The organism is Pseudomonas nitroreducens, from assembly GCF_014204515.1.
In the GTDB taxonomy this organism is placed as follows: domain Bacteria; phylum Pseudomonadota; class Gammaproteobacteria; order Pseudomonadales; family Pseudomonadaceae; genus Pseudomonas; species Pseudomonas nitritireducens_A.
Genome location: NZ_JACHLI010000011.1, coordinates 113,176 through 202,792, shown reverse-complemented (window position 1 = coordinate 202,792; position 89,617 = coordinate 113,176). Strand labels below are relative to the sequence as shown.

Here is an 89,617-nt window from a genome sequence, read left to right as displayed (position 1 = left end):
CGCCTTGAACTACCGATCCCCAAGGGAATTTCGGCGGCGCAAACAGGCAGCAAAATTAGCGTGAGTCCCTGTACTCAGATGCGGGGAGCAGACCACTCTCCCAGGGCGACCATTTCTCTCATTACTGGCCAGATCAGTACTTTAGAGAAAAATTTCTCAATCCCCTTATAGCCGTGGGCTGTGGGGCTTTTTGCCGTGTGAAAATGGCGATGAAATCACCGTCAGGTTTTCTGAATTTTTTTCATTTTTTATCCCGATGTGAAGCACCCGTTCTACGATGAGACTCCAGCTACTGCGGTGCCTGTGGGTATGTTTTCACTTCTGCCTGCATTGCACTTTTTTTCTATACAGAGCGCGTCGGCGGGAGGGGGAAAAGTGCGTGTCCTTCCGGCAGTTTTTTCCCGGCAGGATTTTGCGCAATGCCGGATAAGCTCGTCGGACCTGCTCTGATTTTGAGCGGCAGGAAATTTATTTTCCCCAGGTGGGCCGCGGTCTAGAGGGGATGCGGCAAGAATTTGCACAGTTCGAAGCGGATTATCATCGTGGGTCGATAAGTCGCTACCAAGGATTGGCATGATTCCTACCGCCCGTTTAGGTGATCTGCACGTTTGCCCTATTCCCGGCCACGGCACCTCACCCATTGTTTCCGCCTCACCTGATACGCAGATCAATTACCTTGGCGCTGCACGTGTGGGCGACGTTTGTGGCTGCGGCGCAGCTATCACCGTTGGCTTCCCTTCAATCCTCATCGACAACCTGCCGCTTGCGCACCTTGGCAGTCCCACGAGTCACGGCGGGACGATTACGACGGGAAGTCCAGATACTTTTGGCGGATTCCAGTTCGCAGGGGCCTCGACGCGAGCCGTCGTAGATTTTGCAAAGCTCGGTGCTGTGTGGAAGGACGGTTCCGTAAATGAATCGCTGATGGCCCAGCTTCTTGCGGATCCGAACCTGGAGCAGCGAGCTTTCCAGGCTGGGGCACTGTTACAGCCCAGCGCGTCTCCTGAGAAGACGCTTTCGCCGGAGTTGATAGCTGTTGCTGGAAGCCAGCACGACAACTCATCTGGCAACAAAATGATGTTCATTGGCCAGGCGGTTCGCGAGCTGGCTGTATTCAGGCAACGTGAACCCTCGCTTGTCCGTACGCTGGTGATCTTCACACCGGCATACACCGCTGTAATGCTTGGCTTCGCTCGCGACTCTGCTAAGGCGTATGACGCAGGGGTTGTAGAGGTCGCGACTGCGCAGGAGCTGATCGATTACCTGAATCAGGGCAAGGATCGAGCGACTTCCCCAATTCAACACCTCGCGCTTTTTAGCCACGGCGTGCCACATAAGGTGGCGTTTGGGTACGAACTACCTGGTGGCCACCGGCTTTCGCTAGATGTACTCAACTACGAGAAGATTTCGCCCCAGGCTTTCAGCACCTCGGCGAAACTCGAAAGCTTCGCCTGCAGAACGGGAATGGGCAATCGGTCGGAATATCGAATTGAGGACGGCATTCAGTTTTTTCCACAGACTAACGAAAGCCTGGCTCAGTTGATGGCGAACCACTTAGGCATTTCGGTTCGCGCATACGTCCGGCGCTCTGAGTACAAGAACACTTGGGGGAGGGTCGATGAGCGGCAGTTTGGAAAGCTGTGTCGAGCCAGCAAAGGCAGGATGCCCGACGAAAACTGGTGCAAAAAATGGGAGGCGCTGGCCGGTGAGCGAAAGGATATTCACGATGAGTTCAATTTCACGTATCAGATCATGGGAGCAGTAAACCCCGTTGAGTCAGGTGACACGCCAATCGGGGCGCCAGGAGGGCACTTTGAGTTTCTACCGAAATAAGGTCGTTTGGGCCTTCTTTATCGTTCTTTCTCCTTTTTTGTACATTGCCGCCAGGTATGGGGTCCAGAGTATGACGAGTGTGTATCAAACCGACTTTGGTAATGGAGTCGTCATCTACGCCGATGAATACGTGAACTCGGAAAAATGGGTATTCGACTGCCGCTTTTCGCGTCTGATCAGTCGCAAACCACTGGCCGCTCCGGTAGACGCCTTACAGCGGGCCGAAAGTATGACGATTGAAGACATGCCCGGATCGGCCGATGAAGAGAGGCGCGTAGCCAAGGAAGTGATCAGATCCGTGACGGCTATACCGGAGTGGTATCTCCGCATGAAATACGTGTATTCCAGCCTGAGTGATGACAGTGAGATTGACGGGCATCTTTTTGATCTGATCGCCCTGCATCAAGGGCAAAAGTGGGCCGTAAGAGTGCGTCAAAGGATTGGGTACAGCGGAGACTCCAGTTTCAAGATCCGGGCGCAGCCCTACGATCCTGAGACCTATGTGGACTACGCAAAGGCTCTCGAGGCCGCATATGGAAGCTGCGAAAAGCCGCAGTCTCCCTGACGACGAAGCCCACCACCCGGTGGGCTTTTTTATGGAGTTTGGCGGGTTAGCGTTCGATTAGGGATCTTGCTTGGGCGCCTTCCCGCTTACTGATTAAGATTCTTACGTGTAGGACTTTTCGTCGCACCCCTGACCTGCATCAACCGGCATTCGCCGTTGGTCGCCGAATATCCCTCCATGATCCGCTCAGATCAGAGCGCATGGACAAGGGGAGTTTCGGATGACAGCAAACGCAAAAAGCTGGCGCAACCGCGGCCTCGCGGTGCTGGTCGTGGCCGTGCTCGCCGCGCTGGCCTGGCAGACCTTCAAGCCCAGCGGCCTGCCCGAGGGCTTCGCCAGCGGTAACGGGCGCATCGAGGCCACCGAGGTCGACGTGGCCACCAAGCTGCCCGGCCGCGTGGCCGAGATCCTGGTGGACGAAGGCGACTTCGTGAAGGCCGGCGACGTGGTGGCGAAGATGGACACCCAGGTGCTCCAGGCCCAGCTCGCCCAGGCCCAGGCCGAAGTGCGGCGGGCGCAGAACGCCCAGCTCACCGCCGAGTCCCTGGTGGCCCAGCGCACCAGCGAGAAGTCCACCGCCGAAGCCGTGGTCGCCCAGCGCCAGGCCGAACTGACCGCCGCACAGAAGCGTTTCACCCGCACCGAACAACTGGTCAAGCGCAACGCCCTGCCGCAACAGCAACTGGATGACGACCGCGCGACCATGCAGAGCGCCCAGGCGGCATTGGCCGCGGCGCGCTCCCAGGTGGTTTCGGCGCAGGCCGGCATCTCCGCCGCGCGCTCCCAGGTGATCGAGGCGCAGTCGGCCATCGAGGCCGCCACCGCGAGCGTCGTGCGCCTGCAGGCGGACATCGACGACAGCCTGCTCAAGGCCCCGCGCAACGGCCGCGTGCAGTACCGCGTGGCGCAGCCGGGCGAGGTGCTGGCGGCCGGCGGCAAGCTGCTCAACATGGTCGACCTGGCCGACGTCTACATGACCTTCTTCCTGCCCTCGGGCCAGGCCGGCAAGGTCGGGCTGGGCCAGGAAGTGCACTTGGTGATCGACGCCGTGCCCGAGTACGTGATCCCGGCCAAGGTGTCCTACGTCGCCAGCGTCGCGCAGTTCACGCCCAAGACCGTGGAGACCGCCAACGAGCGCGAGAAGCTGATGTTCCGCGTCAAGGCGCGCCTCGATCCGGGCCTGCTGGAGAAGTACATCACCTACGTGAAGACCGGTGTGCCGGGCATGGCCTACCTGCGCCTCGACCCGCAGGTGGAATGGCCGGCTGAGCTGCAGATCAAGGTCCCGCAATGAACGCCGCCGACTGCGTGGCCCGTCTGGCTGGCGTCTCGCTGCGCTATGGCGAGACCCGCGCAGTGGACGACGTCACCCTCGACATCCCGGCCAACCGCATGGTCGGCCTGATCGGCCCGGACGGCGTCGGCAAGTCCAGCCTGCTGGCGCTGATCGCCGGCGCGCGGAAGATGCAGGACGGCGAAATCCAGGTGCTTGGTGGCGACATGCGCGACGCCCGCCACCGCCGCGCCGTGTGCCCGCGCATCGCCTACATGCCGCAGGGCCTGGGCAAGAACCTCTACCCGACGCTCTCGGTGTTCGAGAACGTCGATTTCTTCGGCCGCCTGTTCGGCCACGACAAGGCCGAACGCGAGCGGCGCATCGCCGACCTGCTGCACAGCACCGGTCTTGCGCCCTTCGCCGAGCGTCCGGCGGGCAAACTCTCCGGCGGCATGAAGCAGAAGCTCGGGCTGTGCTGCGCGTTGATCCACGACCCCGACCTGCTGATCCTCGACGAGCCCACCACCGGCGTCGACCCGCTGTCGCGCAACCAGTTCTGGGAGCTGATCGGCCGCATCCGCGCCGGCCGCGAAGGCATGAGCGTGCTGGTCGCTACCGCCTACATGGAAGAGGCCGAACGCTTCGACCACCTGGTGGCGATGGACGAGGGCAAGGTGCTCGCCACCGGCACGCCGGCTGAGTTGCGCGAGCACACCGCCACGCAGAATCTCGAAGAGGCGTTCATCGCGCTGCTGCCCGAGAGCAAGCGCGCCGGCCACCACAAGCTGGTGATTCCGCCGCGCCCGCAGCCTGACGGCGCGCCGCAGATCGCCATCGAGGCCGAGGGGCTGACCTGCCGCTTCGGCGATTTCGTCGCGGTGGACCGCGTCAGCTTTCGCATCGAGCGCGGGGAAATCTTCGGCTTCCTCGGCTCCAACGGCTGCGGCAAGTCCACCACCATGAAGATGCTCACCGGCCTGTTGCCGGCCAGCGAAGGCACCTGCGCGCTGTTCGGCCAGCCGGTGAACGCCAATGACATGGCAACGCGCCGGCGTGTCGGCTACATGTCCCAGGCCTTCTCGCTGTATGCCGAGCTGACGGTGCTGCAGAACCTGGAACTGCACGCCAAGCTGTTCCACCTGCCCCACGAGCAGATCGCGCCGCGGGTGCAGGAGATGCTCGAACGCTTCGACCTGGGCAAGGTCCGCGACGAGCTTCCCGACAGCCTGCCGCTGGGCATCCGCCAGCGCCTGTCGCTGGCCGTGGCGGTGATCCACAAGCCGGAAATCCTCATCCTCGACGAGCCCACCTCGGGCGTTGACCCGGTGGCCCGCGACGGCTTCTGGGAGCTGATGGTGGAGCTGTCGCGCAACGATGGCGTGACCATCTTCATCTCCACCCACTTCATGAACGAGGCCGAACGCTGCGACCGCATCTCGCTGATGCACGCCGGCAAGGTACTCGACAGCGACACGCCGCAGGGGCTGATCGACAAGCGCGGGCTGCCGACCCTGGAAGCCACCTTCATCGCCTACCTGGAAGAGGCCGCCGGCAGCGCGCCGGTGCCCGATGCCGCGCCGGCGGTGGAGACTCCCGCCGAGCCCGGAAAGTACCAGGGCAGCGACCGCTTCAGCTGGCTGCGCCTGTTCAGCTACGCACGCCGCGAGGCCATGGAGCTGCGCCGCGACCCGATCCGCCTGACCCTGGCGCTGGTGGGCACCGCGCTGCTGATGTTCATCATCGGCTACGGCATCAACATGGACGTCGAGGACCTCACCTACGCGGTGCTCGACCGCGACCAGACCACCACCAGCCAGGCCTATGCGCTGAACATTGCCGGCTCGCGCTACTTCATCGAGAAGGCGCCGATCCAGAACCCCGAGGAACTGGAGCGGCGCCTGCGCAGCGGCGACATCAGCCTGGCGGTGGAAATCCCGCCGAACTTCGGCCGCGACCTCAAGCGCGGCGCCGACCCGGCCATCGGCGTGTGGATCGACGGCGCCATGCCGACCCGCGCCAACACCGTGCTCGGCTACGTGCAGGGGCTGCACGCCAGCTACCTGGCCGACCTTGCGCGGCAGAACGGCAATGCCGCCGCCAGTGCCGCGGCGAGCACCGAAGTGCGCTTCCGCTACAACCCGGACGTGGAGAGCCTCAAGGCCATGGTGCCGGCGGTCATCCCGCTGCTGCTGATCATGATCCCGGCGATGCTCACCGCCCTGGGCGTGGTACGCGAGAAGGAGCTGGGTTCGATCACCAACCTCTACGTCACCCCGGTCACGCGCCTGGAATTCCTGCTCGGCAAACAGCTGCCCTACATCGGCATGGGCATGATCAACTTCGTGCTGATGCTGGCCATGGCCGTGCTGCTGTTCCAGGTGCCGCTCAAGGGCAGTTTCCTGGCGCTGCTGGTCGGCGCGTTCCTCTACGTGGTGACCAGTACCGGGCTCGGCCTGCTGCTCTCGACCTTCATGAAGAGCCAGATTGCCGCGGTGTTCGGCACCGCCATCGCCACCATGATCCCGGCGATCCAGTTCTCCGGGCTGATCCACCCGGTGTCCTCGCTGGAAGGCGCGGCGGCGGTGATCGGCAAGCTCTACCCGACCTCGCATTTCCTCATCGTCAGCCGCGGCGCCTTCTCCAAGGCGCTGGGGTTTGCCGACCTGTGGGTCTACTACCTGCCGCTGCTGGCCATGGTGGTGGTGCTGACGCTGCTCAGCGTGGCCTGCCTGAAGAAGCAGGAGGTCTGAGATGAACAAGCTGGCGAACATCTTCAACCTCGGCATCAAGGAATTCCGCAGCCTGGGCCGCGACTACGCGATGCTGATCCTGATCGCCTGGGCCTTCACCCTGGGGGTCTACAGCTCGGCCACCGGCGTGCCGGAAACCCTGCACCACGCACCCATCGCCATCGTCGACGAGGACCAGTCGCAGCTCTCCACGCGCATCATCAATGCCTTCCAGCCGCCGTATTTCCGTACGCCGGAAATGATCGGCCACGCGCAGATGGACCGCGGCATGGACGTCGGCCTGTACACCTTTACCCTGGACATCCCGCCGGACTTCCAGCGCGACGTGCTGGCCGGGCGGCAGCCGGCGATCCAGGTCAACGTCGACGCGACGCAGACTGGCCAGGCCTTCTCCGGCGCCGGCTACATCCAGAACATCGTCGGCACCGAGGTCAGCGAATTCGTCAGCCGCTACCGCGCCGAGGCGGCGATGCCGGCGGAGCTGGCGGTGCGCATGGAGTTCAACCCGAACCTGACCCAGGCCTGGTTCGGCGCGGTGATGGAGGTGATCAACCAGATCACCATGCTGTCGATCATCCTCACCGGCGCCGCGCTGATCCGCGAGCGCGAGCACGGCACGGTGGAGCACCTGCTGGTGATGCCGCTGACCGCCTTCGAGATCATGATGGCCAAGGTCTGGTCCATGGGCACAGTGGTGCTGGTGGCAGCGGCGATCTCGCTGCAGCTGGTGGTGCGCGGCTGGCTCGACGTGCCGATCAGCGGCTCGGTGGGGCTGTTCCTGCTGGGCGCGGCGCTGCACCTGTTCGCCACCACGTCCATGGGTATCTTCCTCGGCACCGTGGCGCGCTCCATGCCGCAGCTGGGGCTGCTGGTGATCCTCACGCTGATGCCGCTGCAGATCCTCTCCGGCGGCACCACGCCGCGCGAGAGCATGCCGGAGCTGGTGCAGACCATCATGCTGGCGGCGCCGACCACCCACTTCGTCAGCCTGGCCCAGGCGATCCTCTATCGCGGCGCCGACCTGTCCATCGTCTGGCCGCAACTGCTGGGCATCGTCGGGATCGGCGCGGCGTTCTTCTTCGGCGCGCTGTGGCGCTTCCGCCGGACTATCGGGCAGATGGCGTGATCTGAAGGAATGTCGCGACGCCTGTCCCGTTGGCTCCGCTCCCTCTCCCCCACCCTCTCCCTGAAGGGAGAGGGAGCCGTTCGGCGCAGGTGGTTATGGCAGAGTCAGCCGGCGAGCTGAGAGCCATGAGCTCGTGCCGACCAGTCCCCTCTCCCTTCAGGGAGAGGGTTAGGGAGAGGGCAGACCCCGCACAGGGTTTCAGGAAGGCAGTTGCTCCAGCAGATCCACCGGCCACACACAGGTCTGGTTGCGCCCCCTGTGCTTGGCCGCGTACAGCGCCTGGTCGGCCTGGGAGATCAACTGGTCCGGCTCGGCATCCTGCCCCGGCGTGGCGATGGCCACGCCGATGCTCACCGTCAGCCTGCCCAGTTCGGCTCCAGGGTGACCGATGCCCAGCTCGGCCACGCGCTGGTGCACGCGCGCGGCGACATGGCTGGCGCCGTCCAGGCCGGTGTCGGTGAGGATGATGACGAACTCCTCACCACCGTAACGGCACGCCACGTCCCCCTCGCGTTGCAGGCATTCCTGCAGGCAGCTGGCGACCCGGCGCAGCGCATCGTCGCCGGCCAGGTGGCCGAGGCAGTCGTTGAAGCGCTTGAAGTGGTCGACATCCAGCATCAGCACCGCCAGCGGCGCATCGGCCCGGCGCAGGCGCCGCCACTCGCTCTGCAGCTGGCGGTCGAAGTAGCGGCGGTTGAACAGCCCGGTGAGGCCGTCCTGCTGCGACAGCTTCTGCAACTGGGCCTCCAGCTGCAGGCGCTCGCTGTTGTCGCGGGCCACGGCGATCAGGTAGTCACGCTCGCCCTGGTGGATCAGCTGGGTGTTGATCTCCGCCGGCTGCAGGCTGCCGTCGCGGCGTTGCATCTCGCGCTGGAAGATCATCGACAGGTTCAGCCGGTGCGCCTGCTGTACCAGCTGGATCCAGGCGAAGAAGCCGGGGATCAGCCGCTCCGGGTCCAGGTGCAGCAGCCGGCGGAACTCCTCGGCGCTGTAGCCCAGGCCGTTGTAGGTGGCACGGTTCATGTGCAGCAGCTCGCGCTGTTGCAGGTCGAAGATGAACAGCGCGTCGCGGCTGGAGTCGGTCAGGTCCAGGGCCAGCTGCAGGCGTCCACGGCTGTCGCGCAGGTCCGCCTCGACTTCCTGGCGCTGCTGCGCTTCAAGATTCAGCAACTGGTTGCTGGCGCTCAGCGCGGTGGCGCGGCGGGCGTTCTCCCGCGCCAGGAACAACGCCGCCACCAGCAGCAGGCTGATCGCCACGCCGCCGCCGAACACCACCAGCGGCAGCGGCGAGGACAGCGAGCGCACCAGCTTCGCGGTGGGGCGCAGCTCCAGCTCGAAGCTGCGGTTGTTGAGCAGGCGCAGCGGCAGGCGCAGGACCTGCCCGGCGTCGCTGTCGGGCTGGTCGCGGACGTAGAGCGGCTGGCCGTGTTCCAGCAGGCGCACGCCGAACAGGCGGTTGTCGGCCTGTTCGAGCAGGTTGTCCATCAGCGGGCCGACGCGGAACACGCCCTGCATGAAACCGTCGAACTGCAGCTGGTTGCCGGCATCGCGGATGAAGACCGGAGCGTAGAGCACGAAGCCGCGACCGCCCTGGACCAGTTCGACGCTGTCGCTCAGGCGCGGCATGCCGCTGTCGCGCGCGGCCATGGCGGTGGCGTAGTTGGGGTGCTGCTCGGTGAGGCGGAAGTTCAGCGCCGCCTCGTTGCCCTGCAGCGGCTCCAGCCAGCGGATACGCAGGTCCGGACCGGACCACTGGATCGACTGGTAGCCGGCGAAGCTGTGCACGTAGAAGCGTGCGTCCAGCTCCCATTCGGCGCGTGGCATGCGGCTGTGGTGAGTCCACAGCTGGGCCATCAGGTTCAACCCCTGCACCTGCTCGTGCAGGTTGGCTTCCAGCTGGTGCGCCAGGCTGCGACCCTGGTAGGTCAGGCGCTCGCCGACGCGCTCGCGCTCGCTGTCCGCCAGCTCCCGGCCGAGCCAGGCGCTGGCGAACAACAGCACGCCGAGCAGGCCGCCCAGCCCGAGGTAGGTCACGAGTGAGGACTGAAGGCGGCGCATGCGGCTGATTCCGGGGGGTTCAGCAATCTAATAGCACATTGCCTTTATTTGCGCGCCAGGCCGACGACGATCGCCCATTGTTCGGCGGTGACCGGCATCACCGACAGACGGCTGCCCTTCTGTACCAGCGGCATTTCCTCCAGTCCCGCCTGCGCCTTGAGGGTGCCCAGCGCCAGCACCGTGCCGAAGGCTTCGACGAAGCTGACGTCGCGTGCGGTCCAGGGGTTCTTCTGCTCGCTGGCCTTGGGGTCGTGGTAGTGGCTCTGCGGGTCGAGCGCGGTCGGGTCGGGGTAGGGCTCGCCCTCGATCCGGGCGATCCCGGCGATGCCCGGCTCCGGACAGCTGGAGTGGTAGAAGAAGAACAGATCGCCCGCCTGCATGCTGCGCATGAAGTTGCGCGCCTGGTAGTTGCGCACGCCATCCCAGCGCGCGGTCTTGAGGCGTTCGAGGTCATGGATCGACAGTTCGTCGGGCTCGGATTTCATCAGCCAGTAAGCGCGGGCCATCGGCGAAAATCTCCTGGTCGGTGGCGGATTCGGATCATGGGTGTGGATACCCTATGGCTTCAAGGGTAGGCGTTTCCCCTGCGACAAGCTGCCGGCTCGCCGGAAACTTGCTGTAGGAAGAATATGTAGGAATTCGGCATGAACATTGCCTGAATGTGCGCGAAGTTTTGCAGGGCGAGCATCGTCCGACGATCGGTTGGCGTCAGAATTGCGGGATGCCTTTCATTGTCGGAGAATGCCGCCGTTTTCAGCTCGGCCCGCCGGACGGACCAAAAATCACCGCCGGCCATCGGGGACAATTGCCTGGAAGGGGGAGGCAATCGATGAAGCGCAAGCCTGATCTTCTGTGGGTGTTGGTAATACTTTTCGGTCTGGGTGTCGTCACTACCGGTTACACCCAGAGCCTGTGGGAACAACGCCAGGGCAACGCCCCGGTGCAGGTCACCCAGCAGCCCTGATCCGTTCGTCTTCGATCAGCGACTGCCGTCGCGACGGACATCGCAGGGACGCGATGCCGTAGCGAGACGGCCATACCAGCCGCCGTCCGTCACAATGCCCAGCAGCGGCACATCCCAGCTCGCCAGCTCCAGCCTGTCGACCTTCTGGCATTCATGCGCCAGACCCAGCAGCGTCGGTTTCTGCCAATTTTTGCGCCTGCCCAGGTACGCCAGGGTGCGGTCGTAGAACCCCTTGCCCATGCCCAGCCGGCCACCTTGCGGGTCGAAGCCCACCAGCGGCAGCAACAGCAGGTCCAGCGCCCAGGCGGGGCGTTGACGACCGCGGTCGGCGACGGGTTCGGCAATGTTGAAACGATTGGGTTTCCAGCGTTCGCCCACGCCCACCTGCTGGAAGGTCATGTGCGTGCGCGGCCAGTCCGAGAGCACCGGCAGGTAGGTGGCCTTGCCACGCTGCTGGGCGGCCTTCATCAACGGACGCGGGTCGATTTCGCCGTCAGCCGGCAGGTACAGGGCAATATGCTTCGCCCGGCGGAACAGCGGATGCTGTGCGAGCTGGCGATACAGGGCCTGGGCGGCGCGGCGTTGCTGCAGGGGAGTGAGCGCGCGTCTGGCCTGGCGCAACTGGCGGCGCAGGGCAGGGCGGGAGAGACCGTCGGAAGGGATCATGGAAGGGTAAAGCTCCCCGGACATGCCGCTGTCGGGTTAGCCCTTGAACCCGAGAGTTCAAGGTGGTGGTTGCAGTAGGCTTTAAGGCTTTCCGTCGTGCGGACATGCACACCAGCCCAACTGGCAACCCCCGTTGTTGCAATTATCGGCTCAGGGACATCACCGACTGGCAAACACACCAGGGAGCGAGGAGGAGTATACCCCAAGGAAATTTCCGGGGTCAGACTTCACCCTGGTCTTTATCGGTGGTATGCACCTCGCCTGACGGCGCATCGCTGGTCAGCGCGCGATCCACACGCTCGAGCAGTTCGCGTACGCGCTCGCGGGTCGAGCCGCTGTCCTGCTCCACGCGCTCCTGCTTGTGCAGCAGGTCGTGGGTGATGTTCAGCGCGGCCATCACGGCGACGCGGTCAGCGCCGATCACCTTGCCGCTGGAACGGATCTCGCGCATCTTGCTGTCCAGGTAGCGCGCGGCGCTCTCCAGGTTGACGCGCTCGTCCGCAGGGCACGCGATGCAGTACTCCTTGTCGAGGATTTGGACGTTCAGGGTGTTCGACTGGCTCATGAGTCCTGCTCCAGGGCTTTAAGACGCAAAATCATCGCTTCGACCTTCTGCCGAGCCAAATCGTTCTTCTCGATCAGATGGGCGCGTTCTTCCCGCCAGCTTTTCTCGTTCGCCCGCAGCAGCCGGTTCTCGGCCTTGAGCTGTTCCAGGCGCTGGAGCAGCAGGTCGAACTTGGCGATCAGCGCGTGCAGGTCGGCGTCTTCCATGGGCTCTCGCTTGGGAGTTGCTTAAGTAATCGAGAACTATATAGGACTGCCGTGGGGGTGGGTCAACGCACGGCTGCCCGGCGCGTCGTCACATGGTCTTGCGGTGTGCGCCGGTGCTAGGATAACGGACCATATTCTATGCGCGGCGCCTGATGGCGCCTAGCCGTCACCCGGGTTCGATCATGTCCACTTCCAGCTCCGCCTACACCGCATTCGCCGCCCTGCTCGCCGAGGCCGCCCTGCCCATTTCCCCCGCCGAACTGCACGGCCACCTGCTCGGCCGTGTCTGCGCCGGCGCAGGCTTCGACCAGGGCGAATGGCTGCAGGCCGCCGGTGATCTGCTCGGCGGCGAACCGGGCGAGCGCCTGGGCGCGGCCCTGGGCGGCCTGCTGGGCATGGTCCAGCAGGACTTCAGCCAGGGCGAGATGGCCGTGGTGCTGATGCTGCCCAACGACGACGCGCCGCTGGCCGAGCGCGCCACCGCCCTGGGCCAGTGGTGCCAGGGCTTCCTCGCCGGCTTCGGCCTGGCGCTGCGTGCCCCCAGCCTGTCCGACGAAGCCGACGAAGTGCTGCAGGACATCGCTGCCATCGCCCAGGTCGGCGGCCAGCTGGAAGAATCCGAAGACGGCGAGGCCGACTACATGGAAGTGCAGGAATACCTGCGCGTCGCCCCGCTGCTGCTGTTCTCCGAATTCGGCAAGGTGCCGGCACCGGCCGAGAAACCCTCCCTGCATTGAGGTCGCGCATGATCCGTATCGCCAAGTCGGAATACGCCCGTCGTCGCAAGGCGCTGATGGCGCAGATGGAACCCAACAGCATCGCCATTCTCCCGGCGGCGCCGATGTACATCCGCAACCGCGACGTCGAGCACGTCTACCGCCAGGACAGCGACTTCCAGTACCTCACCGGCTTCCCCGAGCCGGAAGCGGTGATGGCGCTGATCCCCGGCCGCGAGCACGGCGAGTACGTGCTGTTCTGCCGCGAGCGCGATCCGGAGCGTGAACTCTGGGACGGCCTGCGCGCCGGCCAGGATGGCGCCATCGGTACCTTCGGCGCCGACGATGCCTTCCCCATCGGTGATATCGACGACATCCTTCCCGGCCTGATCGAAGGCCGCGACCGCGTGTACTACGCGCTGGGCGCCAACCAGGAATTCGATCGCCGGCTGATGGACTGGATCAATGTGATCCGCTCCAAGGCGCGCCAGGGTGCGCAGCCGCCGAACGAGTTCGTCGCCCTCGACCACCTGCTGCACGACCAGCGCCTTTACAAGAGCGCCGGCGAGGTGAAGGTGATGCGCTACGCGGCGGAAGTCTCCGCCGGTGCGCACATCCGCGCCATGCAGGCCTGCCGTCCGGGCCTCTACGAATTCCACCTGGAAGCCGAGCTGGAGTACGCCTTCCGCCTGGGCGGCGCGAAGATGCCGGCCTACGGCTCCATCGTCGCCACCGGCCGCAACGCCTGCATCCTGCACTACCGGGAGAACGACGCGCAGATCAAGGACGGCGACCTGATCCTGATCGACGCCGGCTGCGAGATCGACTGCTACGCCAGCGACATCACCCGCACCTTCCCCGCCAGCGGCACCTTCAGCCCCGAGCAGAAGGCCATCTATCAACTGGTGCTGGACGCCAATATGGCGGCCTTCGACTACATCGCTCCGGGCCGTCACTGGAACGAAGCCCACGAGGCCACCGTGCGGGTCATCACCGCCGGTCTGGTGGAGCTGGGACTGCTCAAGGGCGACGTCGACGAGCTGATCGAGCGCGAAGCCTACAAGGCCTTCTACATGCACCGTGCCGGGCACTGGCTGGGCATGGACGTACACGACGTCGGCGAATACCGCGTCGGCGGCGAATGGCGCGTGCTCGAACCGGGCATGGCGATGACCGTCGAGCCGGGCATCTATATCTCCCCGGACAACACCGAAGTGCCGAAGAAGTGGCGCGGCATCGGCGTGCGCATCGAGGACGACGTGGTGGTGACCAAAACCGGCTGCGAAGTGCTGACCAATGGCGTGCCGAAGACGGTTGCCGAGATCGAAGCGCTGATGGCCGAGGCCAAGGCCCAGGCCGCCTGACATGCAACGGACGCAACTGGCCATCATCGGTGGCGGACTGGTTGGCGCGAGCCTTGCGCTGATTCTCCAGGCCGGCGCCCGCGCGCGCGGCTGGCAGATCGTGCTGATCGAGCCCTTCGCCCCTGGCGATGCCTACCAGCCCAGCTACGACGCGCGTTCCTCGGCGCTGTCGTTCGGCAGCCGGCAGATCTACGAACGCCTGGGTCTCTGGCAGCAGATCGCCCAGCGTGCCGAGCCGATCACCCAGATCCATGTCTCCGACCGCGGCCGCTTCGGCGCCGCGCGTCTGACGGCGGTGGAAGAGGGCGTTCCCGCACTCGGTTACGTGGTGGAGAACGCCTGGCTCGGCCAGTGCCTGTGGCGCGCGCTGGACCCGGACGTGGTGAGCTGGCGCTGCCCCGCCGAAGTGCGGCGGATGGATGCGCTGGGCGACGGCTACCGCCTGACCCTGGACGACGACTCGCCGCTGGACTGCGACCTCGCCGTGCTGGCCGACGGCGGCCGCTCCGGCCTGCGCGAACAGCTGGGTATCAACGTGCGCTCCGCGTCCTACGGACAGACCGCGCTGATCGCCAACATCAGCCCGTCCGAAGCCCATCGTGGACAAGCCTTCGAACGCTTCACCGAGAACGGCCCGCTGGCCCTGCTGCCGCTGCCGGAGAACCGCTGCGCACTGGTCTGGACCCGCAACGGCCGCGATGCCGAACGTCTGCGCGAGTTGCCCGACGCAGCCTTCCTCGCTGAGTTGCAGGAAGCCTTCGGCTATCGCCTGGGCACGCTGCGCCAGGTCGGTGCGCGTTACGGCTACCCGCTGAGCCTGACCGAGGCCGACGAACAGATTCGCCCGCACCTGGTCGTGCTGGGCAACGCCGCCCACAGCCTGCACCCGATCGCCGGGCAGGGCTTCAACCTGTCGCTGCGCGATGCCAAGGCCCTGGGCGACCGCCTGCTGCAGGAAGACGCCGCGCCGGGCGATTTCGCCGTGCTGCAGCGCTACCTCGATGGCCAGCGCCTGGACCAGCAGATGACCGTCGGCTTCTCCGACCGCGTCACCCGGCTGTTCTCCAACACCCAGCCGCTGCTGGCCACCGGCCGCAACATCGGCCTGCTCGGCCTCGACCTGCTGCCACCGGCCAAGCGCTGGTTCGCCCGCCAGGCCATGGGCCTGGGCGCCCGACCGGTGTGACTGAATGGAACCACGCAAGAGCTCCCGCCGCGCCCGCCTACTGCGTTTTGGCCTGAACCTCTACCCGCCCTACCTCGGCGCCGGGGTGCGGGTGCGCCACATCAGCGCGGATTTCCGCGAGGTGCGGGTGAAGATGGGCCTGAACCTGTTCAACCGCAATTACGTCGGCACCCAGTTCGGCGGCAGCCTGTACAGCATGACCGACCCGTTCTTCATGCTGATGCTGATGGAGAACCTGGGGCGCGACTACATCGTCTGGGACAAGGCCGCCAACATCGAATTCGTCAGCCCCGGCAAGGGTCCGGTGTATGCCGAATTCCGCATCGACCAGGCGCTGCTCGACGAGATCCGCCAGCACACGGCGGACGGGGCGAAATACCTGCCGCGCCTGCATGCCGAAGTGCGTGACGGCGAAGGCACCCTGGTGGCGCGGGTGCAGAAGACGTTGTACGTAAGGCTCAAGCCGCGCGTGCGGCAGGCCGCTTGAATTTCGATGCCCGCGCCGAAGCTGCGCGGGCCGCTGAAGAAGGAACGCACATGCACGCGGATCTGGTTATCGTCGGGGCGGGAATGGTCGGCAGTGCGCTGGCCCTGGCCCTGGAAGGCAGCGGGCTGGATATCCTGCTGCTGGACGGCTCGCCGCTGAGCGTGAAACCGTTCGACCGCGAAGCGCCTTTCGAGCCGCGCGTCAGTGCGCTGTCCGAGGCCAGCCGGCGCATCCTCCAGCGCCTGCACGCCTGGGACGGCATCGCCGCGCGCCGCGCCGAGCCCTACCGCGAGATGCAGGTGTGGGATGGCTCCGGCACCGGGCAGATTCATTTCAGCGCTGCGAGCGTGCATGCGGAGATGCTCGGCCATATCGTCGAGAACCGTGTGGTACAGGATGCCCTGCTGGAGCGCCTGCACGACTCCGCCCTGGGCCTGCTGCCCAACGCACGCCTGGAGCAGCTGCGCCACTCCGGCGACGACTGGCTGCTGAGCCTCTCCGACGGCCGCGAAATCCGCACGTCGCTGGTGGTCGCCGCCGACGGCGCCAACTCCGCCGTGCGCCGCCTGGCCGGCTGCGCCACCCGCGAATGGGATTACCTGCACCACGCCATCGTTACCAGCGTGCGCTGCGAAAAGCCGCACCAGGCCACCGCCTGGCAGCGCTTCACCGACGACGGCCCGCTGGCCTTCCTGCCGCTGGCAAAAGAAGGCGACGCGCACTGGTGCTCGATCGTCTGGTCGACCACGCCGGAGCAGGCCGAGAAACTCATGGCGCTGGACGATGAAGGTTTCTGCAAGGCCCTGGGCCTGGCCTTCGAGCATCGCCTGGGCGCCATCGAACACGCCGACCGCCGCCTGTGCATCCCGCTGCGCCAGCGCCATGCCAAGCGCTACGTGGAGCCGGGGCTGGTGCTGATCGGCGACGCCGCGCACACCATTCACCCGCTGGCCGGCCAGGGCGTGAACCTGGGCTTCCTCGATGCCGCAGTGCTCGCCGAAGTCATCGAACATGCCCACGCCCGCGGCGAGAACATCGCCGAGGAACGCGTGCTGAGCCGCTACGAGCGGCGGCGGATGCCGCACAACCTGGCGATGATGGCGGCGATGGAGGGTTTCCAGCGCCTGTTCCAGGCCGATCCGCTGGCCGTGCGCTGGCTGCGCAACGCCGGGTTGCGGCTGGTGGACAGGCACCACGAGGCCAAGGGTGTTTTCGTGCGCCAGGCGTTGGGGCTGTCGGGCGACCTGCCGGAGTTGGCGCGGGTTTGATGGGAGAGTCCGAGCGGCGCTTGCCCTCTCCCTAACCCTCTCCCTGAAGGGAGAGGGGACTGATCGGTGCATGCTGTTGGTTCAGGGCTCGCCGGCGGACTCCGTGATATCCCCACCTGCCGAACGGCTCCCTCTCCCTCTGGGAGAGGGCTGGGGTGAGGGGCTCTTGCTTTTCCCGAATACCCCCGCGACCCCAAACCACACCCTCCCGAAACACCCCGACACAAACACGCGGCTCGATAGCAAATGAGGTTCCTTATCATTTGCGGGATTTCTTCCCCGCAAAGGACAAGCCCATGCTCGCGCGCCAAGGTCTACTCGCCACCCTCCTGCTGGCCGCCCTCGGGAGCACCGCCCAGGCCGCCGACGAAGTGGTGGTCTACTCCTCGCGCATCGACGAGCTGATCAAGCCGGTGTTCGATGCCTACACCGAGAAAACCGGGGTGAAGATCAAGTTCATCACCGACAAGGAAGCGCCGCTGATGGCGCGGATCAAGGCCGAAGGCGCCAACACCCCGGCCGACCTGCTGCTCACCGTGGACGCCGGCAACCTCTGGCAGGCCGAGAAGATGGGCATCCTGCAGCCCTTCGATTCGCCGACCCTGGATGCCAACATCCCGCCGCAGTACCGCTCCGGCACCGACAGCTGGACCGGCCTGTCGCTGCGCGCGCGGACCATCGCCTATTCGACCCAGCGGGTGAAGCCCGAGGAGTTGTCGACCTACGAGGAGCTGGCCGATGCGAAGTGGGAGGGCCGCCTGTGCCTGCGCACGGCGAAGAAGGTCTACAACCAGTCGCTGACCGCCACCCTGATCGAGACCCACGGCGCACAGGAGACCGAAGAGATTCTCCAGGGCTGGGTGAACAACCTGGCCACCGACGTGTTCTCCGACGACAACGCCCTGCTGCAGGCCATTGCCGCCGGCCAGTGCGACGTCGGCATCGTCAACACCTACTACTACGGGCGCATGCACAAGGACAATCCGCAGCTGCCGGTCAAGCTGTTCTGGCCGAACCAGGGCGACCGTGGCGTGCACGTCAACCTGTCGGGCATCGGCCTGACCAAGCATGCGCCGCATCCGGAAGCGGCGAAGCAGCTGGTGGAGTGGATGACCGGGCCGGACGCCCAGTCGCTGTTCGCCGGCATCAACCAGGAATTCCCGGCCAACCCGAAGGTGGCGCCGTCGCAGGAAGTCGCGGCCTGGGGTGAGTTCAAGGCCGACAGCATTCCGGTGGAAGTCGCCGGCAAGCGCCAGGCCGAGGCGATCAAGCTGATGGATCGTGCCGGCTGGAACTGATCCGCCGCCTCAGTGGGCGCTGTCGTCGTCCTGGTGATTCACCGCCAGCGCCTTGCCGTCCGCGGAGAGCAGGCAGATGAACTGCCCGTCGGACTGGTCGCCACGGCGCAGCTGGGCGGTCAACCGCTTGCTCGCGGGCTTGCCGTCCACCTCGCCGGTGTAGGCTTCCTCGCGGATCGACGAGGGCTCCACCCAGGTCTGCTGCCAGCGTTCCTGCAGTGGCGGATTCTCGGCCAGCAGCTTCATGGCCATGTCCAGGCAGGACTCCATGGGAGTCGGTTCGTCGGCCAGCACGGGACCACACAGAGACAGAAGCAGCAGCCCGCAGAGCGCGCGAGGGGAAAACATGGCTTTTTCCTTGGCAGGGATGAATGGCAAAGTGGACGGTTCGACCGCTTTAGCTTGCGGTTTATCCCTGTGCCATGAAGATCCGGGCTGATTCGATTTCAATGAGGGAAGTTTCCATAGATAGGCCGGCGGCTTTTCCCACAATTACCCTTTGATGTCCGAGAAACACCCACGCATGCTCGCCAACCGCTGGTACTCCGTCACCTTTGCCGTCGCCGCCCTGGTCCTGCTGCCTATCAGCGTCCTGCTGTTGAGCTGGGCGGAGATCGACCGGGAAATCTGGTCGCACCTGTGGGAAACCCAGATGGCGCGTCTGCTGGGCAATACCCTGGTGCTGGTGGCGGGCGTCGGCGTCGGGGTGACCGTGCTGGGTGTCAGCCTCGCCTGGCTCACCAGCCTCTGCGAATTCCCCGGCCGGCGCTGGCTGGACTGGGCATTGATGTTGCCCTTCGCGGTACCGGCCTACGTGCTGGCGTTCGTCTTCGTCGGCCTGCTGGATTTCTCCGGGCCGGTGCAGACGCTGTTACGCGAATGGTTCGGCAGCGGTCTGCGGCTGCCCCGCGTGCGCTCCACCGGCGGCGTGATCACGGTGCTTGTGCTGGTCTTCTACCCCTACGCCTATCTGCTCGCGCGCACCGCGTTCCTCGCCCAGGGGCGTGGACTGACCGAGGCGGCGCGGGTACTCGGGCTGTCGCCGCTGGCCGCTTTCTGGCGCGTCGCCCTGCCCATGGCGCGGCCGGCCATCGGGGCCGGGCTGGCCTTGGCGATCATGGAGACCCTGGCGGATTTCGGCACAGTCTCGGTGTTCAACTTCGATACCTTCACCACCGCCGTCTACAAGACCTGGTACGGCTTCTACAGCCTCTCCAGCGCCACCCAGCTGGCCAGCCTGCTGCTGCTGTTCGTCATGCTGGTGCTGCTGGGCGAGCGCTACAGCCGTGGCCGCAGCGGCGTGCCCAACGAGCGCCCGCGCGGCGCCGCGCTGTACCGGCTGCACGGCTGGAAGGCCTTCGCCGCCAGCGCCTGGTGCCTGCTGGTGTTCGCCTGCGCCTTCGTCATCCCGGTGCTGCAACTGCTGGTGTGGGTCTGGCAGAAGGGCCGCTTCGATCTGGATGAGCGCTACTGGGGGCTGATCCTGCACAGCCTCTACCTGGGCGGCTTCGCCGCGTTGCTGACGGTCGCCGTGGCGCTGCTGCTGGCCTTTGCCCGGCGTCTGTCGCCGACGCCGGCGGTGCGTTCGGCGGTGGGCATATCCAACCTGGGCTACGCGCTGCCCGGCTCGGTCCTGGCGGTGGCGATCATGCTGGCCTTCAGCTGGCTGGACAACCATGCGGTGATCCCGCTGTCCAGCGCCCTGGGCGGCGCCGGCAAGCCGCTGCTGCTGGGCAGCCTCGGGGCGTTGCTGGTGGCCTACCTGATCCGTTTCATGGCGGTGGCCTACCACCCGCTGGAAGGTGCGCTGGCGCGGATTCGCCCGTCGCTGCCGGAAGCTTCCCGCAGCCTGGGTGTCGGCGGCGCCGGCCTGTTCTTCCGCGTCTACCTGCCGCTGCTGGTGCCGGGGGCGCTGAGTGCCGCGCTGCTGGTGTTCGTCGACGTGCTCAAGGAGATGCCGGCGACCCTGCTGATGCGCCCGTTCGGCTGGGACACCCTGGCCGTGCGCGTGTTCGAGATGACCAGCGAAGGGGAGTGGGCGCGCGCCGCGCTGCCGGCCCTGACACTGGTGCTGGTAGGCCTGTTCCCGGTGATCGGCCTGATCCGTCGCTCCGCGCGCCAGAGCGGTTCTTCGCGGCCCTGAGAATCGGCCGTCGGACAAGCTGTCCAGAGGCCGGCCATGCGACTACAATGCGCGCGTTTCGTGCGGGCCGTACTCGCGCTCCGCACCCGCCTCGCCCGGAAGGAGAACACCCATGGGACAGCGCACGCCGCTCTATGATTTGCACGTCGCCCTCGGCGCCAAGATCGTCGATTTCGGCGGTTGGGACATGCCGTTGCACTACGGTTCGCAAGTCGAAGAGCACCACCAGGTACGTCGCGATTGCGGCGTGTTCGACGTCTCCCACATGACCGTGGTCGACGTCACCGGTCCGCAGGCCAAGGAATACCTGCAGCGACTCCTGGCCAACGATGTCGAACGACTGCAGGTTCCGGGCAAGGCGCTGTACAGCGGCATGCTCAACGAGCGCGGCGGGGTGGTCGACGACCTGATCGTCTATCTCGGCGTGTACGGTTATCGCGTGGTGGTCAACGCCTCCACCCGCGACAAGGACATGGCCTGGATGCAGGCCCACACCGAAGGCTTCGACGTCACCCTGACCGAGCGCCCCGACCTGGCGATGCTCGCCGTGCAGGGCCCGAACGCCCGCGAGAAGACCGCCGAACTGGTCACTCCCTCGCGCGCCGCGCTGATCCGCGAGCTCAAGCCCTTCCAGGGCAAGGCCGACGGTGACTGGTTCATCGCCCGCACCGGCTACACCGGCGAAGACGGCCTGGAAATCATGCTGCCGGCCGTCGAGGCGCCGGGCTTCCTCAACGACCTGGTCGGCGCCGGCATTTCCCCGGCAGGCCTGGGCGCGCGCGATACCCTGCGCCTGGAAGCCGGGATGAACCTCTACGGCCAGGACATGGACGAGGACGTCACCCCGCTGGCCGCCAACATGGGCTGGACCATCGCCTGGGAACCCGAAGGCCGCGACTTCATCGGCCGCCAGGCGCTGGAGGCGCAGAAAGCCGCCGGTGATGCGCCCAAGCTGGTCGGCCTGGTGCTGGAAGAGCGCGGCGTGCTGCGCGCGCACCAGGTGGTCCGCGTTGCCGGCGTCGGCGAAGGCGAGATCACCAGCGGCAGCTTCTCCCCGACGCTGGGCAAGTCCATCGCCCTGGCCCGTGTGCCGGCCGCCACCGGCGACCGCGCCGAAGTGGAGATCCGTGGCAAGTGGTACCCGGTTCGCGTCGTTCAGCCGAATTTCGTGCGTCATGGCAAAGCCCTGATCTAAATTGCATGATCTAACTTGTATGGGGCGGTACCGCCGCCCGTCGCCCAGTCCCCGAGGAAAAACAAGATGAGCAATATCCCCGCCGACCTGCGTTACGCCGCCAGCCACGAGTGGGCGCGCCTGGAAGCCGACGGCACTGTGACCGTGGGCATCTCCGACCATGCCCAGGAAGCCCTGGGCGACGTGGTCTTCGTCGAACTGCCGGAAGTGGGCAAGACCCTCGCCGCCGGCCAGGAAGCCGGTGTCGTCGAGTCGGTGAAGGCCGCCTCGGACATCTACGCGCCGGTGGGCGGTGAAGTCATCGCCGTCAACGAGGTGCTGGCCGACACCCCCGAGGAAGTCAACAACGACCCGTACGGCTCCTGGTTCTTCAAGCTCAAGCCGAGCAACCCGGCGGAGCTGGACAAACTGCTCGACGCCGCCGGCTACCGCGCGGCCAGCGACGCTGACGCGTAAGACACTGCTGTAAACACAGGCCTCGACTCGTCGGGGCCTGTTCTTTTTTACGGACCGATTACGGACCGACTTTTCGAGACCGTGGCCATGTCGAACACCCCTTCGCTTTCCCAGCTGCACCAGCCCGATGCCTTCCTCGCCCGCCACCTGGGCCCCGACGCCGCCGAGCAGCAAGCCATGCTCGACACCCTGGGGCTCGGCAAGCGTGACGACCTGATCGAGCAGACGGTGCCCCCGGCGATCCGCCTGAACCGGCCGCTGGACCTGCCCACCGCCCTCGACGAGCAGGGCGCGCTGGCCAAGCTGAAGGGGTACGCCCAGCAGAACGAGCTGTGGACCAGCCTGATCGGCACCGGCTACTACGGCACGCTGACGCCGACCGTCATCCTGCGCAACGTGCTGGAGAATCCGGGCTGGTACACCGCGTACACCCCGTACCAGCCGGAGATCGCCCAGGGTCGCCTGGAGTCGCTGCTGAACTTCCAGCAGATGACCATCGACCTCACCGGCCTCGACCTGGCCAGCGCCTCGCTGCTCGACGAAGCCACCGCCGCCGCCGAAGCCATGGCCCTGGCCAAGCGCGTGGCCAAGGCCAAGAGCAACCTGTTCTTCGTCGACGCGCAGTGCCACCCGCAGACCATCTCCGTGGTGCAGACCCGCGCCGAAGCCTTCGGCTTCGACGTGGTGGTCGATGAGGTGGACAACCTCGGCCAGCACGCGGTGTTCGGCGCGCTGCTGCAGTACCCGGACACCCGCGGCGAAATCCGCGACCTGCGCCCGGTCATCGAAGCACTGCACGCCCAGCAGGCCATTGCCTGCGTCGCCAGCGACCTGCTCGCGCTGCTGCTGCTCACCCCGCCGGGCGAGCTGGGCGCCGACGTGGTGCTGGGCAGCGCCCAGCGCTTCGGCGTGCCCATGGGCTACGGTGGCCCGCACGCTGCCTTCTTCGCCTGCCGCGACGACTACAAGCGCGCCATGCCGGGCCGCATCATCGGCGTCTCCAAGGATGCCCGTGGCAACACCGCGCTGCGCATGGCGCTGCAGACCCGCGAGCAGCACATCCGCCGCGAGAAGGCCAACTCCAACGTCTGCACCTCGCAGGTGCTGCTGGCCAACATCGCCAGCCTGTACGCCGTCTACCATGGTCCGCAGGGTCTGAAACGCATCGCCCAGCGCGTGCACCGCCTGACTTCCGTGCTGGCCGCCGGCCTCGCCGCCAAGGGCGTGAAGCTCGTCAACCAGCACTTCTTCGACACCCTGACCCTGGACGTCGGCGCCCAGCAGCCGGCCATCGTCGAGCGTGCGCGCGCCGCCCGCGTCAACCTGCGCATCGTCGGTGAGGACCGCCTGGGCGTGAGCCTGGACGAGACCAGCAGCGCCGACACCCTGGCCAGCCTGTTCGACATCCTCCTCGGCGCCGGCCACGGCCTGGACGTCGCTGCTCTGGATGCCGGCAAGGTCGCCGACGGCATCCCCGCCGCCCTGCAGCGCAGCAGCGATTACCTGAGCCACCCGGTATTCAACCGCCACCACAGCGAAACCGAGATGCTGCGCTACCTGCGCCAGCTCGAAGGCAAGGACCTGGCGCTGAACCAGGCGATGATCCCGCTGGGCTCCTGCACCATGAAGCTCAACGCCACCAGCGAGATGATCCCGATCACCTGGCCGGAATTCGCCAGCCTGCACCCCTTCGTGCCGCGCGAGCAGGCCGAGGGCTACCGGCTGATGATCGAGGAGCTGGAAAGCTGGCTCTGCGCGATCACCGGCTTCGACGCCATCTGCATGCAGCCCAACTCCGGCGCCCAGGGCGAGTACGCCGGCCTGCTGGCGATCCGCAAGTACCACGAGAGCCGCGGCGATGCGCACCGCAACATCTGCCTGATCCCGTCCTCGGCCCACGGCACCAACCCGGCCTCGGCGATCATGGCGAGCATGCGCGTGGTCATCGTCGAGTGCGACAAGGGCGGCAACGTCGACCTGGAGGACTTGAAGTGCAAGGCCGCCGAGGCCGGCGAGCAGCTGTCCTGCCTGATGATCACCTACCCGTCGACCCACGGTGTCTACGAGGAAGGCATCCGCGAAATCTGCGAGGTCATCCACGGCCACGGCGGCCAGGTCTACATGGACGGCGCCAACCTCAACGCCCAGGTCGGCCTGGCGCGCCCGGCGGACATCGGCGCCGACGTGTCGCACATGAACCTGCACAAGACCTTCTGCATTCCCCACGGCGGTGGCGGCCCGGGCATGGGCCCGATCGGCGTGAAGAAGCACCTCGCGCCCTTCGTCGCCAACCACCCGGTGATCCGCATCGAAGGCCCGAACCCGCTGAACGGCGCGGTGAGCGCCGCGCCCTGGGGCAGCGCGAGCATCCTGCCGATCAGCTGGATGTACATCGCCATGATGGGCCCGCAGCTGGCCGACGCCACCGAGGTGGCGATCCTCAACGCCAACTACCTGGCCCAGCAGCTCGACGGCGCCTTCCCGGTGCTCTACCGCGGCCGCAACGAGCGCGTCGCCCACGAGTGCATCCTCGACCTGCGCCCGCTCAAGGCACAGACCGGGATCAGCGAGGAAGACGTGGCGAAGCGCCTGATGGACTACGGCTTCCACGCGCCGACCATGTCCTTCCCGGTGCCCGGCACGCTGATGGTGGAGCCCACCGAGAGCGAGTCCAAGCACGAGCTGGACCGCTTCATCGAGGCGATGCTGTCGATCCGCGCGGAGATCGCCAAGGTCGAGACCGGCGAATGGCCGGCCGAGGACAACCCGCTCAAGCGCGCGCCGCACACCCTGGCGGACGTCACCGGACTGTGGGATCGCCCGTATCAGATCGCCGACGCGGTGACCCCGACCGAGCACACCCGCGCCTTCAAGTACTGGCCGGCGGTGAACCGCGTGGACAACGTCTACGGCGACCGCAACCTGTTCTGCGCCTGCGTGCCGGTGGACGATTACCGCGAGTGAGCAGTGTGCTGGAGTGACAGGCGCTGATGTGAAAGTGCGCTGAACGAAAAAGCCGCCTTCGGGCGGCTTTTTCATGGGTTTTTCATAGGAGAGAGTCGTAGGAGAGAGTCGCAGGAGCGAGCTTGCTCGCGAACGGATATCCAGGCCGCTCCGGCGTTGGGCGGGTTCGCGAGCAAGCTCGCTCCTACAGGCTGACATGGGTTTTCCCGGTGTCGTAGGAGCGGACTCCGTCCGCGATCGACCCCGATCCGCTGAAGAGCGTCAGGGCGTAGGGCAGATAACTCGGAACGGGTTATCCGCCGTTGGCCTTTTCGGCGGATAACGCTGACGCGTTATTCGCCCTACCAGGCTGAAGTGGTGACATGCGCTGATGTGAAAGTGCTCTGTACGAACAAACCGCCCTCGGGCGGCTTGTTAATGGGCTTTTCGTAGGAGCGAGCTTGCTCGCGAACGGATATCCAGGCCGCTCCGGCGTTGGGCGGGTTCGCGAGCAAGCTCGCTCCTACAGGCTGACGTGGGTTTTCCCGGTGTCGCAGGAGCGGACTCCGTCCGCGATCGGTTCCGCCCCGCTGAGGTGCGTCAGGGCTTGAGTTGCAACCGCCCGATCAGCCGGATCAGGAACACGAACAGCAGGATCATCAGCACGTTGCTGAGCATGCCCAGCAGGTTGTAGATGGCCGACGGCAGGAGCGAGTAGATGTCCAGGCCGATGACGCCGAGCAGGCGGTTGAGCAGCCAGAAGCCTTCACTGACGATCAGCAGGATCAGGGTGATCTTCAGCGGCTGGATGGGATCGTTCATGGGACACTCCGTGTCGGACAGGGAGTGTCAGTAGAGCACAGCCGCGACCGGCCGGCGCGGTCCGTGACGAGCGCCACGGACCGCGGCGCTGGGTGTCACTGGGCGGATGCGTCATCGCGGCGCACGAGGATGGCGTTGGCCAGTTCCATGTCGCTGCGGTCCTGCAGCGCGGCGTCGTCGCTGCGCAGGCGGGTGAGTGCGGCTTCCAGATACGGACCGCGGATCGCGCCATCGCTGGCGACGAAGGCGCTGGCGTCGTCCTGGGCGGCGACGATCAGCTTGTCGTGCTTGAAGGTCAGGTAGGTCGACGCGGTGGTGGCGCCGGACGAGATGATGTCGCGCCAGAAGCCGTCGGCCATGGCCGAAGCGACGGGCAGGGCGATCAGGGCAAAGGCAGTGGCCAGTTTCGCGGTACGCATCGGGTACACCTCCGCAGGGTCCGTGTACAGGTGAGAGGCGCAGCGGCTGGCGGGAGTTCCAACTTTCCAGCGGCGGGGTGCGCGAACGGTCGTCGCGCACGCCGCGGTGGGTCAGCGCTGCTCGGCGAGGATGGCCGAGGCCAGCTGGGCGTCGCTGGCCTGCGCCAGGGCCGGGTCGGCGCTGCGCATCTGCCGCAGTGCGGCTTCCAGGTAGGGGCCGCGGATGGCGCCGTCGCTGGCGATGAAGCTGGCGGCATCGTCCTGGGCCGGGCCGACCAGCTTGTGGTCGTCGCGGCTGGTCATGTAGCTCGACGCGGTGGTGGCGCCGGAGGTCAGGACGCCGCGCCAGAAGCTGCGGTCTTCGGCCATGGCCGAGGCGAGGGGGAGCAGGGTGAGGGCGATGACGGCGGGGGCGAAACGACGACGCATGATGGTTCCTTGAGTGATTGCGCGCCCTTCAGAACCTCCTGGCAGGCGGCGGTTCCCGCCTGCTGTCGGAAATTTCACTCACGCTTGAGCGCCGGGTCGTCCGGGTTCTGCTGCTCCAGCTCCGCGGTGAGCTGCTGGACCTTCTGGAACTGCCCGGTTTCCCGCAGGTAGTCGAGCAGCGCCAGGCGCGCCGCGCGATTGGCCGGGTGGCGCTGCAACAGCTGTTCGAGCTCGTGGCAGGCGCCGTCGCTGTCGCCGCTGTCGTGCAGGGCGATGGCCAGGACGTAGCGGAACTGGTCGTCGTCCGGGCTCAGGCGCACGGCCTCGCGTAGCTCCCTGAGCGCTTGCGGTCGCTGGCCCGCGCGGACCAGGGCGAGGCCGTTGACGTGGTGCAGCAGGCCGGAGCCGGCATGCAGGCGCAGGCTCTCGTCCAGCAGTTGGCGCGCTTCGCCGGTCCGGTCGTTGGCCTCCAGCCACTGGATCAGCGTGACCTTGGCCGGCAGGAAGTCGGGGTTGCGCTGGATCGCATCGCGCAGAGCGGGCTCCACCTGCTCGTCGCGGCCTGTCAGCTGGTAGAGCTGGGCGAGGTTGAGGTTGGCTTCGGCGCGCTCGGCAAGGTCGTGCTGGACCTGCTCGTACTCCGCCAGCCCCCTCTGCAAGGGACCGGCAATGCCAGCGCGCACAGGCGGCGGCAACTGCGCCAGCTGCCAGGCAGCGGCGATGCGTACGGCGCGGATCGGGTCGTCCAGCAACGGCAGCAGCAACGCCAGTTGCTGCGCGGGAGCGGCCAGCGGCGCCAGCGCCTCGACGGCGGTATTGCGCACCAGTGGGTCGCTGTCCCTCAGGCCCAGGGCGACCAGTTCCAGCGAGCGCGGGCTGGGGTAGCTGGGCAGTTCGGCGAGCAGCGTGGCCCGGCGGATCGCCGGCAGGTCCGGGGTCGCCAGCAGCAGGTGCAGCGCGCGGGAGGCGCCGGGCTGGCCGTTGCGCGCCTTCGACAGGGTGTCGTCATAGCGTGGCGCCGGGTTGCTGGAGGCGTTGGCCCTGGCCGGCAGCTCGTTGGCGAACCAGTCGCGGAACGTCGAGCCCAGTTGCTTGGCCGGCATGTCGCGGTGGCAGGCCTGGCAGGCATCGGGCGCGCCGATGCGGCGGGCGTGCTGCGGGTTGGGCAGGGTGAAGCCGTGGTCGTGGCGGTAGTCGTTGACCATGTAGTAGCGCCCCGGCATGTGGCACGAGGTGCACTGCGCGCCGGGTGTGCCGGGTTGGTGATGGGTGTGCTCGGGCGAGTCGTAGTTCTTCGCCTGCAGGCCCTTGCCGTCGATCTGCGGGCGCACCGCCTTGCCGGCGGTGTTGTGGCACTGCAGGCAGACGCCGTTGCCCGGCGCCTTCAGTTCGCCGCTGTGGGGGTTGTGGCAGTCGGTGCACTGCACGCCCTTGGCGAACATCCTGCTCTGGGTGAAGGAGCCCCATTCGAAGACTTCGTCCTTGATCTTGCCGTCGATCTCGTAGAGCTCGCGGGTCAGGGTGCTGGGCAGGTAGTCGTCCATGAAACGGTGGTCGTTCTGGAAGCCGTCGGCCAGCGGTGCGCGGCGCGCATGGCAGCGCGCGCAGGTTTCGACGATGGTGGCCTGGCTGGCGTTCTGCAGGGGCACTTCGAAGCCCTTGTCCTGGCTGCGGTCAGGCTTCTGCGCCCATTCCAGGTGTCTGGACGCCGGCCCGTGGCAGGCCTGGCAGCCGACGCCCAGGCTGTTCCAGTGGCTGGCGAAGCTGTCCGTCTGCGCATCGTAATTGCGCTTGAAACCGGTGGTGTGGCACTCGATGCACATGAAGTTGGCGTTCTGCGCGGGGCGGGTCCAGTGCAGCTCGTCCTTGAAGTCGATGCGCTGGCCGGGCATCAGCTGGAACCACCGGTGCTTGCGGCTATCCCAGGCGACGCCGAGGGCCTGCAGGCGGCCGCCTGGGCCACCTGTCTTGTCTGGATAGTCGATGAGATATTGCTGCAATGGCTCGAAACCGAAGGTGTAGGCGACCTTGAAGTCGGCCGGCTTGCCGTCGGCGCCGGGGGTGTTGACCCAGTACTCGCCGTCCTTGCGGAAGAAGCGGGTGGTCTCGGTGTCGCCCTTGAAGGTGACGTTGTCGAAGTCGCCCAGCACATGGCCTTCGCTGGCCGGCTTCATCGCCTGCTGGTGGTGCGAGCCCTGCCAATCCTTGGTCTGCGCCTGATGGCAGCCCTGGCACTGTTGTTCGTCGACCAGCACGGGAGCGCTGGCGGTGGGCGTCTGCGCGGCTGCAGCAGCTTTTCCCTCGGCAATCGGAGGATGCCCCGCCGGCAGCTTCGCGCCGCTGTCCTGCTCCACCCAGATCCACGCGCCCAGGGTCGCCAGCAACAGCGCTCCGACCAGCACGGCCAGCCAGGTCCGCCGCGGCCGAACGCGCTCGGGAGCCGCAGTGGCGGCCGGAGTGGGGCGTGCTTTCCGATTCTTGTTGGGCATGGACTTCCGCTGTTCCGCGCGACGACGCAGGGAGCTTCCGCGAGGGGCGTGTGGCTGTCAACGCAGTGGGCCGCCGAATGCGCGGCGGCCCGCGCTTCACGGCTGGCGAATCTCGGCGACGCGGGCGCTGTCGACCTTCACCTCGGGGTTGCCGAACTGTGCGGTGAGGTAGTTCACCAGGGTGGCGATCTGCTCGTCGTTCAGGGTGCCGGCGAAGCCGGGCATGAACACGTCTTCGCTGCCCACCTTGCGGTGCACGCCGCCAAGGACCACCTGTACCAGGTTGTCCGGCTGCAGGGCGCCCACGGCGCTGTTCTTCAGCAGCATCGGGTAGTAGCCGTCCTTCACCCCTTCGCCGCTCCACGAATGGCAGCTGGCGCAGTTGCCCAGGTACAGGCGGGCGCCGTCGTCATGCTTCTGTGCGGCGAAGTCTTCGCCGCGCAGGGTGACGACGTCGTCCGCCGGTTCGCCCCAGGCGAAGCGCGCCTTGCGTTCGCCGTCGCTGACCGCCGGCACGCTGCGCAGGTAGCTGGCAATCGCCTGCAGGTCGGCATCGCTCATGTACTGGAAGCTGTGCTCCACCGCCTCGGCCATGGGCCCGGCGGCCTGGGCCTTGCCCGGTACGCGGCCGCTCCTGAGGTACTGGACGATCTCCGCGTCGCTCCAGCCGCCGATGCCGCTGTGGGTGTCGGGGGTGATGTTGAAGGCGTACCAGCCGCCCAGCGCGGCGCCGGAGAGAAAGCCGGTGCTGCGCTCGTCCGTGGCTTTCTCCTGGAAGGCCATGCCGCGCGGGGTGTGGCAGGTGCCGCAGTGGGCCAGGCCCTGGACCAGGTAGGCGCCACGGTTCCAGGCCGCGCTCTGTTTGGGGTTCTGCTGGTAGACCGTGTCGTCGTGGAACAGCAGGTTCCAGATCGCCAGGGGCCAGCGCATGTCCAGCGGCCAGGTGATGTCCGAATCGCGGTTGGGCTGCGCCACGGCCTGCACGCCGCCTTCGAGGAACCAGGCGTAGAGGGCCTGCATGTCCTCGTCGTTGACCTTCGCATAGGCGGTGTAGGGCATCGCCGGGTAGAGCCGGGTGCCGCCCTTGGCTACGCCCTCGCGCACGGCGCGGGCGAAGTCGTCGTAGCTGTAGCTGCCGATGCCGGTCTTCGGGTCGGGGGTGATGTTGGTGGAGTACACCGCGCCCAGCGGCGTGGCCAGCGGCAGGCCGCCGGCGAAAGGTTTGCCGCCCGGCACCGTATGGCAGGCCGCGCAGTCGCCGGCGCGGGCCAGGTATTCGCCGCGTTGCAGGACTTCCGCTGGCGCGGGGTCCAGGGCATTGGCCGCGTGGGCGAGAAGTGGTGCGGCCAGCAGGGCGAGCAGGAGAAGACGTTTCATGCCTTGGCCTCCCGCTTCAGGTGCTCGGCCAGGCGCAGGGCCAGGGCGGCGATGGTCAGGGTGCAGTTCACCGAGCCGACGGTGGGCATCACGCCGCTGCTGGCGATGAACAGGTTGGGGTGGTCGTGGGTCCGGCACTGGGCGTCCACCACGGAATCCTTCGGGTCGGCGCCCATCAGCACGGTGCCGGTGATGTGGTTGTTGTTGGCGAAACTGTCGTCGAACGTCACCTCTTCACCGCCTAGCAACTTGGCCGCGTTGGCGTAGACCTCGCGGGTGTGCACCGCGCTCTTGCGCACGTAGTCGTCCATTGCATAGGTGAACTCGGGCTTGGGGATGCCGGCCGCGTCGCGCTCGGTGGCGCTGGGCACGATGCGGTTCTCCGGGTGCGGGAGGATTTCGTGGAAGCTGTCGAAGCGCACGAAGCGCGCGGCGCGGTCGCGGATCTTCGCCTCCAGGTCGTGGCCCAGCAGCAGCGGCCCGTGGCGGATCAGCTCGGCGGCCACCTGGTCGGTGCGCGAGAGGTTGGACAGGTGGATCTTCTTCGACGCGTACTCGCTACGGAAGGCGCCATCGCGGAAGCCCACCATGGAGGTCATCTCCTGCGGCCCGCGGCCTGGCCAGAGTTTCTCGTTGGCATAGAACTGCACGGCGGTGCCCGGGTGGTCCATGAGGTTGCGGCCGACCATGTCCGAGCTGTTGCCGACCTCGGACATCAGCATCAGCTTGGGCGTCTCGATGCCGTTGGCGGCGAGGATGAAGGTGTCGCCCTCGACGCGCATCTCGTTGCCCTGCGGGTCCTTGTAGAGGGCCGCGACGATCTTGCCGGCCTCGCCCTTCTCCAGCTTGAACACCACGGCGTTATCGATCAGCCGGGCGCCGGCGGCTTCGGCCTTCTCGACATGGACGATGCCGTTGTACATGGCGCCGATGGGGCAGATGGGCATGCAGTTGTTGTTGCCGCAGCAGGTCGGGCGGCCGTCGTAGGGGCGGCTGTTGCGCGCCACCGGTTCGGTGACCACGCGGTAGCCGTTGGCGTTGAGCAGGGTCTTGATGCGCTGCTCGTTCCACGACAGCGGCAGCGGTGGCATGGGGTAGGGCTGGCTGCGTGGCGAATCGAGTTCCTCGTCGCCCGGGCCCCAGACGCCCAGTTCCTCCTCGGCGCGCTGGTACCAGGGCTCCAGCTCGGCGTACTCGATGGGCCAGTCGCGGCCTACGCCATACAGGCTGCGCAGCTTGAAATCGTTGGGCAGGAAGCGCCAGGCGGAGGCCGCCCAGTGCCAGGTGGTGCCGCCCACGGCGCGGATGTACTGCACGTCGTAGGGGTGTTCACCCTTCTGGATCAGGTAGTGGTTGTCCGGCTTGAACTGCGGATGCGGTGCGAATGGGGTGGACGGATAGGGCGCCTGGTTGTCGGATTTGTCCGCCTGGTTGCGGAAGCGCTCGACGATCTCCCAGCGGCCCATGCGCGGGCCGGCCTCGAGGATCAGCACGTCCTTGCCGGCCAGTGCCAGTTGATGGGCGACCAGCGCGCCGGCCACGCCGGAGCCGACCACCACGAAATCCGCGCGTTGCGTATCGTTCATGCTCAAGCCCCCCGCTCGACGGGCTGCGCGGCCCAGAAGCCGGGCTTGTTCGGGCAGTAGCTGCGGATCACCAGCACGTCGTCCACCGCGCGGAACATCAGCGCCTGCTCGTAGGTGACCACGGTGGCGCTGCTGTCATCGCCGATCTGCCCCAGGTACCAGCCGCCGAGAATCTGCCGCGCCAGCCACTGCTGGCGCTCGTTCCAGCTCGCCGGATCATCGCCCAGGCGATCGAGCAGCTCGGTGAGGCTCTGCTTGAGCGCGGTATCGCGCTGCGCCAGGGCCTGGAACAGGCGCTGGCCGATGCGCGGATCGAGGTTGCTGCGCCCGGTGAGGCGCTGGGAGAGGGTCATGAAGCCTTCCAGCTCCACTTCGGCCTGCGGCGTCAGCGCCGCCCAGCAGCGCCCGGCGGGACTGAGCAGCACCCCGCCCATCGCGGCGCTGGCGCAGGCCACCGCCAGCAGGCGGCGGCGCGAAAGGGGAAAGGCGGGCAGCGATGCCTCGGACATGACGACCTCTCTATCAACAGGCGAACGGTTGGGACGTGCGGTCTGACGCCGCTTGCATCGGGGTATTGGTCGGCCAGGGTGGCGATCCCCTGCCCAGGCCCTTAGTATTGCCGCTTGTTCAGATTCTGCCGGGCGATTCGCTCTGCCGGCGGCTCACCCAGGAGCCGCGCCGCAGAGCCTCAGCGCCGGGCTTTTGGGTGAAACCGCAGCGATGAAACAGTACCTCGACCTCATGCGCCACGTGCGCGAACACGGCACCTTCAAGAGCGATCGCACCGGCACCGGCACCTACAGCGTGTTCGGCCACCAGATGCGTTTCGACCTCGCCGAAGGCTTCCCGCTGGTGACCACCAAGAAGTGCCACCTCAAATCGATCATCCATGAGCTGCTGTGGTTCCTCAAAGGTTCGACCAACATCGCCTACCTGAAGGAAAACGGCGTCTCGATCTGGGACGAGTGGGCCGACGAGAACGGCGACCTGGGTCCGGTCTACGGCTACCAGTGGCGTTCCTGGCCGGCGCCGGACGGCCGCCACATCGACCAGATCGCCAACCTGATGCAGATGCTGAAGACAAACCCGGACTCGCGCCGCCTGATCGTCTCCGCGTGGAACCCCGCGTTGATCGACGAAATGGCCCTGCCGCCGTGCCACGCGCTGTTCCAGTTCTACGTCGCCGACGGCAAGCTCAGCTGCCAGCTGTACCAGCGTTCGGCCGACATCTTCCTCGGCGTACCCTTCAACATCGCCAGCTACGCGCTGCTGACCCTGATGGTCGCGCAGGTCGCCGGCCTGCAGCCGGGCGAGTTCATCTGGACCGGCGGCGACTGCCACCTGTACGCCAACCACCTGGAGCAGACCGACCTGCAGCTGACCCGCCAGCCGCTGCCGCTGCCGACCATGAAGATCAACCCCGAGGTGAAGGACCTGTTCGACTTCCGCTTCGAGGACTTCGAGCTGGTCGGCTATGAAGCCCACCCGCACATCAAGGCGCCGGTCGCCGTTTGACGATTGTGCCGCGGGCTGGCGCCCGGCCAGCCTGCGACAGGCGTCCGCTCACTGCGCCGGGAACCCCGGCAGCGCGATCTCCCGCGGAGCCCGCAGCAGGCCCACCAGCAGCGCGGCCACTCCGATGCTGAACAGATAGAGCGCCGTAGGGCCCAGACGCTCCATCAACGCGCCGGCCAGCAACGGGCCGATGCTCGCGCCGACGCCGAAGGTCGCCAGCAGTACCCCCGCTACCCCGACGCGCAAGTCCGGCTCCAGGTTGGCATTGGCGTGGGCAATGCCCAGCGGGTACAGGCAGAACTGCAGGAAGCCGATGGCTGCGCCCGCCAGCAGTATCCACGCGTGCTGCGACGTATCGAGGAAAACCAGCGGCAGGTAGGTGACGGCCAGCAGCATGGCGATGACCCGGATCAGGACAACGCGCGGGTAGCGATCCGACAGCCAGCCCAGCGGCAGTTGGGCAGCCAGTCCCGCGGCGATGCTCAGGGCCATGAACTGGCCGACCTGGGCTGGCGTGAAACCGCGTTGCGCGGCAAAGATCGGCGCCAGCCCGTAGAAGCAGCCGTTGAGCAGCCCCGAGCCGAGGATACAGCCCAGCGCCTGGGGCAGGCGCCGGACATGGACCATTGGATTCACCCGCGTCTGCGCCATTACCGAGGGCTGCAGCCCCCGGTGCATGGCCATCGGCACCAGGCCGACGGCGAAGGCGATGGCCACGCCGACCAGCACGCGGACATCCAGGCCATTGCCCAGGCTGAGCAGCAATTGCCCGAGCATCATGCCGACGTAGCTGGCCACCATGTACAGCGACATGGCGCCGCCACGTCGATCCCCCGGCGCGCAGTCATTGAGCCAGCTTTCGATGACCATCAGCTGGCACATCATCGCGGCACCTACCACGAAGCGCAGCACCAGCCAGAGGGGCAGCCAGTCGCTGAACAGGTGGCAGAGCACCGCGGTAATGATGATGCCGGCGCCGGTGACGAAGGCGCGGGGATGGGTGGCACGGCCGATCAGCCAGTAGCCGATGCGTCCGCCCAGCACCATGCCCAGCGCATTGGCCGCCATCAGCGCGCCGCTCCAGCGCTCGGCGATGCCGTGGGCGTCCAGGCGCAGGGCCAGGTAGGTCATCAGCAGGCTCGAACCCAGCTGCATCAGCAGGGTCGCCACGTACAGCGTCCCGAAGGACTTGGTCAGTGAGAGCAATTGGGGCCCCTGATCAGCGGCTAGTCGAGGCCGTGGCGGCGCTTCCAGTCCCCTGGATGCACGACATAGCCGAACAGCGCATGGCCGCCGTAGACCAGTTCGGTACCCTCGGGAATCCACAGCATCTGGCCCGGCAGTACGCGGTACAGCTCGCCGTTCGCGCGCAGTTCGAAGCAGCCCTCGATGACGAAGACCACTTCGTCATAGAGCAGCGTCCAGGCCACTTCGGCGCCCTCCCAGCGGGCGAAACCGATGCCCAGGTTCGGCGAGATCTCCTGGCTGATGGCTCGGGCCACGCCTGCGTGGCCCGGCGGCCCGCCGCGAGGGGTGAAGTCCAGGTCGCGGTGATCGACCAGCAGTACCGGGCCGGTTGCCTTGGGCATCACAACTCGCTCCTGCTGTTCCAGGCCGCCCAGCGGATGCGCGTGCGCACACCCAGGCCGAGGAAGGGCTCCGGCGGGTTGAGCGACGGCATGCCGGTGACCGCCTGAATGTCATCGAGCAGGCTGGAGGCGGCACCCACTGCCCGGTCGGCCAGCAATGTCCCGGAAATGGTGCCCCAGGCCGCGCCGACGCCGTTGTCGCACGCCGTGGCGAACACCCCGTCGTCCAGTTGGCCGAAGAAATTGGTGAAGTTGCGCGAGATGGCATAGACCCCGCCCCAGGTGTGGGTGAAGGGCACGGCGGCGAGTTGCGGGTAGCGGGCGAGGAAAGCCTGGCGGTGATCGTCGCGAATCTTCGCGCGGGTGCCGTCGCCAATGCTGCGCCCGTAGCGCGGCACATGCTTGTAGGTGTTGCGTATGATCAGTCGGCGATCCTGGGTCATGCGCAGCGTGGTGCCGGCGTGGTCGGCCGGCGTCAGGCCCCAGTCGGCCTGGGCGCCGATGCTGTCCATCTCGGCGTCGCTGAGTGGGCGGGTCCAGCTGGCGAAGGTCATCACCGGCAGCAGGCGGTTGCGCAGGAAACCGAATTCCTGGGTGAAGACACTGGTCCCCAGCAGCACCTGGGGGGTGCGGATCAGTCCCTGGGCGCCGTGCAGAATCCAGCGCCCGCCGGCATCGCGCTGCAGGCGCTGGATCGCCGATTCCTCCAGGACCTCGACGTTCGGCGGTAGTGAATCGCCCAGTCCGCGCACCAGCGCGGCCGGCTGCATCAGGTAGCAGCCGGGGGTGAAGATGGCCCGGCTGTAGTGCCGGGTGCCGAGCAGGCCAGCCAGTTCGTCGCGCTCCACCAGGCGGTAGGGTTCGCCGAGGTCGGCCATCAGTTTCTCGAAGTGATCGAGGTAGGCCAGGCCGCGCTCGCCCACCGCACCCTGGTACTTGCCGGCGTGGGACCACTGGCAGTCGATGCCGTGGCGTGCGATGAGGCCCTGCAACTGGTCGATGGCCGCGCGATTGAGGCCCAGCAGGCGCTGCTTGTGCCCAGGGTCGGGATGCTCCAGGGCGAACTTGTGCGGCAGGTCGATGACGAAGCCGGAGTTGCGCCCGGAGGCGCCATAGCCGATGCGCTGGGCATCCACCAGCAGGATGCGCGCCTGCGGCTGATGTTCGGCCAGCCGGCGCGCGGCGGCAAGGCCGGCGAAGCCGGCGCCGATCACCACGTAGTCGGCGTTCTGTTCGCCAAGCAGGCGGGGACGGGGTAGTGGTTCGGGCAGCGCGGCATACCAGCCGCAGCTGCGATCATCGTAAGGCAGGTTGACGATACTGTTTATGGGGCGCACTCAAGCCACGTTCTGTGGGGTGCTCTGGCAGTTCTGCAGCCAGGCACTTCGTTGTTGTTGGGCCTGCCGACCGAGCAGGACGAAACCGCGCAGGGCGCCAGACGGGTCATGGAAGGCGGCGCTCAGGCCGTCGGCCGTCGCTTCGCAGCGCCACTGGCCCGCGCAATCCAGCGGCGGTGGCAGCAGGCAGAGCGGCGCAGCGGGGGTTTTCACGATCACCGGCATCAGCGGGTAGCGGACGGCGCTCGGTTGCCCCAGCAGCGTCCTGGCCAGTGCGCGGATGCCCTCATTGATCGGCGCCAGGTACGGCAGCAACTGGCCGTCGACCTCGATGCAGTCGCCCAGGGCGTAGATGCCGGGCGCCGAGGTCTGCAGGTGGGCGTCGACCTGGATGCCGCGCCCGCATGCCAGCCCGGCGTCGGCGGCCAGTTGCAGGTTCGGGCGCAGGCCGACGGCGGAGAGCACCAGGTCTGCCTGCACCTGCTGGCCGTCCGCCAGGCTCAGGCGATAGCCGCTGCTTTGCCGCTCGATGCGTTGCAGCGTGGTGCCCAGGTGCCACTGCACGCCGAGTTCGGAAAGTGCGTGTTGCAGGTGCACTCCGGCCTGGGCGGGCAGCAGGCGCTCCATGGGCCAGGCGCCCAGGCCGATGACGCGCACCGCGTAGCCACTGCTCGCCAGGTCATTGGCGAACTCGCAGCCGATCAGGCCGTCGCCCAGGATCGCCACGCTGTGCGCACCTTCCAGGCGGTCGCGGAAGGCCTGGTAGTCGTGCAGGTTGTTGACGCTGACCAGCGCATCCGCGCAACCCTCGATGGGCAGGCGCAAGGGCGAGGCGCCGCTGGCCAGTACCAGCTGGCCGTAGTCCATGTCGCCGAGGCTGGTGTGCAGGCGCTTCGCGTCAGCGTCGATGCGTTCGACCCGGCAGTGCGGGTAGATGCGGATGCCCAGGCGGCGCTCCACCGCCAGCGGGCTTTCCGTCGCCAGCGCCGCGGGGTGGCGGCCCTGGGCCAGGGCAATGGAGAGTGCCGGCTTGGAGTAGTGATGCCCACAGTCCTGGGTCAGGACGCGGATCTCCAGTTGCGGGTTGGCCTTGCGCAGTTCCTGGGCCAGGCCGTAACCGGCATGGCCGCTGCCGATGATGACGATCGGCTGGGCAGGAATGGCCGTCGCCATCGGCAGTTTCGGTGCAGCCGCGGGTGTGGCGACGGCGGTGGGCGGTTCGCTGATCTCGATCATCTCGAAATCGGCCTTGCCGACCTTGCACTCGGGGCACAGCCAGTCTTCGGGAACGTCTTCCCAGCGAGTGCCGGCGACGATGCCGTCGTCCGGCCAGCCGAGGGCTTCGTCATAGATCAGGCCACAGATGATGCACAGCCACTTCTTCATCGCCCTGCCCTCATTCGCCGCTGATGCGTACGGCCAGGTTCTTGGTCCTGACGTAGCTGTACAGGGCCTCCTGGCCTTTTTCCCGGCCAAAACCGGATAGCCCGACCCCACCGAAGGGCGTCTCGATGCCGCCGGCGTACCATTCGTTGACGAATACCTGGCCGGCGCGCAGGCGCCGGGCGCATCGCAGTGCGCGGTTGAGGTCCTGGGTGAAGACGCCGGCGACCAGGCCGAAGTCGGTACCGTTGGCGATGGCGATGGCCTCATCCTCGCTGTCGAATGGAATCACCGCGAGGACCGGGCCGAACACCTCGCTCTGGGCAATCTCCATTTCCGGGGTGATGTCGCGCAGTACCGTGGCCGCCATGAAGTGTCCGCAGCCCTCGCCGATGGCTTCGCCTCCGGTAGCGACCACCGCGCCTTGCTGCTGGGCGCGCCGGCACAGGGCTTCGATGCCGGCGAGCTGGCCGGCGGATATCACCGGGGTCAGGCCGGGGTTGTCCTGGCCGATGCCGACGCTCAGGTTCCTGGCCAGGGCGACGACGTCGGCGACCACCTCTTCGTACAGCGAGCGCTGCACCAGCAGGCGCGACATGGCCGAGCAGACCTGGCCGGCGTTGAAGAAGATGCCGTTGCGCACGCTGGCCAGCAGTTGCTCGCGGTCATGGTCGGGGAAGACCAGCGCCGCAGACTTGCCGCCCAACTCCATCACACAGGGCGTTGCATGCTCGGCGGCGCTGCGCAGGATGCTCTGGCCGGTGCCGACCGAACCGGTGAAGACGATCTGGTCGACCGCACGATGCCCGGCGAGATAGGCGCCCACTTCGCGCCCACGGCCGCAGATCAGGTTCACCGCGCCGCGGGGCAAGCCGGCGCGCTCGATGGCCTTGAGCAGCACGCAGAGCCCCAGCGGCGAAAGCTCCGGCGACTTGATCACCACCGCGTTGCCGGCGGCCAGCGCTGGCGCCAGCGAGCGGGCGCAGATCGACACCGGGAAGTTCCACGGCACGATCTGCAGCGATACGCCCATCGGGTCGTATACGGTGAAGTCCATGTAGCCGTTGCCCAGGGGGATGGATGTCCCCTCGATCTTGTCGGCCATCCCGGCGTAGTACTCGAAGTAGCGCGCGGCCTCGACGAATTCGTCGCGGGCATCGCGCAGGCACTTGCCGTTCTCCTGGCACAGCACCCAGGCGCCTTCGTCGGTCACCGCACGGATCTGCGCCGCCACCTCCAGCAGCCAGGCCACCCGCTGGGCCGGGCGTGCGCGAGTCAGCTCACCACTGTCGGCGCAGCGGCGCGCCGCCTGCACGGCGCGCTCCGCGTCGGCGACCGTGGCCTGGGCGATGGTGGCCACGGGCTCGGTCGTGCCGGGATTGTGGACGGTGAGCCGCTGGCCACTGTCGTGCCACTGTCCATCGATGTAGTTCAGCCAGTGCGGGGCGATCGTCTGCATGGCGATCACCTCAGGCTTTCTGCGCGTAGTCGAGCAGCTCGCGAGCGGCCCATTGATGGAAATAGTGAGTGGGCACGTCCATTTCCGGGGAGAAGGCCCCGCCGTTGTAACCGGGGGAGCTGCGACCCAGTTGCATGCCCTCGACCGAGGCGATGTCCTCGGCGAACACCACGCGCCAGGACTCCATGACGGCCTTGCGCGCAGCCTCGTAACGCTCGTCCAGGGCTTCGTCGCCGATATAGAAGAGGCGCAGGTGCTCGATGGTCCGGCCGGGGGCGACGGGTTCGAGCATCATGGCGAAGGCGTGGTCGGCCTGGATGCCCAGCAGCACGTTGGGGAAGAACGCCACGTATTCGGCGGTACGCAGGCGGTCCTGCGGCCAGGATGGGAAGATCGGCAGGTGCGTGCCGGCGACATCCGACAGGTTGTAGGCATGGCTGCCCTGGCCGGCGAACCGGTCGAACAGGATGTTGTAGTGGTCTTCCAGGCGCGAGTAGCTGTTCAGCGACGGGTGCACCCAGGGCAGATGGTAGGACTCGCAGTAGTTCTCCACCGCCAGCTTCCAGTTGCAGTCGACCTTGATGCTCAAGGCGCCGCTGGTGGCTTCCCGGCGCAACAGGCTCATACCGTTGGTGCCGAGGAACTGGCTCCAGCGCTCGGTCAGCGGCGCCAGCTGCTCTTGCAGCTCCGGCGCATCGCCGCTGAGGTTGACGAACACCATGTCCATCCAGATGGCGCTGCGCAGGGCCTTGAGGCCGTGTTTCTCGCAGGCGAAGCGTTCGTCCTTGTGCTGGTTGATGCCGCCGACGTGCGGCGTGCCCTTCAGCGCGCCGTTCAGGTCGTAGGTCCAGGAATGGTAGGGGCAGCGGATCACGCCCTGGATTTCTCCGGCTTCGCGTACCAGCTTGACGCCACGATGGCTGCAGACGTTATGGAAAACCTGCAGCACGCCTTCGCGGTTGCGCATCAGCAGCAGCGGCAACCCCATGAAGTCCACCGGCTTGACGAAGTTGTTCTTCGGCAGGTCGCTGGCGAAGCCGACGCAGGCCCAGTTGCGTCCCATCACGTGATCGCGCTCCAGCTCGAAATAGCGCTGCTCGGTATAGAACTCGTTGGTGAGGCCGTGGGCCTGGTGGATCGGCGCGAGGATGGTTTCCAGGGCGTGGGTCGGAATCAGGCGGGGTGCAGTCGAAGTCATTGTTGTTCTCTCTTGGCTGGCACGGAGGGAGGATGCGCGGCCCCTGAGGCCGGCGGCATGGCGGCGAGTGTCGGCAAGAGAGGGAAGGACGGACAAACGATTTTTTCGAGCTGATTAATTACTTTTTATCATTAATTAATAAATCGATTGTTCAGCTTAGTTCAAGTCATATAGGCGTACTGGCGGGTTGTGAGACTTTTTCGATTAATGCATTTTGGTAATTAATTGATGAGGAGAAATGAGTTGTTCGGCTCTGCCGTCTCCACCATGTTGTGGCCACGCCCTGGAGCCGTGCGCACCAGGGTCACTGCAGAGTGAGGCGAATTTTCCTGATCGCCCTCAGAGGCCGGCCAACGGCCTCGTTCACTCGACCAAAAAGCCCTGAACAAGAATAAATGGGGACTGGATATGCGTGCTGAATCGGGCCTGCTCAAAGGCCTCAATCCGAAAGTAACCCTGACTTCGATCGTGACCGTGATTGCCTTCGTGCTGTTCTGCGCGTTCAGCGGTGAACAGGCGGCGAAAACCTTCGAAACGACCTCCGGTTTCATCCTCGACAACTTCAAGTGGTATTACCTGGCGCTGGTCAGCGTGGTGCTCTGCCTGTTGCTGTACCTGACGGCCAGTCGCTATGGCGACCTGAAGCTGGGCGCTGAGGGTGACGAGCCGGAATTCAGCTTCGCCTCCTGGATCGCCATGCTGTTCAGTGCCGGGATGGGCATCGGCCTGATCTTCTGGTCGGTCGCCGAACCCATGCTGCACTACGCCAGCAACCCTTTCGCCGCCGGACTGACTGACGAGGCGGCCACGGCGGCGATGCGCATCACCCTGTTCCACTGGGGCCTGCATCCCTGGGCCATCTTCACCCTGATCGGCTTGAGCCTGGCGTACTTCGCCTACCGGCGGGGGCTGCCGCTGGCGCTGCGCTCCATTCTCTATCCGCTGATCGGCGAGCGGATCTACGGCTGGATCGGCCACACCGTCGATATCCTCGGGGTGGCAATCACCGCGTTCGGCGTGTCGCAGTCGCTGGGCCTGGGTGTCGCGCAGATCAACACCGGGCTGCACCAGGTCTTCGGCCTGCCGGTCAGCATCGCCCTGCAGCTGTCGATCATCCTGGTGGTTACCCTCATCGCCTCGGTGTCCCTGCTGGCCGGACTCTCGCGGGGCATGAAGCGGATATCCACGCTGAACATGTACCTGTCTTTCCTGTTGATGCTGGTGGTCCTGGCCATCGGCCCGACGCGCTACATCCTCAACCTGATGTTCGAGTCCACCGGGGATTACCTGCAGAACCTGCCCGGCCTGAGCCTGTGGATGGACACCCAGAAGGACAGCCAGTGGCAGAACTGGTGGACGGCGTTCTACTGGCCTTGGTGGATGACCTGGGGGCCGTTCGTGGGGCTGTTCATCGCGCGCATCTCCAGGGGCCGCCGCATTCGCGAGCTGATCATTGGTGCGCTCTTCGTACCGACACTGGTGACCATTCTGTGGATGTCCGTGTTCGGCGGTGCCGCGCTGAAGAGCGAGCAGGTCGACCGCCAGCACTATCAGCAGGAGGCGGCGAACACTGTTGTCGGTCAGGATCAGGCCAGGTTCGAAGGCGGCACCGTCCTGCTCGCGACCCAGAAGGAAACCACGGCCGCCATGTTCACCCTGCTGGGAGAACTGGATGGTCCTGCGGTCGGCGCTGCGCTTTCGGTGCTGGTCTGCCTGCTGCTGGCGGTGCACTTCGTGACCACGGCGGATGCCGGCACCCAGGTACTCTGCACCCTGAATGCCCTGGGCAGTACCAACCCGCCCAACTGGATCAGGCTGCTCTGGTGCGTTCTCGAAGGTGCCATCGCTGCTGGGCTGCTGCTGGCTGGAGGGCTCAAGGCGATCCAGATGGCGAGCATCGCCGTCGGCCTGCCGATCGCCATTCTGATGACGGTCATGGCTTACACCCTGATCCGCACCCTGCGGCAGGAAAGGCCCGACGGCCTGCCCGAGCATCCGCCGGGTGGTGGTGCACGGCTTCAGGAAGTTTCCCCGGAGGGTGTCCCGTTTCGTCGTGGAACGGTGCTGGGCGCGGCTGTTCAGAGCGCATTGAGCGCCCGAAAAGCCGGCTGACCCTGGCCTCCCAGCCACCTCACAGAACCAACGCCGCTGGTCGAAAGCCAGCGGCGTTGGCCGTTTCAGCCCAGCGCCCGGGCGGGGTGGCTCACTGGCCGCGCACCGACGGCTGCCCCATCAGCCATTCGCGGAATAGCCGCACGCTTTGCCGTTGGCCATGACCGTTGAGGGATTCCAGCAGGCAGAAGGTCGCATCGGTCTGCAACACGGCGGCATTGGGCCTGACCAGTGCGCCCGTGCTCAAGGCATCGTCGACGAGGCGGTTCCACGCCAGCGCGACGCCTTGGCCGCTGATGGCGGTCTGAATCAGCATGCCGTAGCTATTGATGTTCACCCGGTGCCTGGGTGTGAGGGACGCATGCCCGGTACGGCGCAACCATTCCGGCCAGCCGATCCAGTCGCGCTGCGAGTCTTCCAGCCAGAGCCAGGTGCAACTGGACAGGCCTTCCACGGTTGAGAGTTCCGGATGCTTGGCCAGGTAGTTCGGGCTGCAGACCAGGTAGATCTCCTCCGAGAACAGCGGCGTGACTTCCATCGCCCTGGGCGGCGAACTGCAGTAGTACAGCGCCAGGTCACAGTTGAGCCGCGCGTAGTCCTTCACGTGGTCGAGGGCCACGATTCTCAGGTCGATCGCCTCATGCTGGTTCTGGAACTCGGCGACCTTGGGCAGCAACCAGAGAGAGGCCATTGCCGTGCTGGTGGCCACGGTCACCTGCTGGCCGCCCTGCCATTGGCGTATTTCCCCGGTCGCGCGGGCGAGGTGCAGCAGGCTGTCACGGACGGTTTCGTGGTACTGGGCGCCACTGGGCGTCAGGTTGATGGTCCGCGTGGTTCTCTCGAACAGCTGCCGGCCCAGGTAATCCTCGAGCAGGCGGATCTGGCGACTGATGGCGCCCTGGGTAACGTTCAGCTCCTGGGCGGCCTGGGTAAAGCTGAGATGGCGGGCCGCGCACTCGAAGGCCAGTAGGCTGTTCAGCGGCGGAAGCGGTTGGATTTTCAAGGCGGGTGTATCCACTCGTTGTTGTTATTGTCAGCCGCTCCATTCTAGGGTTTGCGGCGATTGTCCGGAGCCTGGAATGCGGCCTTGACGAGCCGGATCTGGCCGCTGGTTAACCTGGCACGTTTTACCGCTATCGCTATCTGCGATGTGGCGGAGATTGTCTGTAGCGGTAACGGCATGCGTGCATTCATCTGGTGAATAACGGTTTCGCCTGGCGGTACAAGGTTTCATGGGTGTCCCTCGCGTTGCTATGCTCCCCCGGCTGGCCGCCGAGCGGTGGCCAACGGATTTTCCGCCGTACAACGACAAGAACCGGGGACCGTCATGCAGCCTTTCAGCTTCGCCACCACTGCGCAGATCCTCTGCGAGAGTGGCTCCGCCGCCCGACTGGGTGAACTCTGTCGCGAGCGCGGCGCCCAGCGCGTGCTCATCGTCACCGACCCCGGCATTACCCGCCTGAACATGCTCGACGGCGTGTTGCCGGGCTTCGCGGCGGTCGGCGTGGCGGTGGAAGTCTTCGACCAGGTACTGGCCGATCCGCCGGAAAGCATCGTACTGGAAGCCTCGGAGCAGGCGCGGCGGATGGCCGCGCAACTGGTGATCGGCTATGGCGGCGGCAGCTCGATGGACGTCGCCAAGCTGGTGGCGCTGCTGGCTCATCCGCTGGCGACCCAGAATCTCAAGGATGTCTTCGGCGTCGGCAACGCGCGCGGCCCGCGCCTGCCGCTGATCCAGGTGCCGACCACCGCCGGCACTGGCTCGGAGGTCACGCCGATCGCCATCGTCACCACCGGCGAGACCACCAAGATGGGCGTGGTCAGCCCGCACCTGCTGCCGGACCTGGCCGTGCTCGACGCCGACCTCACCCTCGGTCTGCCGCCGGCGGTCACCGCCGCCACCGGCATCGACGCCATGGTCCACGCCATCGAGGCCTACACCAGCAAGCTGAAGAAGAACCCGCTGTCCGACCTGCTGGCCCGCGAGGCCCTGCGCCTGCTGGCGCTGAATCTCGACGAGGCGGTGCACAACGGGCGCAACCGCGAGGCGCGCCAGGCCATGCTGCTGGGCGCCTGCCTGGCCGGCCAGGCCTTCGCCAACGCTCCGGTGGCTGCCGTGCACGCGCTGGCCTACCCGCTGGGCGGGCACTTCCATATTCCCCACGGGCTGAGCAATGCGCTGGTGCTGCCCGAGGTGATCCGCTTCAACGCCCCCAGCGCCGGCACCTTCTATGCCGAGCTGGCGCCGCTGCTGCTGGGCGAACGCCTGCGCCATGACGCCGATCGCACCGAGCAGTTCATCGCCGAACTGGCCGACCTCAGCCCGCGCAGCGGCCTGCCCTCGCGCCTGCGCGATGCCGGCGTGCCGGAAGACTCGCTGCCGCGCCTGGCTGCCGATGCGATGTTGCAGCAGCGCCTGCTGGTGAATAATCCCCGCGAAGTCAGCGAGAGCGACGCGCTGGCCATCTACCGAGCCGCCTTCTGAGACCCCGATGAGCGAACAGCACCCCAGCCGCGCGGATTACGCGCACTTCCAGCCGATCACCACACGCTGGCACGACAACGACATCTACGGCCATGTGAACAACGTGACCTATTACGGCTTCTTCGACACCGCCGTGAACACCTACCTGATCGAGCGCGGCGGGCTGGATATCCACGATGGCGAGGTGGTGGGGTTCGTGGTCAGCTCCAGCTGCGACTACTTCGCGCCGGTGGCCTTCCCCGAGCGCATCGAGGTCGGCCTGCGGGTCGGCAAGCTGGGCAACAGCTCGGTGCAGTACGAGTTGGCGATTTTCCTCGAGGGTGAAGAACTGGCCTGTGCGGCGGGGAAGTTCGTGCACGTATTCGTGGATCGGCAGAGCAATCGGCCGGTGGCGATTCCGCCGGGGTTGCGCGAGGCGATGGAAGTCCTGGTGCGCGGCTGACCTGCATGATCGTAGGAGCGGACTCCGTCCGCGATGTGCTTATGTGGCCGATGCACTTCACTTGCTCGCGCGAGCTCCTGCGTACGCGCTCTTAGGCGAGTGATGGGATGCATTGGCATGGGAGTTTCTGCGCCGCTTCGGCGCATGCGCTGGCCTCTTGTTTCGCCTCTCGGCGAGTCACTTCTTCCAAACGCCGAAGAAGTAACCAAGAAGGCTTGCCCCTCCATCCGGTTTTTCGCTTAGGCGAAAAATTCCCTCGTTGAAGCGAAGTTTCAGGGGCACGCGTTGACGGGCCATCCCTGGCCCGACAACGCTCTCGCGGCATCCATGCCGCTCAACCCCTGAAACTCCGCTTCAACGAGGCCTCCTGAAAGGGGCGGCCCGGAGCGCTTGGCTGTTTCCCTGGAAGACTTTTAAAGCCAAAGCCAAAGCCGAGTGTGGGAGGACGCTTTTCCTGTAGGAGCGAGCTTGCTCGCGAACCATCGCCCGACGCATGTCCCGGACGGGAGCGCGATGGTGGGATGGGGTAGGAGCGGACCTTGTCCGCGAAATCCATCGCGGAGGGATTACGCCCTGGCCGGGAAATGCCGATACGCAGCGCCCGCGTAGGACCGCGATCGGCGCGAGGCGGCGCTCTCCAGCTACCACCCCATCGGATAATGCTCGATCCGACACGGCCCATCGTTGCCATCACGCTTGCACCACCCATCAAGGTACTGATAGCGCATCCACACCCGTTGCCCCGGCGCGGGCCAGTGCTTGCGTGGGATGCGGCTCTGCCAGTCGGCAGTTTCCGGTTCGAAGGCGATCAGTTCGCCCTGGCTCGGGCACTGGGTGCCGGCGGAGCGTGGCTTGGCCGACTGCACGCGGCCCTGCAGCCCCCGTACGGGCTGCTTCAGCGTCCCGGTGATCTCCACTTCCAGCTGGCAGACCTGCCAGTCCCCCGCATTCGCGGCCTGCGCGGCGCCCAGAGAAAGCAGCAGTGCGGCCACAGCGACAGCTTTCACGAAAAGACTCCTTGTGCTCGATGATCCCTGCCCGCCAAGCCTATACCAGCCTGACGGTATGGCACGGGGCTTGTCCGGGATGGGCGTCCGGCCTATGCTGACCGCCGGTCGGCAGTTCACCCAGGCGTCGCCGCCTCCGTATGGAGAGCGCTAAACCTGCCGCGCGGTTCCCCGCAGCTTTGACGATCCGACACATTTCCTTCAGTGCCGCATCGGAATTCGGCGACCCCCGATAACCTCCTGCGCGAGGTCTTGGCACGCAACGAGGATTGCACTGTGTCCAGGCAACGCTTGCCCTACCATGCCCCCGATATCTCCGCCCTGGCGAAGGCGCTGACGCGCCAGCTCGACGAAGCGCCCGAGCGCCCCGGCCATGTCGAGATGCTCAACCTGCTGGCCCGCGCGGTCGGTTTCCGCAATTACCAGGCGCTGCGCGCCAGTCACGAGGCCGCTACGCGCCTGGCGCGGGAGCCCGAGCCGGCCGCTGCGGTGGATTTCCGTCGTGTCGAGCAGTGGCGGCGCTACTTCGATGACACCGGCTGCCTGCAACGCTGGCCGAAGAAGCACAGCCACCGCGAGGCCTGCCTCTGGGTGTTGTGGTCGCGGCTGCCGGCACGCGAGCACTGGGATGAGAAGTCGCTCAACCAGCTGTTGCAGGCCCAGGAACGGCTGGGCGATCACCTCCTGCTGCGCCGCGCGCTGGTCGACGGCGGCTGGCTGGCGCGTACCGATGATGGTGCGCAATACCGGCGCATCGAAAGGCGGCCGCCCGCGGAGTTGGGGGCGTTGCTGTCCTGCCTGCCAGCCTGATCGGTCGATGTGAAACGAAAAAGCCCGCCAATCGGCGGGCTTTTTCACAGGTGCATCTGTCAGTCGTCGTGGTGCTTGTGTTTGTGCTTGTAGTGGCCCTTGCCCTTGTGGTGGCTGCCGCTGTGGTGACTGTCGTCCTTGTCGCCCGCCAGGTGGTTGCCCAGCGCGCCGCCGGCTGCGCCGCCCAGGCCCGCGCCGATGGCGCCACCGGTGGAGCCGCCGACCTTGTTGCCGATCACCGAGCCGCCGGCCGCGCCCAGGCCACCGCCGATGGCGGCCTCGGTCTTGTTGCCGTTCTTCGCGCCCATCGCGCCGCCCGCTGCACCGCCTACACCGGCGCCGATGGCCGCACCAGTGGAGCCGCCCAGGGCGCCGCCGACCACGTTGCCGAGGGCGCCGCCCACACCGCCGCCGATGGCGGTCTTGGTGTCGTCGGCCACGGCATGGCTGGCCAGCAGGGCCAGTGCCAGAACAGAAAGAGTCTTACGCATGTTGCGAACCTGAATGTAGGGTGGAGATGAGGAAATTGTCCTGCACACAAAACAGCCGGGCAATGTCTGCCCGGCTGACGGTCGACGTGCGGATCAATGGATCAGCGGCGCTATGCCCTGGATCAATCCCAGTCGCGGTGATGATGCTTGTGCTTGTACCAGCCGCGATGGCGGCCGTTGTCGTGCCAGCGGCGATCGTAATGGCGACGGTCGTAGTGACGGCGGTCGTCGTAGCGGGCGCGACGGTAGTTGCGGTCGTCATCGTCGTCGCGGTTGCTGTCGGCGTAATGGTTGCCCAGTGCGCCGCCGGCGCCGCCGCCAAGGGCCGCGCCGATCAGGCCGCCCGTGGTGCCGCCCATCTTGTTGCCCAGCACCTGGCCACCGGCCGCGCCCAGGCCACCGCCGATGGCGGCTTCGGTCTTGTTGCCGTGGCGGGCGCCGACTGCGCCGCCGGCTGCGCCACCCAGGCCGCTGCCGATGGCTGCGCCGGTGCTGCCGCCGACTGCGTCGCCGACCACCGAACCCAATACCCCGCCCAGGGCGCCACCGACGCCGGCACGGGTGTCGCCGCCGGCGAAGGCGGTGCCACCGACCAGCGCGAGGGACAACAGGAGCATCGAGGAGTACTTCATAGAGAGGATCTCTCTGTGGGGATGTTGGTGGCGATCCTCTGTTTGTGCGAAGGCTCTGACAAGGGGGTTCCGACGAGTAACACGACTTTCATCAAAGAATGCAAGTAATTGATTTATGGTCAGAACTTTTTCGATTTTGGGCAGTCTGAGTGTTATTCCGGGGTTCCGATTTTGGCGTGCTTTTCTCACAAAATGCCATTGAAATGATGGCTTTTCACGAAAAGTCCCCGTCCATTCCGAGTTTACCTTTCAGTCTCTTCCTACTTGATGTGTGTCTGGCGGATTTTTCTGCGGACGCGGCACTTGCGCGCCCGCAGAAAGGCTTCGCGAGCAAGCTCGCTCCTACGAAGGGCATACCAGTGCGGCTTTTTGCAGGAGCGAGCTTGCTCGCGAACGGGAACTGGCGGCGGCGCCCCGGACGGAGCGCCGCAGGAGGGCGTCAGGCGATCCGCTTGCTCGGCCGAGCCTTCTCGAAGCGGATGGCGACGAACTTGGAGGTCGGCGTGTGGCTGCCCACGCCGTGGCTTTCCAGCGGCACCAGCGGGTTGGTCTCCGGGTAGTAGGCGGCGGCCTGGCCGGCGGGGATGTCGAAGGCCAGCAGGGTGAAACCGTGCACCCGGCGCTCCACGCCATCGTCCCACAGCGACAGCAGGTCGACCTTCTCGCCCGGCTCGAAGCCCAGGCGGCGGATGTCCGCTTCGTTGGCGAAAACCACCTCGCGCTGGCCGCGCACGCCGCGGTAGCGGTCGTCCAGGCCGTAGATGGTGGTGTTGTACTGGTCGTGGGAGCGCAGCGTCTGCAGGATCAGATGCGGCTCCTGCCCGGATTTGCGGATCTTCTCGTGGATCAGGTCGGCCGGCAGCGGGTGATGGTGGAAGTTGGCCTTGCCGCTGGCGGTATTCCAGCGCCGTGCGCCGGCGGGGTTGCCCAGGTAGAAGCCGCCCGGGTGCGCCACGCGACGGTTGAAGTCGCTGAAGCCGGGAATGGTGTCGGCGATCAGATCGCGGATGCGGTCGTAGTTGGCGATCATTGCGTCCCAGTCCACCGGGTGGTTGCCCAGGGTGGCCTTGGCGATGCCGGCGATGATGGCCGGCTCCGAGCGCATCTGCTTCGACGACGGCTCCAGCTGGCCGAACGATGCGTGGATCATGCTGAAGGAATCTTCCACGGTGATTGCCTGCGGACCTTCGGCCTGGCGGTCGATGTCGGTGCGGCCCAGGCACGGCAGGATCAGCGCATCGCCGCCGACGGTGAGGTGGCTGCGGTTGAGCTTGGTGCTGATCTGCACGGTCAGCTGGCAGCTTTCCAGGGCTCGGTGGGTGCGTGGGCTGTCCGGGGTGGCCTGGGCGAAGTTGCCGCCCAGGCCGATGAAGACCTTGGCCTCGCCCTGGAGCATGGCGTTGATGGCCTCGACGGTGTTGTGGCCGTTGTCGCGCGGCACCTTGAAGCCGAAGCGTTTTTCCAGGGAGTCCAGCAGCGCCACCGGCGGCCGGTCGTTGATGCCCATGGTGCGGTCGCCCTGTACGTTGCTGTGGCCGCGCACCGGGCAGAGGCCGGCGCCGGGGCGCCCGAGGTTGCCGCGCAGCAGTTGCAGGGCGACGATTTCCTGGATGGTCGGCACCGAATGGTGGTGCTGGGTGATGCCCATCGCCCAGCACACGATCACCCGCTCGGCGCGGCGGTACATCAGCGCCGCCTGTTCGATTTCCTCCAGGCTCAGGCCCGACTGCTGGACGATGTGTTCCCAACTGGTGGCGTCCAGCTGCGCGAGGTAGCCGTCGACACCCTGGGTGTGTTCGGCGATGAACTCATGGTCGAACACCGCCGGCTCGCCCTTGGCCTGGGCCTCGCGCTCCCACTGCAAAAGGAACTTGGCGATGCCGCGCACGGCGGCCATGTCGCCGCCCAGTGCCGGGCGGAAGAACGCGGTGTTCAGCGGCTCGGAGCCGTTGGTGAGCATTTCCAGCGCGTGCTGCGGGTGCTGGAAGCGTTCCAGGCCGCGCTCCTTGAGCGGGTTGAAGGCGACCACCTGGGCGCCGCGCTTCACCGCCTCGCGCAGCGGTTCGAGCATGCGTGGGTGGTTGGTGCCGGGGTTCTGGCCGAAGACGAAGATCGCGTCGCTGTGCTCGAAGTCGGCAAAGGTCACGGTGCCCTTGCCGACACCAACGCTCTGGCCCAGGGCGACGCCGCTGGCCTCGTGGCACATGTTCGAGCAGTCGGGGAAATTGTTGGTGCCGAAGGCGCGGACGAACAGCTGGTAGAGGTAGGCCGCCTCGTTGCTGGCCCGGCCGGAGGTGTAGAACTCGGCCTGGTCGGGGCTTTCCAGCGCGTTCAGGTGCTGGGCGATGAGGGCGAAGGCGTCGTCCCAGTCGATCGGCAGGTAGCGGTCAGTGGCCGGGTCATAGCGCATCGGTTCGGTGAGCCGGCCCTGGTATTCGAGCCAGTAGTCGCTCTGCTGGCGCAGCGAAGTGACGCTGTGGCGGGCGAAGAAGGGCGCGTCGACACGGCGCTTGGTGGCTTCCCAGTTCACCGCCTTGGCGCCGTTTTCGCAGAACTTCACCCGGCCGTCTTCGGGGGAGTCGCCCCAGGCACAGCCGGGGCAGTCGAAACCGCCGTTCTGGTTGGTCTTGAGCAGCGCACGGAGGTTCTTGAACGGTTGCTTGCTGTCCAGCCAGAAGCGCGTGACGCTGATCAGTGCGCCCCAGCCGGCGGCGGCACCCTTGTAGGGTTGGTAGCGGGGGTTTTCCTGTTGCAGGCTCATGGGCGGCTCTCTGTCAGACGGCTTGTGGCGCCGGGCTGTAGACCCGGGGCGCATTGCGATGGGGCAGGTGGATCAGGTTCAGGTTGTGCTCGCGGGCCCACTGCACGGTGAGGGCGGTGGGGGCGGACAGGCTGACCAGCGTCGGCAGGCCGGCGCGCACCGCCTTGTGGATAAGTTCCAGGCTGCAGCGGCTGGTGACTACGGCGAAGCCCGCGCGCAGGTCCAGGCGCTGGCGCTTGAGAGCGCCGACCAGCTTGTCCAGTGCGTTGTGCCGACCGATGTCCTCGCGGCACAGGCGGATATCGCCTGCGCCGTCGACGAACAATGCGGCATGCAACGCGCCGCTGCGACGGGCGATCTGCTGGGCGGCGTCGATGCGGTCGCGCAGGCCCTTGAGGTGGTCCGCTGGCGGCAGTGGCGTGGGGGCGAGCAAGGCCAGTTTCGGCAGCGCCTGGTCCAGCGCCTCGACGCCGCACAGGCCGCAGCCGGTGTTGCCGGCCAGTTGGCGGCGCTGTTGCTTGAGGTTCCAGAAGGCGCGGCTGCTCACCTGTACCTCGGCGGCGATAGCGTCACCGTGGGGTGTAAGGCGGATGTCATAGATATCGTCGATGGACTCGACGAGGCCGGCGCCGAGGCTGAAGCCGTGGACGAAGTCTTCCAGGTCGCCCGGCGAGACCATCATCACCGCCTGGCTGAGGCCGTTGTAGGCGATGGCCAGGGCGACTTCGTCGGCCAGCGCGGCGCGGCCGGTATCGCTCAGCGGGGTGAGTTCGGCATAGGCGTAGCCGTCGGCAGGCACGACGGCAGCCCGGACATCGGCAGGAGCCGGGCGGGCGATCAGGCAAGGCATGGGCTGAGCCCTGTGGTTCTAGTAATAAGGCCAGCCTAGGCCGATGCGCCGGGAGCGTCTAATGGGTGCTGTCGATGTCGTGATAGATGGCGTTTATCGGTCGGCCGCCGAGGTGCCCAATAGAGCGGCTGCTTCGCGGAAGCAGGCCTCGGCCAGCGCCGAGCGCGGCTCGCTGCGGCGCTGGATGAGGCCCAGCGGCGAGAGGGTGCGGGCGTCGTCGATGGGGGTGAGGACGAAGTGCTCGCCCTGGGCGTCCAGCCCGCTGCCCAGCGGCATGATCGCGCAGCACAGGCCGCGTTCGACAGCCTGCAGCAGCTGGTGCACGGCGTCGGTTTCCAGGCGCGGCTGGGGTGTCAGGCCGCGGCTGCGGAAGCCATGGTCGATCGACTGGCGAAAGTGCATGCCGGCCGAGAGCAGGCCCAGCGGCAGCTCCACCAGCTCGTCCCAGCTCAGGCTCGGCCCGTCGATCTGGAAGTGCCGGCGGTCGTGCAGCAGGCCCATGCGCGTGGCGGCCAACTCCAGGCCTTCGAAGTGCTCGCGGTCGATGCGGTCCAGATAAGAAAGGCCGAGGTCCAGCTGGTTGCGTCCCAGGCCTTCGAGGATGTTCTCCGAGCTCAGGGCGAACAGTTGGAAGCGCAGCTCCGGGTGGCGCTGGGCGAACAGCTCGATCAGCTGCATCGGGTCGAAGCCCGCCAATGGCACCAGCCCCAGGCGCAGGGTGCCGACCAGCTGGCCGCGGCAGGCGGCCGCTTCGGCGTAGAGCCCGTCGTGGGCCGCCAGCAGGCTGCGGGCCCAGGCCAGCACGCGTTCACCGGCCTCGGTGAAGCCTTCGAAGCGCTGGCCGCGGCGCACCAGCTCCAGCCCCAGCTCTTCCTCCAGGCTGCGCAGGCGCATCGACAGGGTGGGCTGGGTGACGTGACAGCGCGCCGCCGCCTGGCCGAAGTGCCGCGTCTCGTCCAGGGCGCAGAGGAATTTCAGTTGCTTGATGTCCAACGGCGGAGGGCTCCGATGACGACATTCTGTCGGTTGGCAACAGTTTGGGATTAATCCGGCAGGCTCCGGCGATCTCGCCGACTAGACTCCAGTGGCGCGCGGCCTGCCCAATGCCGGCCGCCTGTCACTGTAACCGTAGGAGAGTGGAAATGGGCCTTTTTGCGTTTGTTAAGGAAGCCGGCGAGAAGCTGTGGGAAAGCATCGTGGGCCAGGAGGCGCAAGCCGCCGAATCGCTCAAGGATCACATCGCCAAGGTCGGCCTGGGTAATCCGAACATCCAGGTCAGCGTCGAGGGTGACAAGGTGATCGCCACCGGTGAGGTCGCCAGCCAGGAAGAGAAGGAGAAGATCCTCCTCGCCCTGGGCAACGTCGCGGGTGTCTCCGGCGTGGAGGACCACATCACTGTCGCTACCCCGGCCGCCGAAGCGCGTTTCGTCACCGTGAAGAAGGGCGACACCCTGAGCGCCATCGCCAAGGCCGAGTACGGCAATGCCAACCTCTACAACAAGATTTTCGAGGCGAACAAGCCGATGCTCAGCCATCCGGACAAGATCTATCCCGGCCAGGTGCTGCGGATTCCGGAATAAGCGGTTCCTGCAAGTCCACGAGCCCGGCCCAGCGCCGGGCTCGCTGTTTCTGTCCTGCTGGAGTCAGAGGCCTTCCAGCAACGCCCGGTAGTCTTCCTGGGCGGCGAATTCCTCGGTGTCCTTCGGCCCCTGGCGGCTGTCCGGCTGGCGCACCGCGAGCAACTGACCGATACCGAAAGTCCGCGCGGCGCGCAGGATCGGCAGGCTGTCGTCGATGAACAGGCTGCGCGCCGGGTCGAAGCCGACGTCTGCCTGCAGGGCTTGCCAGAACTGCTGGTCCTCCTTGGGGAAACCGTAGTCGTGGGAGCTGATCAGCCGGTCGAACCAGGGCGCCAGCTCTACCCGCTGCAACTTCAGCGACAGCGAATCGCGGTGCGCGTTGGTGATCAGCACGGCGCGCTTGCCATGCTGGCGCAGCTGCGCGAGGAAGAAGTCGGCGTCCGGCCGCAGGGCGATGAGGTCGGCGACCTCGTGCTTGAGGTCCATGATCGACAGCTTCAGCTCGCGGCTCCAGAAGTCCAGGCAATACCAGTTGAGCAACCCGGCGTTGTCACGGAACAGCGGCAGCAACTCGGCGTCGGCCTGCGCGCGGCTGATGCCGTGGTGCTCGGCATAGCGCCGGGGCAGGTGTTCGAGCCAGAAGTGGTTGTCGAAATGCAGGTCGAGCAGGGTGCCGTCCATGTCGAGGAGCACGGTGTCGATCTGGTTCCAGGGCAGGCGGGGCATGGGGCGCTCGGCAACAGGGTGTCGCAATTGCAGCGGGCCACGGCGGCTTCGGCACAATATCCGACACGGAGAATCGGGAAAGGCGGGTTATCATAGCCGACCCGGCCACCCCCAGGAGTTGCCCCATGCGTCAGAAACCCACGGTCCTCGCCCGCGAGATCGTTGCCCGAAGCCGGCTGTTCGCCGTCGAGGAGCTGCAGCTGCGCTTCTCCAATGGCGTCGAGCGTACCTACGAGCGCCTGGTGGGCAAGGGGCAGGGTTACGGCGCGGTGATGGTGATCGCCATGCTCGATGCCGAACACGCCGTGCTGGTGGAGGAATACTGCGCCGGGGTCGACGAGTACCAGCTGTCGCTGCCCAAGGGCCTGGTGGAGCCGGGCGAGGACATCCTCGACGCCGCCAACCGCGAGCTGAAGGAAGAAGCCGGTTACGGCGCCCGCCAGCTGGAGCACATCACCGAACTGTCGCTGTCGCCCGGCTACATGAGCCAGCGCATCCAGGTGGTGCTGGCGCGCGACCTTTATGAAGAAACCCTGCCCGGCGACGAACCCGAGCCGATGCGGGTGGACAAGATCAACCTGCGCGAGCTTTCCAGCCTCGCCCAGCATGCGCAGTTCAGCGAAGGACGCGCCCTGGCCGCGCTCTACCTGGTGCGCGACCTGCTGACCCAACGAGGGGATTTCCAGCCGTGATGAATGCTTTCCTGCCCGCCGTGATCGACCTGGTCCACCAGGCGGGCGATGCGATCCTGCCGTTCTGGCAGGGAGATCTGGACGTGCAGAGCAAGGCCGACGAGTCGCCGGTGACCGCCGCCGACCTGGCCGCCCACCGCGTATTGGCCGACGGCCTGCGCGCCCTGGCGCCCGACGTGCCGGTGCTCTCCGAAGAAGATTGCGACATCCCGCTGGAGCAGCGCGCGCAGTGGACCCGCTGGTGGCTGGTGGACCCGCTGGACGGCACCAAGGAGTTCATTTCCGGCAGTGACGAATTCACCGTCAACGTCGCGCTGATCGAGCATGGCCGGGTGGTTTTCGGCGTGGTCGGGATTCCCGCCAGCGGCCGTTGCTACTACGGCGGCGCCGGCCTGGGGGCCTGGTGTGAGGATCGCGGCGGCGAGCCCGAGGCGATCGAAGTGCGTACCGAGCCGGACGACGTCTTCACCGTGGTGGCCAGCAAGCGCCACTCCAGCCCGCAGCAGGAACAGCTGCTGGCCGGTCTCGCGCAGCGCTTCGGCGACCTGAACCTGGCCAGCATCGGCAGCTCGCTGAAGTTCTGCCTGCTCGCCGAAGGCTCGGCGGACTGCTACCCGCGCCTGGCGCCGACCTCCCAGTGGGACACCGCCGCCGCCCAGGGCGTGCTCGAAGGCGCCGGTGGCGAAGTGCTCGACGTGCAGGGCGAACCCTTCACCTACGAAGCGCGCGAAACCCTGCTCAACCAGTCGTTCCTGGCGCTGCCCAAGGCCGCGCCCTGGCGCGAGGACCTGATCCGGCTCGCCCGCGCGCTGGACTAACCCGATACCCTTGTAGGAGCGAGCTTGCTCGCGAACCAGCCTGATGCCGGTGTTGCCGGTTGATTCGTTCGCGAGCTAGCTCTCTCCTACAGAAAGCACCTCAGATGCCGTGATCCATGCCTGAATTACCTGAAGTCGAAACCACCCGCCGGGGCATCGCGCCCCACCTCGAAGGCCAGCGCGTCAGCCGCGTGATCGTCCGTGAGCGCCGCCTGCGCTGGCCGATTCCGGAGGACCTCGACGTGCGCCTGTCCGGGCAGCGTATCGTCAAGGTGGAACGGCGCGCCAAGTACCTGCTGCTCAATGCCGAGGTGGGCACGTTGATCAGCCACCTGGGCATGTCCGGCAACCTGCGCCTGGTGGAATGCGGTACGCCGGCGGCGCGCCATGAGCACGTCGACATCGAGCTGGATTCGGGCATGGCGCTGCGCTACACCGACCCGCGCCGCTTCGGCGCGCTGCTCTGGAGCCTGACGCCGCTGGAACACGAGCTGCTGCGCAACCTGGGCCCGGAGCCGCTGACCGACGCCTTCGAGGGCGAGCGCCTGTTCCAGCTGTCGCGCAACCGCAGCATGGCGGTGAAGCCCTTCATCATGGACAACGCGGTGGTGGTCGGGGTGGGCAACATCTACGCCACAGAGGCGCTATTCGCCGCCGGCATCGACCCGCGCCGCGAGGCCGGGACTATCTCGCGGGCGCGCTACGTGAAGCTCGCCCAGGAGATCAAGCGCATCCTTGCCATCGCCATCGAACGCGGCGGCACCACGCTGCGCGACTTCGTCGGCGGTGACGGCCAGCCCGGCTATTTCCAGCAGGAACTGTTCGCCTACGGGCGCGGCGGTGAGCCGTGCAAGGTCTGCGGTACGACCCTGCGCGACGTCCGCCTCGGCCAGCGCGCCAGCGTCTACTGTCCGCGCTGCCAGCGCTGAAGGCCGGCGGCCCTGAGCTGCCGCCGGCAAGCCGCCCAACCCCTCTTCGCCATAACAACAAGGGCTCCCGCAGAGGAGCCGTCAGGTGATCCATGTCCGGCAATTATCTGCCCCGCAATCCTTTCGCCGAGGCGCTTGGCCACGCCATGCTGCGCGTCGCCGGCTGGCGCATCGAGGGCGCCCTGCCCAGGCTCGACAAGTTCGTGGTGATCGGCGCGCACCACACCTCCAACTGGGACTTCGTGCTGTTCCTCGCGGTGAAGTTCGTGCTGCGCCTGAACGCCCGCTGGTTCGGCAAGCACACCATCTTCCGCGCGCCCTTCGGCGGCCTGCTGCGGCGCTGGGGCGGCATCCCGATCCAGCGCCACCTCAAGCTCAATACCGTGGACCAGGCGATCCAGGCGTTCCGCGACAACCCCGAGATGATGCTGATCCTCTCCCCGGAGGGCACGCGGCGCAAAGTCGAGCGCTGGAAAATGGGCTTCTACCACATCGCCCGCGGCGCCAACGTACCCATCGTGCTGGCGGCGCTGGACTATCCCGGACGGCGCATCGTCATCGGCGAGGCGTTCTGGCCCACTGGCGACGAGGCGGCCGACCTGCGACGGATGCTGGCTTTCTACCGGCCTTTTGTACCGAAAAAGCCCGAATACGCATTCCTCGGCGATTGAAGGCTGTCACGCGACAAGTCATGGAGCGCTGTTATAGTTATGGCAGTCTGCCTGCCCAACTACACCAATAAAGGACTTCCTTCCATGAACCTGTTCCGCACCACCGCCACTGCAATGGCACTGACCTGTGGGCTTTCGGTTCTGCCGGCTGTCGCCCAGGACGCGGTGAGCAATTCCAGCGGTGACCCGATGTACACCGTCGAGGCCCCGCCGGCCTACGCGATGATGGGCGACCTGATCTTCGCGCGCCCGCTGCTGATCGCTGCGACCGTGGTGGGGACCGCGGCCTTCGTGGTCACCCTGCCGTTCAGCGCGGCCGGCGGTAACATCAAGGAAGCGGGCCAGGCGCTGGTCGTCGATCCGGGCAAGGCCGCCTTCGTGCGCTGCCTGGGCTGCACCACCAGCGGTTACAAGAAGGACTGATACAGCCTTCGCCCCGGGGCGGCTTGCCGCCTCGCCCACCCGCTGCGCCGGGTGAATCACGCGGGTAGCCCATGAACCTGACCGGTCTGAAGAAGCATCTGCGTCCGCTGCTTCTGCTGCTGGTTGCGGTCGTCCTCGGTTATACCTTCTGGTCCAGCGCCGGCCTGCTGCAGTTGGGGGCGGGCCTGGCGCTGTTCCTGTTCGGCATGCAGTGCCTGGAAGAGGGCCTGCGCGACCTCGCCGGCAGCCAACTGGAACGCTGGCTGGAGAAGAGCACCGCGACTCGCGGCAAGAGCCTGCTGTTCGGCCTCTTCGGCACCTTCCTGCTGCAATCCTCGACCCTGGTCTCGCTGCTCACCATCGCCTTCATCAGCACCGGGCTGATCCAGCTGGCGGGCGGTATCGCCATCCTGTTCGGCGCCAACCTGGGCGCCACCAGCGGCATCTGGCTGCTGGCGCTGGCCGGGCAGAACATCAGCCTGAGCCCCCTGGCGCTGCCGCTGCTGGTGTTCGGCGTGCTGGTGGGCTTCAACGGTCCCCGGAGCAAGGCCGCCGGGCGCATCCTGCTGGGCATCGCCTTCATCTTCCTGGGCATCGACCAGATCAAGGAAGGCTTCCAGAGCTTCGGCGACGCCCTGGACATGAGCCAGCTGAATTCCGAAGGCATGCTTGGCGCGTTGCTGTTCGTCACCTTCGGCATCCTCATCACCGTGGTCCTGCAGTCCAGCCACGCCACGCTGATGCTGACTCTCGCCGCCCTGGCCGGCGGCCAGCTGGAGCTGGGCCAGAGCCTGGCGATCGCCATCGGCTCCAATGTCGGCAGCAGCGTCACCACCGCCTTCGTCGGTTCCCTGGGCGGCAACCGCAGCGGCCAGCGGCTGGCGCTGGCACACGTGCTGTTCAACGTAGTGACCGGCGTGCTGGCCTTCCTGCTGCTCTCGCCGCTGACCTGGCTGGTACACACCCTGGTGACGCCGCTGGGGCTGGCGGACAACCCGATGATCCAGCTGGCGCTATTCCACACGCTGTTCAACGCCATGGGCGTGGCGCTGTTCTGGCCGATCCAGGGGGCGCTGGCCAACGCCCTGGTGCGCTGGCTGCCCGAGGTGGAGGAGCCGGCGGTGCTGATCACCGACATGGCGCCGGCCTTGCCGACCATCGAGCGAACCCACGCCCGCTACCTCAACGAGCGTGCGCTGGATTCCGCGGACGCCGCCGCCAGCGCGGTGCTGCAGGAGCTGCGGCACCTGGGCCGGCTGAGCATCGAGGTGATCTGCCACGCGCTGTACCTGCCGGTGGACATGCTCAACCAGCCGCGCATCGACGAAAACCAGTTGCGTGCTGCGCCGGATCGCCATGCGCTGGGTGCGGAAGTGCTCTACCAGCGCCATATCAAGGGTGTGTACGGCGACCTGCTGAGCTTCATGGGTCGCCTGGAAGTGCCGCTGGACGAGGAACACCAGCGCTTCTGGCTGTCCTGCCAGGTGGTGGCGCTGCAGCTGGTGGACGCGGTGAAGGACGCCAAGCACCTGCAGAAGAACCTCGGTCAGGCCCTGCAGGGCGAGCCCTCGGCGTTGCGGGATGCCTATGTCGAGCTGCGCCGGCACCTGATCGGCATGCTGCGCGAGGTGCGTGCGCTGGGTTCGCTGATCGGCGGTGAGCTGCCGGAGGAAGCGCTCGCGGCTCGCCTGCAACTGCTGGACGAGAGCGCTGCGGAGTTCGACGCCGCCTTCCGCCAGCGCCTGTTCGCCGCCGTGCGCCGCCAGGAGCTGGACGGTCTGCAGATGAGTTCGCTGATGAACGACCTGGGCTATGTCAGCCGGATCATCCAGAGCCTGCGCAATGTGCTGCAGCTGGGCACCGAGCACGGATTGTTCGAGCGGAGCGACGAAGACGCTTCGCCGCTCATCCTGCCCTGATCACTTCAATGGCGCCGCCAATTCGGTGGCCAGGCCGATGCCGCGCGGGTCGCTGGCCGACTGCACTTCGCCGGATTTCTTGTTCCACAACAGCACCTGCTGGTTGCCGTAGGCGCGGCCGACATCCTGGAGCGTGTAGCCACGGCGTTGCAGGTCGGCCATCTCGGCGGCGCTGAAGGCGCGCGGTTCGTGCTCGATCACGTCGGGCAGGTACTGGTGGTGATAGCGCGGCGAGGACACCCAGCGCTGCACCGGCTTGCCGTCCAGGTAATCCAGCATCGCCAGCAGCACCATGCTGGGAATCCGGCTGCCGCCCGGCGTGCCGAAGGCGGCCAGTTCGTTGGGACTCTCGATGAAGCTCGGGCTCATGCTCGACAGCGGACGCTTGCCTGCGGCCACCGCGTTGGCCTGGCTGCCGGCCAGCTCATAGGCGTTGGAGCCGCTGACGTCGGTGGCGAAGTCGTCCATCTCGTCGTTGAGCAGTACACCGGTACCCGGCACGGTGAAGGCCGCGCCGAACGGCAGGTTGACCGACAGGGTGGCGGCCACGGCGTTGCCGTCGGCGTCCATCACCACGAAGTGGGTGGTGTGGTCGCCCTCGCGCCAGGCTGGCGCCGGCGGCAGGGACGAGCTGGGCGTGGCGCGCTGCGGGTCGATGCCGGCGGCCAGGCGCTTCAGGTAGTCCGGCGCGAGCAGCTGGCTGACCGGGTTGGCCACGCGGTCCGGATCGCCCAGCAGACCGCGGTCGCGGTAGGCGCGGCGCAGCACTTCCACCACGTAGTGGGCGCGCTCCACCGGCTGGGCTTTCTGCCAGGGCAGTTGCTGCAGCATGCCCAGGCTCTGCGCCAGGGCCACGCCGCCGGCGGAGGGCGGCGGGGCGCTGATCAGTTCGCGGCCGTCGGCCAGCGGGTAGCGCAGTGCCTGGCGTTCGACAATGCGGTAGCTGGCGAGGTCTTCCAGGCTCCACACACCGCCGGCAGCACGCACGCCGTCGACCAGCTTCTGCGCGGTTTCGCCTTCGTAGAAGCCGATGCGGCCATAGCGCGCCAGTTTCTCCAGGGTGTTGGCCAGCTGCGGCTGGCGCATCAGGCTGTATTCCTCGGGCAGGTTGCCCTGGTCGAGGAAGATGCGCGCGGTTTCCTTGTCCTTGCGCATGGCGTCCAGGCGCCAGGACGCGCGGTCGATGTAGACGCGATCGATGGACACGCCGTCGGTGGCCAGGCGGATCGCCGGCACCAGGTTATTGGCCAGGGTCTTGCGCCCGTAGCGGCTGCTGATGTCCGCCAGGGCCGCGGGCAGGCCGGGGATGCCGGCGGCCAGCGGGCCGTTGAGCGACAGCTGTGGGTCGACCTTGCCGTTGCGCTCGTACATCCGCGCGTGGGCAGCCAGGGGCGCACGTTCGCGGGCGTCGATGAAATGGTAGGTCGGCGGGCTGCCGGCCTTGCGCAGCAGGAAGAAGCCGCCGCCGCCCAGGCCCGAGCCGTAGGGTTCGGTCACCGCCAGCGCGGCGGCGATGGCCACGGCGGCGTCGAAGGCGTTACCGCCGTCGGCGAGGGTCTCCAGGCCCGCCACGGTCGCCGATGGGTGCGCGGTGGCGACGCTGGCCTGGGCCGGGTGTTCCGCGGCCTGCAGGGCAGAGCTGAGCAGCAGCAGGCTGCAGAAGCCGAGCAGGGAGGCGCGGGTGCGGGAGTTCAACAGGGACATGGCATCTCACGAACCGCCGGCACTGCCGGCTGGAAAACCAAATGGGGCGAAGGTGGAGGATAGACAATCCAGGCCGCCGCAGGTTTGTGAGAACTCAATGAAAAAGTGTCGAAACGCGCGAAGTCAGGCCTTGCCGGTGAGCTTCCTGTACTTTTCCATCAGCTGATCCTTGCTCTCGACATTGCTTTCGTCGAGGGGGATGCAGTCGACCGGGCAGACCTGCTGGCACTGCGGCTCGTCATAGTGACCGACACACTCGGTGCACAGGTTCGGGTCGATGACGTAGATCTCCTCGCCCTGGGAGATCGCAGCGTTGGGGCACTCGGGTTCGCAGACGTCGCAGTTGATGCAATCGTCAGTGATTATCAGGGACATCTGAACAACTCCAACCATGACGGCAGCCATGGCGATCGGTAGCAACAATGGTGAAATTGTGCCGTATCGGCGCGCCGAGTGCACGCGAACAGGGAGTCAACTGACGGAAACCGCCGTCCTTGGCGGTCGGCGGACTAGCGCTTGAAGCGCTCGGCCAGGGCGCTGGCCACCGCGGGATGGACGAACTTGGTGATATCGCCGCCCAGCGCTGCGATCTCGCGCACCAGGGTGGAGGAGATGAAGGAATACTTCTCCGACGGCGTGAGGAACATGCTTTCCAGGTCGGGGGCGAGCTGGCGGTTCATGTTGGCCAGCTGGAATTCGTACTCGAAGTCCGACACCGCGCGCAGGCCGCGCAGCAGGATGTTGGCGTTCTGCTCCTTGGCGAAGTGTGCGAGCAGCGAGGAGAAGCCGACGACTTCCACGTTGGGCAGGTGCGAGGTGACCTGGCGGGCCAGCTCTACGCGTTGTTCCAGCGGGAACAGGGGGTTCTTCTTGGGGCTGGCGGCGACGGCAATGATCACCTGGTCGAACAGTCGCGAGGCGCGTTCGACCAGATCGGCATGGCCTTTGGTGATGGGGTCGAAGGTACCCGGGTACAGCACTCGATTCATCGCGGCGTCCTGGTCGGCTCTTGTTGGCAGGCTGGGCAATAGCGGGGCGGATGGTAACGCAGCATGTCCGTGGGGCCAAGCGACCTTGGTAGTGCTTCCGTAACCGGACTACCGGATTTTTCCGGCAGGAGACCGGTGAGTCACGCGCAGGCCCCGTGCCAGAGGGCGCGCGAGCGATTTCCCCGGCTTCTCCATGATTTCTGCCCTGGAGGAGCGAGCAGCAGATTTGTAGGGCGGATAACCCGGAACGGGTTATCCGCCAGCCAGACAGCGGCGGATAACGCTGGCGCGTTATGCGCCCTACGGCAGCTGGGCGCCCGGGTTGCCCGATCAGGCCTGGCCCAGGCGCTTGGCCAGGCCGTCGGCCAGTTGCGCGGTGAGGCCGTAGACCGACAGCTGCGGGTTGGCGCCGATGCTGGTGGGGAACAGCGAGCCGTCGTGGATCGACAGGTTCTCCAGCTGGTGGTGGCGGCCGAGGCTGTCGCACACCGACTGTTTCGGGTCCTCGCCCATGGCGCAGCCGCCCATCACGTGGGCGCTGCCCAGGCGGGTGCGATACAGCTCCAGGCTCAGGCCGTCGATCAGCTCGTGGGCTTCCTTGGCGCTCTTCACGTAGCCGGCGTCGGCATGCAGCGGCAGCACGGCCTTGGCGCCGGCGGCGAACTGGATGTCGGCCATGGTGTGGAAGGCGCGGCGGATGCCGTCCCAGGCGTAGTCGGTCATCGGGTAGTCGACCACCGGGGTGTCGTCGCCGCGCAGGCTGACGCTGCCGCCGGGGCTGTCCGGGTGGAAGCCGTCACGCAGCAGCGCGAGGATCACGTTGGTGTGCGGCAGCTGTTCCATGCGCAGCGCGTTGTCCTCGCCGAAGCGGCCGAGCAGGGTGGCGCTGAGCGCCGGCTGCAGCGGCGGCACTTCGAGCTTGTAGGACATGCGCCCGGTGGCGCCGTCGTCCCACTGGAAGTGGTCGGAGTAGATCGACTGCGGCGCGCCGTAGAAGGGGTTGATCACCTCGTCGAAAGTCGCCGCGCTGAAGTTCACCACGTGCAGGAAGGTGCGCTGGCCGACGCGGCCGTTGGGGTCCGGCGCCTTGGAGCGCAGGAGGATCGCCGGGGTGTTGATGCCGCCCCCAGAGAGCACGTAGTGCTTGGCCTTGATGGTGATCTTGCGGCCGGTGGGCGCGACGCAGCGCTCGTCCATGGCCGAGCATTCCAGGCCGCTGACCTTGCTGCCATCGTGCAGCAGGCGGTCGGCGCGAGCCAGGAACAGCAGCTCGCCGCCCTTGTCCAGGGTGGCCGGGATGGTGGTCACCAGCATCGACTGCTTGGCGTTGGTCGGGCAGCCCATCCCGCAGTAGCCCAGGTTCCAGCAGCCACGCACGTTGCGCGGGATGACCTTCCAGTGCAGACCGAGCTTCTCGCAGCCGTTGCGGATCACGTCGTTGTTGGCGTTGGGCGGCATGATCCAGGGCGCGACACCCAGGCGCTGCTCCATCTTCTCGAACCAGGGCGCCATCTCGGCGACGCTGTGGCCCTTCACGCCGTGCTCCTTGGCCCAGTGCTCAAGCGTTGGCTCGGGTGTGCGGAAGCTGGAGGTCCAGTTGACCAGGGTGGTGCCGCCCACGGCGCGGCCCTGGAGGATGGTAATGGCGCCGTCCTTGCTCATCCGGCCGATGCCTTCCTGGTACAGGCTGGGGTAGGCGTCGGACTCCTGCATCTTGAAGTCGCTGCTGGTCCTGAGCGGGCCCTCTTCCACCAGCAGCACCTTGTAGCCGGCGGCGCTGAGGGTTTCGGCGGTGGTGCCGCCACCGGCGCCGGTGCCGACGATGACGACATCGGCTTCCAGGGTCAGGTCCTTGTCCAGGCGCGAGCCATCGTGGACTTTCCAGCCGCGGGCCAGGCCTTCGGCGAACAGATCGGGTACGGGCATCGGGTCTCTCTCAGGCGAATTCTTGTTTTTCTAGCGGAATCAGATCTGGCGACATCAGATCTTCGGCGGGCCGGGGTAGCCGCAGTGGCCCCAGGATTCCGGGCGGCCGTACCAGGCCATCATCACCAGCTGCAGCAACGAGCTGTGGCCCATCTTCAGCAAGGAAATGAAGCTGTTCTGCCAGCGGTGCAGGAAGTTCTGCACATCCTCGGCGCTGGCGTTGTCCCAGCTGCCCCAGATGCCGGTCAGCGGCCCGCGGGTGAGCGGCAGGGCGAGCACGTCGAACAGCTGCACGGTGAGCTTGAGCATTTCCGGAGAGAGGCGGTCGAGGCTGTGGTCCAGGCTCTGGATAGTGCCTTTCACCGCGTCGGCCATGCGTTCGGCGGGCACCGCGCCGGCCAGCATCACCGGGATCAGCGCCTTGAGGAACGGCATGTCGGAATCACGCAGCACGGCAAAACCGTTGGACGGCGTGCTGGCCGAACAGCCGCTCAGGCTGGCGGTGACGCCCGCCGTGGCGAGGAAGGCCCCGCCCAGCAGGCCGATCTTGAGCACGCCGCGCCGGGAGAGTCCCGGCGCGCTCAGGGAGGTGTCTGTCATTCTTGTTATGCCACCTTGGATGGATAGGGTCGATCAGCGGATGAACAGCTTGTACACCAGCTTCTGCAGCGACTTGCCGTAGGGCGGGTAGATCACCCGCGCGGCGTTGAAGCGCGGCTTGCTGAACACGCCCTTGGCCTTGGAGAAGGTCAGGAAGCCTTCGTGGCCGTGGTAGTGGCCCATGCCGGACGGGCCGACGCCGCCGAAGGGCATGTCGTCCTGGGCCACGTGCAGCAGGGTGTCGTTCAGGCACACGCCGCCCGAGTGGGTCTGGGCCAGCACGTGGTCCTGCTCGCGCTTGTCGTAGCCGAAGTAGTACAGCGCCAGCGGCCGGTCGCGCTCGTTGATGTAGCTGAGCGCCTGGTCGAGGTTCTGGTAGGGAATGATCGGCAGCAGCGGACCGAAGATTTCGTCCTGCATCACCTTCATTTCATCGTTCACGTTCAGCAGCAGTGCCTGCGGCAGTCGGCGGCCCTGGGCCTGCGGGAACAACGGGATGATCTTGGCGCCGCGTGCTTGGGCATCGGCCAGGTAACCATTCAGGCGCGCCAGCTGGCGCTCGTTGATGATCGCGGTGTAGTCGGGGTTGTTCTCCAGTTTCGGGAAGAAGCCCTGGACCACCTGACGGTAGCTTTCGACGAATTCGTCGACGCGGTTCTGCGGCACCAGCACGTAGTCCGGCGCCACGCAGGTCTGCCCGGCATTGAGCGACTTGCCGAAGGCGATGCGCTCGGCGGCATCCTTCATCGGCACGCTGGCGGAGACGATGGCCGGCGACTTGCCGCCCAGCTCCAGGGTGACCGGGGTGAGGTTCTCGGCGGCGGCGCGCATCACATGCTTGCCGACGCTGGTGGCGCCGGTGAACAGCAGGTGGTCGAAGGGCAGCTTGGAGAAGGCTACGCCCACGTCCACTTCACCCTGCACCACGGCGACCAGGTCTTCCGGGAACACCTTGCCCAGCAGCTCCTTCAGCACGCGGGCGGATTCCGGGGTGGATTCGCTCATCTTGATCATCACCCGGTTGCCGGCGGCCAGGGCGCCGGTCAGCGGGCCGATGGCGAGGAACAGCGGGTAGTTCCACGGCACGATCACGCCGACCACGCCCAGCGGCTGGTAGATGACCTTGGCCGAGGCCGGCATGAACTGCATGCCCACCGAGCGGCGCGAGGGCTTCATCCACTTCTTCACGCGCTTGGTCGCGTAGTGCACGCCGTGCAGGCTGGGCAGCACCTCGGCGAGCAGGGTCTCGTCGGCCGAGCGGTTGCTGAAGTCGGCGTTGATCGCGTCGATGATCGCTTGCTGCTCGGTCACCAGCAGGTTGGCGAGGCTCCTCAGCCACTGGATGCGCTGGCCGGCCTCGGGCATCGGGTTGGCGCGGTAAGCCTGGCGCTGGCGTTCGAGAAGGGTTTCCAGCTGGCTGATCTGCTGCTGGGTCTGCTGCAGGTAGGCGATATCGGCGACCATGACGGGCTCCTGACGGAAGCGGGTGGGGAGGTTCTCCGACGATTCGCGGACGAATCCGGATGCCTCGCGTTTTTATCTTGTCGCTGGTTTTTTAGAGCAATTGCTCTAGAGTGTCAATCAGCATGCCGGTTCCGCGCCGCCAGGCCCAGCCAACGAAAAGTTGGGCGAGGCCGACAGTTGTGTCAGGTGGTAGCAATCGGTGACCCTTTGCGTCCGCGCAATCCGCTTCGATGAGTTCTGGCAATGGCACCACGCATCAACACCCGCGACCGCATCGCCCAGGCGAGCCTTGAGCTGTTCAACGCCCAGGGCGAGCGCAGCGTCACCACCAACCACATCGCCGCGCACCTGGGCATCTCGCCGGGCAACCTGTACTACCACTACCGCAACAAGCAGGTGATCATCGCCCAGCTGTTCGCCGAGTACGAAAGCCACGTCGACCAGTTCCTGCACCTGCCCGAAGGTCGCGCGCTGACGGTGGAGGACAAGACCTTCTACCTGGAAGCGCTGCTCGCCGCGATGTGGCACTACCGCTTCCTGCACCGCGACCTGGAGCACCTGCTGGATTCCGACCCGGAGCTGGCCGCCGCCTACCGCGCCTTTGCCCGCCGTGCCATGGACAACGCCAAGGCGATCTACCAGGGCTTCGTCGACGCCGGCATCCTGCGGATGGACGAACCCCAGCTCGAAGCCCTGGTGCTCAACGCCTGGATCATCCTCACCTCCTGGGTGCGCTACCTGTGCACCACCCGCGAAGTGGCCAATGATCTCAGCGAGGCGCTGATGCGCCGCGGCATCTACCAGGTGCTGGCGCTGGAGAGCGGTCATATCGCCGAGCCGTTCCGCGAGGCGGTGGCGGCGGTATTTGATCGGATGTATGTGCCGCTGGAGGGCTGATCCTCACTCGGCGGATAACCTTGAGCGGTTATGCGCTCTACGCCCAACTTCTGCGCAGGTCTGCGTCCCTCACCCCAGCCCTCCCCCTTTGGGAGAGGGCTGGGGTGAGGGGGCTCTTGCTGCAGCTTAGGCCTTAGGCATCCACCTCGCGCGGCCCCGGCACCCGCGGCCGGCGCAGGGCGATGCCGTGGCGCAGGAAGAACTCCTCCACGCCCTCGGTGGCATCGGTATAGAGCGTGCGGTTGGGGTGATCGGCGAGGAAGCGCGCCATCAGCGCAAGACCGATCCCGCGGGACTGGAAACCCGGCAGCACGGCGATTTCCGCAAGCCACGTGGTCTGTGCCGTCTCGCTCTCCGCGCGCAGCAGACCGACCACCTGCTCGCCGTCCAGGGCCAGCAGGAAGTAGCTGGAGAACTCGTAGAGATCGCGCAGCTCCGCCGGGGTGCCGGGCGAGCCCCAACCCACGGCGCGGTACAGCGCGGCAATGCCCGCGCACTGGGCATCGCTCAGGGGTTCGTTGTGCAGAATCGTCAGCGGCGTGTCGTGCATGGCGGCGCTCCTTCCTGGCGTTTCCTTCCGGGTGCAGTTCCAGTCTGCCTCATTCCCACGTCCAGTGGCTGACCCAGCGCAGTCAGGCTTCCCGCCGTTCGCGCAGCCACTGCGGGATGCGGCGCTCCAGATAGTAGTCCGGGTGCTTGGGCGTACCACCGATGAAGCCGACATGACCGCCATGGGGCAATAGCTCCATCTGCGTCGAGGCGGACAGTTCGTCCGGCTGCGGTACGCTGTGGGCGTGGATGAACGGATCGTCGCTGGACTGGATGATCAGCGTCGGCACGCGGATGCCGCCCAGGTAATAGCGGCTGGAGGCGCGCCGGTAGTAGTCGTGGACGTCGGCGAAACCGTGCAGCGGCGCGGTCACCCGGTCGTCGAAGTCCCAGAAGGTGCGCATGCCGTCCAGCGGCCCGAGGCGTTCCAGCGCGGCGAGGTTTTCCGCATGGCCGGCGCGGGCGAAGGCCTGGCGCTTGGTCTGCACGTAGGCCACCAGCTCGCGCATGAAGTGCGCCTGGTAGACCCTGGAGAAGCCGATGCCGATCCGGTCGGCGCACTGGTCCAGGCGAAACGGCACAGACACCGCGACAGCGCCCTTCAGCGCGCAGCTCTCCGAGGCTTCGCCCAGGTACTTGAGCAGCACATTGCCGCCCAGCGAGTAGCCCACCGCGTAGAGCGGCGCCATCGGCCGCTGGGCGCGGACGTGGGCGACTACGGAGGCCAGGTCCTCGCTGACGCCGGAGTGATAGCCGCGCGGCAGCAGGTTCGACTCCCCCGAGCAGCCGCGCCAGTTCAGTGCCACGCTGGCCCAGCCCTGCGCCGCCAGTTGCTGCTGCAGGCCGAGGATGTAGTGTGAGGACGACGAGCCGGTCAACCCGTGCAGGGCCAGCACCAGCGGCGCCTCCGCCTCGTGCGGTCCGTGCCAGTCGAGGTCGATGAAGTCGCCATCTTCCAGCCACAGGCGCTCGCGGCTGCGTTCAAGACTGGGCGCCTTGCGCAGCAGTGAGCCGTAGAGTGTCTGCAGGTGCGGGCCGGGGAGCCACCAGGCGGGTTTGAACGGGGAGGGTATAGTCATCACGGATCGAATGGGGCTGACGAGACGTGATAGTAACGCCAAGTCGGTCGTCCAATGGATGCCTTGTGCAATCGCTACCCGGGAAACCCACGCAAAGGAGGGGATGGCATGTGGAAGAGGATCGCGGCGCTGAGCCTGGTTGTGTGGCTGGCCGCGTGCGGCGAGCCGGTGCCGCAGGAGCACAAGTCGTACGTTGGCTTGTGGACTGCGCCGCAGATGAGCCTGCTGGTCACGGCGGACGGTCGGGTCATCTACAAGCGGGTGTCGGGCAGCACCTCGAAGTCCATCGAGGCGCCGATCAAGAGTTATGAAAGCGACGGCTTCACCGTGGGCTTCGGCCCGTTCGGCACAAGCTTCAAGGTCTCGAAGCCGCCCTATCAGGACGGCGGGAAATGGAAGATGGTGGTCGATGGCGTGGAACTGGTGCGCACCAGCACCGTCGATATCGGCAAGTCCATCTGAAGGCTTGCTGCACCCGGATCATCAAGGAGTCGGCCCGGAAGGCCGATCGATTCAACCGACATGAGGATCGTCCCCTATGTTCAGCCGCTGGCTGTTCCTCTCCGCTCTCACCCTGGCCTTGCCCAGCTTCGCCTGGGCGCAGGGCTCAACTTCCGACTTCAGCGAAGACGCGTCCAGCGCCGAGCAGAGTGATCCACGCGGCGAAGAACTGTTCGCCGAGTTCACCCGCCTGCAGCAGGCCGCCGCAACGGGCGAGCCGCAGGCGCTGTTCGACTTCGGCGCCTACTTCTACCACCAGCAGAACTACGTCGGCGCGCGCAAATGGTGGGGCAAGGCGGCCGAGGCCGGCATGGCCCGCGCGCAGATCCAGCTGGCCATGCTCTATCGCGACGGTGACGGCGGCGCCGAGGACAAGGCCGAAGCGGCGCGCTGGTTCGCCAAGGCGGCGGAGCAGGGCGATACCGGCGCGCAGAACGAGATGGGCGTTATCTACTGGCGCGGTGAGGGCGTCGACAAGGACCGGGTCAAGGCCGGCAGCTGGTTCGAACGCGCCGCGGCCAGTGGCAGCGAGGACGCCCAGATCAACCTGGGCTGGTTCTACCTCGACGACTCGCAGGGCATCTATGCCTTTGCATCCGATGAGGAGGCGGCGCAACTGGACCGCTACGCCGCCAGCCGCGAAAAGGCTTTCCAGTGGTTCTGCAAGGCGGCGACCCAGGGCAATGCCCGCGCCCAGTTCAAGACCGGCGAAGCCTACTGGAACGGTCTCGGTGCCGGCATGAACAAGCTGCAGGCGCGGCTCTGGCTGGAGAAGGCCGCGCAGCAGCAGGACGCCGACGCCATCGCCTGGCTGAAAACAGCCGCGGACGCGGCCTGGTACACCCGCCTGGAAAACTGGACCCACGCCGCGCTGGATGGCGAGCTGTCCGGCACTACCGATTGCTCCGGCGCCGCGGATCGCCGCCACGCCAACCGTGGCGTGGAGAGCACCGAGCCTGAGCCGGAAGCCGTGGATGCCAGTGCGGTGGAAGAAGTGCAGGCTGCGCAGCCGGCGAGTCAGTAAGGCTCGCTACCAGCCGAACTCGTCAGCCAGGTCTTCCGCGCGGCGGGCGTCGCCCAGTACCTGCGTCAGCTCGCCGATCAGCTCGCGGCGGTAGAGCGGGTTGACGCTGTAATCCTCGGCGAAGATGTCCTCGCCGGCTCCGCGCCAGATCCGGCCGAAGGTGGCGAGGCAGGCAGTCATCTGCCACAGATCATCGAACATCGGCGCCGGGTCCCAGGGGCCGCCATGCTGGTCGAAAAGGATTCGACCGCTGGAGCATTCGAGGATGAACGGATCGGCGCCCTGATCCGCCACCACGATCCAGTCCTCTTTCCAGCCCTCCAGGCGCTCGCCCGTCAGGCCGTGCCAGCGGTAGCCGGCCTGCTGCTTCCACAGTTTCGCCAGCGAAGGGATGAAGAACGGGTTGCCGGCGGTATCCAGGGTGCAATCGCACGGGCCGACTTCCCGGTAGAAGCGCTCCAGCCCGGCGGGCAAGGCGATCTCGCCGGCCCAGTCGCTGGCCGGCTGCTCGAAACAGCGTTCTTCCAGCGCCAGCAGTTGTTCGCGGATCGCGAGTGAGGTGGTGGTCATGGTTCAGACGTCCATTGCTGCCAGTGAGTGGGGACGCTTTGTATCGATCAGTTCCGGATCAGGTTCATGATCAGGTGGATCATCAGTTCTTTCTGCGCCGGGTCGCTTTGCGCCACCAGCAGGGCGATGGCCGCCAGAGCGTTGTCATTGATCTTCAGCTCCCCGTCCTGCTTCAGATCGTGCCGGTTGCGCTGCAGGAACCAAATGAACAGAAAGGCGCCGATGCGTTTGTTGCCGTCGGTGAATGGATGGTTCTTGATGACGAAATACAGCAGATGTGCCGCTTGCTCCTCGATGCTTGGGTATAGGAACTGGCCGCCGAAGGACTGAGTGACGTTACCCAGCACGCCGAGGAAACTATCGTCCTTGGGCCGGCCGAACAGGTCGCTGGCTTCGCTTCGGGCCAGCAGATCGTCCTTCAGTGCGGCAATCGCGCTATTGGCTTCGTCAGGTTCGATGGCGTAGCGGATGTCCTCATTGAATCCATCGCTGGGAAGGCGTTCGCTGTCGAACTGGTTAAGCAGCACGAAGGTCCGCGCATAGCCCGCGATGACGCTGACCAGCCCTTTGGCTTCCGGGAGGCTGGCCTGGTCGATCAGGTTTTCCTGGAACAGTGTCAGTGTTCGCTCCAGCTCTCGAATGCGCGCATGTTGGGCTTTAAGACGCTGTTCGTTGAGGGAATAACCTTTGACCAAGTAGTCCTTGAGGACCTGATTGGCCCAGATGCGAAAGTGAGTGCCTTGCCGGGAGTTCACCCGGTAGCCGACGGAGATGATGGCATCGAGGCTGTAGAACTCTGTAAAGCGTGCGACTTGGCGTTTACCTTCGGATTGAACCGTTGCATTTTTTGCAACGGTTCGCTCCTTTTCCAGCTCACCGCTCTCGAAGATGTTCTTCAGGTGCCGCGAAATAACGGATTTATCCCGCCCAAACAATTCGACCAGTTGCGGAAGGCTCAGCCAAAGCGTTTCTTTTTCGAGCAGAACTTCTACTGCAGGACGTCCGCTTTCTGTCTGGTACAGCAGGATTGATCTTTCTATCTCATGATCCATCTGAGATTGCTCCTTCCGAATCAGGATGCTTCCCGCTGCCATAACGCGTAATGCACCGAACCCGCCTTCTTCTCCCGATGCAGCCGCCAGTTGCCCGGCAGGCCGAGGCTGGAGGGAACGGCTTCGCTCTCGGTGTAGACCCAGGCGTCCTGGGCCAGCCAGCCGCGTTCTTCCAGCAGGCGGCAGGTGTTCTGCAGCAGGTCCTGGTGGAACGGCGGGTCGAGGAAGACCAGGTCGAAGGTCTGGGAGGCCGGGGTGTCGAGGTAGCGCAGCGAGTCGGTCATCAGCAGCTGGCCGTTGCCGCACTTGAGCGTGTCGAGGGTGGCGCGCAGGGCGGCCACGGCTTCGCCGTTGGTGTCCAGCGCGAGGCCCAGGCTGGCGCCACGGGACAGTGCCTCCAGGAACAGCGCGCCGCTGCCGGCGAACGGATCGAGCACGCGCGCGCCGGGCACATAGGGCGCGAGCCAGTTGAACAGCGTCTCACGCACCCGGTCCGGGGTCGGGCGCAGGCCCGGGCCGTCGGGGAAGGCGAAGCGCCGGCTGCGCCATTCGCCGCCGATGATGCGCAGCTGGCCCTGGCCGCCGTGGGGCTTCTGTGCGGCGCGCGGGGCGCCGCCGGGTCGTTTGCTCATCAGTGCTCCGGTACGCCGGCAGGTTGCGCGGCGGGCTTGTCGGTGGGCGGCGGCAGCGGTTGCTGCGCCACGTTGGGTCCGGCGGTGACGATGACGAAAGCGTCCGGATCGAGGTGGCGGCGCATGGCCTCCTTCACCTGCTCCACGCTCAGGCCCTGGACCTGGCTGAGGAAGGTCTCCAGGTAGTCCAGCGGCAGGTTGTAGAAGCCGATGGCGCCCAGTTGGCCGACGATGTCGGCGTTGCTCGCGGTGGACAGCGGGAAGCTGCCGGCCAGTTCGCGCTTGGCGTCGTCCAACTCCTTCGGCGTCGGGCCCTTGTCGAGGTAGTCACGAACGATGTCCTGGACCAGCTTGAGGGTGCCTTCGCTCATCTCTGCGCGGGTCTGCAGGCCGATGGTGAACGGCCCGCGCGACTGCATGCCGGTGAAGCCGGAGTACACACCGTAAGTGAGGCCGCGCTTCTCGCGCACCTGGTCCATCAGGTGGGTGCCGAAGCCGCCGCCGCCGAGGATTTGGTTGCCCAGGTAGAGCGCGGCGTAGTCCGGGTCGTTCCGGGTGATGCCCAGCTGCGCCAGCATGATCTGCGTCTGCTTGGACGGGAACTCGATGTGGGTGACGCCGGCCTTGGGCGTCTGCGGCTCGCCCGGCGCCGGCAGGGCGGGGCCCTTGGGCAGGGATCTGGAGACACTATTGGCGATGGCTTCGGCCTGCTCGCGGGTCAGATCGCCGACCAGCGCGATGACCACGTTGCCCGCGGCGTAGGCCTTCTGGTGGAAGGCGCGCAGCTGGGCGACGCTGATCTTCGGCACGGATTTCTCGTTGCCATCGCTGGAGTGCGCATACGGATGGTCGCCGTAGAGCCGCTTGAACAGCTCCAGGCCCGCCAGCTTGCCGGGGTTCTGCTTCTGGTACTCGAAGCCGGCCATGACCTGGTTCTTGATGCGCGCCAGGGCGTCCTCGGGGAAGGTCGGCTGGCCGATCACCTGGTCGAAGAGGGCCAGGGCGGCGTCGCGCTTGCTCGGCTCGCTCAGGCTGCGCAGGCTGGCTACCGCCATGTCGCGGTAGGAGCCGTTGCCGAAGTTGGCGCCCAGGTCGTCGAAACCGGCGGCGATGGCGCTGGTGTCCTTGCCGGGCACGCCTTCGTTGAGCATGGCGTTGGTCAGCATGGCCAGGCCGTAGGCATCGCCGTCCTGGCTGCTGCCGGCGGCGAAGGTCAGGCGCAGGTCGAACATCGGCAGCTCATGGGCTTCGACGAAGAGCACGCGGGCGCCTTCGGCGGTCTGCCATTGCTGGATGTTCAGCTTGCGGTGGCTGGGCGCCTTGCCGGCGGCCTCGGCGAGGGATTGCAGACCGGTGGGCGCTGCCGTCTCGGCGGAAGCCGGTTGCGCAGGGGCGGGCGCCGCTGCCGCAGTCTCGGCGGCGGGGCGGGAAACGAACAGCACCAGTCCGGCGATCAGCGCGATGACGATCAGCCCGACCAGGCCGTAGCGCAGGCCATTGCGTTCACTCATGGCTGGGCTCCTTGTCGGTGGTGACTTCCGGCAGGACCTGGGCAAGGGTCAGGCGGGAGCGGGTGAAGTAGGTACGGGCGGCTTGCTGGATATCCTCGGCAGTGACCGCCTGGATGGCTTCCAGGTCCTTGTCCGCCAGGCGCCAGCCGAGGCCGACGCTTTCCAGCTCGCCGATGGTGCTGGCTTGCCCGGCGATGGAGTCGCGTTCGTAGACCAGCCCGGCGATGACCTGGGCGCGCACGCGCTCCAGCTCTTCCTTGCTCGGCGGGTTCTGCTTGAGGTCTTCCAGTTGTTTCCACAGCGCCGCCTCGACCTGGTCGAGGGTCTTGCCGGTCTGCACGTTGGGCGTGGCCGAGAGGAAGAACAGACCGTCGCCGCGCGAGAAGGCGTCGTAGGACGCCGAGGCGCCGGCGACGATTTCCTCGCCGCGCTCCAGGCGCGCGGACAGGCGCGCGCTGTAGCCGCCGTCGAGGATCGCCGAGACCAGGCGCAGGGCGTTGATCTGCCTGGCGTCATCGCTGCTGCCCAGGGTCGGCACGTTGAAGCCCATGATCAGGCTGGGCAGCTGGGTGCGCACGTGCAGCTTGAGGCGGCGCTCGCCCGGCTCGGCCAGTTCCAGCGGCTTGCGCGCGGCGGGCAGGTCGCGCTTGGGGATCTCGCCGAAGTACTTCTCGGCCAGGGTCTTCACCTCGTCGCCGGTCACGTCGCCGACCACCACCAGGGTGGCGTTGTTCGGCGCGTACCAGGCCTGGTACCAGTGGCGCAGATCGTCGATGGTCATGCGCTGCAGGTCGGCCATCCAGCCGATGGTCGGCGTGCGGTAGCCGCTGGCGGGGTAGGCGGCGGCCTTGAACCGCTCGAAGGCCAGCGCGCTGGGCTTGTCCTCGGTGCGCAAGCGGCGTTCTTCCTTGATCACCTCGATCTCGCTCTTGAACTGGTCGGCCGGCAGGGCGAGGTGCGCCATGCGGTCGGCTTCCAGTTCCAGCGCCACCGGCAGGCGGTCGCGGGCGAGCACCTGGTAATAGGCGGTGTAGTCGTCGGTGGTGAAGGCGTTCTCTTCCGCACCCAGGTCGCGCAGCACCAGGGATGCCTGGCCGGGGCCGAGCTTGCGGCTGCCCTTGAACATCATGTGCTCCAGGGCATGGGAGAGGCCGGTGAGGCCGGGCGTTTCGTAGCTGGAGCCGACCTTGTACCAGAGCTGGGAGACCACCACGGGGGCGCGGTGGTCCTCGCGGACCACGACCTTCAGGCCGTTGTCCAGGGTGTATTCGTGGGTGGGCTGTGGTTCCGCGGCGCTGGCCATCAGCGGCAGCAACAGGGAACCGAGCAGCAGGCCGGCGTGGCGGCGTGCAAGGGTTTTCATCGTGGACTGAACCTTTCGGGCTGTCCGCGGGGTCTATTCAGGCTGGCGGCCAGCCTCTTAACCCCGGCGGGCGAGGAGATGCTAGGATACCCATCCGTTTTCCGGGCGGCCATGTTCTGGGCTTCGCAAAGCTGTTTCGAGGCTTTTTTGCTGCCAGTCTTTCGTGGCGTCCCCTAGAGATTCGATCCCTACATGTTTGGTTCCAACGACGACAAGAAGGCCCCGCCAGCCGGGGAGAAGAAAGGTCTGTTCGGCTGGCTGCGCAAGAAGCCGCAGACCCCGGAGCAGCCCGCCGCCGAAACCGAGCCGCAGGTCGAGCAGCCTGCTGCCGCCGAACCGGTTGCCGCCCCCGAGCAGGCTCCTGCTGCCCAGGCCGAACCGGTAGCGCCGCGCGCCGAGCCGACGCCTGAGCCGGTGATCGATGTAGTACCGGTCAGTGTGCCGGTGGAGCCGCTGGTGCAGCCCGCTCCGCAACCTGAACCGGAGCCGCAGCCCGCTCCGCCACCGGTCGTTGCCGAAGCGCCTCAGCCCGTTATCCAGCCGGTCGAAGCGCAGCCAATTCCGCAACCGTTGGAGCCCGCACCTGCTCCCGTTGCGCGGCCCGTCCAGCCCGAACCGGTCGCCGAAGCGCCGGTGGTCGCCCAGCCTGAGCCGCAACCCGAACCCGTTGCGCAGCCTGAGCCGCCAGCCAAGCCCGCTGCCGCCGAGCCCTCCAAGCCGGGCTTCTTCGCCCGCCTCAAGCAGGGCCTGTCGAAGACCAGCGCCAGCCTGGGCGAAGGCATGGCCAGCCTGTTCCTGGGCAAGAAGGCCATCGACGACGACCTGCTCGACGAGATCGAGACCCGCCTGCTGACCGCCGACGTCGGTGTCGAGGCCACCACCACCATCGTGCAGAACCTGACCAAGCGCGTCGCGCGCAAGGAACTGGCCGACAGCGAAGCGCTGTACAAGGCCCTGCAGGAAGAGCTGGCCGGCCTGCTGCGTCCCGTCGAGCAGCCGCTGACCATCACCGCCGACAAGCAGCCCTACGTGATTCTCGTGGTCGGCGTGAACGGTGTCGGCAAGACCACCACCATCGGCAAGCTGGCCAAGAAGCTGCAGCTCGATGGCAAGAAAGTCATGCTGGCCGCCGGCGACACCTTCCGTGCCGCCGCCGTCGAGCAGCTGCAGGTCTGGGGTGAGCGCAACAACATTGCGGTGATCGCCCAGCACACCGGTGCCGATTCCGCCTCGGTGATCTTCGACGCCGTGCAGGCCGCCAAAGCCCGTGGCGTGGACGTGCTGATCGCCGACACCGCCGGTCGCCTGCACACCAAGGACAACCTGATGGAAGAGCTGAAGAAGGTGCGCCGGGTGATCGGCAAGCTGGACGAGACGGCTCCCCACGAAGTCCTGCTGGTGCTGGACGCCGGCACCGGGCAGAACGCCATCAACCAGGCCAAGCAGTTCAACAACGCCGTGGAACTCACCGGCCTGGCCCTGACCAAACTGGACGGCACCGCCAAGGGCGGGGTGATCTTCGCCCTGGCCAAGCAGTTCGGCCTGCCGATCCGCTACATCGGTGTCGGCGAGGGGATCGACGATCTTCGAACCTTCGAGGCCGACGCTTTCGTCCGTGCACTCTTCGAGACCCGGGAAATCGCATGATCCGTTTCGAGCAGGTTGGCAAACGCTATTCCAACGGCCATGTCGGCCTGCACGAGATTTCGTTCCGCGTGCCGCGCGGCGAGATCATGTTCGTCACCGGCCACTCCGGCGCGGGCAAGAGCACCCTGCTGCGCCTGATTCTGGCGATGGAGCGACCCACCTCCGGCAAGCTGCTGCTCGGCGGGCAGGACGTCTCGCGCATCTCCACCGCGCAGATTCCCTTCCTGCGCCGGCAGATCGGCGTGGTGTTCCAGAACCACCAGTTGCTGGACGATCGCAGCGTGTTCGACAACGTCGCCCTGCCGATGCAGATCCTCGGGCTGCCCAAGGCGGACATCGCCTACCGCGTCGAAGCGGCGCTGGAACGGGTCAACCTGAAAGAGAAGGCCGAAGACCGCCCGTCCGACCTCTCCACCGGCCAGCAGCAGCGCGTCGGCATCGCCCGCGCGGTGGTGCACCGTCCGGCCCTGCTGCTCGCCGACGAACCCACCGGTAACCTCGACCCGCGCCTGGCCTCGGAAATCATGTCGGTGTTCGAAGACATCAACCGCCTGGGCACCACCGTGCTGATCGCCAGCCACGACCTGGCGCTGATCGCACGCATGCGCCACCGGATGATCACCCTGCAGCGCGGCCGCATCATCGCCGACCGTGAGGAGAACGCCTGATGAGCGCCAATGACCTGCCGCGCGGCGAGGAAGAAGGCACCCCGACGCGCAACACCCGCGAGCGCCCGGACGACAACGAACACCAGGATCACAGCGCCTCCCTCTCGGCCTATGTGGAAAACCACCGCGCCAGCCTGATGGACAGCCTGCACCGCCTGGTTAGCCATCCGTTCGGCAGCTTCTTCACCTGCCTGGTGATGGGCATCACCCTGAGCCTGCCCATGGGCCTGTCGCTGCTGCTGAACAACGTCGAGCGCCTCGGTGGCTCCTGGCAGCGCGCCGCGCAGATTTCCCTGTTCCTCGACCTCAAGGCCAGCGAGGCCCAGGGCCAGGACCTGCGCGAACAGATCGAGAAGATGCCCGATGTGATCGAGGCGCAGCTGATCAGCCGCGACGATGCGCTGAAAGAGCTGCAGGAACAGTCCGGCCTCGGCGAAGCGCTGAAGGAATTGCCTGACAACCCGCTGCCGGCGGTGATCTCGGTGACGCCCAAGCAGATCGACAAGGCCCAGCTGGATGCCTTGCGTCAAAGGTTGTCCGAGTTGCCAGGTGTACAACAGGCGCAGCTGGACCTGGTGTGGGTCGAACGGCTGTCGGCGATCCTCAAGCTGGGCGACCGCTTCGTCTTCGGTCTGACCCTCCTGCTGGTACTGACCCTGCTGCTGGTGATCGGCAACACCATCCGCCTGCACATCGAAAACCGCCGTAACGAAATCGAAGTCATCAAGCTGGTCGGCGGGACGGACGGTTACGTGCGCCGCCCCTTCCTTTATATGGGCGCGCTGTACGGCCTGGGCGCGGGCGTCCTGTCCTGGGCCCTGCTGGCCTTCGGGCTGGACTGGCTGAACAGCTCGGTGGTCAACCTGGCCGGGCTCTATGGCAGTGATTTCGGACTGGCGGGCGTACCGGTCGGCGACGGCCTGTCGCTCACCGTGGGCGCCGTGCTGCTGGGCTGGATCGGCGCCTGGCTGGCCGTGGCGCGCCACCTGCGCGAGTTGGCGCCGCGCTGAAACCCCCTGATTTTACTGGGGTTAAGTGGGTGTAAAGGAACTTTTACACCCGCTTGCAGTCAGATTTCGCAGTGCTACACTGCGCGAGTTTCGTGAATCGGAGGATTCGCATGACCACTTCTCTGCAACCTGTCTATGCCCTGGCTCCCGGTGCGAACCTGGAAGCCTACGTGCACTCGGTGAACAGCATTCCGCTGCTGACGCCGGAGCAGGAGCGCGAACTGGCCGAACGCCTCTTCTACCAGCAAGATCTGGAAGCGGCACGGCAGATGGTTCTGGCGCACCTGCGCTTTGTTGTGCATATCGCCCGGAGTTATTCCGGGTACGGCCTGGCCCAGGCCGATCTGATCCAGGAAGGCAACGTTGGCCTGATGAAGGCCGTGAAGCGCTTCAACCCGGAAATGGGTGTGCGCCTGGTGTCGTTCGCCGTCCACTGGATCAAGGCGGAAATCCATGAGTTCATCCTGCGCAACTGGCGGATCGTGAAAGTCGCGACCACCAAGGCGCAGCGCAAGCTGTTCTTCAACCTGCGCAGCCAGAAGAAGAAACTGGCCTGGTTGAGCAATGATGAAGTGCACCGCGTCGCGGAAACCCTCGGTGTTGAGGCCCGCGAAGTCCGCGAGATGGAAAGCCGTCTCACCGGGCAGGACATGGCGTTCGATCCGGCGGCCGATGCCGACGACGAGAGCGCCTACCAGTCGCCGGCGCACTACCTGGAAGACCATCGCTACGACCCGGCGCGCCAGCTGGAGGAAGCGGACTGGAGCGACAGCTCCACCGCCAGCCTGCACGAGGCGCTGGAAGGCCTGGACGAGCGCAGCCGCGACATCCTCTACCAGCGCTGGCTGGCCGAGGAGAAGGCGACCCTGCACGACCTCGCCGCCAAGTACAACGTATCCGCGGAGCGGATCCGTCAGCTGGAAAAGAACGCGATGAACAAGCTCAAGGGTCGCATCGAAGCCTGACCGGCTTCGACGCGCCCTGCGAGTCGCGAACCGCACCCTGGTGCGGTTTTTTTCTGTCCGCCTTCCGGACTCTGGAGCATTGCATGCCGCGCCTGCGTCCCGTTCACGGGATGTTCTTCCTGGTCATCGCCCTGCTGGCCTTCGGTCTGGGCACCTGGGTCGCCCGCACTTCGGCGCCGCCCAAGCCGCCGCAGTGGTTCATCGACTGGAAGGAAAAGGTCTTCGAGCCGCTGGCCGACGACAAGCTCACGTTGAATGACCTGCAGGACCTGCAACCCGGCGAGCTGTGGCTGACCGCCAGCCAGGACGGTCCGCAGTTGCATTACCGCGGCCGCCTGGTGACGGACGAAGGGCCCTGGCATGTCGAGGCGGAGCTGGCCCTGAGCGAGGCTGAGCATGCCAGCCTGGCCAAGGCCACCGGCATGCAGCCGGGCAGCAAGGACCAGCCGCTGAGCGCCGAGCTGATGAGCCAGCTGGGCAACAAGCCGGTCTCCGAGCTGGCGCTGGCGCCCCAGGAGGACCTGGCGGTCGGTCGTCTGGCAGTGAGCCTGGGCGACCCGCGCCTGCGCCTGCAGGTGGATGGCGGCGAGGCCTGGGTCTATCCGGAGACGGGCATGACCCTGCTGCACCGCGACGGTACCCTGCAGTGGGTGCGGGTGGTGCCGCGCGATACCTTCAAGGCTGGTGCTGAGGCGCCCTCTCCCCAGACCTCTCCCTGAAGGGAGAGGGAGCCGATCGGCGTGCTGCGTAACATCGGAGTCAGCCGGCGAGCTACGGACTATCCGCAAGTTCAAGACAGTCCCCTCTCCCTTCGGAGCGGGGCGCGCAGCCAGGGTTAGGGAGAGGGAGCGCGCAGCGCCGATATCTCCAGCGCCGCAGCCAACCCTTTACAGCCGTTGCAGATACTCACTGCCCAACTGCCACATCTGCTGGCGAATCCACGAAGCGCGCTGGCGTACGTAGGGACCGGGCTTGCCGGCGCTCCACTTGCGCGGGTTGGGCAGCACGGCGGCCAGCAGGCTGGCCTGCTGCTGTGACAGGCGCCTGGCGTCGACGCCGAAGTGATGCTGCGCCGCGGCCTGGGCGCCGAACACGCCGGCATCCCATTCCACGCTGTTGAGGTAGACCTCGAGAATCCGCTGCTTGGACCAGAAGGTCTCGATCAGCAGGGTGAACCAGGCCTCGAAACCCTTGCGCACCCAGCTGCGGCCGGTCCAGAGGAAGACGTTCTTCGCCACCTGCTGGCTGATGGTGCTGCCGCCGCGGACCTTGCCGCCCTGTTCGTTGTGCGCCAGGGCCTTCTGGATCGCCGGCAGGTCGAAGCCGTGGTGTTCGGCAAACTTCTGGTCTTCGCCGGCAATCACCGCAAGCTTCAGGCTGTCGGGCAGCTCATCCCAGGAGCGCCAGCTGCGCTGCAGGTCGATGGGCTTGCCGTTGAACCAGGATTCGACCTTGCGCTCGACCATGACCATGGTGCCGGGCGGCGGCACCCAGCGCAGGATGATGACCAGCGCCACGCTGCCGGCGACAAACCAGAGGGCGATCTTGAACAGGCGGCGGAGCCAGGTACGCATGCGAGACTTTGCCCGTGGCGGATGAGCGGGCCATTATAGCGGGATCACCTGTCTGGAGCCTTCCTCATGCTGCGTACTTTCCTGATGCTCGCCGCGTTCTTCGGATTCACCGGGGTCGCCCTCGGCGCCTTCGCCGCCCACGGCCTGAAGAACAAGCTCACGCCCGAGTACCTGGCGGTGTTCCAGACCGGCGTGCACTACCAGATGCTGCATGCCCTGGCGCTGTTCGGCGTGGCGCTGCTCACCGCGCACATCGGCGGCACCCTGGTGACCCTGGCCGGCTGGGCCTTCACCGTCGGTATCCTGCTGTTCTCCGGCAGCCTCTACCTGCTGACCCTGGCCGGGCTGGGCGTGGGCATCATCACGCCGATCGGCGGGCTGTTCTTCCTGATCGGCTGGGCGCTGCTGCTGGTCGCGGCTTTCCAGCTGGGTTGACCCGAGCGTCAGAAAAGCCCGAGTGCGGCACTCCGGAACCTTGGTCATCCGGCGCGATCGGGCTAGAATGCCGACCCCTCCAGCAACGACCGTCCCGCCCATGCGTATTCAGTTGAATGGCGAACCCTTCGAGCTGCCCGACGGCCACACCGTCGCTCACCTGCTCGAACGTCTCGACCTCACCGGCAAGCGTGTCGCGGTCGAGCTCAATCTGGACATCGTGCCGCGCAGCCAGCACGCCGCCACCGCCCTGAGCGAAGGCGACCAGGTGGAAGTGGTGCATGCCATCGGTGGCGGCTAGCAGCCGCCGCCCAGACTTTCAGGCCCCGCCCGCCTTCCCTTTGCATCAGGAGTGATCCGATGAGCCAAGCTTCCAACCTGCCGGCCGACAAGCCCTTCACCCTGGCTGGCCGCACCTACCATTCGCGTCTGCTGGTCGGCACCGGCAAGTACAAGGACCTCGAGGAGACCCGCGTGGCCATCGAGGCCTCGGGCGCCGAGATCGTCACCGTCGCCGTGCGCCGCACCAATATCGGCCAGAATCCGGGCGAGCCGAACCTGCTGGACGTGATCCCGCCGGATCGCTACACCATCCTGCCGAACACCGCCGGTTGCTACGACGCTGTCGAGGCCGTGCGCACCTGCCGCCTGGCCCGTGAGCTGCTCGATGGCCACAACTTGGTCAAGCTGGAAGTCCTGGCCGACCAGAAGACCCTCTTCCCCAACGTCGTGGAAACCCTCAAGGCCGCCGAAGTGCTGGTCAAGGACGGCTTCGACGTCATGGTGTACACCAGCGACGACCCGATCATCGCCCGCCAGCTGGCCGAGATCGGCTGCATCGCGGTGATGCCGCTGGCCGGCCTGATCGGCTCCGGCCTGGGCATCTGCAACCCGTACAACCTGCGCATCATCCTCGAAGAAGCCACCGTCCCGGTGCTGGTGGATGCCGGCGTGGGCACCGCTTCGGATGCCACCATCGCCATGGAGCTGGGCTGCGAGGCCGTGCTGATGAACACCGCCATCGCCCACGCGCAAAACCCGGTGATGATGGCCGAGGCCATGAAGCACGCTATCGTCGCTGGCCGCCTGGCCTACCTGGCCGGCCGCATGCCGCGCAAGCTGTACGCCAGTGCGTCGTCGCCGATGACGGGGCTGATCAACTAAGTATTTCCATCCCGACGCGCGGGCCGGTCTGCCAGGGGCAGCCGGCCCGCGCGTGCATTTACCCGCAAGGTCCGAGTCATGAGTGACATTCCCGAGAATCAGCCCGAGAACCAGCCCGACGCCGACAACCGTCCGATGCGTGCGATCAAGAGCTTCGTGATGCGCGCCGGGCGCATGACCGAAGGCCAGCAGCGCGGCCTCGACCAGGGCTGGCCGAAGTTCGGCCTGGAGCTGGCCGACGGCGCACGGGACTTCGATCAGGTATTCGGCCGCCAGGCGCCGCGTACTTTCGAGATCGGCTTCGGCATGGGCCACGCCACCCTGGAGATGGCCGCTGCGGCGCCGGAGCAGGATTTCATCGGCGTGGAAGTGCACCGTCCGGGCGTCGGCGCGCTGCTCAACGGCATGCTGACCCAGGACCTGAGCAACATCCGCGTCTACAGCTGCGACGCCCTCGAAGTGCTGCGCGACTGCGTCGCCGACGCCAGCCTCGACCGCCTGCTGCTGTTCTTCCCGGACCCGTGGCACAAGTCGCGCCACCACAAACGCCGCATCGTCCAGCCGGCCTGGGCCGAGCTGGTGCGGCAGAAGCTCAAGGTCGGCGGTGTGCTGCACATGGCCACCGACTGGGAACAATATGCCGAGCACATGCTGGAAGTGATGAATGCCGCACCCGGCTATCGCAACCTTTCGGCCGATAATACCTACGTGCCGCGCCCGCAAGAGCGACCGGTCACCAAGTTCGAACGTCGCGGGGAGCGACTCGGCCATGGCGTCTGGGACCTGAAGTTCGAGCGCGTCGACTGATCCATCCGAAAAGGCCTGCCCAGCAGGCCTTTTTCACGCGAAAGCACCTACCAGACCGGGACCACCCGGCAGGCCACCAAGGCCACCCTCACCTCCTGAATAAAAAGCGGCATCCGCCGCGGACGAAAATAAGAGTGACGGACAGGAGTCCGTCGCAAAGGAGTCTGCTGTGTTGAAGAAACTTGCTGTACTGCTGATGGCAGGGGCGTGGGCCCTGCCGGCGCAGGCGAAGGTCGATGCTGCCGAGGCCGCTCGACTGGGCCGCGACCTGACGCCGATGGGGGCGGAAATGGCCGGCAATGCCAGTGGCACCATCCCTGCGTGGACCGGCGGCATCACCAGCGCCCCGGCGGGCTACCAGCCCGGCACCCACCACCTCGATCCGTACGCCGCCGACACCGTGCAGTACCGGATCGACAGCAAGAACCTGGCGCAGTACCAGGCGCTGCTCACCCCCGGCACCCAGGCGCTGCTGCAGGAAAATCCGGACTACTACCTGCGCGTCTTCCCCAGCCGCCGCAGTGCATCGCTGCCCCAGCGCATCTATGACGCCACCCGCTTCAACGCCGAGAATGCCGAGCTGATCGCCGATGGCAATGGCGTGCAGGGCGCTGCCGCCGGCGTGCCGTTCCCGATCCCGAAGACCGGTCTGGAAGCCATCTGGAACCACATCATGCGCTACCGGGGCGAGCAGATTCACATGGTGACCAACCAGGCCGCCGTGCTCGCCAGCGGCAGCTACAACCTGCTCAAGCTCGACCGCTACGTGTACTTCAACTACGGCCGCGAGGGCATGACCCCGCAGGACCTGAACAACACGCTGTTCTACTACAAGTACAACATCGTCGCCCCGGCCAAGCTCGCCGGCTCCGCGCTGGTGGTGCAGGAGACCATCGACCAGGTGCTGTCGATCCGCAAGGCCTGGCGCTTCAACAGTGGTGAGCGCCGCGTGCGCCGCCTGCCGAGCCTGGCCTACGACACCCTGCAGCCGGACACCAACGGCCTGGCCACCGCCGACACCGTGGACGTCTACAACGGCGCGCCGGACCACTACGAGTGGCAGCTGCTGGGCAAGCGCGAAATGCTCGTGCCGTACAACAGCTACGCGGTGCACCAGAAGGGCATTCCCTACGCCGACATCCTCCGGACCAAGACCCTCAACCCCGAGCTGCTGCGCTACGAGCCGCACCGTGTGTGGGTGGTCGAGGCGACCCTGCGCAAGGGCATGGGCCATCCGTTCGCCAAGCGCCGCTTCTACCTCGACGAGGACAGCTGGCAGATCCTCGCCTCGGACATCTACAACGCCGACGGCAAGCTGATCCGCGCCCAGGAAGTGCACCCGATCAACTACTACGACGTGCCCATGGTGCTCAGCACCCTGGAAGCGCTGTACGACTTCGAGGGCGCGCGCTACTTCGTCGACGGCCTGGACAACAACGAGCCGATGTACGACTTCAAGGTCCCACTGGGGCCGCGCGACTTCACCCCGCAGGCCTTGCGCCGCGAGGGCAACTGAGTCCAGCAGAGGCCGCCGCGAGGCGGCCTTTGTCTATCTGCGTAATCCGGATCACGGGCGGTGCGCGTGGATGTAGGAGCAATTGACTTTCTCTGACAGGCCGTGCCTGGGATTTTCCCTCTCCCTAACCCTCTCCCTGAAGGGAGAGGGGACCGTTCGGTGCAGATTGAAACCATAGTGTCAGCCGGTACGGACAGCTCCCTCTCCCTTCAGGGAGAGGGCGGGGGAGAGGGTATTCCCGTGACGCCGGAGCTCCCCTGTAGGAGCGGGCCATGCCCGCTATCCGCCTAAAAGGCGGTACTGCCCTGCGAGCGCTGTGCCGCGCCAATCACGGATGAATCCGCTCCTACGAAAGGCATTGTGCCCGTAGGAGCGGACTCTGTCCGCGATAGCGTCCGCAGGACGCTGGCTCATTCGATCAATTCGGCGCCCAGCACCGTGGTCTCCGGCACGCGCATCGGTGCCGGGCTGATCTGCAGGTACTTGATGCTGGTGCGCGGGATGATCAGCAGGTCGCCGTCGACCTCGATGCTGATGGCCGAAGACTCCATCTGCTTGCGGATGCCGCGGGCCACTTCGGCGGGGTCGTCATGCTGCTGGGGGAAGCGCAGCGCCAGGCGCTGGCCGTCGGTGAAGTGCAGGTAGAGATGCTTGATCGGCTTCATGGGTCCTCCGGCGGGTTGCTGGCCAACCACCGGAGGTCCGCAGGTCAGCTGCGGTCGGCGATCATGCCAATCACGAAGAACACTAGCAGCAGGACGGGCGCCAGGGTGTAGTTGTTGAAGTAGCCCAGGCCCTTGGCCAGCCACGGGGTGACGAAGACCATCGCCAGGCCGTAGCCCACGGCGCAGATCAGCACGAACAGCAGGGTGCGGAAGACGAAGTTCAGGCTGCCGATGCGCTGCTGGACCCAGGCGTTGATCGCCGGACCGAACAGCACCAGCACGGTGGCCATGATCGCCAGGGCGATGTCGGACAGATGGCCGCGGCACCAGCGGGAAACGTTGGCAATCAGGTCGAGCGCGAAGTCCATTGGGGCTCCTTGGAATTCAGGGTCGCCGGGGAGTGTACACGGCGGGCGACGGCAGCGTCGCCCGCGCTGCTGTCACAGAATCAGGGCAGGAAGCGCTGCAGCAGGTCGTTGAGGAACAGCTGGCCGCGTTCGCTGGGAGCCAGGCGCTGTGGGTCGTCCAGCAGCAGGCCGTCCTTGCGTGCCTGGTTGCAGGCGGCTTCGATGAACGCCAGCGGCAGGCCGGTGCGCTCGGCGAAGGTCGCTGCCGGCACGCCATCGGTGAGGCGCAGGGCGTTCATCATGAACTCGAAGGGCAGGTCGTCCGCTTCCAGGTCGCGCTCGCCGGCCTGGAAGGGTTTTTCCGGGTTCAGGTAGTCCTTCGGCAGGCGAGTCTTCCAGGTGCGCAGGATGCGGCCTTGCGGCGTGGTCAGCTTGGCGTGGGCGCCAGCGCCGATGCCGAGGAAGTCGCCGAAGGTCCAGTAGTTCAGGTTGTGCCGTGCGCGCTTGCCGTCACGGGCATAGGCCGAGGTTTCGTACTGCACGTAACCCGCCTGGGCGAGCAGCGCCTGGCCGGCTTCCTGGATTTCCCACAGCTGGTCGTCCTCGGGCAGCTCAGGCGGCTGGCTCCAGAACACCGTGTTCGGCTCCATGGTCAGCTGGTACCAGGACAGGTGCGTCGGCGCCAGGGCGATGGCCTGGCGCAAGTCGCTCAGCGCATCCTCGACGCTCTGCTCGGGCAGGCCGTGCATGAGGTCCAGGTTGAAGTTGTCGAAGCCGGCGCGGCGCGCCATCTCGGCGGCGCGTACCGCTTCGTCACCGTCGTGGATACGCCCAAGCGCCTTGAGCTTCTCGGCCTGGAAGCTCTGGATGCCGATGGACAGCCGGTTGATGCCCAGTGCCCGGTAATCGGCGAACTTGGCCTGCTCGAAGGTGCCGGGGTTGGCTTCCAGGGTGATCTCGATATTGCTCTCGAAGCCGACCTGCTGCTCCAGCCCTTCGAGGATGCGACCCAGGGCGCTCGCCGAGAACAGGCTGGGTGTGCCACCGCCGAAGAAGATCGAGGTCAGATGGCGACCCTGCACGTAGCCGCGATCGGCCGCCAGATCGGCCAGCAGCGCCTCGACATAGGCGTCCTCGGGCAGCTCCGGGCCGGCGGCGTGGGAGTTGAAGTCGCAGTAGGGGCATTTGCGTACGCACCAGGGGATATGCACGTACGCCGCCAGGGGCGGGAGCTGCAGGCTGCAGGCTGCAGGCTGCAGGAGGGGGCTTTTGCCTGGGGCCTGAAGCCTGTCGCCTGAAGCCTTGGTCATAGTCCCAGCCGCTGCTTCAGCAGGGCCATCGCGCGGGCGCGGTGGCTGATCTGGTTCTTGCGCTCGGGCGGCAGTTCGGCGCTGGAACATTCGGCTTCCGGTACCCAGAACAGCGGGTCGTAGCCGAAGCCGTGCTCGCCGCGGGCTTCGCGCAGGATGCTGCCGTGCCAGAGGCCTTCGCAGAGGATCGGCAGCGGGTCGTCGGCGTGGCGGACCAGGGCCAGCACGCTGACGAACTGGGCGCCGCGCTCCTCGTCCGGCACGTCCTTGAGGGCGTCCAGCAGCTTGGCGTTGTTCGCCGCATCACCCTTGCCGTCGGCGTAGCGTGCGGAATAGATACCCGGCGCGCCGCCGAGGAAGTCCACCGCCAGGCCCGAATCGTCGGCCAGTGCCGGCAGGCCGGAGATGCGCGCGGCGTTGCGGGCCTTGAGGATGGCGTTCTCGACGAACGACAAGCCGGTCTCTTCCGGTTCCACGTCGCTGAACTCGCCGATGGAGCGCACCTTCACGTGGGCGCCGAGCATGGCCTGGAGTTCCTTGAGCTTGCCGGCGTTGTGACTGGCCAGCACCAGTTGTTCGAGCTTGATCATTCGTCTGGGAAGATTTCCTGCATGAAATCGAAGCTTTGCGGGGCTTCGTTTCCGGACTGGACCTGGATGGAGAAGGTCAGGGTTTCGCGGCCTTCGATGGGGAACTGCGCCAGGTTGTAGACGGCGCCTTCCTCGACCACGCGCTTGAAGGTCAGGGGGATGTTCTGCCCCATCAGGTTCTTCGCCGAGCCGGCGACAGTGACGTTGGCCGGCTTGCCGCTGGCGTCCAGCGGCACGATGTTGATCACGCCCTGGGCCTTGCTGCGCACCACGCCCACCGCCTGCGCGACGTTGGGCTGGAGGAAGCTGGAGTTGAACACGCTGTAGTGCACCTGCAGGTCGCCCAGGCGCTTCACCTGTTCGGCGAAGGCGGGCAGGGCGAGGACCAGGCAGGCGAAGAAGGTAAGCAGGCGGCGCATGATAGTTCTCCCAGGTGCAACTTAGACGGCGATGCGGTGATCCAGCACGCCGGCACCGCTGACCCTGTAGATGCCGATCTCACCCAACAGATTAGGCCAGATTCGCGAGGCCCAGCCGTGCTGGTGCTCGTGGTCCACCGCCAGGCGGTCCAGCACCTTGGCGTGCTGTTCGTGGCAGAGCGCCTCGAAGTCGCGGAAGGTACAGAAGTGGATGTTCGGCGTGTTGTACCAAGTGTACGGAAGGAATTCCGACACCGGCATGCGGCCATTGCGCGCGAGGTACCAGCGGCAGCGCCAGTGGCCGAAGTTGGGGAAGGTGATGATGCAGGTCCGACCCACGCGCAGCATCTCCGCCAGCACCTTGTCCGGGTAGCGCAGGGCCTGCAGCGACTGGGTCATCACCACCACGTCGAAGCTGTTGCTGGCGAAGTTGCCCAGGCCCTTGTCCAGGTCCTGTTCGATGACGTTGACCCCGCGTTCGATGCACTTGGCGATCTTGTCCGGGTCGATCTCCAGGCCGTAGCCGCCGACCTGCTTGTGGTCGCGCAGCCAGGCGAGCAGCTCGCCGTCGCCGCAGCCCAGGTCGAGCACGCGGCTGCCGGCGGGGATCCAGTCTTGGATGA

At 66.4% G+C, this 89,617-nt stretch carries 88 protein-coding genes, 1 other RNA gene and 1 pseudogene (1 of these 90 cut by a window edge); 41 read left to right on the top strand and 49 right to left on the bottom strand.

Annotation, left to right across the window (positions count from 1 at the left end; all coding sequences use genetic code 11):
- Positions 1-573 precede the first annotated feature (573 nt).
- From HNP46_RS16080 to HNP46_RS16060, 5 genes are all read left to right on the top strand, one after another.
- Complete coding sequence (locus HNP46_RS16080) at positions 574-1,833, top strand: PAAR domain-containing protein (RefSeq protein WP_184590634.1); 1,260 nt, start codon at positions 574-576, stop codon at positions 1,831-1,833.
- Positions 1,814-2,398, top strand: a complete 585-nt coding sequence (locus HNP46_RS16075) for a hypothetical protein (RefSeq protein WP_184590632.1) — start codon at positions 1,814-1,816, stop codon at positions 2,396-2,398. The genes HNP46_RS16080 and HNP46_RS16075 overlap by 20 nt, the downstream gene beginning before the upstream one ends.
- A gap of 220 nt (positions 2,399-2,618) precedes the next feature.
- Entirely contained in the window at positions 2,619-3,692 is a 1,074-nt protein-coding gene (locus HNP46_RS16070) for an HlyD family secretion protein (protein ID WP_184590630.1), read from the top strand.
- A complete protein-coding gene (gene rbbA, locus HNP46_RS16065; protein ID WP_184590627.1) occupies positions 3,689-6,424 on the top strand; it encodes a ribosome-associated ATPase/putative transporter RbbA in 2,736 nt (911 codons plus the stop codon). Before HNP46_RS16070 ends, rbbA begins: the two co-directional genes overlap by 4 nt.
- Before the next feature lies 1 nt (position 6,425).
- Positions 6,426-7,550, top strand: coding sequence for an ABC transporter permease (locus HNP46_RS16060; RefSeq protein ID WP_184590625.1), 1,125 nt, complete (start codon positions 6,426-6,428; stop codon positions 7,548-7,550).
- Between the two features lie 198 nt (positions 7,551-7,748).
- On the opposite strand, the gene HNP46_RS16055 is transcribed toward HNP46_RS16060, so the two are convergent.
- Positions 7,749-9,608: a sensor domain-containing diguanylate cyclase gene (locus HNP46_RS16055; protein ID WP_184590623.1), complete on the bottom strand. Its 1,860-nt coding sequence runs from the start codon at positions 9,606-9,608 to the stop codon at positions 7,749-7,751.
- Positions 9,609-9,652: 44 nt separating this feature from the next.
- Positions 9,653-10,114 carry an EVE domain-containing protein gene (locus HNP46_RS16050; RefSeq protein WP_184590621.1) on the bottom strand — a complete coding sequence of 154 codons (462 nt, stop codon included), beginning with the start codon at positions 10,112-10,114 and terminating at the stop codon, positions 9,653-9,655.
- Positions 10,115-10,437: 323 nt separating this feature from the next.
- Here HNP46_RS16050 and HNP46_RS35885 point away from each other — a divergent pair, with 323 nt between their 5' ends.
- Positions 10,438-10,572, top strand: a complete 135-nt coding sequence (locus tag HNP46_RS35885) for a hypothetical protein (protein ID WP_128082560.1) — start codon at positions 10,438-10,440, stop codon at positions 10,570-10,572.
- A gap of 15 nt (positions 10,573-10,587) precedes the next feature.
- On the opposite strand, the gene HNP46_RS16045 is transcribed toward HNP46_RS35885, so the two are convergent.
- The 4 genes from HNP46_RS16045 to HNP46_RS16030 all read right to left on the bottom strand — a co-directional run bounded on the left by HNP46_RS16045 (position 10,588) and on the right by HNP46_RS16030 (position 12,009).
- Positions 10,588-11,238, bottom strand: coding sequence for a 5-formyltetrahydrofolate cyclo-ligase (locus HNP46_RS16045; protein WP_184590619.1), 651 nt, complete (start codon positions 11,236-11,238; stop codon positions 10,588-10,590).
- A 9-nt stretch (positions 11,239-11,247) separates the two neighbouring features.
- Positions 11,248-11,426, bottom strand: a non-coding RNA gene (ssrS, locus tag HNP46_RS16040) — 6S RNA.
- Between the two features lie 32 nt (positions 11,427-11,458).
- Positions 11,459-11,803: a cell division protein ZapA gene (locus HNP46_RS16035; protein WP_184590617.1), complete on the bottom strand. Its 345-nt coding sequence runs from the start codon at positions 11,801-11,803 to the stop codon at positions 11,459-11,461.
- A complete protein-coding gene (locus HNP46_RS16030; protein WP_017521390.1) occupies positions 11,800-12,009 on the bottom strand; it encodes a TIGR02449 family protein in 210 nt (69 codons plus the stop codon). The genes HNP46_RS16035 and HNP46_RS16030 overlap by 4 nt, the downstream gene beginning before the upstream one ends.
- A 182-nt stretch (positions 12,010-12,191) precedes the next feature.
- Here HNP46_RS16030 and HNP46_RS16025 point away from each other — a divergent pair, with 182 nt between their 5' ends.
- The 6 genes from HNP46_RS16025 to HNP46_RS16000 all read left to right on the top strand — a co-directional run bounded on the left by HNP46_RS16025 (position 12,192) and on the right by HNP46_RS16000 (position 18,328).
- A complete protein-coding gene (locus HNP46_RS16025) occupies positions 12,192-12,746 on the top strand; it encodes a UPF0149 family protein (protein ID WP_184590615.1) in 555 nt (184 codons plus the stop codon).
- 8 nt (positions 12,747-12,754) lie between these two features.
- Complete coding sequence (gene pepP / locus HNP46_RS16020) at positions 12,755-14,089, top strand: Xaa-Pro aminopeptidase (protein ID WP_184590613.1); 1,335 nt, start codon at positions 12,755-12,757, stop codon at positions 14,087-14,089.
- A 1-nt stretch (position 14,090) separates the two neighbouring features.
- On the top strand, positions 14,091-15,275 hold the full coding sequence (gene ubiH, locus HNP46_RS16015) for a 2-octaprenyl-6-methoxyphenyl hydroxylase (protein ID WP_184590611.1): 1,185 nt from the start codon (positions 14,091-14,093) through the stop codon (positions 15,273-15,275).
- 4 nt (positions 15,276-15,279) lie between these two features.
- The gene (locus HNP46_RS16010; RefSeq protein ID WP_184590609.1) at positions 15,280-15,762 is read left to right on the top strand and encodes a DUF4442 domain-containing protein; all 483 of its coding nucleotides are present in this window, start codon (positions 15,280-15,282) and stop codon (positions 15,760-15,762) included.
- Positions 15,763-15,812: 50 nt separating this feature from the next.
- A complete protein-coding gene (locus tag HNP46_RS16005; RefSeq protein ID WP_184590607.1) occupies positions 15,813-17,030 on the top strand; it encodes a 2-octaprenyl-3-methyl-6-methoxy-1,4-benzoquinol hydroxylase in 1,218 nt (405 codons plus the stop codon).
- Between the two features lie 296 nt (positions 17,031-17,326).
- The gene (locus HNP46_RS16000) at positions 17,327-18,328 is read left to right on the top strand and encodes an extracellular solute-binding protein (protein ID WP_184590605.1); all 1,002 of its coding nucleotides are present in this window, start codon (positions 17,327-17,329) and stop codon (positions 18,326-18,328) included.
- A gap of 9 nt (positions 18,329-18,337) precedes the next feature.
- Here HNP46_RS16000 and HNP46_RS15995 read toward each other — a convergent pair whose 3' ends face one another.
- Positions 18,338-18,676, bottom strand: a complete 339-nt coding sequence (locus HNP46_RS15995) for a hypothetical protein (protein WP_184590603.1) — start codon at positions 18,674-18,676, stop codon at positions 18,338-18,340.
- 175 nt (positions 18,677-18,851) lie between these two features.
- Here HNP46_RS15995 and HNP46_RS15990 point away from each other — a divergent pair, with 175 nt between their 5' ends.
- The 4 genes from HNP46_RS15990 (at position 18,852) to gcvP (ending at position 25,086) form a co-directional block, all read left to right on the top strand.
- Positions 18,852-20,471 (top strand): ABC transporter permease, encoded by a 1,620-nt coding sequence (locus tag HNP46_RS15990; protein ID WP_184590652.1) that lies wholly within the window; start codon positions 18,852-18,854, stop codon positions 20,469-20,471.
- 112 nt (positions 20,472-20,583) lie between these two features.
- Complete coding sequence (gene gcvT, locus HNP46_RS15985; protein WP_184590602.1) at positions 20,584-21,666, top strand: glycine cleavage system aminomethyltransferase GcvT; 1,083 nt, start codon at positions 20,584-20,586, stop codon at positions 21,664-21,666.
- Between the two features lie 66 nt (positions 21,667-21,732).
- A complete protein-coding gene (gcvH, locus tag HNP46_RS15980; protein ID WP_184590601.1) occupies positions 21,733-22,122 on the top strand; it encodes a glycine cleavage system protein GcvH in 390 nt (129 codons plus the stop codon).
- A gap of 87 nt (positions 22,123-22,209) precedes the next feature.
- Positions 22,210-25,086 (top strand): aminomethyl-transferring glycine dehydrogenase, encoded by a 2,877-nt coding sequence (gene gcvP / locus HNP46_RS15975; RefSeq protein ID WP_184590600.1) that lies wholly within the window; start codon positions 22,210-22,212, stop codon positions 25,084-25,086.
- Positions 25,087-25,665: 579 nt separating this feature from the next.
- On the opposite strand, the gene HNP46_RS15970 is transcribed toward gcvP, so the two are convergent.
- The 7 genes from HNP46_RS15970 to HNP46_RS15940 form a co-directional block, all read right to left on the bottom strand.
- Positions 25,666-25,887, bottom strand: coding sequence for a hypothetical protein (locus tag HNP46_RS15970; RefSeq protein WP_184590599.1), 222 nt, complete (start codon positions 25,885-25,887; stop codon positions 25,666-25,668).
- Positions 25,888-25,982: 95 nt separating this feature from the next.
- Entirely contained in the window at positions 25,983-26,306 is a 324-nt protein-coding gene (locus tag HNP46_RS15965) for a DUF2388 domain-containing protein (RefSeq protein WP_184590598.1), read from the bottom strand.
- Positions 26,307-26,417: 111 nt separating this feature from the next.
- Complete coding sequence (locus HNP46_RS15960) at positions 26,418-26,735, bottom strand: DUF2388 domain-containing protein (protein WP_184590597.1); 318 nt, start codon at positions 26,733-26,735, stop codon at positions 26,418-26,420.
- A gap of 74 nt (positions 26,736-26,809) precedes the next feature.
- Positions 26,810-29,224, bottom strand: coding sequence for a tetratricopeptide repeat protein (locus HNP46_RS15955; protein WP_184590595.1), 2,415 nt, complete (start codon positions 29,222-29,224; stop codon positions 26,810-26,812).
- Between the two features lie 96 nt (positions 29,225-29,320).
- A complete protein-coding gene (locus HNP46_RS15950; protein ID WP_184590594.1) occupies positions 29,321-30,601 on the bottom strand; it encodes a c-type cytochrome in 1,281 nt (426 codons plus the stop codon).
- Positions 30,598-32,187 (bottom strand): GMC family oxidoreductase, encoded by a 1,590-nt coding sequence (locus HNP46_RS15945; protein WP_184590592.1) that lies wholly within the window; start codon positions 32,185-32,187, stop codon positions 30,598-30,600. The genes HNP46_RS15950 and HNP46_RS15945 overlap by 4 nt, the downstream gene beginning before the upstream one ends.
- A gap of 2 nt (positions 32,188-32,189) precedes the next feature.
- Positions 32,190-32,696: a sugar dehydrogenase complex small subunit gene (locus tag HNP46_RS15940; protein WP_184590590.1), complete on the bottom strand. Its 507-nt coding sequence runs from the start codon at positions 32,694-32,696 to the stop codon at positions 32,190-32,192.
- 211 nt (positions 32,697-32,907) lie between these two features.
- Between HNP46_RS15940 and HNP46_RS15935 the strand changes: the two genes are divergently transcribed.
- The gene (locus HNP46_RS15935; RefSeq protein ID WP_184590588.1) at positions 32,908-33,702 is read left to right on the top strand and encodes a thymidylate synthase; all 795 of its coding nucleotides are present in this window, start codon (positions 32,908-32,910) and stop codon (positions 33,700-33,702) included.
- A 48-nt stretch (positions 33,703-33,750) separates the two neighbouring features.
- On the opposite strand, the gene HNP46_RS15930 is transcribed toward HNP46_RS15935, so the two are convergent.
- The 7 genes and pseudogenes from HNP46_RS15930 to HNP46_RS15905 form a co-directional block, all read right to left on the bottom strand.
- The gene (locus HNP46_RS15930) at positions 33,751-34,908 is read right to left on the bottom strand and encodes an MFS transporter (RefSeq protein ID WP_184590586.1); all 1,158 of its coding nucleotides are present in this window, start codon (positions 34,906-34,908) and stop codon (positions 33,751-33,753) included.
- Between the two features lie 20 nt (positions 34,909-34,928).
- Entirely contained in the window at positions 34,929-35,291 is a 363-nt protein-coding gene (locus tag HNP46_RS15925) for an ethanolamine utilization protein EutQ (protein WP_184590584.1), read from the bottom strand.
- Positions 35,291-36,619 carry an NAD(P)/FAD-dependent oxidoreductase gene (locus tag HNP46_RS15920; RefSeq protein ID WP_311771814.1) on the bottom strand — a complete coding sequence of 443 codons (1,329 nt, stop codon included), beginning with the start codon at positions 36,617-36,619 and terminating at the stop codon, positions 35,291-35,293. Before HNP46_RS15920 ends, HNP46_RS15925 begins: the two co-directional genes overlap by 1 nt.
- A 9-nt stretch (positions 36,620-36,628) precedes the next feature.
- Positions 36,629-37,801 (bottom strand): FAD-dependent oxidoreductase, encoded by a 1,173-nt coding sequence (locus HNP46_RS15915; protein WP_260403186.1) that lies wholly within the window; start codon positions 37,799-37,801, stop codon positions 36,629-36,631.
- A 51-nt stretch (positions 37,802-37,852) separates the two neighbouring features.
- Positions 37,853-38,014: pseudogene (locus HNP46_RS35880) on the bottom strand (rubredoxin); the annotation flags it as partial.
- Between the two features lie 10 nt (positions 38,015-38,024).
- Positions 38,025-39,470 carry an aldehyde dehydrogenase family protein gene (locus HNP46_RS15910; protein ID WP_184590580.1) on the bottom strand — a complete coding sequence of 482 codons (1,446 nt, stop codon included), beginning with the start codon at positions 39,468-39,470 and terminating at the stop codon, positions 38,025-38,027.
- Positions 39,471-39,480: 10 nt separating this feature from the next.
- Positions 39,481-40,668, bottom strand: coding sequence for an aromatic ring-hydroxylating oxygenase subunit alpha (locus HNP46_RS15905; protein ID WP_184590578.1), 1,188 nt, complete (start codon positions 40,666-40,668; stop codon positions 39,481-39,483).
- Between the two features lie 408 nt (positions 40,669-41,076).
- On the opposite strand from HNP46_RS15905, the gene HNP46_RS15900 reads away from it, so the two are divergent.
- On the top strand, positions 41,077-42,780 hold the full coding sequence (locus HNP46_RS15900) for a BCCT family transporter (RefSeq protein ID WP_184590576.1): 1,704 nt from the start codon (positions 41,077-41,079) through the stop codon (positions 42,778-42,780).
- Between the two features lie 91 nt (positions 42,781-42,871).
- Here HNP46_RS15900 and HNP46_RS15895 read toward each other — a convergent pair whose 3' ends face one another.
- Positions 42,872-43,783, bottom strand: a complete 912-nt coding sequence (locus tag HNP46_RS15895; RefSeq protein ID WP_184590574.1) for a LysR substrate-binding domain-containing protein — start codon at positions 43,781-43,783, stop codon at positions 42,872-42,874.
- Between the two features lie 324 nt (positions 43,784-44,107).
- Here HNP46_RS15895 and HNP46_RS15890 point away from each other — a divergent pair, with 324 nt between their 5' ends.
- Positions 44,108-45,265 carry an iron-containing alcohol dehydrogenase gene (locus HNP46_RS15890; protein WP_184590572.1) on the top strand — a complete coding sequence of 386 codons (1,158 nt, stop codon included), beginning with the start codon at positions 44,108-44,110 and terminating at the stop codon, positions 45,263-45,265.
- Positions 45,266-45,272: 7 nt separating this feature from the next.
- Positions 45,273-45,707 carry an acyl-CoA thioesterase gene (locus HNP46_RS15885; RefSeq protein ID WP_184590570.1) on the top strand — a complete coding sequence of 145 codons (435 nt, stop codon included), beginning with the start codon at positions 45,273-45,275 and terminating at the stop codon, positions 45,705-45,707.
- 641 nt (positions 45,708-46,348) lie between these two features.
- On the opposite strand, the gene HNP46_RS15880 is transcribed toward HNP46_RS15885, so the two are convergent.
- Positions 46,349-46,714: a hypothetical protein gene (locus HNP46_RS15880; protein WP_184590568.1), complete on the bottom strand. Its 366-nt coding sequence runs from the start codon at positions 46,712-46,714 to the stop codon at positions 46,349-46,351.
- 276 nt (positions 46,715-46,990) lie between these two features.
- On the opposite strand from HNP46_RS15880, the gene HNP46_RS15875 reads away from it, so the two are divergent.
- Entirely contained in the window at positions 46,991-47,524 is a 534-nt protein-coding gene (locus HNP46_RS15875) for a DUF2087 domain-containing protein (RefSeq protein WP_311771813.1), read from the top strand.
- A 59-nt stretch (positions 47,525-47,583) separates the two neighbouring features.
- Here HNP46_RS15875 and HNP46_RS15870 read toward each other — a convergent pair whose 3' ends face one another.
- The 5 genes from HNP46_RS15870 to HNP46_RS15850 form a co-directional block, all read right to left on the bottom strand.
- Positions 47,584-48,015 (bottom strand): glycine zipper domain-containing protein, encoded by a 432-nt coding sequence (locus HNP46_RS15870; RefSeq protein WP_184590566.1) that lies wholly within the window; start codon positions 48,013-48,015, stop codon positions 47,584-47,586.
- A gap of 122 nt (positions 48,016-48,137) precedes the next feature.
- The gene (locus tag HNP46_RS15865) at positions 48,138-48,647 is read right to left on the bottom strand and encodes a hypothetical protein (RefSeq protein WP_184590564.1); all 510 of its coding nucleotides are present in this window, start codon (positions 48,645-48,647) and stop codon (positions 48,138-48,140) included.
- Positions 48,648-49,086: 439 nt separating this feature from the next.
- On the bottom strand, positions 49,087-51,408 hold the full coding sequence (locus HNP46_RS15860; RefSeq protein WP_184590561.1) for an FdhF/YdeP family oxidoreductase: 2,322 nt from the start codon (positions 51,406-51,408) through the stop codon (positions 49,087-49,089).
- Between the two features lie 13 nt (positions 51,409-51,421).
- On the bottom strand, positions 51,422-52,258 hold the full coding sequence (gene fdhD / locus HNP46_RS15855; RefSeq protein WP_184590559.1) for a formate dehydrogenase accessory sulfurtransferase FdhD: 837 nt from the start codon (positions 52,256-52,258) through the stop codon (positions 51,422-51,424).
- Positions 52,259-52,351: 93 nt separating this feature from the next.
- Positions 52,352-53,251 carry a LysR family transcriptional regulator gene (locus tag HNP46_RS15850; RefSeq protein ID WP_184590557.1) on the bottom strand — a complete coding sequence of 300 codons (900 nt, stop codon included), beginning with the start codon at positions 53,249-53,251 and terminating at the stop codon, positions 52,352-52,354.
- A 149-nt stretch (positions 53,252-53,400) separates the two neighbouring features.
- Here HNP46_RS15850 and lysM point away from each other — a divergent pair, with 149 nt between their 5' ends.
- Complete coding sequence (lysM, locus tag HNP46_RS15845; RefSeq protein ID WP_184590555.1) at positions 53,401-53,838, top strand: peptidoglycan-binding protein LysM; 438 nt, start codon at positions 53,401-53,403, stop codon at positions 53,836-53,838.
- A gap of 63 nt (positions 53,839-53,901) precedes the next feature.
- Here lysM and yrfG read toward each other — a convergent pair whose 3' ends face one another.
- A complete protein-coding gene (yrfG, locus tag HNP46_RS15840) occupies positions 53,902-54,564 on the bottom strand; it encodes a GMP/IMP nucleotidase (RefSeq protein WP_184590553.1) in 663 nt (220 codons plus the stop codon).
- 125 nt (positions 54,565-54,689) lie between these two features.
- On the opposite strand from yrfG, the gene nudE reads away from it, so the two are divergent.
- The 6 genes from nudE (at position 54,690) to HNP46_RS15810 (ending at position 60,016) form a co-directional block, all read left to right on the top strand.
- Positions 54,690-55,256 (top strand): ADP compounds hydrolase NudE, encoded by a 567-nt coding sequence (gene nudE / locus HNP46_RS15835; RefSeq protein ID WP_184590551.1) that lies wholly within the window; start codon positions 54,690-54,692, stop codon positions 55,254-55,256.
- Positions 55,256-56,074, top strand: coding sequence for a 3'(2'),5'-bisphosphate nucleotidase CysQ (gene cysQ / locus HNP46_RS15830; protein ID WP_184590549.1), 819 nt, complete (start codon positions 55,256-55,258; stop codon positions 56,072-56,074). The genes nudE and cysQ overlap by 1 nt, the downstream gene beginning before the upstream one ends.
- A 116-nt stretch (positions 56,075-56,190) precedes the next feature.
- A complete protein-coding gene (mutM, locus tag HNP46_RS15825; protein WP_184590547.1) occupies positions 56,191-57,003 on the top strand; it encodes a bifunctional DNA-formamidopyrimidine glycosylase/DNA-(apurinic or apyrimidinic site) lyase in 813 nt (270 codons plus the stop codon).
- Between the two features lie 92 nt (positions 57,004-57,095).
- The gene (locus tag HNP46_RS15820) at positions 57,096-57,674 is read left to right on the top strand and encodes a lysophospholipid acyltransferase family protein (RefSeq protein WP_184590545.1); all 579 of its coding nucleotides are present in this window, start codon (positions 57,096-57,098) and stop codon (positions 57,672-57,674) included.
- Positions 57,675-57,758: 84 nt separating this feature from the next.
- A complete protein-coding gene (locus HNP46_RS15815) occupies positions 57,759-58,097 on the top strand; it encodes a multidrug transporter (protein ID WP_184590543.1) in 339 nt (112 codons plus the stop codon).
- A 71-nt stretch (positions 58,098-58,168) separates the two neighbouring features.
- Entirely contained in the window at positions 58,169-60,016 is a 1,848-nt protein-coding gene (locus tag HNP46_RS15810) for a Na/Pi cotransporter family protein (RefSeq protein WP_184590541.1), read from the top strand.
- Here HNP46_RS15810 and ggt read toward each other — a convergent pair whose 3' ends face one another.
- The 6 genes from ggt to HNP46_RS15780 form a co-directional block, all read right to left on the bottom strand.
- Entirely contained in the window at positions 60,017-61,720 is a 1,704-nt protein-coding gene (gene ggt, locus HNP46_RS15805; RefSeq protein WP_184590539.1) for a gamma-glutamyltransferase, read from the bottom strand.
- 123 nt (positions 61,721-61,843) lie between these two features.
- Positions 61,844-62,095, bottom strand: coding sequence for a YfhL family 4Fe-4S dicluster ferredoxin (locus HNP46_RS15800; protein ID WP_184590537.1), 252 nt, complete (start codon positions 62,093-62,095; stop codon positions 61,844-61,846).
- 134 nt (positions 62,096-62,229) lie between these two features.
- A complete protein-coding gene (gene coaD, locus HNP46_RS15795) occupies positions 62,230-62,709 on the bottom strand; it encodes a pantetheine-phosphate adenylyltransferase (protein WP_184590535.1) in 480 nt (159 codons plus the stop codon).
- A gap of 330 nt (positions 62,710-63,039) precedes the next feature.
- Complete coding sequence (locus HNP46_RS15790) at positions 63,040-64,635, bottom strand: GMC family oxidoreductase (protein WP_184590533.1); 1,596 nt, start codon at positions 64,633-64,635, stop codon at positions 63,040-63,042.
- Between the two features lie 54 nt (positions 64,636-64,689).
- A complete protein-coding gene (locus HNP46_RS15785; protein WP_184590531.1) occupies positions 64,690-65,235 on the bottom strand; it encodes a twin-arginine translocation pathway signal protein in 546 nt (181 codons plus the stop codon).
- Between the two features lie 33 nt (positions 65,236-65,268).
- Positions 65,269-66,699 carry a coniferyl aldehyde dehydrogenase gene (locus HNP46_RS15780; protein ID WP_184590529.1) on the bottom strand — a complete coding sequence of 477 codons (1,431 nt, stop codon included), beginning with the start codon at positions 66,697-66,699 and terminating at the stop codon, positions 65,269-65,271.
- A 243-nt stretch (positions 66,700-66,942) separates the two neighbouring features.
- On the opposite strand from HNP46_RS15780, the gene HNP46_RS15775 reads away from it, so the two are divergent.
- Positions 66,943-67,596: a TetR/AcrR family transcriptional regulator gene (locus tag HNP46_RS15775; RefSeq protein ID WP_184590527.1), complete on the top strand. Its 654-nt coding sequence runs from the start codon at positions 66,943-66,945 to the stop codon at positions 67,594-67,596.
- A 133-nt stretch (positions 67,597-67,729) separates the two neighbouring features.
- Here the strand turns inward: HNP46_RS15775 and HNP46_RS15770 are convergent, their stop codons facing one another.
- On the bottom strand, positions 67,730-68,146 hold the full coding sequence (locus HNP46_RS15770; RefSeq protein ID WP_184590525.1) for a GNAT family N-acetyltransferase: 417 nt from the start codon (positions 68,144-68,146) through the stop codon (positions 67,730-67,732).
- An 82-nt stretch (positions 68,147-68,228) separates the two neighbouring features.
- Complete coding sequence (locus HNP46_RS15765) at positions 68,229-69,224, bottom strand: hydrolase (RefSeq protein WP_184590523.1); 996 nt, start codon at positions 69,222-69,224, stop codon at positions 68,229-68,231.
- Positions 69,225-69,332: 108 nt separating this feature from the next.
- Between HNP46_RS15765 and HNP46_RS15760 the strand changes: the two genes are divergently transcribed.
- Together HNP46_RS15760 and HNP46_RS15755 are read left to right on the top strand one after the other, a co-directional pair.
- A complete protein-coding gene (locus tag HNP46_RS15760) occupies positions 69,333-69,686 on the top strand; it encodes a hypothetical protein (RefSeq protein WP_184590520.1) in 354 nt (117 codons plus the stop codon).
- Positions 69,687-69,762: 76 nt separating this feature from the next.
- Positions 69,763-70,749, top strand: a complete 987-nt coding sequence (locus HNP46_RS15755) for a tetratricopeptide repeat protein (RefSeq protein WP_184590519.1) — start codon at positions 69,763-69,765, stop codon at positions 70,747-70,749.
- A 6-nt stretch (positions 70,750-70,755) separates the two neighbouring features.
- Here HNP46_RS15755 and HNP46_RS15750 read toward each other — a convergent pair whose 3' ends face one another.
- Genes HNP46_RS15750 through HNP46_RS15730 form a run of 5 tightly spaced genes read right to left on the bottom strand, consistent with a single transcriptional unit; the run spans position 70,756 to position 75,877 of the window.
- The gene (locus HNP46_RS15750; RefSeq protein ID WP_184590517.1) at positions 70,756-71,319 is read right to left on the bottom strand and encodes a hypothetical protein; all 564 of its coding nucleotides are present in this window, start codon (positions 71,317-71,319) and stop codon (positions 70,756-70,758) included.
- Between the two features lie 47 nt (positions 71,320-71,366).
- The gene (rhuM, locus tag HNP46_RS15745) at positions 71,367-72,371 is read right to left on the bottom strand and encodes a virulence protein RhuM/Fic/DOC family protein (protein WP_184590515.1); all 1,005 of its coding nucleotides are present in this window, start codon (positions 72,369-72,371) and stop codon (positions 71,367-71,369) included.
- Positions 72,372-72,391: 20 nt separating this feature from the next.
- A complete protein-coding gene (rsmD, locus tag HNP46_RS15740; RefSeq protein ID WP_184590513.1) occupies positions 72,392-73,003 on the bottom strand; it encodes a 16S rRNA (guanine(966)-N(2))-methyltransferase RsmD in 612 nt (203 codons plus the stop codon).
- The gene (locus HNP46_RS15735; RefSeq protein WP_184590511.1) at positions 73,003-74,514 is read right to left on the bottom strand and encodes a M16 family metallopeptidase; all 1,512 of its coding nucleotides are present in this window, start codon (positions 74,512-74,514) and stop codon (positions 73,003-73,005) included. Before HNP46_RS15735 ends, rsmD begins: the two co-directional genes overlap by 1 nt.
- Positions 74,507-75,877, bottom strand: a complete 1,371-nt coding sequence (locus HNP46_RS15730) for a M16 family metallopeptidase (protein WP_184590509.1) — start codon at positions 75,875-75,877, stop codon at positions 74,507-74,509. Before HNP46_RS15730 ends, HNP46_RS15735 begins: the two co-directional genes overlap by 8 nt.
- Positions 75,878-76,069: 192 nt before the next feature.
- Here HNP46_RS15730 and ftsY point away from each other — a divergent pair, with 192 nt between their 5' ends.
- From ftsY to HNP46_RS15705, 5 genes are all read left to right on the top strand, one after another.
- The gene (gene ftsY / locus HNP46_RS15725) at positions 76,070-77,524 is read left to right on the top strand and encodes a signal recognition particle-docking protein FtsY (protein WP_184590507.1); all 1,455 of its coding nucleotides are present in this window, start codon (positions 76,070-76,072) and stop codon (positions 77,522-77,524) included.
- Positions 77,521-78,192 carry a cell division ATP-binding protein FtsE gene (gene ftsE, locus HNP46_RS15720; protein WP_184590505.1) on the top strand — a complete coding sequence of 224 codons (672 nt, stop codon included), beginning with the start codon at positions 77,521-77,523 and terminating at the stop codon, positions 78,190-78,192. The genes ftsY and ftsE overlap by 4 nt, the downstream gene beginning before the upstream one ends.
- Entirely contained in the window at positions 78,192-79,202 is a 1,011-nt protein-coding gene (gene ftsX, locus HNP46_RS15715) for a permease-like cell division protein FtsX (RefSeq protein ID WP_184590503.1), read from the top strand. The genes ftsE and ftsX overlap by 1 nt, the downstream gene beginning before the upstream one ends.
- A gap of 110 nt (positions 79,203-79,312) precedes the next feature.
- The gene (gene rpoH, locus HNP46_RS15710; protein WP_024766773.1) at positions 79,313-80,167 is read left to right on the top strand and encodes an RNA polymerase sigma factor RpoH; all 855 of its coding nucleotides are present in this window, start codon (positions 79,313-79,315) and stop codon (positions 80,165-80,167) included.
- Positions 80,168-80,250: 83 nt separating this feature from the next.
- Positions 80,251-80,886, top strand: a complete 636-nt coding sequence (locus HNP46_RS15705; protein ID WP_184590501.1) for a hypothetical protein — start codon at positions 80,251-80,253, stop codon at positions 80,884-80,886.
- A 168-nt stretch (positions 80,887-81,054) separates the two neighbouring features.
- On the opposite strand, the gene mtgA is transcribed toward HNP46_RS15705, so the two are convergent.
- Positions 81,055-81,741 carry a monofunctional biosynthetic peptidoglycan transglycosylase gene (mtgA, locus tag HNP46_RS15700; RefSeq protein WP_184590499.1) on the bottom strand — a complete coding sequence of 229 codons (687 nt, stop codon included), beginning with the start codon at positions 81,739-81,741 and terminating at the stop codon, positions 81,055-81,057.
- 66 nt (positions 81,742-81,807) lie between these two features.
- On the opposite strand from mtgA, the gene HNP46_RS15695 reads away from it, so the two are divergent.
- The 5 genes from HNP46_RS15695 to HNP46_RS15675 all read left to right on the top strand — a co-directional run bounded on the left by HNP46_RS15695 (position 81,808) and on the right by HNP46_RS15675 (position 85,663).
- On the top strand, positions 81,808-82,176 hold the full coding sequence (locus tag HNP46_RS15695) for a DUF423 domain-containing protein (protein WP_184590497.1): 369 nt from the start codon (positions 81,808-81,810) through the stop codon (positions 82,174-82,176).
- A 100-nt stretch (positions 82,177-82,276) separates the two neighbouring features.
- Positions 82,277-82,477, top strand: coding sequence for a sulfur carrier protein ThiS (gene thiS / locus HNP46_RS15690; RefSeq protein ID WP_184590495.1), 201 nt, complete (start codon positions 82,277-82,279; stop codon positions 82,475-82,477).
- 59 nt (positions 82,478-82,536) lie between these two features.
- Positions 82,537-83,340, top strand: a complete 804-nt coding sequence (locus HNP46_RS15685) for a thiazole synthase (RefSeq protein WP_184590493.1) — start codon at positions 82,537-82,539, stop codon at positions 83,338-83,340.
- Between the two features lie 135 nt (positions 83,341-83,475).
- Positions 83,476-84,147, top strand: coding sequence for a tRNA (guanosine(46)-N7)-methyltransferase TrmB (trmB, locus tag HNP46_RS15680; RefSeq protein WP_221454991.1), 672 nt, complete (start codon positions 83,476-83,478; stop codon positions 84,145-84,147).
- A 169-nt stretch (positions 84,148-84,316) separates the two neighbouring features.
- Entirely contained in the window at positions 84,317-85,663 is a 1,347-nt protein-coding gene (locus HNP46_RS15675) for a DUF1329 domain-containing protein (RefSeq protein ID WP_184590489.1), read from the top strand.
- Positions 85,664-86,073: 410 nt separating this feature from the next.
- Here the strand turns inward: HNP46_RS15675 and HNP46_RS15670 are convergent, their stop codons facing one another.
- The 6 genes from HNP46_RS15670 to metW all read right to left on the bottom strand — a co-directional run.
- Positions 86,074-86,328, bottom strand: coding sequence for a hypothetical protein (locus HNP46_RS15670; RefSeq protein WP_184590487.1), 255 nt, complete (start codon positions 86,326-86,328; stop codon positions 86,074-86,076).
- A gap of 44 nt (positions 86,329-86,372) precedes the next feature.
- Positions 86,373-86,696: a DUF3392 domain-containing protein gene (locus HNP46_RS15665; RefSeq protein WP_017520106.1), complete on the bottom strand. Its 324-nt coding sequence runs from the start codon at positions 86,694-86,696 to the stop codon at positions 86,373-86,375.
- An 80-nt stretch (positions 86,697-86,776) separates the two neighbouring features.
- Entirely contained in the window at positions 86,777-87,985 is a 1,209-nt protein-coding gene (gene hemW / locus HNP46_RS15660; RefSeq protein ID WP_260403184.1) for a radical SAM family heme chaperone HemW, read from the bottom strand.
- Positions 87,982-88,575 carry an RdgB/HAM1 family non-canonical purine NTP pyrophosphatase gene (gene rdgB, locus HNP46_RS15655; protein WP_184590485.1) on the bottom strand — a complete coding sequence of 198 codons (594 nt, stop codon included), beginning with the start codon at positions 88,573-88,575 and terminating at the stop codon, positions 87,982-87,984. The genes hemW and rdgB overlap by 4 nt, the downstream gene beginning before the upstream one ends.
- Positions 88,572-88,994, bottom strand: coding sequence for a DUF4426 domain-containing protein (locus HNP46_RS15650; RefSeq protein ID WP_184590483.1), 423 nt, complete (start codon positions 88,992-88,994; stop codon positions 88,572-88,574). The genes rdgB and HNP46_RS15650 overlap by 4 nt, the downstream gene beginning before the upstream one ends.
- A gap of 21 nt (positions 88,995-89,015) precedes the next feature.
- Positions 89,016-89,617, bottom strand: the 3' portion of a protein-coding gene (gene metW / locus HNP46_RS15645) for a methionine biosynthesis protein MetW (RefSeq protein WP_184590481.1). It continues 19 nt past the right edge of the window; the window shows 602 of its 621 coding nt (coding positions 20-621); its start codon lies off the right edge, out of view; its stop codon occupies positions 89,016-89,018.

Bases quoted from the DNA above. Each gene is read 5' to 3' on its own strand.
- HNP46_RS16080 (WP_184590634.1), top strand. From the start codon at position 574: ATGATTCCTACCGCCCGTTTAGGTGATCTGCACGTTTGCCCTATTCCC.
- HNP46_RS16070 (WP_184590630.1), top strand. From the start codon at position 2,619: ATGACAGCAAACGCAAAAAGCTGGCGCAACCGCGGCCTCGCGGTGCTG.
- rbbA (WP_184590627.1), top strand. From the start codon at position 3,689: ATGAACGCCGCCGACTGCGTGGCCCGTCTGGCTGGCGTCTCGCTGCGC.
- HNP46_RS16060 (WP_184590625.1), top strand. From the start codon at position 6,426: ATGAACAAGCTGGCGAACATCTTCAACCTCGGCATCAAGGAATTCCGC.
- HNP46_RS16055 (WP_184590623.1), bottom strand. From the start codon at position 9,608: ATGCGCCGCCTTCAGTCCTCACTCGTGACCTACCTCGGGCTGGGCGGC.
- HNP46_RS16050 (WP_184590621.1), bottom strand. From the start codon at position 10,114: ATGGCCCGCGCTTACTGGCTGATGAAATCCGAGCCCGACGAACTGTCG.
- HNP46_RS35885 (WP_128082560.1), top strand. From the start codon at position 10,438: ATGAAGCGCAAGCCTGATCTTCTGTGGGTGTTGGTAATACTTTTCGGT.
- HNP46_RS16045 (WP_184590619.1), bottom strand. From the start codon at position 11,238: ATGATCCCTTCCGACGGTCTCTCCCGCCCTGCCCTGCGCCGCCAGTTG.
- HNP46_RS16035 (WP_184590617.1), bottom strand. From the start codon at position 11,803: ATGAGCCAGTCGAACACCCTGAACGTCCAAATCCTCGACAAGGAGTAC.
- HNP46_RS16030 (WP_017521390.1), bottom strand. From the start codon at position 12,009: ATGGAAGACGCCGACCTGCACGCGCTGATCGCCAAGTTCGACCTGCTG.
- HNP46_RS16025 (WP_184590615.1), top strand. From the start codon at position 12,192: ATGTCCACTTCCAGCTCCGCCTACACCGCATTCGCCGCCCTGCTCGCC.
- pepP (WP_184590613.1), top strand. From the start codon at position 12,755: ATGATCCGTATCGCCAAGTCGGAATACGCCCGTCGTCGCAAGGCGCTG.
- ubiH (WP_184590611.1), top strand. From the start codon at position 14,091: ATGCAACGGACGCAACTGGCCATCATCGGTGGCGGACTGGTTGGCGCG.
- HNP46_RS16010 (WP_184590609.1), top strand. From the start codon at position 15,280: ATGGAACCACGCAAGAGCTCCCGCCGCGCCCGCCTACTGCGTTTTGGC.
- HNP46_RS16005 (WP_184590607.1), top strand. From the start codon at position 15,813: ATGCACGCGGATCTGGTTATCGTCGGGGCGGGAATGGTCGGCAGTGCG.
- HNP46_RS16000 (WP_184590605.1), top strand. From the start codon at position 17,327: ATGCTCGCGCGCCAAGGTCTACTCGCCACCCTCCTGCTGGCCGCCCTC.
- HNP46_RS15995 (WP_184590603.1), bottom strand. From the start codon at position 18,676: ATGTTTTCCCCTCGCGCGCTCTGCGGGCTGCTGCTTCTGTCTCTGTGT.
- HNP46_RS15990 (WP_184590652.1), top strand. From the start codon at position 18,852: ATGCTCGCCAACCGCTGGTACTCCGTCACCTTTGCCGTCGCCGCCCTG.
- gcvT (WP_184590602.1), top strand. From the start codon at position 20,584: ATGGGACAGCGCACGCCGCTCTATGATTTGCACGTCGCCCTCGGCGCC.
- gcvH (WP_184590601.1), top strand. From the start codon at position 21,733: ATGAGCAATATCCCCGCCGACCTGCGTTACGCCGCCAGCCACGAGTGG.
- gcvP (WP_184590600.1), top strand. From the start codon at position 22,210: ATGTCGAACACCCCTTCGCTTTCCCAGCTGCACCAGCCCGATGCCTTC.
- HNP46_RS15970 (WP_184590599.1), bottom strand. From the start codon at position 25,887: ATGAACGATCCCATCCAGCCGCTGAAGATCACCCTGATCCTGCTGATC.
- HNP46_RS15965 (WP_184590598.1), bottom strand. From the start codon at position 26,306: ATGCGTACCGCGAAACTGGCCACTGCCTTTGCCCTGATCGCCCTGCCC.
- HNP46_RS15960 (WP_184590597.1), bottom strand. From the start codon at position 26,735: ATGCGTCGTCGTTTCGCCCCCGCCGTCATCGCCCTCACCCTGCTCCCC.
- HNP46_RS15955 (WP_184590595.1), bottom strand. From the start codon at position 29,224: ATGCCCAACAAGAATCGGAAAGCACGCCCCACTCCGGCCGCCACTGCG.
- HNP46_RS15950 (WP_184590594.1), bottom strand. From the start codon at position 30,601: ATGAAACGTCTTCTCCTGCTCGCCCTGCTGGCCGCACCACTTCTCGCC.
- HNP46_RS15945 (WP_184590592.1), bottom strand. From the start codon at position 32,187: ATGAACGATACGCAACGCGCGGATTTCGTGGTGGTCGGCTCCGGCGTG.
- HNP46_RS15940 (WP_184590590.1), bottom strand. From the start codon at position 32,696: ATGTCCGAGGCATCGCTGCCCGCCTTTCCCCTTTCGCGCCGCCGCCTG.
- HNP46_RS15935 (WP_184590588.1), top strand. From the start codon at position 32,908: ATGAAACAGTACCTCGACCTCATGCGCCACGTGCGCGAACACGGCACC.
- HNP46_RS15925 (WP_184590584.1), bottom strand. From the start codon at position 35,291: ATGCCCAAGGCAACCGGCCCGGTACTGCTGGTCGATCACCGCGACCTG.
- HNP46_RS15915 (WP_260403186.1), bottom strand. From the start codon at position 37,801: ATGGCGACGGCCATTCCTGCCCAGCCGATCGTCATCATCGGCAGCGGC.
- HNP46_RS15910 (WP_184590580.1), bottom strand. From the start codon at position 39,470: ATGCAGACGATCGCCCCGCACTGGCTGAACTACATCGATGGACAGTGG.
- HNP46_RS15905 (WP_184590578.1), bottom strand. From the start codon at position 40,668: ATGACTTCGACTGCACCCCGCCTGATTCCGACCCACGCCCTGGAAACC.
- HNP46_RS15900 (WP_184590576.1), top strand. From the start codon at position 41,077: ATGCGTGCTGAATCGGGCCTGCTCAAAGGCCTCAATCCGAAAGTAACC.
- HNP46_RS15890 (WP_184590572.1), top strand. From the start codon at position 44,108: ATGCAGCCTTTCAGCTTCGCCACCACTGCGCAGATCCTCTGCGAGAGT.
- HNP46_RS15885 (WP_184590570.1), top strand. From the start codon at position 45,273: ATGAGCGAACAGCACCCCAGCCGCGCGGATTACGCGCACTTCCAGCCG.
- HNP46_RS15870 (WP_184590566.1), bottom strand. From the start codon at position 48,015: ATGCGTAAGACTCTTTCTGTTCTGGCACTGGCCCTGCTGGCCAGCCAT.
- HNP46_RS15865 (WP_184590564.1), bottom strand. From the start codon at position 48,647: ATGAAGTACTCCTCGATGCTCCTGTTGTCCCTCGCGCTGGTCGGTGGC.
- HNP46_RS15860 (WP_184590561.1), bottom strand. From the start codon at position 51,408: ATGAGCCTGCAACAGGAAAACCCCCGCTACCAACCCTACAAGGGTGCC.
- fdhD (WP_184590559.1), bottom strand. From the start codon at position 52,258: ATGCCTTGCCTGATCGCCCGCCCGGCTCCTGCCGATGTCCGGGCTGCC.
- lysM (WP_184590555.1), top strand. From the start codon at position 53,401: ATGGGCCTTTTTGCGTTTGTTAAGGAAGCCGGCGAGAAGCTGTGGGAA.
- yrfG (WP_184590553.1), bottom strand. From the start codon at position 54,564: ATGCCCCGCCTGCCCTGGAACCAGATCGACACCGTGCTCCTCGACATG.
- nudE (WP_184590551.1), top strand. From the start codon at position 54,690: ATGCGTCAGAAACCCACGGTCCTCGCCCGCGAGATCGTTGCCCGAAGC.
- cysQ (WP_184590549.1), top strand. From the start codon at position 55,256: ATGAATGCTTTCCTGCCCGCCGTGATCGACCTGGTCCACCAGGCGGGC.
- mutM (WP_184590547.1), top strand. From the start codon at position 56,191: ATGCCTGAATTACCTGAAGTCGAAACCACCCGCCGGGGCATCGCGCCC.
- HNP46_RS15820 (WP_184590545.1), top strand. From the start codon at position 57,096: ATGTCCGGCAATTATCTGCCCCGCAATCCTTTCGCCGAGGCGCTTGGC.
- HNP46_RS15815 (WP_184590543.1), top strand. From the start codon at position 57,759: ATGAACCTGTTCCGCACCACCGCCACTGCAATGGCACTGACCTGTGGG.
- HNP46_RS15810 (WP_184590541.1), top strand. From the start codon at position 58,169: ATGAACCTGACCGGTCTGAAGAAGCATCTGCGTCCGCTGCTTCTGCTG.
- ggt (WP_184590539.1), bottom strand. From the start codon at position 61,720: ATGTCCCTGTTGAACTCCCGCACCCGCGCCTCCCTGCTCGGCTTCTGC.
- HNP46_RS15800 (WP_184590537.1), bottom strand. From the start codon at position 62,095: ATGTCCCTGATAATCACTGACGATTGCATCAACTGCGACGTCTGCGAA.
- coaD (WP_184590535.1), bottom strand. From the start codon at position 62,709: ATGAATCGAGTGCTGTACCCGGGTACCTTCGACCCCATCACCAAAGGC.
- HNP46_RS15790 (WP_184590533.1), bottom strand. From the start codon at position 64,635: ATGCCCGTACCCGATCTGTTCGCCGAAGGCCTGGCCCGCGGCTGGAAA.
- HNP46_RS15785 (WP_184590531.1), bottom strand. From the start codon at position 65,235: ATGACAGACACCTCCCTGAGCGCGCCGGGACTCTCCCGGCGCGGCGTG.
- HNP46_RS15780 (WP_184590529.1), bottom strand. From the start codon at position 66,699: ATGGTCGCCGATATCGCCTACCTGCAGCAGACCCAGCAGCAGATCAGC.
- HNP46_RS15775 (WP_184590527.1), top strand. From the start codon at position 66,943: ATGGCACCACGCATCAACACCCGCGACCGCATCGCCCAGGCGAGCCTT.
- HNP46_RS15770 (WP_184590525.1), bottom strand. From the start codon at position 68,146: ATGCACGACACGCCGCTGACGATTCTGCACAACGAACCCCTGAGCGAT.
- HNP46_RS15765 (WP_184590523.1), bottom strand. From the start codon at position 69,224: ATGACTATACCCTCCCCGTTCAAACCCGCCTGGTGGCTCCCCGGCCCG.
- HNP46_RS15760 (WP_184590520.1), top strand. From the start codon at position 69,333: ATGTGGAAGAGGATCGCGGCGCTGAGCCTGGTTGTGTGGCTGGCCGCG.
- HNP46_RS15755 (WP_184590519.1), top strand. From the start codon at position 69,763: ATGTTCAGCCGCTGGCTGTTCCTCTCCGCTCTCACCCTGGCCTTGCCC.
- HNP46_RS15750 (WP_184590517.1), bottom strand. From the start codon at position 71,319: ATGACCACCACCTCACTCGCGATCCGCGAACAACTGCTGGCGCTGGAA.
- rhuM (WP_184590515.1), bottom strand. From the start codon at position 72,371: ATGGATCATGAGATAGAAAGATCAATCCTGCTGTACCAGACAGAAAGC.
- rsmD (WP_184590513.1), bottom strand. From the start codon at position 73,003: ATGAGCAAACGACCCGGCGGCGCCCCGCGCGCCGCACAGAAGCCCCAC.
- HNP46_RS15735 (WP_184590511.1), bottom strand. From the start codon at position 74,514: ATGAGTGAACGCAATGGCCTGCGCTACGGCCTGGTCGGGCTGATCGTC.
- HNP46_RS15730 (WP_184590509.1), bottom strand. From the start codon at position 75,877: ATGAAAACCCTTGCACGCCGCCACGCCGGCCTGCTGCTCGGTTCCCTG.
- ftsY (WP_184590507.1), top strand. From the start codon at position 76,070: ATGTTTGGTTCCAACGACGACAAGAAGGCCCCGCCAGCCGGGGAGAAG.
- ftsE (WP_184590505.1), top strand. From the start codon at position 77,521: ATGATCCGTTTCGAGCAGGTTGGCAAACGCTATTCCAACGGCCATGTC.
- ftsX (WP_184590503.1), top strand. From the start codon at position 78,192: ATGAGCGCCAATGACCTGCCGCGCGGCGAGGAAGAAGGCACCCCGACG.
- rpoH (WP_024766773.1), top strand. From the start codon at position 79,313: ATGACCACTTCTCTGCAACCTGTCTATGCCCTGGCTCCCGGTGCGAAC.
- HNP46_RS15705 (WP_184590501.1), top strand. From the start codon at position 80,251: ATGCCGCGCCTGCGTCCCGTTCACGGGATGTTCTTCCTGGTCATCGCC.
- mtgA (WP_184590499.1), bottom strand. From the start codon at position 81,741: ATGCGTACCTGGCTCCGCCGCCTGTTCAAGATCGCCCTCTGGTTTGTC.
- HNP46_RS15695 (WP_184590497.1), top strand. From the start codon at position 81,808: ATGCTGCGTACTTTCCTGATGCTCGCCGCGTTCTTCGGATTCACCGGG.
- thiS (WP_184590495.1), top strand. From the start codon at position 82,277: ATGCGTATTCAGTTGAATGGCGAACCCTTCGAGCTGCCCGACGGCCAC.
- HNP46_RS15685 (WP_184590493.1), top strand. From the start codon at position 82,537: ATGAGCCAAGCTTCCAACCTGCCGGCCGACAAGCCCTTCACCCTGGCT.
- trmB (WP_221454991.1), top strand. From the start codon at position 83,476: ATGCGTGCGATCAAGAGCTTCGTGATGCGCGCCGGGCGCATGACCGAA.
- HNP46_RS15670 (WP_184590487.1), bottom strand. From the start codon at position 86,328: ATGAAGCCGATCAAGCATCTCTACCTGCACTTCACCGACGGCCAGCGC.
- HNP46_RS15665 (WP_017520106.1), bottom strand. From the start codon at position 86,696: ATGGACTTCGCGCTCGACCTGATTGCCAACGTTTCCCGCTGGTGCCGC.
- hemW (WP_260403184.1), bottom strand. From the start codon at position 87,985: ATGACCAAGGCTTCAGGCGACAGGCTTCAGGCCCCAGGCAAAAGCCCC.
- rdgB (WP_184590485.1), bottom strand. From the start codon at position 88,575: ATGATCAAGCTCGAACAACTGGTGCTGGCCAGTCACAACGCCGGCAAG.
- HNP46_RS15650 (WP_184590483.1), bottom strand. From the start codon at position 88,994: ATGCGCCGCCTGCTTACCTTCTTCGCCTGCCTGGTCCTCGCCCTGCCC.